Annotated in this window: 115 protein-coding genes, 3 pseudogenes and 1 riboswitch (2 of these 119 cut by a window edge); of the genes and pseudogenes, 52 read left to right on the forward strand and 66 right to left on the reverse strand. The window is 64.6% G+C overall.

The window, feature by feature from the left end; all coding sequences use genetic code 11:
- The 8 genes from P6U28_RS19220 to P6U28_RS19255 all read right to left on the reverse strand — a co-directional run.
- Window positions 1-475: the 5' portion of an NTP transferase domain-containing protein gene (locus P6U28_RS19220; protein ID WP_407122997.1), read on the reverse strand. It extends 1,130 nt beyond the left edge of the window; the window shows 475 of its 1,605 coding nt (coding positions 1-475); its start codon is at window positions 473-475; its stop codon lies beyond the left edge, outside the window.
- The gene (locus tag P6U28_RS19225) at window positions 472-1,173 is read right to left on the reverse strand and encodes an XdhC family protein (RefSeq protein ID WP_129145748.1); all 702 of its coding nucleotides are present in this window, start codon (window positions 1,171-1,173) and stop codon (window positions 472-474) included. Before P6U28_RS19225 ends, P6U28_RS19220 begins: the two co-directional genes overlap by 4 nt.
- 2 nt (window positions 1,174-1,175) lie before the next feature.
- On the reverse strand, window positions 1,176-1,499 hold the full coding sequence (locus tag P6U28_RS19230; protein WP_008564652.1) for an XdhC family protein: 324 nt from the start codon (window positions 1,497-1,499) through the stop codon (window positions 1,176-1,178).
- 10 nt (window positions 1,500-1,509) lie between these two features.
- On the reverse strand, window positions 1,510-2,712 hold the full coding sequence (locus P6U28_RS19235; RefSeq protein WP_209295211.1) for a VWA domain-containing protein: 1,203 nt from the start codon (window positions 2,710-2,712) through the stop codon (window positions 1,510-1,512).
- Window positions 2,713-2,821: 109 nt separating this feature from the next.
- The gene (locus P6U28_RS19240) at window positions 2,822-3,727 is read right to left on the reverse strand and encodes an AAA family ATPase (RefSeq protein ID WP_407122998.1); all 906 of its coding nucleotides are present in this window, start codon (window positions 3,725-3,727) and stop codon (window positions 2,822-2,824) included.
- Window positions 3,728-3,787: 60 nt separating this feature from the next.
- A complete protein-coding gene (locus tag P6U28_RS19245) occupies window positions 3,788-4,594 on the reverse strand; it encodes an FAD binding domain-containing protein (RefSeq protein ID WP_407122999.1) in 807 nt (268 codons plus the stop codon).
- A 27-nt stretch (window positions 4,595-4,621) separates the two neighbouring features.
- Entirely contained in the window at window positions 4,622-5,107 is a 486-nt protein-coding gene (locus tag P6U28_RS19250) for a (2Fe-2S)-binding protein (RefSeq protein ID WP_014494194.1), read from the reverse strand.
- Window positions 5,108-5,242: 135 nt separating this feature from the next.
- The gene (locus P6U28_RS19255) at window positions 5,243-5,689 is read right to left on the reverse strand and encodes a carbon monoxide dehydrogenase subunit G (RefSeq protein WP_209295209.1); all 447 of its coding nucleotides are present in this window, start codon (window positions 5,687-5,689) and stop codon (window positions 5,243-5,245) included.
- Window positions 5,690-5,860: 171 nt separating this feature from the next.
- Here P6U28_RS19255 and P6U28_RS19260 point away from each other — a divergent pair, with 171 nt between their 5' ends.
- The 3 genes from P6U28_RS19260 to P6U28_RS19270 all read left to right on the forward strand — a co-directional run bounded on the left by P6U28_RS19260 (window position 5,861) and on the right by P6U28_RS19270 (window position 8,594).
- On the forward strand, window positions 5,861-7,216 hold the full coding sequence (locus P6U28_RS19260) for a 3-carboxy-cis,cis-muconate cycloisomerase (protein ID WP_407123000.1): 1,356 nt from the start codon (window positions 5,861-5,863) through the stop codon (window positions 7,214-7,216).
- Window positions 7,217-7,314: 98 nt separating this feature from the next.
- The gene (gene pcaD / locus P6U28_RS19265) at window positions 7,315-8,097 is read left to right on the forward strand and encodes a 3-oxoadipate enol-lactonase (protein ID WP_209295207.1); all 783 of its coding nucleotides are present in this window, start codon (window positions 7,315-7,317) and stop codon (window positions 8,095-8,097) included.
- A gap of 104 nt (window positions 8,098-8,201) precedes the next feature.
- On the forward strand, window positions 8,202-8,594 hold the full coding sequence (locus P6U28_RS19270; RefSeq protein WP_209295206.1) for a carboxymuconolactone decarboxylase family protein: 393 nt from the start codon (window positions 8,202-8,204) through the stop codon (window positions 8,592-8,594).
- Here the strand turns inward: P6U28_RS19270 and P6U28_RS19275 are convergent.
- Complete coding sequence (locus tag P6U28_RS19275) at window positions 8,556-9,080, reverse strand: hypothetical protein (RefSeq protein ID WP_209295205.1); 525 nt, start codon at window positions 9,078-9,080, stop codon at window positions 8,556-8,558. The two genes, P6U28_RS19270 and P6U28_RS19275, sit on opposite strands and share 39 nt — an antisense overlap.
- 266 nt (window positions 9,081-9,346) lie before the next feature.
- Entirely contained in the window at window positions 9,347-9,517 is a 171-nt protein-coding gene (locus P6U28_RS19280; protein ID WP_164937295.1) for a hypothetical protein, read from the reverse strand.
- A 256-nt stretch (window positions 9,518-9,773) separates the two neighbouring features.
- Here P6U28_RS19280 and P6U28_RS19285 point away from each other — a divergent pair, with 256 nt between their 5' ends.
- From P6U28_RS19285 to P6U28_RS19305, 5 genes are all read left to right on the forward strand, one after another.
- Entirely contained in the window at window positions 9,774-10,691 is a 918-nt protein-coding gene (locus P6U28_RS19285; protein WP_122402525.1) for an ABC transporter permease subunit, read from the forward strand.
- 12 nt (window positions 10,692-10,703) lie between these two features.
- Entirely contained in the window at window positions 10,704-12,023 is a 1,320-nt protein-coding gene (gene livM, locus P6U28_RS19290) for a high-affinity branched-chain amino acid ABC transporter permease LivM (RefSeq protein ID WP_407123001.1), read from the forward strand.
- Window positions 12,020-12,853 carry an ABC transporter ATP-binding protein gene (locus P6U28_RS19295; protein WP_129146422.1) on the forward strand — a complete coding sequence of 278 codons (834 nt, stop codon included), beginning with the start codon at window positions 12,020-12,022 and terminating at the stop codon, window positions 12,851-12,853. Before livM ends, P6U28_RS19295 begins: the two co-directional genes overlap by 4 nt.
- Window positions 12,850-13,593, forward strand: coding sequence for an ABC transporter ATP-binding protein (locus P6U28_RS19300; protein WP_122402522.1), 744 nt, complete (start codon window positions 12,850-12,852; stop codon window positions 13,591-13,593). Before P6U28_RS19295 ends, P6U28_RS19300 begins: the two co-directional genes overlap by 4 nt.
- Window positions 13,594-13,743: 150 nt before the next feature.
- Entirely contained in the window at window positions 13,744-14,862 is a 1,119-nt protein-coding gene (locus tag P6U28_RS19305) for a branched-chain amino acid ABC transporter substrate-binding protein (RefSeq protein WP_122402521.1), read from the forward strand.
- A 79-nt stretch (window positions 14,863-14,941) separates the two neighbouring features.
- On the opposite strand, the gene P6U28_RS19310 is transcribed toward P6U28_RS19305, so the two are convergent.
- On the reverse strand, window positions 14,942-15,325 hold the full coding sequence (locus P6U28_RS19310) for a response regulator (RefSeq protein ID WP_407123002.1): 384 nt from the start codon (window positions 15,323-15,325) through the stop codon (window positions 14,942-14,944).
- A 233-nt stretch (window positions 15,326-15,558) separates the two neighbouring features.
- Here P6U28_RS19310 and P6U28_RS19315 point away from each other — a divergent pair, with 233 nt between their 5' ends.
- Together P6U28_RS19315 and P6U28_RS19320 are read left to right on the forward strand one after the other, a co-directional pair.
- A complete protein-coding gene (locus P6U28_RS19315; RefSeq protein ID WP_407123003.1) occupies window positions 15,559-18,381 on the forward strand; it encodes a PAS domain S-box protein in 2,823 nt (940 codons plus the stop codon).
- A 59-nt stretch (window positions 18,382-18,440) separates the two neighbouring features.
- Window positions 18,441-19,439, forward strand: coding sequence for a P1 family peptidase (locus tag P6U28_RS19320; protein ID WP_122406582.1), 999 nt, complete (start codon window positions 18,441-18,443; stop codon window positions 19,437-19,439).
- Between the two features lie 151 nt (window positions 19,440-19,590).
- Here the strand turns inward: P6U28_RS19320 and P6U28_RS19325 are convergent, their stop codons facing one another.
- Both P6U28_RS19325 and P6U28_RS19330 read right to left on the reverse strand, forming a co-directional pair.
- Window positions 19,591-20,370 (reverse strand): EF-hand domain-containing protein, encoded by a 780-nt coding sequence (locus P6U28_RS19325; RefSeq protein ID WP_407123004.1) that lies wholly within the window; start codon window positions 20,368-20,370, stop codon window positions 19,591-19,593.
- 48 nt (window positions 20,371-20,418) lie between these two features.
- Window positions 20,419-20,568, reverse strand: a complete 150-nt coding sequence (locus P6U28_RS19330; protein ID WP_209295199.1) for a hypothetical protein — start codon at window positions 20,566-20,568, stop codon at window positions 20,419-20,421.
- Between the two features lie 57 nt (window positions 20,569-20,625).
- Here P6U28_RS19330 and rpe point away from each other — a divergent pair, with 57 nt between their 5' ends.
- The 3 genes from rpe (at window position 20,626) to P6U28_RS19345 (ending at window position 21,947) form a co-directional block, all read left to right on the forward strand.
- A complete protein-coding gene (rpe, locus tag P6U28_RS19335) occupies window positions 20,626-21,327 on the forward strand; it encodes a ribulose-phosphate 3-epimerase (protein WP_100231273.1) in 702 nt (233 codons plus the stop codon).
- A 161-nt stretch (window positions 21,328-21,488) separates the two neighbouring features.
- Window positions 21,489-21,632, forward strand: a complete 144-nt coding sequence (locus P6U28_RS19340; RefSeq protein ID WP_164937161.1) for a hypothetical protein — start codon at window positions 21,489-21,491, stop codon at window positions 21,630-21,632.
- A gap of 144 nt (window positions 21,633-21,776) precedes the next feature.
- Window positions 21,777-21,947 (forward strand): hypothetical protein, encoded by a 171-nt coding sequence (locus P6U28_RS19345; RefSeq protein WP_407123005.1) that lies wholly within the window; start codon window positions 21,777-21,779, stop codon window positions 21,945-21,947.
- 24 nt (window positions 21,948-21,971) lie between these two features.
- On the opposite strand, the gene P6U28_RS19350 is transcribed toward P6U28_RS19345, so the two are convergent.
- The 5 genes from P6U28_RS19350 to P6U28_RS19370 form a co-directional block, all read right to left on the reverse strand.
- The gene (locus tag P6U28_RS19350) at window positions 21,972-23,402 is read right to left on the reverse strand and encodes a bifunctional serine/threonine-protein kinase/universal stress protein (protein WP_122402517.1); all 1,431 of its coding nucleotides are present in this window, start codon (window positions 23,400-23,402) and stop codon (window positions 21,972-21,974) included.
- A 6-nt stretch (window positions 23,403-23,408) separates the two neighbouring features.
- Entirely contained in the window at window positions 23,409-24,149 is a 741-nt protein-coding gene (locus P6U28_RS19355; protein WP_122402516.1) for a metallophosphoesterase, read from the reverse strand.
- Window positions 24,150-24,264: 115 nt separating this feature from the next.
- Window positions 24,265-24,870 (reverse strand): hypothetical protein, encoded by a 606-nt coding sequence (locus P6U28_RS19360; protein WP_122402515.1) that lies wholly within the window; start codon window positions 24,868-24,870, stop codon window positions 24,265-24,267.
- The gene (locus tag P6U28_RS19365; protein WP_129145505.1) at window positions 24,863-25,549 is read right to left on the reverse strand and encodes a hypothetical protein; all 687 of its coding nucleotides are present in this window, start codon (window positions 25,547-25,549) and stop codon (window positions 24,863-24,865) included. Before P6U28_RS19365 ends, P6U28_RS19360 begins: the two co-directional genes overlap by 8 nt.
- Window positions 25,546-26,316, reverse strand: coding sequence for a MotA/TolQ/ExbB proton channel family protein (locus P6U28_RS19370; RefSeq protein ID WP_129145504.1), 771 nt, complete (start codon window positions 26,314-26,316; stop codon window positions 25,546-25,548). Before P6U28_RS19370 ends, P6U28_RS19365 begins: the two co-directional genes overlap by 4 nt.
- A 199-nt stretch (window positions 26,317-26,515) precedes the next feature.
- On the opposite strand from P6U28_RS19370, the gene P6U28_RS19375 reads away from it, so the two are divergent.
- Both P6U28_RS19375 and P6U28_RS19380 read left to right on the forward strand, forming a co-directional pair.
- Complete coding sequence (locus P6U28_RS19375) at window positions 26,516-27,886, forward strand: sensor histidine kinase (RefSeq protein ID WP_407123006.1); 1,371 nt, start codon at window positions 26,516-26,518, stop codon at window positions 27,884-27,886.
- A 7-nt stretch (window positions 27,887-27,893) separates the two neighbouring features.
- Window positions 27,894-28,547: a response regulator transcription factor gene (locus P6U28_RS19380; protein ID WP_122402511.1), complete on the forward strand. Its 654-nt coding sequence runs from the start codon at window positions 27,894-27,896 to the stop codon at window positions 28,545-28,547.
- A gap of 452 nt (window positions 28,548-28,999) precedes the next feature.
- Here the strand turns inward: P6U28_RS19380 and P6U28_RS19385 are convergent, their stop codons facing one another.
- Window positions 29,000-29,587: a TetR family transcriptional regulator gene (locus tag P6U28_RS19385; RefSeq protein ID WP_407123007.1), complete on the reverse strand. Its 588-nt coding sequence runs from the start codon at window positions 29,585-29,587 to the stop codon at window positions 29,000-29,002.
- Window positions 29,588-30,181: 594 nt separating this feature from the next.
- Here P6U28_RS19385 and purB point away from each other — a divergent pair.
- Window positions 30,182-31,489 carry an adenylosuccinate lyase gene (gene purB, locus P6U28_RS19390; protein WP_122402506.1) on the forward strand — a complete coding sequence of 436 codons (1,308 nt, stop codon included), beginning with the start codon at window positions 30,182-30,184 and terminating at the stop codon, window positions 31,487-31,489.
- A 113-nt stretch (window positions 31,490-31,602) separates the two neighbouring features.
- Window positions 31,603-32,775: a M20 aminoacylase family protein gene (locus P6U28_RS19395; RefSeq protein WP_122402505.1), complete on the forward strand. Its 1,173-nt coding sequence runs from the start codon at window positions 31,603-31,605 to the stop codon at window positions 32,773-32,775.
- A 104-nt stretch (window positions 32,776-32,879) separates the two neighbouring features.
- Here the strand turns inward: P6U28_RS19395 and P6U28_RS19400 are convergent, their stop codons facing one another.
- Window positions 32,880-34,787, reverse strand: coding sequence for an acyl-CoA synthetase (locus P6U28_RS19400; RefSeq protein ID WP_407123008.1), 1,908 nt, complete (start codon window positions 34,785-34,787; stop codon window positions 32,880-32,882).
- Window positions 34,788-35,021: 234 nt separating this feature from the next.
- Between P6U28_RS19400 and P6U28_RS19405 the strand changes: the two genes are divergently transcribed.
- Entirely contained in the window at window positions 35,022-35,258 is a 237-nt protein-coding gene (locus P6U28_RS19405; protein WP_181956135.1) for a hypothetical protein, read from the forward strand.
- Window positions 35,259-35,515: 257 nt separating this feature from the next.
- Window positions 35,516-36,322, forward strand: coding sequence for a Crp/Fnr family transcriptional regulator (locus P6U28_RS19410; RefSeq protein ID WP_162500217.1), 807 nt, complete (start codon window positions 35,516-35,518; stop codon window positions 36,320-36,322).
- Between the two features lie 10 nt (window positions 36,323-36,332).
- Here the strand turns inward: P6U28_RS19410 and P6U28_RS19415 are convergent, their stop codons facing one another.
- Window positions 36,333-36,974 carry a glutathione S-transferase family protein gene (locus P6U28_RS19415; protein ID WP_209295187.1) on the reverse strand — a complete coding sequence of 214 codons (642 nt, stop codon included), beginning with the start codon at window positions 36,972-36,974 and terminating at the stop codon, window positions 36,333-36,335.
- Between the two features lie 173 nt (window positions 36,975-37,147).
- Between P6U28_RS19415 and murI the strand changes: the two genes are divergently transcribed.
- The 5 genes from murI to P6U28_RS19440 all read left to right on the forward strand — a co-directional run bounded on the left by murI (window position 37,148) and on the right by P6U28_RS19440 (window position 41,773).
- The gene (gene murI / locus P6U28_RS19420) at window positions 37,148-37,945 is read left to right on the forward strand and encodes a glutamate racemase (protein ID WP_122402501.1); all 798 of its coding nucleotides are present in this window, start codon (window positions 37,148-37,150) and stop codon (window positions 37,943-37,945) included.
- Between the two features lie 75 nt (window positions 37,946-38,020).
- Entirely contained in the window at window positions 38,021-38,794 is a 774-nt protein-coding gene (locus tag P6U28_RS19425) for an HpcH/HpaI aldolase/citrate lyase family protein (protein WP_122402500.1), read from the forward strand.
- A gap of 229 nt (window positions 38,795-39,023) precedes the next feature.
- Window positions 39,024-39,791 (forward strand): acyltransferase, encoded by a 768-nt coding sequence (locus tag P6U28_RS19430; RefSeq protein ID WP_122402499.1) that lies wholly within the window; start codon window positions 39,024-39,026, stop codon window positions 39,789-39,791.
- A 199-nt stretch (window positions 39,792-39,990) separates the two neighbouring features.
- On the forward strand, window positions 39,991-40,608 hold the full coding sequence (rpsD, locus tag P6U28_RS19435; RefSeq protein WP_407123009.1) for a 30S ribosomal protein S4: 618 nt from the start codon (window positions 39,991-39,993) through the stop codon (window positions 40,606-40,608).
- 88 nt (window positions 40,609-40,696) lie between these two features.
- Entirely contained in the window at window positions 40,697-41,773 is a 1,077-nt protein-coding gene (locus tag P6U28_RS19440) for a threonine aldolase family protein (protein ID WP_407123010.1), read from the forward strand.
- 113 nt (window positions 41,774-41,886) lie between these two features.
- On the opposite strand, the pseudogene P6U28_RS19445 reads toward P6U28_RS19440, so the two are convergent.
- From P6U28_RS19445 to grxD, 4 genes and pseudogenes are all read right to left on the reverse strand, one after another.
- Window positions 41,887-43,148 (reverse strand): annotated as a pseudogene (locus tag P6U28_RS19445) (serine hydrolase domain-containing protein).
- A gap of 1 nt (window position 43,149) precedes the next feature.
- Window positions 43,150-44,436, reverse strand: coding sequence for a serine hydrolase domain-containing protein (locus tag P6U28_RS19450; protein ID WP_407123011.1), 1,287 nt, complete (start codon window positions 44,434-44,436; stop codon window positions 43,150-43,152).
- 43 nt (window positions 44,437-44,479) lie between these two features.
- The gene (locus P6U28_RS19455; RefSeq protein WP_407123012.1) at window positions 44,480-45,034 is read right to left on the reverse strand and encodes an O-acetyl-ADP-ribose deacetylase; all 555 of its coding nucleotides are present in this window, start codon (window positions 45,032-45,034) and stop codon (window positions 44,480-44,482) included.
- Between the two features lie 3 nt (window positions 45,035-45,037).
- Window positions 45,038-45,364, reverse strand: coding sequence for a Grx4 family monothiol glutaredoxin (gene grxD / locus P6U28_RS19460; RefSeq protein WP_018647423.1), 327 nt, complete (start codon window positions 45,362-45,364; stop codon window positions 45,038-45,040).
- 238 nt (window positions 45,365-45,602) lie between these two features.
- Between grxD and egtB the strand changes: the two genes are divergently transcribed.
- The gene (gene egtB / locus P6U28_RS19465) at window positions 45,603-46,895 is read left to right on the forward strand and encodes an ergothioneine biosynthesis protein EgtB (RefSeq protein WP_407123084.1); all 1,293 of its coding nucleotides are present in this window, start codon (window positions 45,603-45,605) and stop codon (window positions 46,893-46,895) included.
- A gap of 50 nt (window positions 46,896-46,945) precedes the next feature.
- Window positions 46,946-47,917 (forward strand): L-histidine N(alpha)-methyltransferase, encoded by a 972-nt coding sequence (egtD, locus tag P6U28_RS19470; RefSeq protein ID WP_162500214.1) that lies wholly within the window; start codon window positions 46,946-46,948, stop codon window positions 47,915-47,917.
- A 170-nt stretch (window positions 47,918-48,087) separates the two neighbouring features.
- Here the strand turns inward: egtD and P6U28_RS19475 are convergent, their stop codons facing one another.
- The gene (locus P6U28_RS19475) at window positions 48,088-49,281 is read right to left on the reverse strand and encodes a low temperature requirement protein A (protein WP_162500213.1); all 1,194 of its coding nucleotides are present in this window, start codon (window positions 49,279-49,281) and stop codon (window positions 48,088-48,090) included.
- Between the two features lie 24 nt (window positions 49,282-49,305).
- Window positions 49,306-49,542 (reverse strand): BolA family protein, encoded by a 237-nt coding sequence (locus P6U28_RS19480; protein ID WP_027525381.1) that lies wholly within the window; start codon window positions 49,540-49,542, stop codon window positions 49,306-49,308.
- Between the two features lie 184 nt (window positions 49,543-49,726).
- Between P6U28_RS19480 and P6U28_RS19485 the strand changes: the two genes are divergently transcribed.
- Complete coding sequence (locus P6U28_RS19485; RefSeq protein WP_122402490.1) at window positions 49,727-50,086, forward strand: DUF427 domain-containing protein; 360 nt, start codon at window positions 49,727-49,729, stop codon at window positions 50,084-50,086.
- An 85-nt stretch (window positions 50,087-50,171) separates the two neighbouring features.
- Here the strand turns inward: P6U28_RS19485 and P6U28_RS19490 are convergent, their stop codons facing one another.
- A complete protein-coding gene (locus tag P6U28_RS19490) occupies window positions 50,172-50,345 on the reverse strand; it encodes a DUF1328 domain-containing protein (RefSeq protein ID WP_007612121.1) in 174 nt (57 codons plus the stop codon).
- A 176-nt stretch (window positions 50,346-50,521) separates the two neighbouring features.
- Between P6U28_RS19490 and P6U28_RS19495 the strand changes: the two genes are divergently transcribed.
- On the forward strand, window positions 50,522-51,709 hold the full coding sequence (locus P6U28_RS19495) for an acyltransferase (protein ID WP_122402489.1): 1,188 nt from the start codon (window positions 50,522-50,524) through the stop codon (window positions 51,707-51,709).
- 538 nt (window positions 51,710-52,247) lie between these two features.
- Here the strand turns inward: P6U28_RS19495 and P6U28_RS19500 are convergent.
- Both P6U28_RS19500 and purL read right to left on the reverse strand, forming a co-directional pair.
- Window positions 52,248-53,414: an IS110 family transposase gene (locus tag P6U28_RS19500; protein WP_407119947.1), complete on the reverse strand. Its 1,167-nt coding sequence runs from the start codon at window positions 53,412-53,414 to the stop codon at window positions 52,248-52,250.
- Window positions 53,415-53,566: 152 nt separating this feature from the next.
- The gene (gene purL, locus P6U28_RS19505; RefSeq protein ID WP_129145490.1) at window positions 53,567-55,777 is read right to left on the reverse strand and encodes a phosphoribosylformylglycinamidine synthase subunit PurL; all 2,211 of its coding nucleotides are present in this window, start codon (window positions 55,775-55,777) and stop codon (window positions 53,567-53,569) included.
- A gap of 184 nt (window positions 55,778-55,961) precedes the next feature.
- On the opposite strand from purL, the gene P6U28_RS19510 reads away from it, so the two are divergent.
- Both P6U28_RS19510 and P6U28_RS19515 read left to right on the forward strand, forming a co-directional pair.
- Window positions 55,962-56,441 (forward strand): PaaI family thioesterase, encoded by a 480-nt coding sequence (locus P6U28_RS19510; RefSeq protein WP_162500212.1) that lies wholly within the window; start codon window positions 55,962-55,964, stop codon window positions 56,439-56,441.
- Between the two features lie 74 nt (window positions 56,442-56,515).
- Entirely contained in the window at window positions 56,516-57,481 is a 966-nt protein-coding gene (locus P6U28_RS19515; protein ID WP_407123013.1) for a DMT family transporter, read from the forward strand.
- Window positions 57,482-57,676: 195 nt separating this feature from the next.
- Here the strand turns inward: P6U28_RS19515 and P6U28_RS19520 are convergent, their stop codons facing one another.
- Complete coding sequence (locus P6U28_RS19520; protein ID WP_407123014.1) at window positions 57,677-58,666, reverse strand: tripartite tricarboxylate transporter substrate binding protein BugD; 990 nt, start codon at window positions 58,664-58,666, stop codon at window positions 57,677-57,679.
- Complete coding sequence (gene purQ, locus P6U28_RS19525; RefSeq protein WP_122402485.1) at window positions 58,663-59,364, reverse strand: phosphoribosylformylglycinamidine synthase subunit PurQ; 702 nt, start codon at window positions 59,362-59,364, stop codon at window positions 58,663-58,665. Before purQ ends, P6U28_RS19520 begins: the two co-directional genes overlap by 4 nt.
- Window positions 59,365-59,529: 165 nt before the next feature.
- Between purQ and P6U28_RS19530 the strand changes: the two genes are divergently transcribed.
- Window positions 59,530-60,546, forward strand: a complete 1,017-nt coding sequence (locus P6U28_RS19530; RefSeq protein ID WP_122402484.1) for a magnesium and cobalt transport protein CorA — start codon at window positions 59,530-59,532, stop codon at window positions 60,544-60,546.
- Between the two features lie 177 nt (window positions 60,547-60,723).
- On the opposite strand, the gene purS is transcribed toward P6U28_RS19530, so the two are convergent.
- Both purS and purC read right to left on the reverse strand, forming a co-directional pair.
- Window positions 60,724-60,966 carry a phosphoribosylformylglycinamidine synthase subunit PurS gene (purS, locus tag P6U28_RS19535; protein ID WP_063682443.1) on the reverse strand — a complete coding sequence of 81 codons (243 nt, stop codon included), beginning with the start codon at window positions 60,964-60,966 and terminating at the stop codon, window positions 60,724-60,726.
- 13 nt (window positions 60,967-60,979) lie between these two features.
- Window positions 60,980-61,747: a phosphoribosylaminoimidazolesuccinocarboxamide synthase gene (purC, locus tag P6U28_RS19540; RefSeq protein WP_008974302.1), complete on the reverse strand. Its 768-nt coding sequence runs from the start codon at window positions 61,745-61,747 to the stop codon at window positions 60,980-60,982.
- A gap of 320 nt (window positions 61,748-62,067) precedes the next feature.
- Here purC and P6U28_RS19545 point away from each other — a divergent pair, with 320 nt between their 5' ends.
- Complete coding sequence (locus tag P6U28_RS19545) at window positions 62,068-62,391, forward strand: DUF1476 domain-containing protein (protein ID WP_129145487.1); 324 nt, start codon at window positions 62,068-62,070, stop codon at window positions 62,389-62,391.
- A gap of 5 nt (window positions 62,392-62,396) precedes the next feature.
- Here the strand turns inward: P6U28_RS19545 and P6U28_RS19550 are convergent, their stop codons facing one another.
- Window positions 62,397-63,365, reverse strand: coding sequence for a LysR family transcriptional regulator (locus P6U28_RS19550; RefSeq protein WP_407123015.1), 969 nt, complete (start codon window positions 63,363-63,365; stop codon window positions 62,397-62,399).
- 104 nt (window positions 63,366-63,469) lie between these two features.
- On the opposite strand from P6U28_RS19550, the gene P6U28_RS19555 reads away from it, so the two are divergent.
- A complete protein-coding gene (locus P6U28_RS19555; protein WP_407123016.1) occupies window positions 63,470-64,297 on the forward strand; it encodes an oxaloacetate decarboxylase in 828 nt (275 codons plus the stop codon).
- On the opposite strand, the gene cynS is transcribed toward P6U28_RS19555, so the two are convergent.
- The 4 genes from cynS to P6U28_RS19575 form a co-directional block, all read right to left on the reverse strand.
- On the reverse strand, window positions 64,284-64,772 hold the full coding sequence (gene cynS / locus P6U28_RS19560; protein ID WP_407123017.1) for a cyanase: 489 nt from the start codon (window positions 64,770-64,772) through the stop codon (window positions 64,284-64,286). The two genes, P6U28_RS19555 and cynS, sit on opposite strands and share 14 nt — an antisense overlap.
- Before the next feature lie 68 nt (window positions 64,773-64,840).
- Window positions 64,841-65,773 (reverse strand): ABC transporter ATP-binding protein, encoded by a 933-nt coding sequence (locus P6U28_RS19565; protein WP_407123018.1) that lies wholly within the window; start codon window positions 65,771-65,773, stop codon window positions 64,841-64,843.
- Window positions 65,774-65,778: 5 nt separating this feature from the next.
- The gene (ntrB, locus tag P6U28_RS19570; RefSeq protein ID WP_122402478.1) at window positions 65,779-66,618 is read right to left on the reverse strand and encodes a nitrate ABC transporter permease; all 840 of its coding nucleotides are present in this window, start codon (window positions 66,616-66,618) and stop codon (window positions 65,779-65,781) included.
- 9 nt (window positions 66,619-66,627) lie between these two features.
- Window positions 66,628-68,007 (reverse strand): CmpA/NrtA family ABC transporter substrate-binding protein, encoded by a 1,380-nt coding sequence (locus P6U28_RS19575; RefSeq protein ID WP_407123019.1) that lies wholly within the window; start codon window positions 68,005-68,007, stop codon window positions 66,628-66,630.
- A 159-nt stretch (window positions 68,008-68,166) separates the two neighbouring features.
- Between P6U28_RS19575 and P6U28_RS19580 the strand changes: the two genes are divergently transcribed.
- Window positions 68,167-70,092 carry a sigma 54-interacting transcriptional regulator gene (locus P6U28_RS19580; RefSeq protein WP_407123020.1) on the forward strand — a complete coding sequence of 642 codons (1,926 nt, stop codon included), beginning with the start codon at window positions 68,167-68,169 and terminating at the stop codon, window positions 70,090-70,092.
- 8 nt (window positions 70,093-70,100) lie between these two features.
- Here P6U28_RS19580 and P6U28_RS19585 read toward each other — a convergent pair whose 3' ends face one another.
- From P6U28_RS19585 to P6U28_RS19595, 3 genes are read right to left on the reverse strand one after another with little or no spacing between them, the layout of a single operon-like run.
- Window positions 70,101-70,979, reverse strand: coding sequence for a sulfurtransferase (locus P6U28_RS19585; protein WP_407123021.1), 879 nt, complete (start codon window positions 70,977-70,979; stop codon window positions 70,101-70,103).
- A gap of 52 nt (window positions 70,980-71,031) precedes the next feature.
- Window positions 71,032-72,144, reverse strand: a complete 1,113-nt coding sequence (locus P6U28_RS19590; protein WP_407123022.1) for an acyl-CoA dehydrogenase family protein — start codon at window positions 72,142-72,144, stop codon at window positions 71,032-71,034.
- 35 nt (window positions 72,145-72,179) lie between these two features.
- On the reverse strand, window positions 72,180-72,722 hold the full coding sequence (locus P6U28_RS19595) for an OsmC family protein (RefSeq protein ID WP_122402473.1): 543 nt from the start codon (window positions 72,720-72,722) through the stop codon (window positions 72,180-72,182).
- Window positions 72,723-72,983: 261 nt separating this feature from the next.
- Here P6U28_RS19595 and P6U28_RS19600 point away from each other — a divergent pair, with 261 nt between their 5' ends.
- Window positions 72,984-73,637: a TetR/AcrR family transcriptional regulator gene (locus P6U28_RS19600; protein WP_407123023.1), complete on the forward strand. Its 654-nt coding sequence runs from the start codon at window positions 72,984-72,986 to the stop codon at window positions 73,635-73,637.
- Window positions 73,638-73,835: 198 nt separating this feature from the next.
- On the opposite strand, the gene P6U28_RS19605 is transcribed toward P6U28_RS19600, so the two are convergent.
- The 3 genes from P6U28_RS19605 to P6U28_RS19615 form a co-directional block, all read right to left on the reverse strand.
- Complete coding sequence (locus P6U28_RS19605) at window positions 73,836-74,177, reverse strand: hypothetical protein (protein ID WP_407123024.1); 342 nt, start codon at window positions 74,175-74,177, stop codon at window positions 73,836-73,838.
- Entirely contained in the window at window positions 74,146-74,994 is an 849-nt protein-coding gene (locus tag P6U28_RS19610) for a tetratricopeptide repeat protein (RefSeq protein WP_407123025.1), read from the reverse strand. The genes P6U28_RS19605 and P6U28_RS19610 overlap by 32 nt, the downstream gene beginning before the upstream one ends.
- An 84-nt stretch (window positions 74,995-75,078) precedes the next feature.
- On the reverse strand, window positions 75,079-76,278 hold the full coding sequence (locus P6U28_RS19615) for a TrmJ/YjtD family RNA methyltransferase (RefSeq protein ID WP_407123026.1): 1,200 nt from the start codon (window positions 76,276-76,278) through the stop codon (window positions 75,079-75,081).
- A 327-nt stretch (window positions 76,279-76,605) separates the two neighbouring features.
- Here P6U28_RS19615 and P6U28_RS19620 point away from each other — a divergent pair, with 327 nt between their 5' ends.
- A complete protein-coding gene (locus P6U28_RS19620; RefSeq protein ID WP_122402470.1) occupies window positions 76,606-77,820 on the forward strand; it encodes an NADP-dependent isocitrate dehydrogenase in 1,215 nt (404 codons plus the stop codon).
- 527 nt (window positions 77,821-78,347) lie between these two features.
- On the opposite strand, the pseudogene P6U28_RS19625 reads toward P6U28_RS19620, so the two are convergent.
- From P6U28_RS19625 to alaS, 3 genes and pseudogenes are all read right to left on the reverse strand, one after another.
- Window positions 78,348-79,513 (reverse strand): annotated as a pseudogene (locus P6U28_RS19625) (IS110 family transposase).
- A 184-nt stretch (window positions 79,514-79,697) separates the two neighbouring features.
- A complete protein-coding gene (locus P6U28_RS19630) occupies window positions 79,698-80,930 on the reverse strand; it encodes a cyclic nucleotide-gated ion channel (protein WP_407123027.1) in 1,233 nt (410 codons plus the stop codon).
- A gap of 6 nt (window positions 80,931-80,936) precedes the next feature.
- Entirely contained in the window at window positions 80,937-83,618 is a 2,682-nt protein-coding gene (gene alaS, locus P6U28_RS19635) for an alanine--tRNA ligase (RefSeq protein ID WP_407123028.1), read from the reverse strand.
- 220 nt (window positions 83,619-83,838) lie between these two features.
- A riboswitch (glycine riboswitch) is annotated at window positions 83,839-83,927 on the forward strand.
- Window positions 83,928-84,072: 145 nt separating this feature from the next.
- Between alaS and gcvT the strand changes: the two genes are divergently transcribed.
- From gcvT to gcvP, 3 genes are all read left to right on the forward strand, one after another.
- Complete coding sequence (gcvT, locus tag P6U28_RS19640; protein ID WP_407123029.1) at window positions 84,073-85,218, forward strand: glycine cleavage system aminomethyltransferase GcvT; 1,146 nt, start codon at window positions 84,073-84,075, stop codon at window positions 85,216-85,218.
- 10 nt (window positions 85,219-85,228) lie between these two features.
- Entirely contained in the window at window positions 85,229-85,597 is a 369-nt protein-coding gene (gene gcvH, locus P6U28_RS19645) for a glycine cleavage system protein GcvH (protein ID WP_122402466.1), read from the forward strand.
- A 154-nt stretch (window positions 85,598-85,751) separates the two neighbouring features.
- Window positions 85,752-88,619 carry an aminomethyl-transferring glycine dehydrogenase gene (gene gcvP, locus P6U28_RS19650; RefSeq protein ID WP_407123085.1) on the forward strand — a complete coding sequence of 956 codons (2,868 nt, stop codon included), beginning with the start codon at window positions 85,752-85,754 and terminating at the stop codon, window positions 88,617-88,619.
- A gap of 215 nt (window positions 88,620-88,834) precedes the next feature.
- On the opposite strand, the gene P6U28_RS19655 is transcribed toward gcvP, so the two are convergent.
- The 6 genes from P6U28_RS19655 to recA form a co-directional block, all read right to left on the reverse strand.
- Window positions 88,835-89,806: an IS110 family transposase gene (locus P6U28_RS19655; protein WP_122400484.1), complete on the reverse strand. Its 972-nt coding sequence runs from the start codon at window positions 89,804-89,806 to the stop codon at window positions 88,835-88,837.
- Between the two features lie 314 nt (window positions 89,807-90,120).
- A complete protein-coding gene (locus P6U28_RS19660) occupies window positions 90,121-91,095 on the reverse strand; it encodes a hypothetical protein (RefSeq protein WP_407123030.1) in 975 nt (324 codons plus the stop codon).
- A gap of 58 nt (window positions 91,096-91,153) precedes the next feature.
- On the reverse strand, window positions 91,154-91,552 hold the full coding sequence (locus tag P6U28_RS19665) for a hypothetical protein (RefSeq protein WP_407123031.1): 399 nt from the start codon (window positions 91,550-91,552) through the stop codon (window positions 91,154-91,156).
- 291 nt (window positions 91,553-91,843) lie between these two features.
- Complete coding sequence (locus P6U28_RS19670; protein ID WP_407123032.1) at window positions 91,844-92,140, reverse strand: hypothetical protein; 297 nt, start codon at window positions 92,138-92,140, stop codon at window positions 91,844-91,846.
- A 24-nt stretch (window positions 92,141-92,164) separates the two neighbouring features.
- Window positions 92,165-92,320, reverse strand: a complete 156-nt coding sequence (locus P6U28_RS19675; protein WP_160118816.1) for a hypothetical protein — start codon at window positions 92,318-92,320, stop codon at window positions 92,165-92,167.
- Window positions 92,321-92,493: 173 nt separating this feature from the next.
- On the reverse strand, window positions 92,494-93,582 hold the full coding sequence (gene recA / locus P6U28_RS19680) for a recombinase RecA (RefSeq protein ID WP_122402464.1): 1,089 nt from the start codon (window positions 93,580-93,582) through the stop codon (window positions 92,494-92,496).
- A 593-nt stretch (window positions 93,583-94,175) separates the two neighbouring features.
- On the opposite strand from recA, the gene P6U28_RS19685 reads away from it, so the two are divergent.
- Complete coding sequence (locus tag P6U28_RS19685) at window positions 94,176-94,346, forward strand: hypothetical protein (RefSeq protein ID WP_174221572.1); 171 nt, start codon at window positions 94,176-94,178, stop codon at window positions 94,344-94,346.
- A 652-nt stretch (window positions 94,347-94,998) separates the two neighbouring features.
- On the opposite strand, the gene P6U28_RS19690 is transcribed toward P6U28_RS19685, so the two are convergent.
- Window positions 94,999-95,307 carry a DUF2798 domain-containing protein gene (locus P6U28_RS19690; protein WP_244607955.1) on the reverse strand — a complete coding sequence of 103 codons (309 nt, stop codon included), beginning with the start codon at window positions 95,305-95,307 and terminating at the stop codon, window positions 94,999-95,001.
- A gap of 278 nt (window positions 95,308-95,585) precedes the next feature.
- Between P6U28_RS19690 and P6U28_RS19695 the strand changes: the two genes are divergently transcribed.
- Complete coding sequence (locus P6U28_RS19695) at window positions 95,586-95,834, forward strand: hypothetical protein (protein ID WP_407123033.1); 249 nt, start codon at window positions 95,586-95,588, stop codon at window positions 95,832-95,834.
- A gap of 106 nt (window positions 95,835-95,940) precedes the next feature.
- Window positions 95,941-96,174 (forward strand): DUF6894 family protein, encoded by a 234-nt coding sequence (locus P6U28_RS19700; protein WP_122402462.1) that lies wholly within the window; start codon window positions 95,941-95,943, stop codon window positions 96,172-96,174.
- A 25-nt stretch (window positions 96,175-96,199) separates the two neighbouring features.
- On the opposite strand, the gene P6U28_RS19705 is transcribed toward P6U28_RS19700, so the two are convergent.
- Both P6U28_RS19705 and P6U28_RS19710 read right to left on the reverse strand, forming a co-directional pair.
- Window positions 96,200-96,454, reverse strand: coding sequence for a hypothetical protein (locus P6U28_RS19705; RefSeq protein WP_122402461.1), 255 nt, complete (start codon window positions 96,452-96,454; stop codon window positions 96,200-96,202).
- Window positions 96,455-96,561: 107 nt separating this feature from the next.
- Window positions 96,562-96,858: a hypothetical protein gene (locus P6U28_RS19710; RefSeq protein ID WP_407123034.1), complete on the reverse strand. Its 297-nt coding sequence runs from the start codon at window positions 96,856-96,858 to the stop codon at window positions 96,562-96,564.
- A gap of 373 nt (window positions 96,859-97,231) precedes the next feature.
- On the opposite strand from P6U28_RS19710, the gene P6U28_RS19715 reads away from it, so the two are divergent.
- Window positions 97,232-97,696, forward strand: coding sequence for a PaaI family thioesterase (locus P6U28_RS19715; RefSeq protein WP_407123035.1), 465 nt, complete (start codon window positions 97,232-97,234; stop codon window positions 97,694-97,696).
- Between the two features lie 123 nt (window positions 97,697-97,819).
- Here P6U28_RS19715 and P6U28_RS19720 read toward each other — a convergent pair whose 3' ends face one another.
- On the reverse strand, window positions 97,820-99,856 hold the full coding sequence (locus tag P6U28_RS19720) for a pyrroloquinoline quinone-dependent dehydrogenase (protein WP_407123036.1): 2,037 nt from the start codon (window positions 99,854-99,856) through the stop codon (window positions 97,820-97,822).
- A gap of 10 nt (window positions 99,857-99,866) precedes the next feature.
- Window positions 99,867-100,091, reverse strand: a complete 225-nt coding sequence (locus tag P6U28_RS19725; protein ID WP_122402459.1) for a hypothetical protein — start codon at window positions 100,089-100,091, stop codon at window positions 99,867-99,869.
- Window positions 100,092-100,242: 151 nt separating this feature from the next.
- Between P6U28_RS19725 and P6U28_RS19730 the strand changes: the two genes are divergently transcribed.
- On the forward strand, window positions 100,243-100,647 hold the full coding sequence (locus tag P6U28_RS19730) for a hypothetical protein (RefSeq protein WP_122402458.1): 405 nt from the start codon (window positions 100,243-100,245) through the stop codon (window positions 100,645-100,647).
- Window positions 100,648-100,751: 104 nt separating this feature from the next.
- Window positions 100,752-101,084 carry a hypothetical protein gene (locus tag P6U28_RS19735; RefSeq protein ID WP_122402457.1) on the forward strand — a complete coding sequence of 111 codons (333 nt, stop codon included), beginning with the start codon at window positions 100,752-100,754 and terminating at the stop codon, window positions 101,082-101,084.
- Between the two features lie 74 nt (window positions 101,085-101,158).
- Here the strand turns inward: P6U28_RS19735 and P6U28_RS19740 are convergent.
- From P6U28_RS19740 to P6U28_RS19750, 3 genes and pseudogenes are all read right to left on the reverse strand, one after another.
- A pseudogene (locus P6U28_RS19740) lies at window positions 101,159-101,299 on the reverse strand (carboxymuconolactone decarboxylase family protein); the annotation flags it as partial.
- Between the two features lie 14 nt (window positions 101,300-101,313).
- A complete protein-coding gene (locus P6U28_RS19745; protein ID WP_122402456.1) occupies window positions 101,314-101,781 on the reverse strand; it encodes a DUF6691 family protein in 468 nt (155 codons plus the stop codon).
- 5 nt (window positions 101,782-101,786) lie between these two features.
- Window positions 101,787-102,215 carry a YeeE/YedE family protein gene (locus P6U28_RS19750; protein WP_122402455.1) on the reverse strand — a complete coding sequence of 143 codons (429 nt, stop codon included), beginning with the start codon at window positions 102,213-102,215 and terminating at the stop codon, window positions 101,787-101,789.
- A gap of 189 nt (window positions 102,216-102,404) precedes the next feature.
- Here P6U28_RS19750 and P6U28_RS19755 point away from each other — a divergent pair, with 189 nt between their 5' ends.
- Window positions 102,405-103,574, forward strand: coding sequence for a GNAT family N-acetyltransferase (locus P6U28_RS19755; protein ID WP_407123037.1), 1,170 nt, complete (start codon window positions 102,405-102,407; stop codon window positions 103,572-103,574).
- Window positions 103,575-103,580: 6 nt separating this feature from the next.
- On the opposite strand, the gene P6U28_RS19760 is transcribed toward P6U28_RS19755, so the two are convergent.
- Both P6U28_RS19760 and P6U28_RS19765 read right to left on the reverse strand, forming a co-directional pair.
- A complete protein-coding gene (locus P6U28_RS19760) occupies window positions 103,581-104,246 on the reverse strand; it encodes a DsbA family oxidoreductase (RefSeq protein ID WP_407123038.1) in 666 nt (221 codons plus the stop codon).
- Between the two features lie 80 nt (window positions 104,247-104,326).
- Window positions 104,327-105,148 carry a helix-turn-helix domain-containing protein gene (locus P6U28_RS19765; protein ID WP_122402453.1) on the reverse strand — a complete coding sequence of 274 codons (822 nt, stop codon included), beginning with the start codon at window positions 105,146-105,148 and terminating at the stop codon, window positions 104,327-104,329.
- A gap of 101 nt (window positions 105,149-105,249) precedes the next feature.
- Between P6U28_RS19765 and P6U28_RS19770 the strand changes: the two genes are divergently transcribed.
- Both P6U28_RS19770 and P6U28_RS19775 read left to right on the forward strand, forming a co-directional pair.
- The gene (locus P6U28_RS19770) at window positions 105,250-105,480 is read left to right on the forward strand and encodes a hypothetical protein (RefSeq protein WP_174221571.1); all 231 of its coding nucleotides are present in this window, start codon (window positions 105,250-105,252) and stop codon (window positions 105,478-105,480) included.
- Between the two features lie 29 nt (window positions 105,481-105,509).
- Window positions 105,510-105,908 (forward strand): hypothetical protein, encoded by a 399-nt coding sequence (locus P6U28_RS19775; RefSeq protein WP_122402451.1) that lies wholly within the window; start codon window positions 105,510-105,512, stop codon window positions 105,906-105,908.
- 224 nt (window positions 105,909-106,132) lie between these two features.
- Here P6U28_RS19775 and P6U28_RS19780 read toward each other — a convergent pair whose 3' ends face one another.
- Entirely contained in the window at window positions 106,133-106,693 is a 561-nt protein-coding gene (locus P6U28_RS19780; protein ID WP_122406574.1) for an SET domain-containing protein, read from the reverse strand.
- Between the two features lie 164 nt (window positions 106,694-106,857).
- Here P6U28_RS19780 and P6U28_RS19785 point away from each other — a divergent pair, with 164 nt between their 5' ends.
- Window positions 106,858-107,463 (forward strand): hypothetical protein, encoded by a 606-nt coding sequence (locus P6U28_RS19785; protein ID WP_162500208.1) that lies wholly within the window; start codon window positions 106,858-106,860, stop codon window positions 107,461-107,463.
- A gap of 13 nt (window positions 107,464-107,476) precedes the next feature.
- Here P6U28_RS19785 and P6U28_RS19790 read toward each other — a convergent pair whose 3' ends face one another.
- The gene (locus tag P6U28_RS19790) at window positions 107,477-108,205 is read right to left on the reverse strand and encodes a TetR/AcrR family transcriptional regulator (protein ID WP_122402450.1); all 729 of its coding nucleotides are present in this window, start codon (window positions 108,203-108,205) and stop codon (window positions 107,477-107,479) included.
- 104 nt (window positions 108,206-108,309) lie between these two features.
- Here P6U28_RS19790 and P6U28_RS19795 point away from each other — a divergent pair, with 104 nt between their 5' ends.
- The 3 genes from P6U28_RS19795 to P6U28_RS19805 form a co-directional block, all read left to right on the forward strand.
- Window positions 108,310-109,707 (forward strand): carotenoid oxygenase family protein, encoded by a 1,398-nt coding sequence (locus tag P6U28_RS19795; RefSeq protein ID WP_129145415.1) that lies wholly within the window; start codon window positions 108,310-108,312, stop codon window positions 109,705-109,707.
- 121 nt (window positions 109,708-109,828) lie between these two features.
- On the forward strand, window positions 109,829-110,092 hold the full coding sequence (locus tag P6U28_RS19800) for a hypothetical protein (RefSeq protein WP_122406572.1): 264 nt from the start codon (window positions 109,829-109,831) through the stop codon (window positions 110,090-110,092).
- A gap of 75 nt (window positions 110,093-110,167) precedes the next feature.
- Window positions 110,168-110,579: the 5' portion of a hypothetical protein gene (locus P6U28_RS19805; protein ID WP_129145416.1), read on the forward strand. 164 nt of this gene lie beyond the right edge of the window; only the first 412 of its 576 coding nucleotides appear in the window; it begins with the start codon at window positions 110,168-110,170; its stop codon lies off the right edge, out of view.

Raw genomic sequence — 110,579 nt, forward strand, 5'->3', positions numbered from 1 at the left:
TCAGCACGTCCTTGCCGGCGGCCTGCACGGCGGCATCGCGCAAACGTCCCTCGACGCCGAACGGGATGATCTTGACGGTGCCGACCATCTCGCCCTCGACCACCGGCTTGAAAGCGGTGAGCGTGGCAAAGGTGATGGCCTCGTCGACATTGTTGATGCGGTCGACCGCGGCGCGGTCGACCACCAGCACGCCCGGCCGCGCGGCGAACAGATTGGCACGGCCGGTGAAGGCGCGCTCGACATGGATGCCCTCGCCGCCGACCGCAAGCGCGATGCTCGCGGCCGCAACGTCCTCGGAGACGTCGCCCTCCTCCATGCGCACCACGACGATGTCCTTGATGCCGACGCGCTCCAGCGCTTCGACCTCGGCCGGACCGATCGTCGTGCCCTTCTTCAGCACCAGCGGTCCCTGACGCAGGGTGTGGACGGTCACCCCGCCGATCGCATCCCTGGGGCTCGCTGGTCCGAACTTCATGCCGCTTGTTCTCTCTCTTTGGGAGGCAGGCGGAGCACCGCCGTAATCTCGGCCATGATCGCGACCGCGATCTCGGATGGCGAGACCGCGCCGATCGCAAGACCAATGGGCGCGTGGATGCGCGCGATGTCGCTTTCCTTCGCGCCCTGCGCCCGCAACCGATCGGCCCGCTTGGCATGCGTTTTCCGCGAGCCGAGCGCGCCGATGTAGAAGCAGTTGCGCTCGAAGGCGTGCAGCAGCGCGGGGTCGTCGATCTTGGGATCGTGCGTCACCGCGACGAACGCCGTATAGGCGTCGACATTGAGCGGCGGCAGCGCGGTGTCGGGCCATTCGGCGATCAGGGGAATGTCGGGAAAGCGCTCAGGGCTCGCAAAGGCCGTGCGGGGATCGACGACGGTGACGTCATAGCCGAGCGAGCGCGCCAGCGGCGCCAATGCCTGGCTGATATGAACCGCACCGACGATCACGAGCTTTGCGGTCGGCGCGTAGACATTCAGGAACAGCTTCCTGCCGCCGGCCTCGACATTGGCGCTCTTGCCCATGCGAAGCTGCTTCTCCAGTTCGGCCCCTAGCGGGTCCTTGGCAAAGTCTGCGGCCTTCACCAGACGCTGCTCACCGGTCTCGGTGTCGGTGACGAGGATCACGGGCCGGCGCGCGGCGCGCTCGGCGTTGAGTTCGTGCAGGATTGCGAGCTTCACGGCTAGCCAACCTTCTCGACGAAGACTCGGATGGTGCCGCCGCAGGACAGCCCGACATTCCAGGCGGTCTCATCGGCGACGCCGAACTCAAGCATTTTCGGCTTGCCGCTCTCGATCACGTCCATAGCCTCGGTGACCACGGCGCCTTCGACGCAGCCGCCGGAGACGGAGCCGAGGAAGGTGCCCTCGTCATTGATGACGAGGCTAGAGCCCGCCGGGCGCGGGGCCGAGCCCCAGGTCTCGACGACGGTGGCGAGCGCGACGCCACGGCCGGCCTTCTGCCAGTCCTCCGCCGCCTTCAGAATGTCCTCGTCGCGATCAAGCATGGGGCGCCTCTCAAGCTGCGGAGCGGATCAGGCTGCGGTGATGCGGCGGCAGCGGCTGGGAGAGCGTCGTGATCAGCTCCTGGATCGAACTCAAATTATGTACCGGGCGGAATTCGTCAACGTGGGGAAGCATCATTTTGATGCCCTGGGCCTTGGCCTCGAAGCCGCCGAACCGCAGCAGCGGGTTGAGCCAGATCAGCCGCCGGCAGGACCGGTGCAGCCGGTCCATCTCGAAGGCGAGCTTGGAATCGGCCTCCCGCTCCAGCCCGTCGGAGATCAAGAGCACGATGGCACCCTGGCTCAGCACGCGCCGGGCCCACAATTTGTTGAAGTTGTGCAGCGAGGCCGAGATCCGCGTACCGCCTGCCCAGTCCTCGACTGCGGCCGAGCAACTCGCCAGCGCCTCGTCGGGGTCGCGCTGGCGCAGCGCGCGGGTAACGTTGGTCAGCCGCGTGCCGAACAGGAACACCGAGACGCGTTTTCGTGCATCGGTGATGGCATGCAGGAAATGCAGGAACAGGCGGGTGTACTCACTCATCGAGCCCGAGATATCGAGCAGCGCAACGATCGGCGCCGGCTTCTCGATCCGCCCGAGGTGATGGATGTCGATGATGTCGCCGCCGGTCCGCAAGGAGGCGCGCAGCGTGCGGCGCAGGTCGAGACGCAGGCCCCGCGGATCGGGTCGTTGCCGGCGCGTCAGCAGCTCGGCCTGCGGCAGGTGCATCCGCTCGATGGCGTGCAGCGCCTCGGTGATCTCCGCCGCGGTCATCTGCGCAAAATCCTTTTTCTGAAGGATTTCCTTGTCGGAGACCGACAGGCGCAGGTCCTGCTCCTGGTGCTGCGGCGTCTCGGTCATGCGCGGCTGCGACATCGCCTCCTGGACGCGACGGGCGCCGGCCTGCGGCTTTTTCTTGGCCTGCTCCGGAAGCGGCACCGAATCCAGCATGTGCTTCCACTCTTCGGAGGCCCGGAAGAACAGGTTGAAGGCTTGGCTGAAAATCAGCGCATGCTCGTGGCGCTTGACGAAGATCGCCTCCAGCGTGGTGAAGACATCGGACCGGTTGCCGATGTCGATCACCTGCAGGGCGCTCATGGCATCGATGACGGCGCCCGGACCGACCGGCATGCCGGCCGCACGCAGCGCGCGGGCGAAGCCGACGATGTTGTCGGCGAATTGCCCTGTCTGCTCAGGGGCAAGGTGGTTGATGGCCATGGTCTATCCCCGCTCTGTCATTCCGGGGCGTCGCGAAACGACGAACCCGGAATCCGGAGGTTGTGGCATGAGATTTCGGGTTCGCGCTTCGCGCGCCCCGGAATGACGCCTAATCGCTCGTCGCTTCCTTCAGCACCTTCTGCAAGGTATCGCCCTGCATGCGGGTGATGTCGTCCTGGTACTTGAGCAGAGCGCCCAGCGTGTCGCCGACCACTTGCGGGGTGAGCGAGCGGGCATCCAACTCCGACAGCGCGGTGGCCCAGTCGATGGTCTCGGCGACCCCAGGCGACTTGTAGAAGTCCTGGCTGCGCAGTGCCTGGACGAAGCGCACCACCTGCTGCGACAGCTTTGCGGAGATGCCGGGCACGCGCGTCTTGACGATCGCAAGCTCGCGCTCGGCGGCAGGATAATCCACCCAGTGATAGAGACAGCGCCGCTTCAGCGCGTCGTGGATCTCGCGGGTGCGGTTGGAGGTGATGATGACGATCGGCGGGTACGGCGCCTTCACGGTGCCGAATTCGGGGATGGTCACCTGGAAGTCACTGAGGATTTCGAGCAGGTAGGCTTCGAACGCCTCGTCGGCGCGGTCGAGCTCGTCGATCAACAGCACCGGCGGGCCCGCGACATCGGGCTCCAGCGCCTGGAGCAGCGGCCGCTTGATCATGTAGCGATCGGCGAAGATGTCGCTCGAAAGCTGCTCGCGATCGGTGTCGCCGGCGGCTTCCGCCATCCGGATCGCGATCATCTGCGCCGCGCTGTTCCACTCGTAGACCGCGGAGGAGACGTCGAGGCCTTCGTAGCACTGCAGGCGGATCAGCTTCCGCCCCAACGCCACCGAGAGCACCTTCGCGATCTCGGTCTTGCCGACTCCGGCCTCGCCTTCCAGGAACAGCGGCCGGCCCATCCGCAGCGACAGATACGTCACCGTCGCCAGCGATCGCTCAGCAAGATAGCCGCGCGACGTCAGGAGTTCGAGCATCGCATCGACCGATGCCGGCAGGGCCGCTAGAGTCATGAAAGGCCAGTCTCGTTTACGCCCTCACCGGGCAAGCCTTGGGCCAATGAGTGAGGCCCATCATTCCTTGGCATTGGCGGCGTCGACGGCGCGCCGCGTCAGAACACCAATGAGATGTGCGCGGTATTCGGCGCTGCCGTGGATATCGCTGTTGAGGCCTTCCGCCGGCACCGTGATGCCTTCCAGCGCCTTCGAGGCGAAGCGCTTCTTCAGGGCCTCCTCGAATGCGGTGACACGGAACACGCCTTCAGACCCGGCGCCGGTGACGGCAACACGCACGTCCGAAGGACGCCGCGCCACGAACACGCCGACCAGCGCGTAGCGCGAGGCCTGGTTGCGGAATTTGATATAGGCCGCTTTCTTCGGCAGCGGGAACGTCACCTTGGTGATGATCTCGTCGGCTTCCAGCGCCGTCGTGAACAGGCCCTGGAAGAACTCTTCCGGCTTGAGGCGGCGCTTGTTGGTGACGATGGTGGCCCCGAGCGCGAGCACCGCGGCCGGATAGTCGGCGGTCGGATCGTTGTTGGCGAGCGAGCCGCCGATCGTGCCCTTGTGACGCACGGCGGGATCGCCGATTCCGCCGGCAAGGTTCGCCAGCGCGGGGATCGCCTCACCGACGATCGCGGAGGTCGCGACGTCGGCGTGCTTGGCGGTGGCGCCGATCACGAGCGAGCGGCCCTTCATCTCGATCGTGTTGAGCCCCTCGATGTGGGAGAGATCGACCAGATGCGGCGGGCTTGCGAGGCGCTGCTTCATGACGGGAATCAGCGTGTGGCCGCCGGCGATCACCTTGGCGTCTTCGTTCTTCACCAGGAGGTTGGCCGCCTGGCGAACGGTCCCAGGGCGATGATATTTGAATTCGTACATCTGAATGTCCTGATCGCGGGATGCGCGTTACGCGAGATCGGATTTCGCCATGGCCTTGGCGCCGGCGGAGATCGAAGCGACGATGTTCTGATAGCCGGTGCAGCGGCAGAGATTGCCTTCGAGCTCCTCGCGAATTGTATGGTCGTCGAGCTCGTGGCCCTTGCGGTGCACGATGTCGATCGCAGTCATGATCATGCCGGGCGTGCAGAAGCCGCATTGCAGGCCGTGGTGCTCGCGGAACGCCTCCTGCATCGGATGCAGCGGCGCGCCGTCGGCGGCCAGTCCCTCGATCGTCTTGACCTCGTGACCATCGGCCATCACCGCGAGCGTGGTGCAGGACTTCACGGCCTTGCCGTCGAGATGCACGACACAGGCGCCGCACTGCGAGGTGTCGCAGCCGACATGGGTGCCGGTCAGCCGCAGATTCTCGCGCAGGAACTGCACCAGAAGCGTGCGGGGATCGACATTGGCCGTCACAGGATTGCCGTTCACGATGAGGGAGATTTTTGCCATAAGCACTCTCTATCAGCGCCCCAACGGGTCCCGTCGAAGCCGTTCTTATAATTATTCCAACCCATCATATGGGCCATTGTCGCCTGGGGCAACATCACCCCGGACGCAAGCCGCCATGCCGAAAGGCGATAGGTTTCAGCCCTGTACCGCCTTGGCGAAGTTCGCGAAAAATTCGTCGGCGAGTTTCTTGGCGGTGCCGTTGATGAGGCGTTGGCCGAGCTGCGCCAACTTGCCGCCGATCTGCGCCTCGACGTCGTAGGAGAGCAGCGTGCCGCCGTCCTTCTCGGCGAGCTTGACCGCCGCGCCGCCCTTGGCGAATCCGGCCACCCCGCCCTCGCCCTCACCGGAGATCTTGTAGCCGTTCGGCGGGTCGAGGTCGGACAGCATGACCTTGCCCTTGAAGCGCGCCGACACCGGGCCGACCTTCATTTTTGCCGTCGCGCGAAAGCCGCCGTCGTCAGTCTTCTCGAGCTCCTCGCAGCCGGGGATGCAGGCTTTCAGGACCTCGGGATCGTTGAGCTTGGCCCACACGGCTTCGCGCGGCGCTGCAAGGTGGACTTCGCCGTTCATCGTCATGGCCATGAGGTGCCTCCCGGATCGCGCAACTATAGTGCTGATCAAGTAACGCAGGGACGCGGCAAAGGAAAGGGCGGCGCCAGGTCACGTGCAATGCATATTCGCAACTGCAAAAAGACGTGTACTGGCGGTAGGGGATTGGCACAGCCGGGCCATGATGATTAGGTCGCGCGCAAGATGAGCACATCTCTTTCCCCCCTGCTCGCGCCGATGCTGTCGAGCTCCGCCATGCGCGCGATCTGCGACGATCGGTCTACCCTGCAGAACATGCTCGATTTCGAGGCAGCCTTGGCACGTGCCGAGGCTGCCACCGCCGTGATTCCGGCATCTGCCGTCGGCCCGATCGAGGCCGCGTGCAAGGCCGATTCCTTCGACGTGGCCGCACTGGCCGAGGCCGCGACGCGATCGGGCAATCTCGCGATTCCCCTGGTCAAGGCGCTGACCGCCGATGTCGGCAAGAAAGACGCGGAGGCCGCACGCTACGTGCATTGGGGCGCGACCAGCCAGGACGTCATCGACACCGCAACCATGCTCACGCTTCGCGCCGGTATCGTGGCGCTGGACGCCGACCTCAGCCGCGCCATCAGGGGCTTTGCCGCACTGGCGCGCAGCCATCGCAACACCGCGATGGTGGCGCGGACCTGGCTCCAGCACGCGCTGCCGATGCCGTTCGGGCTGAAGGCGGCGGAATACGCGTCAAGCCTCGCCCGTGCGCGCTGCCGCCTGCGGCGACTCTCCCGCGAGGGCCTCGCGCTGCAATTCGGAGGTGCCGCCGGCACGCTCGCCGCGCTCGGCGACAACGGGCTCGCGGTGGCCGAACGGCTGGCGCAAGAGCTCGATCTGCCGCTGCCCGAGGCGCCCTGGCATACCCATCGCGACCGCATCGCCGAGGCTGCATCCTGCTTGGCAATCCTTGCCGGCAGCTGCGGCAAGATCGCACGCGATGTCTCGCTGCTGATGCAGACCGACGTCGCCGAAGCGTTCGAGCCCGCCGGCGAAGGCCGCGGCGGCTCATCGACCATGCCGCACAAGCGCAACCCGGTCGCCGCTGCGAGCGCGCTCGGCGCGGCCACGATGGCGCCGCAGCTCGCCGCGACAATTTTCGCCGCGCAGGTGCAAGACCATGAACGCAGCGCCGGCCCGTGGCACGCGGAATGGCCGACGCTGCCGCAATTGTTGCTGGTTACCTCTGGCGCGCTGGCCGCCATCGTCGACATCGCCGAGGGTCTCGAGGTCGATGCGGCGCGCATGCGCAGCAATCTCGATGCGACGCACGGGCTGATCATGGCCGAGGCGGTCACCTTTGCGCTCGCCGAGAAGCTCGGCAAGAGCGCCGCACATCATCTGGTCGAGGCCGCCAGCAAGCGCGCGGTCGCCGAGAAGAAGCATCTGCGCGAGGTGCTGTCAGGCGATTCGCAGGTCACCGCACATCTGCCGCCGGAAAAAATTGCGGCATTGTTCGAGCCGATGGCCTATCAAGGAGCGTCGCAGGCGCTGATCGACCGGCTGCTGGATTCATTGGATCTCTCCTGATGTCATTGCCGGGCTTGACCGGGCAATCCATCATCCTGGATAGATCCACTTTTTAGATGGATACGCGGGTCAAGCCCGCGCATGACGAGGAGCATGCCATGCCCATGATAGATGCCGACGGTTGCCTGCTCAACGTCTCCGTTGAAGGCCGCGATGGCGGCCCGACCCTGATGCTCTCCAACTCGCTCGGCTGCACGCTGCAGATGTGGGAGCCGCAGATGAAGGCACTCACGCAGATGTTCCGCGTCATCCGATACGATCGCCGCGGTCATGGCAAGTCCAACGTTCCGCCCGGCCCCTACACGATGGAGCGATTCGGCCGCGACGTGCTCGCGATCCTCGACGACCTCAACATCGAGAAGGTGCATTGGTGCGGCCTGTCGATGGGCGGCATGGTCGGGCAATGGCTGGGCGCCAACGCCCCTGAAAGGTTCGGCAAGCTCATCCTCGCCAACACCTCCTGCTATTACGCAGAGCCGACCAAATGGCTGGAGCGCATCGACGCCGTGAAGAAGGGCGGAATCGCAGCGGTGGCCGATGCCGTGATCGCTGGCTGGCTCACCCAGGACTTCCGCGAGCGCGAGCCGGAGATCACTGCGAAGATGAAATCGATGCTGCTGGCCTCTCCCGTCGAGGGCTATCTCGCCTGCTGCGAGGCCCTTTCAACGCTCGACCAGCGCGCGCTGCTGCCGAAGATCAAGAGCCCGACGCTGGTGATCGCCGGCCGCCACGACATGGCGACGCCGATCTCGGCGGCCGAGCTGATCCGCGCGAACATTCCCGGCGCCAGCATGACCATCATCGACGCCGCGCACATTTCCAACGTCGAGCAGCCGCACGCATTCACGGATGCGGTGGTGGGCTTTTTGACGCAGCGCTAGCCACAGCCGTCATTGCGAGCGCAGCGAAGCAATCCAGAAAATCCCTCCGCGGTGACAGACTGGATTGCTTCGCTGCGCTCGCAATGACGAAAAAGGAGGACGCCATGGACGACCAGAAGCGCCGCGATGCCGGCATGAACGTGCGCCGCAAAGTGCTGGGCAATGCCTGGGTCGACAAGTCGATCGCGAACCGCAATGCCTTCAACACCGATTTCCAGGACCTGATCACGCGCTATGCCTGGGGCGAGATCTGGACCCGGCTGCATTTCGACGAGCGCACGCGACGGGTGCTGGTGATCGGCACCATGGTCGCGCTCGGACAATGGGACGAATTCCGCCTGCACGTGCGTGCGGCGCTCGCCGAGGGCGGCTTCACGCCCGACGATATCAAGGAGATCCTGCTCCAGCAGGCGATTTATTGCGGCGTGCCGGCGGTGAACCACGCCGTCAAGGAAGCCTCAGCGATTGTGCAGGAGCTCGGCCTGCTCAAGACCTAGCGGTGCGGCAATCTCTGCCGTCTTGGGCCCGGCCGCCGGCTTCTCGATCACCACCACGATGGCGGCACCGAGCAAAAGCAGCAGCTCGGTCGCGTGCAGCCGGAGCGCGGCCATCTCGCCGACCTTCGAGGCCATCACCATGCTGGCGAACGAGATCAGGCTGCCGATCGCCAGCGCAATGCCGAGCGCCTCGTCGCTGCCGCCGTTCTTGCGGGTTCGGGCGACGCAGAGCTGCGCGAGGTGGATCGCGAAAAACGCCACCACCGTCAGCCGTCCGAGCGCCAACAGCCAGGCGGCACGCACCGTATCCATCCCCGCCATCTGCAGATGGTCGCTCAGGAAGAGCGCCACGGCGACGCTCGGCCGCTCGTAGAGGCCGTGCACCGGTGCAACGAAGATGTTGAAGGCGACCAGGGCCCAGGCCGGGATGAAATAAGCCGCCAGCAGCGCGCCGTTGACCGAACCGATCCGCCAATTCCTGAACATGCCGCTTCCCGCTTGGTTTGCCGAGGCCTTCGACGGAAGGCAGCGGCTTTGCCGGAGCTAACTCGCATCGGACTGTGGCGGCAATTTAAACCCTTTGTTTACCTTAACTGCCCTCCATGGCCTCCCTCATTCCGGGGCAATGCGCAGCATTGAAATCTCGAGATTCCGGGTTCGGCTCTTCGAGCCGCCCCGGAATGAGGGAGTAAGGCGCAAAAAAGGCCCCGCCTCTCGGCAGGGCCTCCTTCACGCCTGGGCTCCCAGGCTCGTTATTCCTGACCGCGCTGGCCGCCCTGCTGCTGGCCGGGACGATCGCCCTGGCGCATCGGATCCTGCTGCTGCTGTCCGGGTTTGTGGCCGCCACCCTGCTGCTGTTGCGGGTTGCGCTGCCCGGGGTTCTGACTCTGCTGACCCGGATTCTGGTTCTGCTGCTTCGTCATTCGGGGAAACTCCCTTGTTGGACGTCAGGGCAAGATAACGGCCAGCACTCACTTTGGTTGCCCCGGAACCGGTTCCGTTCACGTCCGGAACCCGAGCAAAATGATCTCTGTACAAGCCTTTGTACCGAGACTTGGCCAGTTGCGGCCGCCAGTTCCCTCCTGTTACAAAACGGGAAGAACGCTCAAGGGCTGCCGGGGCCCAAGAACTCTGCAAGAGCTCCCTTTGAGCCGCGACAAGTTTGGGTAACGGCAGCTTATGGATTATTTCGCCCAGCAGCTCATCAATGGCCTCGTGCTCGGCTCGATCTACGGCCTGATCGCGATCGGCTACACGATGGTCTACGGCATCGTCGGCATGATCAACTTCGCCCATGGCGACATCTTCATGATCGGCGGCTTCATCGCCCTCATCACCTTCCTGATCCTGATCTCGCTCGGCCTCACGGCCATTCCCGTGATCCTGCTCGTCGTGCTGCTCGTGTCGATGGCGATCACGGCACTCTATGGCTGGACCATCGAGCGCATCGCATACCGGCCGCTGCGTCATTCCTTCCGCCTCGCCCCGATGCTGTCGGCGATCGGCATGTCGTTCGTTCTGACCAATTATTCGCAAGTTGCGCAAGGCGCCCGCGTCAAGCCGATCCCGCCCTTCATCACCGGCGGCTACACATTGCATGAGAGCCCGGATGGGTTCGTGATCCAGCTCTCCAACATCCAGATCATGGTGGTCATCACCACCATCGTGCTGCTGGTGATCTTCAATTGGCTGGTCTCGCGCACCCGGCTCGGGCGCGACATGCGCGCCTGCGAGCAGGACCAGACCATGGCGGCGCTGCTCGGCGTCGACGTCGACCGCACCATCTCCATGACTTTCGTGATCGGCGCCGCCCTCGCTGCGGTCGCGGGCCTGATGTACCTGCTCTATTACGGCCTTGTCGATTTCTTCATGGGCTTCGTCGCCGGCATCAAGGCCTTCACCGCGGCCGTGCTCGGCGGCATCGGCTCGCTGCCGGGGGCCATGCTCGGGGGGCTCGCGATCGGCCTGATCGAGACGTTCTGGTCGGCCTATTTCTCGGTCGAATACAAGGACGTCGCGGCGTTCTCGATCCTGATCGTCGTGCTGATCTTCATGCCGACCGGCCTGCTCGGCCGTCCCGAAGTCGAAAAAGTCTGACGGACCGGCCGCGTGACAGCTCCCTCGACCAATACGGCCAAACCTGCAACGGGCATCCTCGCCCTCCTCAAAACCGCCTTCATCAACGCCCTCGTCGCGCTGGTGCTGTTCTCGCTGATGGTCGGCATCCGCACCGAGGCAGGTTCCTCCGGCCAGCTCACCTACTGGACCCGATTCGGCGAGCTCGCCTCCCTGGTCGCGATCGTGTTCGGCGGCTCGATCATGATCGAGCTGCTGCGGCAATGGATCGGTCCGACCGGCGCCGAGAAGCTGGTGCCGCCAGCACTGCAGAGCGGCATGTCCTTGATCGGCCGCTATCTCACGCCGGCGCTGCTGATCTTCACGCTGCTGGTGCCCGTGATCTTCTATGACCAGCGCTACATCCTCGATCTCGCGATCCTCGTGCTCACCTATGTGATGCTGGGCTGGGGCTTGAACGTCGTGGTCGGGCTCGCCGGCCTGCTCGATCTCGGCTACGTCGCCTTTTATGCGGTCGGTGCCTATTCCTACGGACTGCTCGCCACCAATTTCGGCTGGTCGTTCTGGATCTGCCTGCCGCTCGCCGGCATCCTCGCCGCGTTCTGGGGCGTGCTGCTCGGCTTCCCCGTGCTGCGCCTGCGCGGCGACTATCTCGCCATCGTGACGCTCGCCTTCGGCGAGATCATCCGCCTCGTCATCATCAACTGGCAGGAGCTCACCGGCGGCCCGAACGGCGTCTCCGGCATTCCCCGCCCCACCTTCTTCGGCATCCCGCTCGACAACAGCGATGAAGGGTTTGCCGCCAGGCTCGGCATCGAGTACTCGCCGACCCACCGCATCGTCTTCCTGTTCTACCTGATCCTGGCGCTTGCGCTCCTCACCAACTGGGTGACGATCCGCCTGCGCCGCCTGCCAATCGGGCGGGCATGGGAGGCCTTGCGCGAGGACGAGGTCGCCTGCCGCGCGCTCGGCATCAACACCACGACCACCAAGCTCACGGCGTTCGCGACCGGCGCCATGTTCGGCGGCTTCGCCGGTGCGTTCTTCGCCACCCGCCAGGGCTTCATCAGCCCGGAATCCTTCACTTTCCAGGAATCGGCGCTGGTGCTCGCGATCGTCGTTCTCGGCGGCATGGGCTCGCAGCTCGGCGTCGCACTTGCCGCGCTCGCCATGATCGGCGGCTTCGAGCTGTTCCGCGGCCTCGAGACCTATCGCATGCTCGTGTTCGGCATGGCGATGGTGCTGATCATGATCTGGCGGCCGCGCGGCCTGATCGGCCATCGCGCGCCGACGGTGTTTCTGACCAAGGCGCAGGCGATCTCCTCCGACCTCGTCAAGGAAGGGCACGGATGAACGGCGACAAGATCCTCACCGTCGACCGGCTCACCATGCGCTTCGGCGGCATCGTCGCCGTGCAGGACCTCTCCTTCGACGCCGAGCGGAAGAAGATCACCGCCCTGATCGGGCCGAACGGCGCCGGCAAGACCACGGTCTTCAACTGCATCACCGGTTTTTACAAGCCGAGCGCCGGCGCCATTCGCCTCGCCCATGACGACGGCAGAGTGATCGCGCTGGAGCGGCTGAACGATTTCCGCATCGCGAAGCAGGCCAAGGTGGCGCGCACGTTCCAGAACATCCGCCTGTTTCCCGGCATGACCGCGCTGGAGAACCTGATGGTGGCGCAGCACAACGCGCTGATGCGCGCCTCCGGCTTCACCTTGCTCGGCCTTGTCGGCGCCCCCGGCTACCGCGACGCCGAAAAGCGCGCGATCGATCTCGCCACCGACTGGCTCAGGCGGGTCAACCTGCTCGACCGCGCCGACGACGCCGCCGGCAATTTCGCCTATGGCGACCAGCGCCGGTTGGAAATCGCGCGCGCAATGTGCACCGAGCCCGCACTGTTGTGCCTGGACGAACCCGCGGCCGGCCTCAATGCGCGCGAGAGCGCGGCCTTGAGCGAGCTCCTGCTCTCGATCCGGAACGAGCTCGGCACCTCGATCCTGCTGATCGAGCACGACATGTCGGTGGTGATGGAGATCTCCGACCACATCGTGGTGATGGACCATGGCGTGAAGATCGCGGAAGGCACGCCGCGCGAGGTCCGCGACGATCCCAAGGTGATCGCCGCCTATCTCGGCGCCGACGAGGAAGAGGCCGTAGCCGTGATGGAGAGTGGGACGTGACATCGGCGCCCACTCCCCTGCTCGCGATCCGGGGCCTTCGCGCCGCCTACGGCAAGATCGAGGCGCTGAAGGGCGTCGATGTCGAGATCAATGCCGGCGAGATCGTAGCCCTGATCGGCGCCAACGGCGCCGGCAAGTCGACGCTGATGATGACGATCTTCGGCAAGCCGCGCGCCCGCGCCGGCCAGATCCTCTTCGAAGGCCGCGACATCACCGACGTGCCCACGCACGAGATTGCGCATTTGCGCATCGCGCAATCGCCGGAAGGCCGCCGCATCTTCCCGCGCATGAGCGTTGCGGAGAACCTTCAGATGGGGGCGGACTCCACCGAATGCAGCGATGCCGAACGCGAGGCGATGCTGCAACGCGTGTTCACGCTGTTTCCGCGGCTGAAGGAACGCTATGCCCAGCGCGGTGGAACCCTGTCCGGCGGCGAGCAGCAGATGCTGGCAATCGGCCGCGCGCTGATGAGTCGCCCCCGCCTGCTCCTGCTCGACGAACCCTCGCTCGGGCTGGCACCGCTGATCGCACGCCAGATTTTCGATGCGATCCGCACCCTGAACCGGCAGGACGGCCTGACCGTCCTGATCGTCGAGCAGAACGCCAACCATGCGCTCAAGCTCGCCCATCGCGGCTATGTCATGGTCAATGGCCTGATCACGCTGGCGGGGACCGGCGCCGAGCTGCTGCAGCGCCCCGAGATTCGCGCCGCCTATCTGGAAGGCGGCCGGCACGGCTGAGTCCGGCCATCTGCAGCGCAATGTGGCGAGATATCTCCGCCAATGCCCGTATTTTGCCGGTGACTTCTCCTCGGATTCATTCAAGAATGGCGGCGGTTTGAACCGGGCATTCCCGGCAACTTCCACAGGCGACCACCCGCGAGGTATCTCATGAAATCACTGAAGCTCATCGGTCTGGCATTCGGCGCATCGATCGCGCTGTCGAGCGCGGCATTCGCGCAGGATGTCACCGTCGCAGTCGCAGGCCCGATGACGGGCGGCGAGTCCGCCTTCGGCCGCCAGATGAAGAACGGCGCCGAGATGGCCGTGGCCGATATCAATGCCGCCGGCGGCCTCAACGGCAAGAAGCTCGCGCTCTCCATCGAAGACGACGCTTGCGACCCCAAGCAGGCGCGCTCGATCGCCGAAAAGATCGCCGGCGCGAAAATCCCGTTCGTGGCCGGGCACTACTGCTCGTCATCGTCGATCCCGGCCTCGGAAGCCTATGCCGACGGCAACGTGCTCCAGATCACGCCGGCCTCGACCAACCCGCTGTTCACCGAGCGCAAGCTCTGGAACGTGGCTCGCGTCTGCGGCCGTGACGATCAGCAGGGCCTGATCGCCGCGCAGTACATCGCCAAGAACTTCAAGGGCAAGAACATCGCCATCCTCAACGACAAGACCACCTACGGCAAGGGTCTTGCCGACGAGACCAAGAAGGCACTCAACAAGGCCGGCATCACCGAGAAGATGTACGAGTCCTACAACAAGGGCGACAAGGACTTCAACGCGATCGTCTCGCGCCTGAAGCGCGACAACATCGACCTCGTCTATGTCGGCGGCTATCATCAGGAGAGCGGCCTGATCCTGCGCCAGATGCGCGACCAGGGCCTCAAGACCGTGCTGATGGCCGGCGACGCACTCGCCGACAAGGAGTACGCCTCCATCACCGGCCCTGCCGGCGAGGGCACGCTGTTCACCTTCGGCCCCGACCCGCGCAACAAGCCGACCGCGAAGAAGATCGTCGAGGCTTTCAAGGCCAAGGGCATCGATCCCGAGGGCTACACGCTCTACACCTACGCAGCGATGCAGGTGTGGTCGCAGGCGGCCAAGAAGGCGGGCACCACCGACGCCAAGAAGGTCATGGCGGCGATGAAGGCCGGCAAGTGGGACACCGTGATCGGCCCGATCGAGTATGACGCCAAGGGCGACATCAAGCAGATCGACTACGTCGTCTACAAGTGGGACGCCAAGGGCGGCTACGCCGAGATCGCGGGCAGCGGCACCTAGCCGCCGGCCTGGACCTCAATCCCCTCAATCATCACCGCGCCCCGGGCTTACCCCGGGGCGTTTCTTCTTGCGGCAGGGATCAGACGACTGCGGGCAGCTCGCCGGCCGCGGCCTGGGCCTTCCGCAATGCTTGCAGGAGATCGTTCGGCCGAAACGGCTTTTGCAGGCAGACTACGTTGGCGAGGAGGGGCGATTGGTCCATGAAATCGAGCGCCGTCATCCCGGACACCGCAATGACGGGAAGCGCCGGCGCGCTTTCGCGCAGGCTGGCAATGACGTCGACGCCGCTGGCGTCGCCGAGGAAGATGTCGACGATCGCCGCGTCGAAGGAGCTTTCCGCGAAGGCCTTCAGTCCGGCTGCGCCGCTCTCGGCCTCCTCGACCTCGAAACGATTGACCCGAAGCACCATCGCCATCATCGTGCGGACGCCCTTCTGGTCATCGATGATGAGAACGCGAGGCATTGGGAACAACCCCCGATGTTGATCAAATCGCCTGATCCAGCCTGGAACCCGCCGCGGCAGAGTGGCATTATGGCACCGTCCCAGTAAAGCGCGTCTTACCTGCCCTAATTCCGTGTTCCCACCGAAATTAAGTAAGCTGTAACCTTTGGTTGAGTCGTAACCGGGTTCCTTCACAAGCTGCGTCCAGAACCCGCTACCATGACGGAACTGCCGACCGAATGAGACCAGCGGAGATGCTCAAGACCCTGCTCAAGACGGACCCGCGAGAGGTGGACGTGCCTGCGACGATCGACCGAAGCACATTTCTTTCGACCCTGCCGGCCACTTCGACCGACCGCAGCGCAGCATTGACGATTGTCGGCGTGTCTTCCCTCCTGTTCGTAGCGGCCGCGCCGTTCGCCGGTACCCCGCTGCAGCCGGTCCCGGCCTTCGTTGCGAGTTATCAATCGGCGCTTGCCGTAAGCGACATCGTCACGGCAGTGCTGCTGCTGTCGCAATTTGCGGTCATGCGGACCCGCGCACTGCTGTGGCTCGCGACCGGCTATCTCTTCACCGCCGCTGCCGCCCTGGTTCACGCCCTCACCTTCCCCGGACTGTTCGCACCAAGCGGGCTCTTTGGCGCGGGCCGGCAGACCACGGTCTGGCTCTACATGATCTGGCATGCCGGTTTTCCGTTGTGCGTGATGGGTTACGCCTGGCTGAAGGACAAGGACGGTGGTCCGCAGATTCGCGGTCCGGCAAGCAGTGCGATTTCAGCCAGCGTGCTCGGCGTCATCGCCGCGATCGCCGTCTTCGCCTGGATCGTGACTGCACAGCACGATCTGTTGCCGGTCCTGTTGCGCGACGGTCACTACACGGCGACCATGATTGGGGTCGTGTCCTTCGTGTGGTCGCTCAGCTTCGCCGCGCTGGTCTCGCTCTGGTTCCGCAGGCCGCATACGGTGATCGACGTCTGGCTCATGGTGGTCATGTGCGCCTGGCTGTTCGACATCGCGCTGTCGGCGATCGTCAACGTCGCGCGCTTCGATCTCGGCTTCTACGCCGGCCGGCTCTACGGCCTCGCCGCGGCGACCTTGGTGCTCGCGGTGCTTCTCATCGAGAACGTCCGCCTTCAGGCGCATACGGTCGGCCTCGTCGGGAGGCTGCGCCAGCAATCGGCCTCGGAACGCGATTACTACGGCAAGCGCCTCGCGCTGTACGGCGCAGTGGTCGAGTCGTCCAATGACGCCATCATCACGAAAACGCTCGACGGTATCATCACCGGCTGGAACAAGGCCGCCGAACATCTGTTCGGCTATTCCGCAGCGGAGGCGGTCGGCAAGCCGATCGACATCATCGTGCCGCCGGATCGCAAGAGCGAAGTCAGGAGCATTCTCAACCGGGTCGCCAGCAACGAATCGATCGCCCAGCACGAGACGGTTCGTCTCCGGAAAGACGGCCGCCCGCTCGACGTCGTTCTGAACATTTCACCGCTGCGGACCGACACGGGAGAGATCATCGGCGTCTCCAAGATCGCCCATGACATCACCGAAGAGAAACAGGCGAGAGAGAAGCTGCGCCGCGAAACCGAAGAGCGCCAGCGCATCTTCGAGACATCGCAGGACCTGATCCTGGTCACCGACGGCTATGGCAATTTCGTCCAGGTCAGCCCGAGCGTGAAGAACATCCTCGGCTACAGCCCCGAGGACATGGTCGGGCACAGCGCGACCGAGTTCATCCACCCCGACGATCTCGAGAAGACCCGGAACGAGATGCGCGCAGCCCGTCGTGGCGCGGTCAAGCGCAGTTTCGAGGCGCGCTACTACCACTACGATGGTCACGAGGTCACGCTGAACTGGATGGGCACCTGGTCGGAGCCGGTGAAGCGCCACTACTTCATCGGCCGTGACCTCACCGACAAGCAGGCCGCCGAAGCGCAGCTCCGGCAGGTCCAGAAGATGGACTCCATCGGCCAGTTGACCGGCGGCGTCGCCCACGACTTCAACAACGTGCTGACCGTCATCACGGGCACGATCGGCATCCTCAGCGACGCGGTCGCCGACCGGCCCGAGCTTGCCGCCATCACCAAGCTGATCGACGATGCCGCCGAGCGCGGCGCGCAGCTGACCAAGCACCTGCTCGCCTTCGCGCGCAAGCAGCCGCTGCAGCCGCGCGAGATCGACGTCAACGCGCTGGTGCTCGAAGCCGCCAAGCTGCTGCATCCCACCCTCGGCGAGCAGATCGCCATCATGCCGCAGCTCACCGAGGATGCCTGGCCGACGCTGGTCGATCCGGGCCAGCTGTCCACCGCGATCCTCAATCTCGCGCTGAATGCGCGCGACGCCATGCCGGACGGCGGCACCCTGGTGCTGGAGACCCGCAACATCTTCCTCGACGACGGCTATGCCAGCATGAATCTCGATGTCGTGGCCGGCAATTACGTGATGATCGCGGTCAGCGATACCGGCAGCGGAATCCCTGCGGAGCTGATCGACCGGGTCTTTGATCCCTTCTTCACCACCAAGGAGGTCGGTAAGGGCACTGGCCTCGGCCTCAGCATGGTGTTCGGCTTCGTCAAGCAGTCGGGCGGCCACATCAAGATCTACAGCGAGGAAGGGCACGGCACGAGCGTGAAGATCTACCTGCCGCGCTCGACCGGAGTGCAGGAGACCGAGTTCGAGGCGCTCCAGAACGCGCCCATCACCGGCGGCAATGAGAAGATCCTGATCGTCGAGGACGACGCGCTGGTGCGGCAGTATGTCGTGACGCAGGTCAAGAGCCTCGGCTATACCGCGCTCGAGGCCGCCAACGGCGCCGAGGCGCTCAAGATCATCGACAGCGACGAGACCATCGACCTGCTCTTCACCGACGTCATCATGCCCGGCAACATGAACGGCCGCCAGCTTGCTGACGAAGCGGCCCGGCGCCGCCCCGACCTGAAGACGTTGTTCACCTCGGGCTACACCGAAAACGCCATCGTCCATCACGGCCGGCTGGATTCCGGCGTGCTGCTATTGGCAAAACCGTACCGCAAGTCCGAGCTGGCCAAGATGCTGAGGACCGCGCTCGCCAGTTGAGCCTGCGGCATCGCTGCGCTATCGCAGATCGCGAATTGCTCTCAACGACGAGGGTCGCCTTGAAGAACCTTCTCACCGATATCGCCGGCGTCCGGGTCGGCCATGCCGAAGATGCGAAAGTCGCTTCCGGCGCGACCGCGATCATCTTCGATTCTCCCGCGATCGCCGCGATCGACGTTCGCGGCGGCGGCCCCGGCACACGCGAGGATGCGCTGCTCGATCTCGCCAACACGGTCGAGCGCGTCGACGCGATCGCGCTGTCGGGCGGCTCCGCCTTTGGCCTCGATACTGGCGGCGGCGTACAGGCATGGCTCGCCGAGCAGGGCCGCGGCTTCAGGGTTCGCGAAGCGCTGATCCCGATCGTGCCGGGGGCGATCCTGTTCGACCTGCTCAATGCCGGTGACAAGGCCTGGGGACGCTTCTCGCCCTATCGCGACCTCGGCTACGCCGCGGCGGCCACCGCCACCAGCGCGGACTTCGCGCTCGGCAGCGTCGGCGCCGGCTTCGGCGCCACCACGGCAACGTTCAAGGGCGGGCTCGGCTCGGCCTCGGCCGTGACGCCTGACGGCGTGAAGGTCGCGGCGATCGTCGCCGTCAACGCGGTCGGCACTGTCACCGTCGGCGACGGGCCGTGGTTCTGGGCGGCACCGTTCGAGGTGGGCGGCGAATTCGGCGGACGCGGCCTGCCGGACAAGTTCACCGACGACATGCTGCGCATGCGCATCAAGGGCGGTCCCGCGGCGACCGCGCGCGAAAACACCACCATCGGCGCCGTCGTCACCGACGCGGTGCTGACCAAACCCCAGGCCAAGCGGCTGGCAATGATCGCGCACACCGGCTTTGCCCGCGCGATCTATCCGGTGCATGCGCCGACCGACGGTGACGTGCTGTTTGCCGCCGCCACGTGCGAAAAGCCGATCGAACCGCTGGCCGGCCTCACCGAGCTCGGCACGATCGCAGCCAATGTGGTCGCACGCGCCATCGCCCGCGGTGTCTACAGCGCGACGGCGTTGCCGTTCCCCGGTGCGCAGCCGGCGTGGAGGGACAGGTTCGGCTAGCGCCCCACATCGGGTGTCATCGCCCGGCGACCGGGCGATTCCAGAGACGGTTGTGATTGAACCGGAAGGCCGCGGCGTACTGGATGCCCCGGTCAAGCCTGGTCAAGCCGGGGCATGACAGCGTCATTTGCCGAGGGAGAGCGCTCTTCGTTCACACGCTCATCGACGTCGAAGAGGACGCGGTCGCGGAGGCGGCCTGCGCCTGGCGCTGCATCATCTGCCCGAACCAGTCATAAGGCGAATTGCCGCCGCCGTTCGCCTTCGAGCTGCTGGAGGCGCCCGGCACCGTGGTCGACATCTTGAAGCCGTCGGCATAGGTGACGGTGGTGGTGGTCGAGCCGTCGGCGTTGGTCGTCGTGGTCGAGGTCGATCCGCCGCTCGACGACGAGGAATCCGAGCCGCTGCCGGAGGCGTCGCCCGCGCCATGGGCGTGGTGACCGCGATGACCGCTCTTCAGCGCCTTCGACATCTCATCCAGACTGACGCTGCCGTCCGCATTCGAATCCAGCTTCGAGAACACGTCGTCGGCCTGCGCCAGATTGGTGCCGCCGGCGCCGAGCGCATCCTCGAATTCCGACTTGGTGATGCTGCCGTCGCCGTCGGTATCGATTTGCGAGAACAGGTGCCTCAGCGCGGCATCCCGGCCGTTCGACGCCGAGGATGCCGAATTCGACGAGACCGAGCCGTCCGCCGACTGGCTCTGCGCAGCAAACAACGCGTTCATCGTCTCCGGCGAGATCTGCGGATATTTGCCCGCATTGACCGGCGAGCTCGCCCCGCCCGTCGTGCTGCTGCCGCTGTCGATCGCGAACGGGTTGAGCGGCGCGCTCTGCGAAGATCCCGTCTTCTGCGTCGACGACGACGATTTCGAGTTGGTCAGCGACTGGATCGCATCGAGCGCGCTCGATACGGCACCAAGGGCGAACAACATTGCACAACTCCAACCGATGCGGCATGCCGCGGCCAATGTTCTGTCAGGTCAGATCAGCAAGCGACGTGCCAGCGCGAAAAGCTCAATGAAATCCGCATTCACCACGCTTTGCAGGCCGCGGGAACGTCGGCAATTCATGCCGCCGGCGGCAGAAATTTCCGCCCACAGGAAGCCCGCCCCTCCTGCATTGCCCGCCACGGAGGCCCATGTTAGGCGAGGCCATTCGTCGTCCGTCCGCCACGGGAAAAACGCGCCATGACCCAAGCCTTCGCCCCCCGCCCCCTGGCCATCGCGCCCTCGATCCTGGCCTCGGACTTTTCGAAGCTCGGCGAGGAGGTCCGCGCGGTCGACGCCGCCGGCGCCGACTGGATCCATCTCGACGTGATGGACGGGCATTTCGTTCCCAACATCTCCTATGGTCCCGACGTCATCAAGGCGATGCGCCCGCACACCAAGAAGATCTTCGACGCGCATCTGATGATCTCGCCCTGCGATCCCTATCTCGAGGCCTTCGCGAAAGCCGGCTGCGACCACATCACCGTACATGCCGAGGCAGGTCCCCACCTGCACCGTTCGCTCCAGGCCATCCGCGCGCTCGGCAAGAAGGCCGGCGTCTCGCTCAATCCGGCAACGCCGATCAGCGCGCTCGAATACGTCCTTGACCTCGTCGACCTCGTGCTGGTCATGTCGGTCAATCCCGGCTTCGGTGGCCAGGCCTTCATCCCCTCTGCGATCGGCAAGATCCGCGACATCCGCGCGATGACGGCGGGCCGTCCGATCGACATCGAGGTCGACGGCGGCGTCGGCCCCGATGTTGCGGGCGCGCTCGCCGCGGCCGGCGCCAACGCCTTCGTCGCCGGCACTTCGGTGTTCAGGGGCGGCACGCTGGAATCCTACAAGACCAACATCGCCGCGATCCGCAACGCGGCGCTGGGGGCCCGCGGCGAAGCGATTTGATCTGGATCGAGCGACACAGCGGATGCAGATGACCCGTGGCATTTGCGGGTGCTGCAGCGCGCAAAGGTTAAAATTGCAATCCTGATCCGTACTCATCCGGACTTCACTGATTCGCGCAAATCATCGCAAGTGATCCTGCCTGCTTTTGACGGGAGCACATCATGACGACGACCCTGATTTGGACTGCCGTAGCGTTGTGGTTCGGGTTCAATGCAGCGATTGCAGCTCGCAGCCTCTACGTGGCGCGACCGGTAAAGGCCGCATCCTTTGCCCGCATCATCCACCTTCATCGCCGCCGGGGATGATGCCATGCAGCTTGCACCTGTGAAGCGTTAGCCGAAGCGCAGGTGCCGCATTCCACGCCGCCCGCATCCCAGCCTCGATTTTATTTCTTCGGCCGACCTCGCCACGCAGGCCGACACTCAGAATCCTTTTTCCCGGACCGTCCCATGAAACCGCATTGCCCGAACTGCCTGAAGGAAATGACCAAGGGGTCCGCGTCGCACACCCTGTTCAGTTGCGAGCCCTGCCGCGAGATCATCCAGTATTTTGGCAGCGCGGATCACGGCGATCCCGGCCCGCAATTCTTCTGGCCAATCCGCCGCAAGCAAGCGGCCTGATCCACGCGCAGGACGTCAGACGGCCTAACCCGCCATTTCTGACCCGCCAGCGTCCCCAGCCATCCGCGGCGGCCGCACCACGGTGACGGTGCAGGTCGCCTCCGAGGCCACCTTGGCGGAGACGCTGCCGAGCAGCGTGCGCCTGAACGAGCTCTGCCGCGCGCCGATGATGACGTGGTCGACCTGGTTCGCCTCGGCGAACTCCAGGATCGCGGCGGCGGGATCGATGGCTTCCAGCACATGAACCGACAGCCGGCTCTCGTCCAGCTTGAGCGGCGTCGCCCAATGCCGGAGCGCGACCAGGCGGTCGATATGCTTGTTGGAGCCCTGCTCGTCGAGCGTCCGATCGATCGCGATGCGGTTCAGCTTGAGCACGTTGAGGCAGGCAAGCCGCGCCGAGGGCAGCGTGGCGAGAATGCGCTCGGTCGTCACGCGCAGAGCCTCGTTCAGCTCCGGTGTGCCTTCCACCGTATCGAGCGCCACGGCGAGGATTGGGCTCGACGCGATCTGCGCCGCGACGTCCGATTTCGCACGCGGCTGCATAACGCCCTGATTGAAGCGGCGCCGCCACACAACGCCTAAGGGGTCACGGTTCAGCCGCTCCGCGCGCGCGGTGAGCTTGACCTGGTCCGGATGGGCGAGATCGAAAGCGAGTTGGGATGCCGTCGGATAGCGCCACACCGGCTCGATCTCCAGACAGCGCAGCACGACTTCCTGGAGCCAGGGCGGATAGTCGGCGCGAAGCGCGCGCGGCGGATGCGGATCGCGCCACAGCCGGCGCCGCATCGCGCGCAAGGTCTCGCCCTCACCGAACGGACGCTCGCCCGTGGTGAAGAAATAGAGCAGCACGCCGAGCGAGAACAGGTCGCTGCGCGGGTCGTCGCGCACCCCGAGCAGCCGCTCAGGCGCCATATAGGGCGCGGTGCCGTAAGGCAGGCGGAACTCCTCCTGCAACAGATCAGGCAGATGGTTATGATGCGAGAGGCCGTAGTCGATCAGCACCGCCTCGCCGCTCTCGCGGAACATGATGCTGCTCGGCTTGATGTCGTGATGGATCACGTTCTGCCGGTGCAGGTCGGCGAGCGCGGTCGCGATCTTCGCAACGAGCTGCCGCGCCTCGTCATACGGCAGCGGCAGGTCGGGCAGCCGCTTGTAGAGCGTGGTCCCGGAGATGCGCTCGATCACGACATAGGCCTGGTGCGCGAAATCGCCGGTGCCGAAACACGCAGGCACATGTGGCCCGGCGAGCCGCGGCAGAATCATCATCTCCATCTCGAAGGAGACGATCGCGGCGGGGTCCTCGCCCTCAGACACCCGCGGGATCTTCATCAGCAAGGGCACGTCGATGCCGGGATGGGTGACGGTCCACAGCGTCGCCATGCCGCCGGCATGCACGCATTCGCCGATCGTGTAACCGTCGATCACCGCGCCTGACCTGACCAGGGGTTTCGGCATCGGCCTCTAGCGTCCCTGCGATAGCCGGTCGGCCAGCCAGTGCGGCAGGCCGTTCTGGCGGATCCGGCTCGCGGCCGTCTCGATATCATAGGGCGCGCGGCAATAGGTGATCTGGCACGACACCGTGTCGAACAGCACGAAGGCCGCCGACGGATCGCCGTCGCGGGGCTGGCCGACCGAGCCGAGCACCGCCAGCCATTGCCGTCCACGCAGCAGCGGCACCGAGACATCGGTCTTGGGCACGAGGCTCGACATCTTCGCCGTCACCGACATCGAATAGAGCGCCGGACGGTGGATGTGGCCGCAGAAGGTGACATGGGCGGGCGTCGAGATCAGGCTCTTGGCCGCATCCGCCGTCGAGCGCACGTAATGCCAGCGCTGCGGGCTGGAGGCCTCCGAGTGCACGAACAGGCGATCGCCGTCCGCTACCTGCATCGGCAATTCGGCCAGGAATCGCCGCTGGGCGGCGTCGAGGCGGCCGCGGGTCCATTCGATCGCAATCTGCGCCTCCGCGTTCATGGTCTCGGCCGAGGAATTGACCGCCTGGTCGTGATTGCCGCGCACCGCGATGGCGCCCTGCGCAACCAGCTCCATCGCCGTATCCACCACCCATTCCGGATCGGCACCATAGCCGACGAAATCGCCGAGCAAGACGAACCGCTCCGCCCCCTTGGCGCGGGCAAGCTTCAGGCAGGCCTCGAACGCCTGCCGGTTACCGTGGATATCCGAGAAGACAGCGAGAAGCACGCACCCTCCACCCTCAAATTCTTATTGGAAGCCGATAAGGCCAAAGAGGGAGGTCAAGAAGATGCGCCAGCACTGGGCCGTTTACCAGCGCTGCCCTGCATTGATGGTGAAAGGCCTACTGCTCGTCCTTCGGCGGCATCCGGGGTGGCGGCAGCGGCGTGAAGACGGCGCCTTGCGCACCGGCGGGCGGGGCATTGAACTCGCCGGTCGAGGAATCGCCGCCGCTGGTCTCCAGAATGGTCTTCGGCGTCACATATTCCCGGACCATGTCGATCAGGCTGCCGTCGCCGCCGCCGAAATCCGCCGCGCGCCCGCCTTGCGGATGACCCGCCGCGATCTCGTTCTCCGCGGCGTGGGTCTTGTCGGCCAGCCGGTCATCGTAGGGCACCCGAAAGGCGCGCGGGATGCCGCTCGGGCGATTGTCCTCGTCCAACGCCTCGACCCAAAGATAGATCGAGCCGGGATCGCCCTGAAGCGAATGCGGCTCGACGATGCGCGCCTTCAGCAGCTTGAAGGTGACAGGCAGCCGGTCGGAGCTGGCCCAGCCGAGCAGCCCGCGCATTTCAGTGAAGCTGACGACGTAGAACGCGCTGGTCACGACCACGGCGACCGCCTTCAACGACCAGTGGAGCCGCGCATAGACCAACACGACCAGCAGCAGCGCGCCGATGACGGCATAAGCGACCGACAGCGTCAGGATGACCGTTTGCGGATTACTCACGGCGCACCCTCACAGCGTTCCTGCTCACACCGGTCTTGGGGTCGACGTCGGCGCCGTTGCGCCAGCTGCTGCGGAACGTCTCCAGCAGCGATTTCGGCCGCTGATCGACATTTACGACCTTGCCTTCCGCATCGATGCGGAATCTGACCGCGGTCTTCTCGTCGCCGGTGTGGTCCAGCGTGAACTTGTTGTCGAAGATCACCTGCGCGGTCGGATTGAGCTTCTGCACCTTCACATTGGCCGTCACGGGCTCGCCCGTGGTGGCGACGAAATGCGAGACGTTGACGGTGTATTCGCCGGCGAGGATGCCGCGCACCGTGACGATCTCCTCGCGGATCGGCGAGGCGATCTTCTTGCCGGCGACCATGATGAAGTCGTTGGCCCCGCCGCGGTCGTCGCGGTCGAGCGTGAGGAAGCCGGCCTCGCGGTGGCGATACCAGGCGATGTTGCCCGCGGGATCCTGCACGAACAGGTCGAGATCGTCGGGGTGATTGTCCGGCCAGTCCAGCGTGATCATGAACTCCGCCTTGGAGTCGATCTTGCCGTCCTTGGCATCCGGGGACACCGCGAGCAACGCCAGGAAAAACAGGAACGCGATCACCTGCAGCGCCTTGAACAGCATCACGCCCAGAGGATCGAACGCCTCCTCACGCGGATAGAGGCCGAAATCATCGATCATGACCGCGCACCAGAACCCTTGCGCTCCAGCACCGGCGTCACGTACGTCTCGGTCAGCACCACCGCGTCCGAGAACACCCGCTGGGTCGCGGCGTCCAGCATGTAGTACTGGATGCGGACCAGGATCGAGCCGACGAGGCCCGCGAGCGTCGTGTACATCGCAACCGCCATGCCGTCGCTCATCAAGCCCATCGAGGAGCGCATCGCGACCTTGTCGGCGGCATCCAGCCCTGCGATCGGCGCCAGCATGATGATGAAGCCGATGATGGTGCCGAGCAGGCCGAGCTTCATCAGCGTGTCCGAGACGAAGGCCCCGAATCCGTTGGAGCCGCGCAAGCGATCGGCGAGCGTCCGCAGCAGCAGCGTCTGATCGACCGGGCGATAGTCCTGGGCAGCAGCCTTCGTCAAGAGGCTCTCGATGTGATCGCGCACCAAACCGCGTGGTAGCCCCGCCGCGCTCGCATCGAGCGCCTTGCTGCCACCGGTCGCCGACAGCACCGCGCGGCAACGCCGCGCGGCCGCCCCTTCGCGCGCGATCGCCCGCGTCCGCAGGAAGCAGTGGCCGCAGGTGACGACATAGAGCACCGCGATGACGCTCGAGATGTAGGTGCGGTCCGAAGTCAACATCAGATGGATCAGGCCGAAGCGCCACAACAGCACGACGGCGAAGATCGACAGTCCGGTGAAGATCATCCAGAACAGCAGCGCGCTGCGCTCGGATGGATCGGCAGCCTGGCTCGGGATTGGTCCAATCGTCATCGAACTCATGCTGCACCGCTCCTCGCTCGCAACGATTGGCCTGTAAAGATTCCTGCCCGATTAGATCAAAGACGCCGCGCCCGGTCCAAAGACCCATGCCCAATCCGGCTCGGGAAATTTGCCCGAGCTGCAGCCCGGGCGTTCCCTGCAATTGGCAAGGCGCGGCGGCGTTGTTAGGCTGACCTTACCAAACGTCGGGGATGATCGCATGCGCCTCGTGCTTCAGCTTGTCGCCCGTCTGCTGCTCATCGTCGTGCTCTGCCTCGGAGCTGCAACCGTGTGGGCCACGTTCGACGCCTATCGCAGCGTCGATCGGGCGACTGCGGCCTCGGCGCAGCGGGTCGCGCAGGCGCTCCAGGCGCTGTATTGGCGTGAGCTTTTGTTGCGCAGCAGCAGAGCGCGCGAGCACCTTTTGCCGGTTCCAGATTGGCGCACGCTGGAGACGATGAAGCTGATCTCGCCCGGCGTCTGCGTCGAGTTCCAGCCGGCCGCCGCGTTCGAGAAGCCGCTCTGCGGCCAGAGCGAGGGGCTGGGCAAGACGCCGCCGCGCTGGTTCGCCGCCATTGTACCCACCTTCCTCGGCAGCCACGCCGAGGTGGTACGGCCCGTCAGCCCGCGCGCGGCGGCCGCCGGGACGGTGGTGGCGACGCCGGACGGCGCCGCGGCCATCTCGCTGGCGTGGGAGTACATCCTCAACGTGATCGACGTCGCGCTGTTGATGGCGGCGGCAATCGCGCTGCTGGCCTCGCTCGCGATCGCACATGCGCTGGCGCCGGCGCGTGCGATCGTCACTGCATTGCAGCGCATGGCGCGCGGACAGTATCGCACCAAGCTGCCGCGCTTCCGCTCGATGGAGCTGGCGATGATCGGCAACGCCGTCGGCGAGCTCGGCGGCCGGCTGGAGGAAGCCACCGAACAGCGCGCCGCGCTGACGCGGCGCTTGATCGAGATCCGCGAGGACGAACGCCGCGCGCTCGCCCGCGAGCTGCACGACGAGTTCGGGCAGAATCTCTCCGCCATCCTCGCCTTCGCCAACACAATCGAAACAGCCAGCACGAGGGACAACGGCGACACCGGGATCGCGCAGGATGCGCGCATGATCTCGCAGGCCACGCATCATCTGATGGCTTCGCTTCGCGATGCACTGAAGCGGCTGCGCAATCCGCTGCCCGAGGAGCTCGGGCTCGAGGCCAGCCTCGTCAATCTCGTCGACAGCTGGCGCTCGCACAGCGCGGCACGGCCGACGATCCGGCTCGATCTCAGGGGCGACCTCACCGACATCAGCGGCCCGGCCGCCACCACGGCCTATCGTGTCGCGCAGGAATGCCTGACCAACGCGCTGCGCCACAGTGCAGCGCACGAGATCAGTCTGCGCATCGAACGGCATGCCGGCGAGGACGGTGCGCTGCTGATCCGCGTCGAGGACGACGGCGGCGGCGATGCGGAGCGCGTCGCGCAATCGGCCGGTTTCGGCCTGACCGGCATCCGCGAGCGCGTCACGGCCGCCGGCGGATCGCTGTCGATCATGCCTGCGCGCGGCGGCCTCAGCGTTGCCGCCACCATCCCGCTCGCTGCGTGAGGCCGGAATGAGCGAGGTTGCAGCAACAGGCATTTCCGTGCTGCTGGTCGACGACCACCCGATCGTGCGGCAAGGCTATCGGCGCGTGTTGGAGAGCCAGGGCGATCTGCACGTCGTGGCGGAAGCCGACAACGCCGCGGAGGCCTACGGCGCGTTCAAGGCGCATGATCCTGATGTGGTCGTACTCGATATCTCGATGCCCGGCGCGAGCGGGCTCGAGGCGATCCGCAACATCCGCGCGCGCAGCCCACGAGCGCGGATTCTGGTCTTCACCATGCACAACGAGGCTGTGCTGGTGAAGGCAGCCTTCGGCGCGGGCGCGAGCGGCTTCGTCACCAAGAGCAGCGAACCCTCAGCCGTGGTGCACGCCATCCGCAGCGTGGCGCGCGGCGAGCGCGCCATGAGCGACGACATCGCGCATGTCCTCGCCGCGGACAGCCTGTCGCCAACCGGCTCGGTGCTGGACCAGCTGGGTGAGCGCGAGATCGAGATCCTGCGCCAGTTCGCCGGCGGCGCCACCACCGAGCAGATCGCGACCCATCTCAATCTCAGCGTCAAGACCGTGCAGAACTATCACTATCTGATCAAGTCGAAGACCGGCGCGCGCACGGATGCGCAGCTCGTGCGGCTCGCCGCAACCTGTGGGTTAACGAGGATCTAGCAGCGGAGCTGACGGATTCCGCGAGCGAGGTGGCGCTCGTAAATCTGCTGAGTGGGATGGAACGGAGGCTATCCAGCCCCGGTTAGTAGTGGAGTGGAGGAGTAAATCGCCATGCGTAAGGATCATCACAGGGTCGTCGACCACCCCCCGATCATCACAGTGGGCGAGCTCATCGACGAACTTTGCCGTCTGCCGGACACAGCCGTCGTCCACTTCCGCTGCCCCATGCTCGATCAGGAGCTCACATTCTACCGCCTTCGAAAGCGGTCAAAGGACGCCGTCGAAATCGCAGTCAATGCATATCCGGATAGTCCGCCGGTCGTGCCATCGTCCGATCCTGCCTTCCACGCGCGAAGACATTCGGTTTCCTCGCCCTCGCTTCGCGATGGCGCCGCTCTCCACAAGACGAAAGGTTGATTGGCCGCACCTGGGACTGAATGGGTCCTGCGGATCTAGGCCGCCTTCAGCCCGCGCAGCAAAAGCGCCAGCGTCGCATCGACGCGCGCGGAGAGATCGGCATCCTTCCATTCGTCGGCATGGGCCGGATGGTGGAAGCGAACGGTGGCATCGAAGATGGCGCGCGCGGTCGCCTTCACGTCGCCCACGGCGAATTCCTCCCGCTTCACGCCGTCGGTCAGGATCGCCGCGATCTGGTCGATCATGGTGTCCTTGTGGCATTTGACGGCCGCACAGGCCTCGCGCGCCAGCGTCAGATAGGTCTGGAACATCTCGGGGTCATCGAGCACGCGCGAACGTTTGGCGGCGAACAGCGTGCGCAACCAGCGGTCGAGCCTGTCAGGCGCCGGGCCGTGCTCCTCGGCGATCGCGCGTAGCGGCGCGTCGATGCGGTCGAGCCAGCGCTTGGCAACGGCCTCGCGCAGCGAGGCCTTGCTGGGGAAATGGCGATAGACGCTGCCGTGGCTCACATCGAGCGCACGGGCAACGTCGACCACTGTGGCCTTGGCAAGTCCGTAACGCCTGAGCACGTCCTCGGTGACTTCGAGGATCCGCTCCGGCGTCAAGACAACGGCTTCATTCATGCCAGCACCATGTTCCCGGTTGGGGCTCAGTTACCCGGCACTGGGGCTGCTTCCGAAGCGCCCTGGCCGGTCGTTCGGAAAGCCTATGCCTTAATGAGGCAGTTTTGCAGCTTGCGCCGCGATCTGTCGCGCCACCAGCAAATTGAGCCAATGCCCAATCACGCCGGTGAAATTGAGGATTTCGGTCGTCATTGTCTTAAGTCTCCATTCGTCCACGGTCCCCGTTCTTCAATCTGCCCTCCGATCCGAGCTTGGTTCGGATGTCGGGCTTCCCGGGGCTGTCGCGGGACGCCCAATCGGAGCGTCCGGAAACGGATATACACGTCTCGCTGACAGATTTCAATATCTGTCAGTCAATGATCCGTGATTGACCGCTGATTTCTCCGGCCCGCCCGGCCAAGCCGCGGGGCAACCGCCGCCAGCCGGCTTGGGGCACTACTTCGGCACTCAGCTGCCTGCCCGGTCCAGTCATCCCCCGCTACCTTGCCTCAGCCGTTTGTTTCGCCCTGCCCGCTCTGTTAAATCACGGCGTAAAAAGCATTTTGGCCGGCAAAGCCCCCTTGGGTCGCCGGCCTACCTAGCTGGAGCCGTCAGATGATTCCCCGCTATACCCGCCCGGAAATGGCCTCGATCTGGGAGCCGCAGACCCGGTTCAAGATCTGGTTCGAGATCGAGGCGCATGCGGCGGACGCCCTGGCCGAGCTCGGGACCATCCCAAAGGAGGCCGCCAAAACGGTCTGGGCCAAGGCCAAGGACGCCGTCTTCGACGTGGCCCGCATCGACGAGATCGAGCGCGAGACCAAGCACGACGTCATCGCCTTCCTCACCCACCTCGCCGAGATCGTCGGCCCCGAGGCGCGCTTCGTGCACCAGGGCATGACCTCCTCCGACGTGCTCGACACCTGCCTCAACGTTCAGCTCACCCGCGCCGCCGATCTGCTGCTTGCTGACCTCGACAAGGTGCTGGCCGCGCTGAAGAAGCGCGCCTTCGAGCATAAGATGACGCCGACCATCGGCCGCAGCCATGGCATCCATGCCGAGCCCGTCACCTTCGGCCTCAAGCTCGCTTACGCCTATGCCGAATTCACCCGCGCCAAGGAGCGCCTGATCGCGGCGCGCAAGGAAGTCGCGACCTGCGCCATCTCCGGTGCCGTCGGCACCTTCGCGCAGATCGACCCGCGCGTCGAAGAGCACGTCGCCAAGGCCATGGGGCTCGTGCCCGAGCCGATCTCGACCCAGGTGATCCCGCGCGACCGTCACGCGATGTATTTCTCGACGCTCGGCGTGATCGCCTCCTCGATCGAGCGCGTTGCCGTGGAAATCCGCCACATGCAGCGCACCGAGGTGCTGGAGGCCGAGGAGTTCTTCTCCGAAGGACAGAAGGGCTCCTCCGCGATGCCGCACAAGCGCAACCCGGTGCTGTCGGAGAACCTCACCGGCCTCTCCCGCATGGTGCGCGCCTATGTGACGCCGGCGCTGGAGAACGTCGTTCTCTGGCACGAGCGCGACATTTCGCACTCCTCGGCCGAGCGCATGATGGGCCCGGACGCGACCGTGACGCTCGACTTCGCGCTGGTGCGCCTCGCCGGCTTGATCGACAAGCTCTTGGTGTACCCCGCCAACATGCAGAAGAACCTCGACCGCCTCGGCGGCCTCGTGCATTCGCAGCGCGTGCTGCTGGCCCTGACCCAGAAGGGCGCCAGCCGCGAGGACGCCTACAAGCTCGTGCAGCGCAACGCCATGCCGGTCTGGCGCGGCGAAGGCGACTTCCTCCAGCTCCTGAAGAAGGACGCTGAGGTGAAGAAATATCTCACCGACGCCGAGATCGAGGAGCAGTTCGACCTCGGCTATCACCTCAAGCACGTCGACACGATCTTCAAGCGGGTGTTCGGGGAGAGCTGAATTCCTGTCATTCCGGGGCGATGCGGAGCATCGAACCCGGAAATCTCGAGATTCCGGGTTCACGCTTCGCGTGTCCCGGAATGACGCCAAGGCCCACAAAACACGGATTCCCCATGCCCATCGTCAATCGCGTCGCCGCCCTCTCCGACGAAATGGCCACCTGGCGCCATGACTTCCACGAGAACCCCGAGCTGCTTTACGAAGTCCACCGCACCGCCGGCATCGTCGCCGACAAGCTGCGCGAGTTCGGCTGCGACGAAGTGGTGACGGGCATCGGCCGCACCGGCGTGGTCGGCGTGATCCGCGGCCGCAAGTCCGCCTCCGGCAAGACGATCGGTTTGCGCGCTGACATGGACGCACTGCCGATCATGGAGACCTCGGGCGTGCCTTATGCCTCCAAGGTGCCTGGCAAGATGCACGCCTGCGGTCATGACGGCCACACCGCGATGCTGCTCGGCGCCGCAAAGTACCTGACCGAGACGCGCAATTTCGATGGCACGGCGGTGATGATCTTCCAGCCCGCTGAGGAAGGCGGCGGCGGCGGCAAGGCCATGGTCGAAGACGGGTTGATGACGCGCTGGAACATCCAGGAGGTCTACGGCATGCACAACATGCCGAACCTCCCCGAGGGCCATTTCGCCACCACGCCTGGCCCAATGCTCGCCTCATCCGACAACATCCAGATCACCGTTCGCGGCAAGGGCGGACACGCCGGCGCGGGGCCGCACAAGTCGGTCGACAGCGTGCTGATCGGCTCGCAGATCGTGGGTGCGCTACAGTCGATCGTCGCGCGCAACGTCGACCCGCTGAAGTCCGCGGTGATCTCGATCACGCAATTCCATTCCGGCACGGCCTTCAACATCATCCCGGAGGTCGCCGAACTCGCCGGCACCGTGCGCACGCTCGACCCTGAAGTGCGCGACCTCGTCGAGCGCCGCATCGGCGAAGTCGCCGACAGCATCGCCCGTGCCTATGGCGGCTCGGCCGAGACGAAGTACACGCGGATGTATCCGGTGACGATGAACCATGCCCGCGAGGCCGGCCTTGCCGCCGACGTCGCCCGCGACATCGTCGGCGCCGACCGTGTCAATGACAAGTTCATCCCGATGATGGGCGCCGAGGACTTCTCGTTCATGCTGGAAGCACGTCCCGGCGCGATGGTGCTGGTCGGCATGGGCGACGGCAACGAATGCCACCACCCGGCCTACGTCTTCAACGACAACATTTTGGGCCACGGCGCCTCGTTCTGGGCCCGTCTGGTCGAGACGCGAATGCCGGCGGGATAGGACCGCACGCTGCGCTCGTAGATCCTCCGGGTGAGTTGGCGGTCGCAAACTCAACTTACCCCTGACCACCTGTCACCCGTAGGATCTACAATTCACGCAAGCACCTACGCCTGCACCACCTCGTGCCGCATCACGAACGGTGCGAGCAGCGTATGCACCTCGCTCGCAACCGCCTCGCGTTGATCCGCTTGCAGACCAGCGAGCGTCACGGTCGCGATCGAGCCGTGGCTGCCGTGCGGACCGACCTTCACCTTGCAGTCGATGCCGCGCTCGACCAGCGGCGCCAGCACCTTGGTGAACACGCGCTCGGCCGCGTCCCAACGCAGCTGCGGCTTGAACACCTTGCCGACGCCCGTCACCGGCATCGGATCGATCGGAATGACCTGCACCGGGACGGCGGCGCGCTCCGGCGTGCGCTCGCGCACCCATGCTTCGAGCTCGCCCGGCTCGACCTTGGCGCCGGGCTTCAATTGCACGTATCCCACCGGCAATTCGCCGGCATAGGCGTCGGGCTGGCCGACCACGGCGGCGAAGCCGACGGCGGGATGTCTGAACATGATCTCCTCGATCGGCGCCGGATCGATGTTGTGGCCGCCGCGGATCACGAGATCCTTGGCGCGGCCGGTGATCCAGAGATAGCCGTCCGCATCCAGGCGGCCGAGATCGCCGGAATTGACCCAGAGCCCGTCGACGAAGGCGCCCTTGTTGTGCTCGTCGTTGAGATAGCCGCCGAACACGCCGGGCCCGGCCATGATGACGACGCCGATCTCGTCCGGCTTGCAGTCGCGGATCAGGCGTCCCTCGGCGTCGAGCTGCACGATGCGCACCCGCGCGTAAGGCATGGGAAGACCGACCGAGCCGAGCCGGATCGGCCGGCCGGGATAGGCGAGCGTGTGCACGCTCGAGGTCTCGGTCATGCCGTAGACCTCAATCACCGGTAGCTTAAGTTTCTCCTGAATCGCCGAGCCGACCGCGACCGGAATCGCCGAGCCGCCCCCTGCCGCATATTTCAGGCTCGAGATATCCGCATTCCCCGGCGGCACCGCGAGGGTCGCGGCGAGCACCGTCGGCACGCTCGACAGCGCCTCGGGCTTGAAGCGCTCGACGAGCTGCCAGATGTTCTTCACCGCATTCGGGTTGCGCCAGCCGCTCGGCGACAGCACGACCAGCGAGCCGCCGCTCGACAGCGTCAGCAGCACTTGCGTCAGCGATCCACCGACGTGAAACAGCGGCATGCCGAACAGCAGGTTTGCACCCGGCCTCGCCTTCAGCAGCAGATTGAGGGCCCAGGCCTGATAGACCTGGTTGGCGTGGGTGTGCCGCACCAGCTTCGGCGTGCCGGTGGTGCCGCCGGTGTGGAAATAGGCGGCGATGTCGCTGCCGTGGATCTGCCGTCCGCTGACGAGCCGGTCCGACGGCTGCTGCTTGATGAGGTCGCTGAAGGAAAAGATGCCATTGGCCGGATCGCCGCCGCCGAATACTTGCACGACTGCCTTCAGATGCCTCAGCTGCGGGCGGATCTGCTCGACCTTCTGCCAGATGTCGGTGCCCGGCATCGGTCCGAGCGCCACCAGGATCTTGGTGTTCGCGGCCTCCAGGATCTCGGCGATCTGGTGCGGCTCGAGCAGCGGATTGACGGGGTTGGCGATGCCGGCAGCCTCCGCGCCGAACAGAGTGACGAAGGCGTCCGGCACCAGCGGCAGCATGAAGCTGATGACGTCGCCCTTCTCGGCGCCGAGCGCGTGAAACATATTGGCCGCCTGCGTGACGCGCGCGATGAAATCGCGATACGTGACCGCGACCGGCGTGTCGGCGGGATCGGCATTTTGCAGGAACTGGATCGCCGCGCCGTCGGGGTTGCGCTCAGCACCAAGCCTGATGGCGTCATAGGTGCTCTCGGCCGCGACGCGGTCGGCATAGGGAACCTGCTCGAACGCCCGGACCTCCTCGTCCGTCAAAAGATCCGGATAGTCGTTGCCGATCAACCGATCGAGCGCGTGGATACCCGCCATGAAATTCCGTCCTCCCTCAGATGCATGTCCCCGCCCCGTATCTTTTGACATCTTGGTTCGGCGAGGCCGGCCGATGACCGGCCGAGCCGGACCAGAATGATGGATCATTTGGCGTTCGTCCATTGCCTACCGGCTGTGGCGTGAATTCGTTCGCCAGCGCCCTGCCGCAAGACTTGAGGTCATGATGACGAAGCCCTGCGGATCCGCATCATTCGGCTGATCGCCGTGTTCGCGATGGTGTCCGCAATCGCTCTGCCCTCTGCCACTCTCGATGCCGACACCCAGCTCGACAAGGTGCGCGTCAAGGTCGCGGCCTTCATCACCGACAAGATGGAGAAGCTGGGTGGATCACGCATCGTCTTCGCCCTGGAAGAGGCCAACAGCGTCGCCATGCTGCTGCGCGCCGGCTCGCTGCCGGGACGCTCCGGCCTCGTCGAGCAGCAGGTCGTGCAACCCGCGGCCAAGCCGTAAGCGAAGCTCGCCCCGCGCCCCCGCCGCATCGCTCGTCCAGGCCGGATCCGCGACACCGAAGCCCGCACGGCGGCCCCCGAATCACGGCAGCGCCGGTGGCCCGACGCGCAACCAACGGGCAATTGCCGAAACGCCCGATCAGGCTAGAATTTGCCTCTTGCGGCATGACGGCCGGAAGCGTCATTCAAGCGGTCGTCATTCGATTTCGGTTATACGAGTGCCGACCAGGACTGAAGGCCTTATGTGGGGTTAGTACCATGCCGTCCGGCAGCGCAGACGTTTCGTCGATCCTCGACCGCATTCTCGATGCGGCCACGGATAACCTCAGGATCGCGAAGATCCTGGTCCAGATGGGGCTCGATCCTAACAACGTCACCTATGATGCGATCTTCAATCGCCTGCTGGAGATCTTCGTCCACAACATCACGCTGGCCAATCTGTTCGCCGCGGTCGGTGCGGTCTTCTTCGTCGCCACGCTCCTGATGCGGACCATGGTGCCGCTGCGCGTCGCCAACATGGTCGGCTGTGCGTTCTTCGCCATGTTCGGCGCGCTCTCGGCCAACGTCTCGACGTTCCTGCTTTATCTCTTGCTGCTCCCGATCAACGCTCTTCGCCTGAGGCAGATGCTCAAGCTGGTCAAGAAGGCGCGCCATGCCGCCGAGGGCGACATGTCGATCGAGTGGCTCAAGCCGTTCATGACCGAACGCAAATACCGCTGCGGCGATACGCTGTTCAAACTGGGCGACCCGGCCAAGGAGATGCTGCTCACGGTGACCGGCAAATTCCTGGTCAAGGAGATCAACGTCGAGATCCTGCCGGGCGCGCTGATGGGCGAGCTCGGCTTCCTGACGCCGGACAACCGGCGCACCGGTACGATCGAATGCATCGAGGATGGCCAGGTGCTGACGATCACCTATGACAGGCTGCTCGAGATCTACTTCCAGGATCCGCAGTTCGGCTATTACTTCCTGGTGCTGACCAGCCAGCGCCTGCTGCAAAACATCGATCGCCTGCAGAAGCAGCTGGCAGCGGAGCGCGCGGCCACCGCGAACAGGATTGCGTGATCGCTGCTGCTCAGCTCAAGAGCAGCGCCATGCCGGGATCGCCCTTCTCCATCGCGCGGCGGTATGCCGGGCGGGCGCCGATGCGGCTGAGATATTTGACCACATTCGGACAGCGCGCGAGATCATAGGGCTGGAAATAGCGCATCGTGGTCAGCGAGAACACCGTCATGATGTCGGCCGTGGTGAAGGCGCTGCCCGCCAGATATTCGGACTCGCGAAGCCGTGCGTTGAGAAGATCGTAGGCACGGTCGAGGCGTCCCTTCATCGCGAGCAGGGTCGGGTTGTCCTTGGCGAGATCGAGCCGGCTTAGGATCATCATCCGCCCCATGCCGGGCTGCAAGGTGCCGTTCGCGAAATGAAGCCAATACAGAAACTGCGCGAAGGCGGGATCATCGGGACCGAGCACGAGCCGGCGGTTGCCGTATTTTGCAACGATGTAGTCGACGACGGCGCCGGATTCCGCAAGCACCAGCTCGCCGTCGGTGATGACCGGCGCCGTGCCGGCCGGATGCAGCGCCTTGTACTCCGCCGGCGCCAGCATGGTCGTCTCATCGCGCGTGTATCGCTTCATCTCATAAGGAATTTCGAGCTCCTCGCAGAGCCAGACAATGCGTTCGGATTGCGATTTACCGAGGTGGTGGACTGTGAGCATGTTGCTTCCCCGCGGGATTGCCTGCCGGCGAGACGCCGTCTTGTTCCGCGGCTTGGGTGAGGTGTCAACCTGCGAGCGGATGCCCCCTTGCCGCTTTGACCCGTGATGCCAGCCTCGCGCCGCAAAATCGCCCTAAAAACCGAATGGTAACCATGGCGGGCTAGGGTAATGACGTGACCAATTCTCCGACCATCCTGGTGTTCGATTCCGGCCTTGGCGGGCTGACGGTGCTGCGTGAGGTCGTGGCGGCGCGCTCCGACGCGCATTACGTCTACGTCGCCGACGACGCCTTTTTTCCCTATGGCCACCACAGCGAAGACGAGATCATCGCCCGCGTCGTACCGCTGATGGGGGAGCTGATCGGCACCCATGATCCAGACCTCGTCGTCATCGCCTGCAACACGGCGTCCACCCTGGTCCTGTCTCACTTGCGCGCGGCTTATTCCCTGCCCTTCGTCGGCACGGTGCCGGCGATCAAGCCGGCCTGCGCGCAGTCCAGGACCCGCCGCGTCTCGGTGCTCGGCACCAAGGGCACGGTGAAACGCGAATACACCAAGGCACTGATCCGCGATTTCGCGCAAGGATGCGAGGTGACGCTGGTCGGCTCGCCCGAGCTGGCCTCGCTCGCCGAGGCCGCGCTTGGCGGCACCCCGATCAGCGACGGTGCCATCCTCGCCGAGCTCGCCCCCTGCTTCGTCGGCGATGCCGAGGACGCCGGCGCGCGCACCGACACCGTGGTGCTCGCCTGCACGCATTATCCGCTGCTGCTCGATCGGCTGAAGAGGCTGGCACCCTGGCCGGTCGACTGGATCGATCCGGCGCCCGCGATCGCCCGCCGCGTATCCGACCTGCTCGGTACTCCCAGCTGCGGCATCGCGCAGTCCGGCGCCGAGATGATTTTTACCTCGAACCGCGTGCATGGCCTCAGCGCCACGCTGACGCCGTTCTTCGGCGGACGCGCGGTCGCCTGACCTTGTGCTCCGGTTAACCTTGCGCCCCGGCGGCGCGCTGCTAGGCTCCGTCGTCATCTCTGCGCAGGTCATCACATGTCGGTCCCCGCAAAGCCGCTCAATCGCCTCCGCCAAATGTGGAGCGAGGGCCGTCCCGCCTTCGGCGCGATCGCGACCATCCCGAGCGTGCAGATGGTGCAGATCATGGCGCGCTCGCTCGACTGGATCATCGTCGATCTCGAACATGGCCCGATCGGGCTCACCGAAGCGCATGCGATGATCGCGGCGACGACGGGCACGCCATGCACGCCGTTGGTACGGATCGCCGCGAACGAGCCGTGGCTCGCGAAAGCTCCGATGGACATCGGCGCGTTCGGCATCAACTTCCCGATGATCACCAACCGCGCCGAAGCCGAGAAGGCGGTACGCAGCGTACGCTACCCGCCACGCGGCGACCGGCTCTGGGGGCCCTTCCACGCACCGTTCCGCTGGGGCCAGTCGATGCCGGATTACATGGCCAGCGCCGACGACGAGATGATCTGCATGGTCACGATCGAGCATGTCGAGGCCGTCAACCGCATCGACGAGATCATGGCGACACCAGGCATCGACGTCGCCGTGATCGGCCCCGGCGATCTCGCCACCTCCATCAACAAGCGCGGCCAGATGGACGATCCGGAATTGCTGGAGCTGGTCGCGCGCGCCGAGGCCGGCATCCTCCGAAGCGGCGTGCCGATCGGCGGCGTGGCGCGTACCGCCGACCAGGCCAATGCCCTGATCGACCGTGGCTACCGCGCGATCGCGCTCGGCTTCGACTGGTCACTGTTCCAGCGCGGCATCATGGCGGCTTTCGATGGGATCAGGCGCTGAACAAGCCGATTGACGCATTGCCGGGACCTGCTGCGCCGCCGGGATCGCCCAATCAAGAGCTAAATCATTGACATCGTTTATTTTTACGCCGTCATCAAGACCAGACTGGCGATGTCCTGATGCGGCGAACCGACCGGCCCCAAGCGGGTTGGTTCGTGCTAGAGCGAGCGGGCGGGCCCCCCGCTCGCCGCACATATTTTGATCTTTAATCCCTGGGAACCGGAGACCAATGCGCGGGACGCCCAAGACTATTTCACCGTGGCGCCGTCTGATCTGCGACCTCATGCATGCATCGATGGGCGTGCCCTTCGTTTCGCTATCCCGTTCGCTCTATATCCGTCCTGTGCTGGAGGCGCGCGCAAGCGCAACGTCGCCCGCCGGGTGGGCCGCGATATTCGTCAAGGCTTTCGCCCTGGTTGCACGGGACGAACCGATCCTGCGCACCGTTTACACCAAATGGCCTTGGCCAGCCCTCTACGAGCTGCCGAAGAGCGTGGCGACGGTCGCGATCGCTCGGATCGAGAATGGCGAGGAATGCGTGCTGCCTCAGCGAATCGCCGCTCCTGAGGCCCTTTCGCTGGCAGCGGTCGATGCGGAAATCCGACGCGGCAAGACAGCCCCGGTCGCTGATGTCCCGATGTTCCGCAAGATCATGCGGGCCACCCGCCTGCCGCTGCCGCTGCGGCGCCTGTCCTGGGCCATCGGCCTGAATTTCGGCCGCCAGCGCGGCAACTGGTTCGGTAGCTTCGCGGTGAGCTCGGTGGCCGCCTATGGCGGCGGCGAGCTCCACCCCATCACACCGGGCCCCTTTATCGTCAGCTATGGGCTCGTCGAGCCGGATCAGACGATCCATGTCGTGATCCGCTGGGACCACCGGGTCACCGACGCCGCCCCGATCGCGAGGGTCCTGACCCGGCTGGAACAGGTCCTGAACACTGAAATCGCTGCCGAATTGCAGGCAGCCGTCCCCAAGCCCGTCTGGGCGGTGAGGGGCTGATTCCGGGGCCGATCGCATTGACAGCCAGCCCCAAACTCTCCTAAAAGCCGCCTGCTCGCGGGCCGATTTCGGCCCGCGAAGCGTTTCGCGACCCGTGGTCAAATCCCTTAAGCTTTGGGGATCGGACCTGTCGGTGCCGGGATCATCCCGTCACACAGGAGGGCGCGTTTCCTCAAACCATGCAACCGAAGAGGACGCGATGACTAAGCGCAGTGAGGCGAAGTACAAGATCGATCGCCGTATGGGCCAGAACATCTGGGGCCGCCCGAAGAGCCCCGTGAACCGCCGCGAGTACGGCCCCGGCCAGCACGGTCAGCGTCGCAAGGGCAAGCTCTCCGACTTCGGTGTGCAGCTCCGCGCCAAGCAGAAGCTGAAGGGCTATTACGCCAACATCAGCGAGCGCCAGTTCCATGGCATCTATGTCGAGGCGAGCCGCCTCAAGGGCGACACCGGCGAGAACCTGATCGGCCTGCTCGAGCGCCGTCTCGACGCGGTCGTGTACCGCGCCAAGTTCGTCTCGACGATCTTCGCCGCCCGCCAGTTCATCAACCACGGCCACGTCAAGGTGAACGGCCGCAAGGTCAACATCTCGAGCTATCAGCTCAAGGTCGGCGACGTGGTCGAGGTCAAGGAATCCTCCAAGCAGCTCGCGCATGTGCTCGAAGCCAGCCAGCTTCCCGAGCGCGAAGTCCCCGACTATCTCGAAGTCGACCAGGGCAAGATGACCGCGAAGTACACCCGCATCCCCGGCCTCTCCGACGTGCCGTTCCCGGTGCAGATGGAGCCGCATCTGGTCGTCGAATTCTATTCGCGCTAAGAACTGAATATCGAAAGGCCCCGGTTCGCCGGGGCCTTTTTACTTAAGAGCCACACTTCAGTGGCCGTCATGCTTCAGGAGGCGTCACATGCTCTACACCCCTCCCCCTCTCGATCCCAAGGCGCCGCCGGTGCGCATCAATCTGCTCTCGGACACGCAGACCAAGCCGACGGCGGCGATGCGCGAGGCGATGGCGCGCGCCGAGGTCGGCGACGAGCAGGTCGGCGACGATCCGACCGTGAACGCGCTGTGCGAGCGCGTCGCGGATCTGCTCGGCAAGGAAGCTGCCGTCTACATGCCCTCGGGCACGATGTGCAACGTCACCGCGACGCTGGTGCATTGCCGCCCCGGCGACGAGATCCTCGCGCACGAAACCGCGCACATCATCGCGCGCGAAGGCGGCGCGCATGCTGCGATCGGCGGCTTCCAGGTCACCCAGCTCAAGGGCCCCGATGGCCAGTTCACGCCGGAGACTCTTCGCAAGGCGCTGCACCCGCGCACGCGTTACCAGCCGCCACAGACCGTCGTCAGCGTCGAGCAGACCGCCAATATCGGCGGCGGCACGATCTGGAAGAAGGCGGTGCTCGACGAGATCGTCGCGATCGCGAAGCAGCACGGCCTCGTCACTCACATGGACGGCGCGCGCCTGCTCAATGCGACCGTGGCGAGCGGCATCTCCCCGCGCGACATGACCGCGGGATGGGATTCGGCCTGGATCGATTTCTCGAAGGGCCTGGGTGCGCCGATCGGCGGCGTGCTCGCGGGCTCGCGCGCCTTCATCGACGCGGTGTGGCAATGGAAGCAGCGCCTCGGCGGCTCGATGCGGCAGGCCGGTGTCTGCGCGGCAGCCTGCATCTACGCGCTTGATCATCACGTCGAACGCCTGGCCGACGACCACGCCAATGCACGCGCGCTCGCCCGCGGACTATCGCAGATCGCAGGAATCGAGGTGCAGGAGCCCGAGACCAATCTCGTCTTCTTCAAACCGGACGGCGCCGGCATTCCCGGCGACAAAATGGTCTCAGCCCTGCGCCAGCGCGGCGTCACGCTGGCGATGATGGACGGCCGCATTCGCGCGTGCACCCATCTGGATGTCGATGCGAGCCAGATCGAAGAGACGATCGGATACGTGCGAGAAATCGTGCGGGGAGCGGAGGTTCCGTAGCCGAGGTGAGCTCCCGTCGCCCGGAGGAGCGCAACGTAATCCGGGACAGTCTTTCATCGGTGAGAACCCCGGATTGCGCTGCCGCTCCATCCGGGCTTCCGGAGGCGACCGCTTCACCGTCCCATCGCCTGATAAATCAGCGTCTTTAGGTCGAGTTGAATTCGGCCACGCTGCGAGGGCGTCTGCACCATGAAGATCCCGAACAGATCGTCTTCGGGATCGATGAAGAAGAACGTGCCCCCGACGCCGTCCCAGCGGTATTCGCCCAGTGGCCATGACGTCCCGACGGCACAGAGGTGCGCACCGCGAAGCCAAGGCCGAAGCCGGAACTGCCGCCCGGATAATAGTTCTGGTCGCGTGCGATTCCAGTCTCCGGGCCGATATGGTCCGACGCCATCAGCGCAACCGTCTCGGCTTTGAGATAGCGCCTGCCGTCAAAGGTGCCGCCATTCAGCAGCATCTGCGCGAAGCGGGCGTAGTCGCCCACCGTGCCGACCATGCCGGCTCCGCCTGATTCCCATTTCACCGGTTTCCTGATGTCGCGGATTTCGGTCGTCGGGCTGATCCTGCGATCCTCCGGCATCGGTTCGGCGATACGTGCAAACTTGGCGGGATCGGCAACGTAGAACGCAGTCTCGCTCATGCCGAGCGGGTCGAGCAGCCGCTCCTTCTCGAACTGGAGCAGCGCCTTGCCCGAGATCACCTCGACGACGCGGCCGAGCACATCGGTGGCAAAGCCGTAATCCCACACCGTGCCTGGCTGCTCGGCGAGCGGCAGCGTGGCGATCTTCGCGACGAAGTCGGCGTTGGAAAGATCGCTGTTGAAGAGGTCGGCCGCAGCAAACAGCTCGCGCACCGGCCCACCGCCGTAAAAGCCGTAAGGCAGCCCCGCGGTGTGGCGCAAAAGGTCCTTGATCGTGACTGGGCGTTCCTGCGGCGCGAGCGTCAGCGAAACCTTGCCGTCCCCTGCTTTCGTCTCGATGCCCACCTTCATGCCGGCAAAGGCCGGAATGTATTTGGACACGGGATCGTCGAGCGAAAGCCTAGCCTCTTCGACCAGCATCATCGCCACGACTGATGTGATCGGCTTCGACATCGAATAGAGACGGAAGATCGTATCCGCGCCCATCGATATCTCGGTGGCCACGTCGCGAACGCCGAAATTCTCGTAATAGATCGGCTTGCCGCGTTGCTGGAGCAGCAGGATGGCACCGGGGATCTTGCCGGTCGCGACCTCGCTCCGGATGTAGTCGGAAACCTTCGCCAATCCTTCCGTGGAGAGTGTGCGGACTGCGCGTCGCTCGGAGTCGGCCTGCGCACCGACGACCCCGACGAGAACAACGAGCGCCGCGATGAACCCGCGGCGCGCGCGCATGTCATTTCTCCATGGCTTCATAAACCAACTGCTTCAATGTTCGCTGCACGCGCTGGCGCTCGGTCGGGGTCTGCTCCAGCAGCACGAAGAACATGTCCTGTTTGGGGTCGATCACGAAATAGCAGCCGGAGGCGCCATCCCATTTCAGCTCGCCGAGATCGCCGGGCGGCGGCGGCTTGGCGTTGCCGGGATCGGTGCGCACCGCGAGCCCGAGGCCGAACCCAAAACCGTCGCCGGGGAAGTAGAAATAATCACGATCGACGCCGGAGCCGGGGCCGACTTGATCGGTCACCATCAGCTTGAACGTCTCGGGCTTGAGAATGGTCTTGCCCTCGAGAGTGCCGCCATTGAGCAGCATCTGCGCAAAGCGCCGATAGTCCGCCATGGTCGTCACCATGCCGCCGCTGGCGAACTGGATTTTCTTGCTCACCGTCGGGTCGTTGATCCGGCCGACGCGGAAATCGGCGTCGTTCGGCAACGGCTGCGCCAGAAGCTTCTGCTTCTCGGGGTCCGTGACGAAAAAGCCGGTATCGACCATGCCGAGAGGATCGAGCAGCTTCTCGCGCATGATGTCGATCAGCGGCTTGCCGGCGGCGACCTCCATCACACGTGCCAGCACATCGGTGGAGTGGCCGTATTGCCAGAGCGCGCCCGGCTGGTTGTGCAGCGGCAGCTTGGCGATGCGTTCGGCGAACTCGGCCAGATCGAAATCGCCGGCATAGATGTTGGCCTCGCGATAGGCGTTGCGGACCAGGCTGTCGCCGTAGAAGCCGTAGGTGATGCCGGAGGTGTGCGTCATCAGATCGTGCACGGTCATCGCCCGCTTCGGCGGCACCAGCTCGAGCGACTTGGTGCCGTCCTCGGCCTTCTTCTCGACGCCGACCTTCACATTGGCGAAGGACGGAATGTATTTCGAGACAGGATCGTCCAGCTTGATCTTGCCGTCCTCGACCAATTGCATCGCGACCACCGCGGTGATTGCCTTGGTCATCGAGAACAGGCGGAAGATCGTCTTGTCCGTGATCGGGGCCTTGCTGACCACGTCCTGTACGCCGAAGACTTCGTGGTAGACCGGCTTGCCATGCTGCTGGATCAGCACGTTTGCACCGGCGATCTTGCCGGTCGCGACCTCGTTCTTGAAGAACTCGCTGATCCTGCCGAGCTTCTCCTGATTGAAATGCGCGCCGGCCGGAATCTCGTAGGTGCCCTCCGCCCGCGCCATCGAGATCGCGCCAAGCGACACCAGCGCGCCGCAGGCTAGCGCGCGCAGTCCAGATCGTGAAATCATACGCCCTCCCCGGAACATGGTCCGGCGGAGTGTACCGGCCAGCTCAACCGGCACAAGGTCCGCTGTGTCGCGCAAGCGCATCAGCATGGAGCTTGGCGCTCGGTTCGGAGAAGCAGCAGAACACCACGCAAGCGACGGTTGGCGCTAAAGCGAGCCCTTCGATCGTCGTGCGCACGGCGATATCGGCCGCCCGGGCGGCAGGGAAGCGATAAATGCCGGTCGAGATCGCGGGGAAGGCCACCGAGGTCAGCTTGTGCTTGCCGCACAGCTCCATCGACCGACGATAGCAAGAGGCAAGCAGGTCGTCCTCGCCCTGGGTGCCTCCGTTCCAGACCGGCCCGACGGTGTGGATCACATGGGCGGCCTTGAGTCGGTACCCCTTGGTGATCTTGGCGTCGCCGGTCTTGCAGCCGTGGAGCATGCGGCATTCAGCAAGAAGCTCGGGCCCGGCCGCCCGATGGATCGCACCATCGACGGCGCCCCCGCCGAGGAGTGACCTGTTTGCGGCGTTGACGATGGCGTCAACGCCGAGTGTCGTGATGTCAGCAACGATAACCTCAAGCTCGGCGCTGCCAATCCGGCGCGTCGGCAGGGTCACGTGTCAGGCCGCGACGACGACGCCCTTTTCGGAGAAGAGCTGCTGCAACTCGCCGGCCTGGAACATCTCGCGGACGATGTCGCAACCGCCGATGAATTCGCCCTTCACGTAGAGCTGCGGGATGGTCGGCCAGTTCGAGTATTCCTTGATACCGTTGCGCAACTCGGCGGATTCCAGGACGTTGAGGCCCTTATAGCCGACACCGATATGGTCGAGGATCTGGACGACCTGGCCGGAGAAACCGCACTGCGGAAATTGCGGCGTACCCTTCATGAAAAGAACCACGTCGTTCGACTTCACTTCATTGTCGATGAATTCCGCGATGCTCATATCCGTGTCCTTCTGGGGCAGAGCCCTCACCAATTGCTTCGGGCCGGCTCAGCCGTTTTAACCCGATACCTGCCTATATATGTAGCCCAAACCGTTGTGCATCCAAAGTAAAATGGCGGCGACGGGCCCCTGGCGGCGGTGCAGCGCCCAACAGGTCCATAGGCTGATGACATCAATATCATCGCCGGAGAGGACTTTCATACCGTAACGGAGCCCCTATTTAGGACGAACCTTGGTTTTGGAACCGGGCAACGCCAACGACGTTCTCTTGTCCTGTCTGGAGAAAAACGTGACGAAACCAGCCTCCGCTACGGCCGCACCCTCGCTTTCGTCACGGTCCTCGGGCAACCTCGCCCAGCGGCTTGGGGACGCCTTTCTCGCCGTCCGCAATGAGACCGAACGGCGGGCAGCGCCGCTGTCGCCGGAGGACCAGCAGATCCAGTCCATGCCCGATGCCAGCCCCACCAAATGGCACCGGGCCCATACCACCTGGTTCTGGGAGCAATTCCTGCTCGGCGAGCACGCCGTGGGCTACCGGCCCTTCCACCCCGATTTCGCGTTCCTGTTCAATTCCTATTACGTCAGCGCCGGCCCGCGACATGCCCGCAATCATCGCGGCGACATCACCCGTCCCAGCGCGGACGAGGTCGGCGCCTACCGCAGATATGTCGATGCTGCCGTCGTCAAATTCTTCCGCGAAGCGAGCGCGGACAAGCTCCGAGCCTTGGCGCCTCTGGTCGAGGTCGGACTCAACCACGAGCAGCAGCATCAAGAATTGATGTTCACCGACATCCTGCATGCCTTTGCGCAGAACCCGATCTACCCGTCCTATGACCCGGACTGGCGCTTCCCGGCCGCAACGCGCAGCGGCGATGACTGGCTGACGCTCAACGAAGGCATACACACCGTCGGCCATGTCGATGACGGCTTCCATTTCGACAATGAGAAGCCGGCGCACCGCGCCCTCGTCGGTCCGGTCAAGATCGCCCGCAATCTGGTCACCAATGCGGAGTGGCTCGACTTCATGCAGGATGGCGGCTACCGGACCGCAACCCTCTGGCTGATGGACGGCTTTGCCGCGGCCAGCAAGGAAGACTGGCAGGCCCCGGGCTACTGGCGCGAAGTCGATGGTGCATGGCAGGTGATGACGCTCGCGGGCCTCAAGCCGGTCGATCCCGACGCGCCGGTCTGCCATGTCAGCTACTATGAGGCCGACGCGTTCGCGCGCTGGTCCGGCAAACACCTGCCGACCGAGATGGAATGGGAGGTCGCGGCCCGCGCTGGCCAGCTCAACGACGCCTTCGGCATCGTCTGGCAATGGACCCGCAGTTCTTACTCACCCTACCCCGGCTACCGCGCCGTCGAAGGCGCGCTCGGCGAGTACAACGGCAAGTTCATGGTCAACCAGCTGGTGCTGCGCGGCTCCTCGCTTGCAACTCCGCAAGGCCACAGCCGTATCACCTATCGTAATTTCTTCTATCCGCACCACCGCTGGCAGTTCAGCGGAGTGCGGCTCGCCTATTACGACTAGTTCTCATCCGACGACAAATGCGCGCCGGACAGCGCGTTCAGGAGAGCATCATGAATGTGCACGCCAGCGCTCTGGCCGAGGCCCATCTCCCCGACGAGCAGACCACTGCCTTTGCCCGCGAGGCCATCGAGGACCTCTCGCGCCAGCCGAAAAAACTGTCGCCGAAATATTTCTACGACGCGACGGGATCGGAATTGTTCGAGGCGATCACGCACCTGCCGGAATATTACCCGACGCGCACCGAGCTATCGATCCTGAAGGAGCGCGGCAGCGAGATCGCAAAAATCATTCCGGAGCACGCGGCACTGGTCGAGTTCGGCGCGGGTGCAACAACAAAGGTCCGCCTGCTGCTGGGTCAGTGCAAATTCGCAGCCTACGTGCCCGTCGACATCTCGGGCGACTTCCTGGCGGCGCAGGCGAACGGGCTGAAGCGGGATTTTCCCTCACTCGGCATCTATCCGGTGGCCGCCGACTTCACCGCGCCATTTGAGTTGCCCAAGCAGGTCGCGTCCATGCTGAAGGTCGGCTTCTTCCCGGGCTCCACCATCGGCAATTTCGAGCCGCAGGAAGCGCAGGCCTTCCTGAAGAGCGCCCGCGAGATCCTCGGCCCGGGCGCGCAGATGATCATCGGCGCCGATCTCGAGAAGAACGAGCGCGTGCTGCACGACGCCTACAACGATTCCGCCGGCGTCACCGCGCGCTTCAACCTCAATGTGCTGGTGCGCATCAACCGTGAGCTCGGCGGCAATTTCGATCTCTCCGCCTTCACTCATCGCGCGATCTACAATCGCGAGCGGCACCGCATCGAGATGCACCTGATCAGCAGGAAGAGCCAGACCGTGCGCCTGCTCGGCACCAGCTTCTCGTTCCGCCCCGGCGAGAGCATCCACACCGAGAACAGCTACAAATACAGCCTCGAGCGCTTCGCCGCGCTGGCGCAGGGCGCGGGTTGGCGCGTGCGCGAAAGCTGGACGGATGCAGCCAAAATGTTCTCGGTGCACGCGCTGGAAGTCGCTGAGTGAGCGCTCCGAGACATCCTTCGAGACGCCCGCCCTTGGCGGGCTCCTCAGGATGAGGACGGAGTGCGCGGCAGCAGTATCAAGGAGCACCACGTCCCGTTAGCCTCGCCCTGAGGAGACCGCTCCGCGGTCGTTTCGAAGGACGAGGCGCTTGCTCAGAGGCCGCTCAAGAGTCAATGCTCCTCGGCCCCTTCCGCCACCGACCCCAGTGACACCGACTCCCACACCGCCACGACGATCATGATCACGGTCGTTGCGACCGACAGCCAGAGCGGCGACAGATCGGCGGCGAACCACCACAGCGCCAGCAGCAGGATGATGCCGATGCCGTGCGAGAGCTGCAGGAAGCCGCGGATCGTGTGCTTGAACAGGATGGTGCCGACCAGGAACACCAGCGGGCCGCCGATCGTGCTCACGACCGTGCGGATGTCGGAATGGCCGGTCGGATGCTTCAGCACGAGCTCGTCCGAGACCGCGGTCAGGATGATGCCGGCGACGATCGGCATGTGCAGATAGGTGTAGGCGAGCCGCGCCAGGCGGCCGGATTCGGCTGACTTGGAGATCCGCTCGGAGCCCGCCTCCGCGCCCTTGTGGAAATAGATCCACCACATCGCGATGGCGCCGACCAGCGCCGCGACGAAAGCGAGAATATTGCCCGCGGTCCACTCCAGTTCAGCGAAGGTCGCGCCGTTGACGACGATGGCTTCACCGAGCGCGATGATGACGAACAGCGCGCAGCGCTCGGCCATGTGGCCGCCTTCGACGGCCCACGCCTCGACCGAGGAGAATCCAAGTTTCGGGACCCAGAAGCGTGCCGCCGGCGAGATGTATTCCCAGGTCACCGCCGCGATCCACAGCCATAGACGCGTGTCGCCCTCGGACAGACCGCCTGCGATCCACAGCACCGCGGAGATCGACAGCCAGGTCAGGATGCGGATCGCGTTGTGCCGCACGGCCGTTCGATGCCGCGGCGTTGCGAACAGCCAGAACGCGGTACGTCCGACCTGCATGGTCGCATAGGCAATGGCAAACCACAGGCCGCGCCCCTCGAAGGCGGTCGGAATCGTCGTCGACAGCACGAGACCACCCAGCATCATCGCAAAGAGCAGGAGGCGGACCGGCGTCAGCTCGGGATTGAGCCAGTTGGTGACCCAGGCGGTGTAGACCCACACCCACCACACCGCGAGAAAGAGCACCACGACATGCACCGCGCCGAGCGGCGTGAAATGGTGCAGCAACGTGTGCGAGATTTGCGTGACGGCAAAGACGAAGACGAGGTCGAAGAACAGCTCGACAAAGGTGACGCGGCTGTGCTGGTTCGGCACGATGACGCGAAACATCGCGCCGCGCGGGTTGTCCGCAGCCATCATCGTCCCCGTGGCGCGATCAGGTCAGCTGCCGGGTACACCGGTTTGCAGCGCCAGCGCGTGCAGGACGCCGCCCATCTGGCCGCGCAGGGACTGGTAGACGATCTGGTGCTGCTGGACGCGCGACTTGCCGCGGAAGGATTCCGAGATTACGGTCGCGGCATAGTGATCGCCGTCGCCGGCGAGGTCACGGATGGTCACCTCGGCATCGGGGATCGCTGCCTTGATCATCGCCTCGATATCGTGGGCGTCCATGGGCATTCGGGTCTTGCTCCTTCTGGTCTAAGCGTTCGAATCACGGCCAGTGGTCCCCTCGCCGGCAGGCTCAAACTTAGCGTGAACGGCCTTCTAGGTCACGTCTTCCGACACTATATCCGTGATCCCACCAGGAGAAAGGCACGACAAAGTGCCGTGCGCGGCAGATTGATCGAAAAGGCGTGAAATCATGAAGCTTCCAGGGCCCGACCACCCCATCACCATCACCCCAAATCCCCGGCGCGTCCGCGTCACGGCGGGCGACATCGTGATCGCCGAGACCAGCAAGGCGCTGACCCTAAAGGAGGCCAAATATCCGGCGGTGCAATATGTGCCGCGAGAGGACACCAACATGGCCCTGCTGGAGCGTACCGACCGCATCACCCACTGCCCGTACAAGGGCGACGCGAACTATTACAGCGTCAAGGCCGACGGCAAGACGCTGGACAACGCGATCTGGACCTACGAGACGCCCTTTCCCGCGATGACCGAGATTTCCGGCCATCTCGCCTTCTATCCGGACAAGGTGAAGATCGAGGAAGTGGGGTAGTTCTGGTGATGGTCATTCCGGGGCGGTCCGCAGGACCGAACCCGGAACTCGAGATTCCGGGTTCGATGCTTCGCTGACGACGGCGCTACGCCCTGAAGATCGTGAGCCCCAGGATCAGCAACACCAGGAAGATCACGACAAAGACGTAGAACAGGAAGCGGGCGATGTCGGCGGAGGCGGCCGAGATGCCGGTGAAGCCGAGCACGCCGGCCACGATCGAGACAAGTAGGAAGATCAGCGCCCATTTCAGGATGGTCATCACCAGCTCCGAACTGCCGCTTTCTTGCGGCCCTCGCCGTTTTCGGCGGATGCTAACTTCGCTGCGCGGAACTGGTTCCTAGAGGTCGTCGGGGCTGACCTTCCAAATAAACTGTCCTTGCTGAATCGAGTTCCCGGCGGCACAGTCCAGCCGGGATCAGGATCGGGGCGGCCACGATGACGATGTCACATTCAGCGACGATCGGCGCAGAGGTGCATGCCGCGCCGAAGAGCAAGGCGCGCAATTTGGCGATTGATCGCGCCCGCACCTTCCTGACTCTGGTGGTGCTGCTGCATCACGCGGTGATCCCCTATACTTATTTCGGTCATACCGATCCGAAGTATTTCTTCGGCTTCGACATGATCGTGCTCGCCACCGATAGTTTCTTCATGGCGATGTTCTTCTTCCTGTCGGGACTGTTCGCCTGGTCTGGCATCGCCCGGAAGGGAGCGCGGAGCTATTTGGCAGATCGCCTGCTGCGGCTTGGCTTACCCTTCGCGGTCTGTGCCCTTACGGTCATTCCGCTCGCCTACTACGCGATCTCCCTGCGGCAGCATCCCGAGATCGGCTTTTCGGAATTCTGGTGGAATATGGTCACGAAGGGCCCGTGGCCGAGCGGGCCGATTTGGTTCCTTTGGGTCTTGTTCGCCTTCGACCTGGTTGCCTGCCTGCTGCACCGGCTGTCACCCAATCTGCTCGATCCGATCAATCGCCTTTCGCTACATGGTCGCCGTCGTCCCGCCGTGTTCTTCGCGGTCATGCTAGCCGTCACCGCGGCGTTCTACATTCCCGGGCGGGTTCACTTCGGACCAAGCAGTTGGTTCGAGTTCGGGCCATTCTCGGTCCAGCACGGGCGCGTGATGCTCTACGCGACCTACTTCTTTTTCGGTGCCGGCATCGGCGTTGCGCAAATGGATCGCGGGCTGCTCGCTGTCGACGGCCGCATGGCAAAGGTCAGTTGGGACTGGATGGTACTGGCGATCGTTCCGTATTGCCTGTTGTGGGGGCTGATCTTCATCAAGCGCGAAATACTGGGCAACCCGTCGCCGTTACCGGACTGGTATGAAGCGCTCTATGCCATCTGCTTCACTGTCTTCAGCGTGGCCATCATGTTTCTGATCCTGGCCTTTTTCCAGAGGTTCAAGCAATCAGGCTCAGCCAGGCTGCTCGATCCAATGCAGGGCGACGCGTTCGGCATGTTCCTGGTGCACTATCCGATTGCACTGTGGCTGCAATACTGGCTGTTCGACTATGACCTGCCGGCGATCGTCAAGGCCACGATCGGGTTTGTACTGACTGTCGCGGCGAGCTGGGCGCTGACGCGAGCGTTGCGGCAGATCCCGGGCGCGTCGCAGGTGTTGTGAGGCCAGGCCTCTCCACTCGTCATTGCGAGGAGCCCTTGCGACGAAGCAATCCAGACTGCCGCCGAGGAGACAGCCTGGATTGCTCACATGGGGATTTGGTGTGTCAAGGCGGTTTGTTCAGCTCTTTGTTCGATTGCAGGCCAGCTCTTCGTCCCGACCGTGGAGCACGTAGGATGGCGCGCGCAGATCGAGTCAAGGTCGGCCCGTAGGGCCGTCGCGAAGCGACTTGGCCTTGACTCGAGCGAGCACGCCATCAGGCTTTGGCAGTCGGGGCAGCGGGCGGATAACTCCTTTTCGTCAGGCGATCCAAGGGTCGAGCCGGTTTTTGCAATCTGGTTTGCTTGCCAGATCAAACTCACATTCGGTCGCCGCGCGGCGGCGGCTGCACCAACATTCCGCTTGCGGCGGGCAGGCTCGAGAGGACGAGACCATTCTTCGTTACGGCGTTTGAAGCCATGCAATCCATCGGTTCGTCCACCCGGATCGGCCGAGGCTGATCAATCTCGGCGGATTGGCTTTGAGGCTGAGGAGCGTGGTGTCAGGCGGCGGCCTTTATCTCGGCTCCCTCGATCACCACGCCCGCGGTCACGTACTTCCAGAGGGCCACGAGCAGCTTGCGCGCGAGCGCCACGATCGCGCGCTTGCGGCCGCGTTGGCTGTGCACCTTGAACCACTGGGTCAAAGCCGATTGAGGCTGGTGGCGTACCCAGAGCCAGGCGAGCTGGATCATCGTGGTTCTCAGGCGCGGATTGCCAGCCTTCGACACGCCTTGCTCGCGCTCGATGCCGCCACTGCGCCATGGCGTGGCTGCAAGGCCGGCATAGGATGCAATCTGGCGGCGGTTGGCGAACTGCCGGTAAAAGGCCTCCGACCAGAGAACGGCCGTGAAGTTCGGGCCCAGGCTCTTCAGTTCGAGCAGCATTGCCACCGGGTTCGATACGGTCTTCTCCCCCGCCGCCTTGCTCGCGGCCAGCAACGCATCCTGCTCGCGCTCCACCGCCGTGATCTGGTCGAGCAGCAGTTCGAGCCGGTCGAGTTCGCGGCTGATCTGCGCCTTCAGATGCGCCAGCAAGGCGCGCCCGTCGCCCGTCCGCAAGGCCTCCAGCCGCTTCCGCCGGTCTCGCCGCAGCGGCGCGTAGTCGAAGATCCCTTGCGCGAACAGAAGACCCTTGATCCGGTTCACATGCTCGATCCGCTCCGCGATCAAGGTCTCTCGCTCGCGGCACAGCCTACGGCGGTCCTCCTCTGCCGGAGAGGGCGCAACGACCATGGCGCAGACCCGTACCTCGCCGCGCTTGTAGGCCAGCAGCGTCCGCAACAGCGTCTCGCCATCCAGCCGGTCCGTCTTGGCCCGCCGGCGCCGGCGCGGCGTCGCAATCGAGGCCGGATCGACTACGTGGCTCTCGATGCCTTCCTGCTGCAGGGCGCGGTGAAGCCAGAACCCGTCCAGCCCCGCCTCCTGGATCGCGATGATCGGATAGCTCTCACCCGTTCGCGCCTGCGCCTTGCGCTTCAGCTCCGCAAACAGCTTCAACAGTTCCGAAAGGTCGCCGGCCTTCATGCTGCGTTTGGACATCTTCTCGCCCTTGCAGGGCGACAGCGAAGTGACCAGCCATGTCGAACGGCTTAGTTCCAATGACACAAAAATTGCGCCAAACTGCGTGCGGATAGCGGCCAGTCCGTCGGAAGGATGATCGAGCAACATCGTCGTCTCCAGGTTGAATGGATTCAGCAACCCTCAGTCTGGCCTCAGACCTGGTCGCTATCCACTCCCCATGGAATCTTCGCGGAGCCTGTCATCGGGCCGCGCTTCGCGCGGACCCGTTGGCTCGCAATGACGGAGGTCGTGGCAGCGCCTCACGCCGCCTTTCCGCCCATATACTCCGGCAGCCAACGCTCGAACGAGGCCCGCAGCACGTCGATCGCAACAGGCGCCTCGCCTGCGATCGCAATCGCATCGCCGCCGGTGGTGCCGATCCGCACGCACGGCACCTCGCAGCCGCGCATCTTGGCGAGCACGCGGCCGGCTTCCGTTTCCGGAACGGTGACGAGATAGCGCGCCTGGTCCTCGCCGAACCAATAGGCTTGCGGCACCAGCGCACTCGGCGCCGCCAGCAGTTTGGCGCCGATGCCGCTCGCCATCGCCATCTCGGCGAGCGCAATCAGCAGACCGCCGTCGGAGAGGTCGTGCACGGCGGTCGCGGTGCCCGCATGGATCATGCCGCGCACGCAATCGCCGTTGCGTTTTTCGGCGGCGAGATCGACCGGCGGCGGCGCGCCCTCCTCGCGGCCGCAGATGTCGCGCAGGTAAACCGACTGGCCGAGCCAGCCATGGGTCTCACCGACCAGCAGGATCGCCTCGCCTTCGGCCTTGAAGGCGAGCGAAGCAGACTTGGTGAAATCGTCGAGCAGACCAACGCCGCCGATCGAGGGCGTCGGCAGGATCGCGCGGCCATTGGTCTCGTTGTAGAGCGAGACGTTTCCGGACACGACGGGGAAATCGAGCGTGCGGCAGGCTTCCGAGATGCCCTTCAGACAGCCGACGAACTGGCCCATGATCTCGGGCCTTTCAGGATTGCCGAAGTTGAGATTGTCGGTGATCGCGAGCGGCTTGCCGCCGACCGCGGTGATGTTGCGCCAGGCTTCGGCGACGGCCTGCTTGCCGCCCTCGAACGGATCGGCCTCGCAATAGCGCGGCGTGACGTCGACGGTCAGCGCGAGGCCCTTCGGCCCGTCCTGTACGCGCACGACGGCGGCATCGCCGCCGGGGCGCTGCATGGTGTTGCCAAGGATGACGTGGTCGTACTGCTCCCAGACCCAGCGCTTGGAGCACATGTCGGGCGTGCCGATCAGCTTCTCGAGCGCGGCACCAAGCGTCATCGGTGCCGGCACGTCGCGGGCATGCACGATCGGCAGCGCGGCGGAGGGGACATGCGGCCGGTCATAGACCGGAGCCTCGTCGCCGAGCTCCTTGATGGGCAGGTCGGCCATGACGTCGCCGCCATGCTTGACCACGAAGCGCTTGCTCGGCGTGGTGTAGCCGACCACCGCGAAATCGAGGCCCCACTTGGTGAAGATCGCCTCGGCTTCCTTCTCCTTCTCGGGCTTGAGCACCATGAGCATGCGCTCCTGGCTCTCCGAGAGCATCATCTCGTAGGCGCTCATGCCGGTCTCGCGGGTCGGCACCGCATCGAGATCGAGGTCGACGCCGAGATCGCCCTTGGCGCCCATCTCCACCGCCGAGCAGGTCAGGCCCGCTGCGCCCATGTCCTGGATCGCGATGACGCAGCCCTTCTCCATGATCTCGAGACAGGCCTCGAGCAGCAGCTTCTCGGCGAAGGGATCGCCGACCTGCACGGTCGGGCGCTTCTCCTCGGACTTGTCGTCGAACTCGGCCGAGGCCATCGAGGCGCCATGGATGCCGTCGCGCCCCGTCTTGGAGCCGAGATAGACGATCGGCATGTTCACGCCTGAGGCGGCCGCATAGAAAATCTTGTCGGCGTCGGCGAGGCCGACAGCCATGGCATTGACCAGGATGTTGCCGTCGTAGCGGGTGTGAAAGCGCACCTGGCCACCCACGGTCGGCACGCCGAAGGAATTGCCGTAGCCGCCGACGCCCGCCACGACGCCGGAGACGAGATGCCGCGTCTTCGGGTGCTCGGGCGCGCCGAAGCTGAGCGCATTGAGGCAGGCAATGGGGCGCGCGCCCATGGTGAAGACGTCGCGCAGGATGCCGCCGACACCGGTGGTCGCACCCTGATAGGGCTCGATGTAGCTCGGGTGGTTATGGCTCTCCATCTTGAAGACCACGGCCTGACCATCGCCGATGTCGATCACGCCGGCGTTCTCGCCGGGGCCCTGGATCACCCAAGGCGCTTTTGTCGGCAGGCCGCGCAAATGGATGCGCGAGGACTTGTACGAGCAGTGCTCGTTCCACATCGCCGAGAAGATGCCGAGCTCGGTGAAGGTCGGCTCCCGCCCGATCAGCTTCAGGATGCGCTCATACTCGTCGGGCTTGAGCCCGTGGGCGGCAACCAGTTCGGGGGTGATCTTGGGTTCATTCTTCATGGATTCGAGGCTTTCGGCGGCGGTTGGCCGTTCTTAGGAACATCGGGGGCTCACGAAAAGCCCTTTATGACGCATTTTCCCGCTGTCCCACGTTTTGCGCCGGGGGCCCCGCGGGAACGGGAATTGCACGGCGCGAACGGATCGGATTTAAGGGCTAAAGACCCGCAATTGAAGGCCTATTTCCTTGCACGAATTGACCAAAGCGCCCCCGCCCCGCCGCCCCGACCTCCATGTCGCGACAGAGGGGGAATTCAAGGGCTGGCGGACCTGGATTCGCGACAGTTTTGAGTCCCATGTCGGACCCTTCTGGCACCGGATCGAGCCGGACGGCAGCGTCCGCTGCGCCTTCCGGGTCGAGAAGAAGCACCTCAATGGCTCCGGCAACGTCCATGGCGGCTGCTACATGGCCTTTGCGGACTATTCCCTGTTTGCGATCGCCACCCACGTCCTGGATGGACGGGCCGTGACGACCAATTTTGCCTGCGAATTCCTCGACGCGGCCCGGGAGGGTGAGCTGGTCGAATGCACCGGCGAGGTCAGCCGGGCCGGCGGTTCGCTGATTTTTCTGCGTGGCAGGATGATGTCCGGCGACAGGCAGCTGTTCACCTTTTCCGGCACGATCAAGCGGGTGAAGCGGAAGGCGCAACCTCAGCCAAACGCATAGCTCGGCGCCTTCCTTTTTGCCGCCCCCTCGCCCACAGTTGCCTAAGCGCTTTCGCGCCGGGGAGCAGACATAAGGTGCCGCAGAGCACATCCGAGACGGGTCGCATGACGGCGTCCGGATCAGCGCCATTGTCGTCGATCGCCGCCACCGGCGCGCGCAACTGGCGCGACTATGCACTGCTGCTCGCGCTGGCCTGCTGCTGGAGCTCGACCTATCCGCTGGCCAAGCTGGCGTTGGATACGATCCCACCCATCACCTTCATCTCGGCACGCTCGCTGATCGCGGCCGCCTTCCTGTTCGCCACCCTGTGGATGCGCGGGGTCAGGATCCCGACCCACGCGAAGGCCTGGAAGCTGTTCGCGACCCAGCAATTGATCAACTCGACCTTCCCGTTCCTGATCATCACCTGGTCGCAGCAATATGTGCCGGCCTCGAATACGGTGGTGCTGGCCTCGACGACGCCGATCTTCGCCTTCCTGATCACCTCCCTGATCACGCGGCACGAGCCGGCGACGCTGCTGAAGCTCGTTGGCGCGATCCTCGGCCTCGCCGGCACCCTCGCCATTGTCGGCCTCGATGCGCTGCGCGGCTTCGGTAGCGAGATCGTGGCAGAGATCGCAATCCTCCTCGCCACCGTCTCCTTTGCCTGCGCGACCATCTTCGGCCTGAGGCTGTCCGAGTACGACCCGATGGTGGTTGCGGCCGGCTCCCTGCTGTTCGGCGGCCTCGTGCTGCTGCCTCCCTCGCTGATCATCGACCAGCCCTGGACTTTGCATCCGACGCCGACGGCCATCATCGCCACCATTGTCATGGGCATCGTGTCGAGCGCGCTAGGGCTGATGCTGTTCTACGTCTGCCTCGGCCGGCTCGGCACGCTGACCACCAACGCGCAAGGCTATTTGCGCATCCCGATCGGCGTCGGCCTCTCCGTGCTGCTGCTCGGCGAGAGCGTGCCGTCGAACCTGGCGCTGGGGTTGTTGTTGGTCATGGCTGGCGTTGCGGCCATGACGGTGCCGGCGGAGAAGCTTAAGCTGCGGTAGTGGAATGAGATTTGGTTGCATCGATGCGAGCAGATAGCTCGGTTCACCTCTCCCCGCCGGGGAGAGGCGAGGAACCCGCTCCGCTCACCCCGAAATCGGCTTCCCCCGATCGATAGCCATTCGGCTGGGCCTGCGCAGATATGGCGCGCGGCGCATCTGGATCAGCAGCTCGTTGAAGACGATGTCCAAACACAGCTATTGCTTGGCGTCGTCCGCCAGCATCTTCCGGTACTTCTCGACGTCGCGCGTGACGAGCTGCTGCAGCAACTCCGGCGTATGCTCGTTGTCGTCAGGTGCGACAGTCGACAGATCGGCAAATCGCTTCTTCACCGCGTCGGTTTCCACAGCCGTGCGCGCCGCGGCATTCAGCTTGGCGATCACGGCCGGCGGCGTGCCCTTGGGCGCGAACAGGCCGTTCCAGCCCTGTGCCTCGAACTCGGGCAGGCCCGCTTCCGCCGAGGTCGGCAGCTCCGGCAACGTGGCGAGGCGAACGGTCGAGCCGACCACCAGCCCCTTCACCAACTTCTCGTTGATCGCCTGCGAGACCGAGGCGGCCGCATCGCAGACGCCGTCGATCTGGCTGCCGACGGCATCGGTGAGTGCGGGCGCGGCGCCGCGATACCCGACCAGCGTCGCGTCGATCCCGGCGGCGCTGACGAAGCTCTTGCAGATCAGATAGTTGGAGGAGCCGACGCCGGCATGGCCGAGATTGATCTTGCCGGGATTGGCCTTGGCGTAGGCGATGAACTCGTTGAGGTCCTTTGCCGGAAAGTCCTTGCGCAGCGCGATGATGCCGAAGGTCTTCGCCACCATGGCGATCGGAACGAAGGATTCCGGCGTGAACGGCAATTTTGGATAGATCGTATAGGTCGCCGCATTGGTGCCGGCGTTGCCGATCGCGATGGTATAGCCGTCGGGCTCGGCGCGGGAGGCACGCGCCAGTGCGGTCGAGCCGCCGGCACCTGCAACGTTCTCGATCACGATGGTCTGGCCGAGCGCAATGCCCATCTGCTCGGCGACCGCGCGCGCGATCACGTCCGAGGTGCCGCCGGCCGCGAACGGCACGATCATGGTGACCGGGCGCTTGGGATAGTCCTGGGCGGATGCGCAAGTCGCGATCGAAAATGTCGCGAACGCCAGCGTCGCGATCGCGGCGAGAGCACGCTTCACCACAAGCGAGATCACGCCGCTTTTTCCAGATGCTGGGCGAGGCCGGCGAACAGGCCGCGGCCATCAGTGCACCCCATGATGTCTTCGACGTGGTTCTCGGGATGCGGCATCATGCCGAGCACGTTGCCCTTGTCGTTGATGATGCCGGCGATGGAATGCGCCGCGCCGTTGATGTTGGCGGCCTCATCGACCACGCCATCGGCGGAGCAATAGCGATAGAGCACGCGCCCCTCGCCTTCGAGCCGCTTGATGGTCTCCTCGTCCGCCTCGTAATTGCCCTCGCCATGGGCGACCGGCACCCGGATCACCTGGCCGGCGTTGTAACCGCGGGTGAACGGGGTATCGGACCGCTCGACGCGCAGATGCACATCCCTGCAGATAAACTTCAGCCGCGCATTGCGCATCAGCACGCCCGGCAGAAGGCCGGATTCGCAGAGGATCTGGAAACCGTTGCAGACACCGAGCACGAGCCCGCCCTTGGCCGCATAGTCGCGCACCGCATCCATCACCGGCGCCCGCGCGGCGATAGCGCCGCAGCGCAGATAGTCGCCATAGGAGAAGCCGCCGGGCACGACCACGAGATCCGTGCCCGGCGGCAATGACGTCTCGGCGTGCCAGACCATCGCCGGCTCACTGCCGGAGATCAGCCTCAATGCGCGCGCCATGTCGCGCTCGCGGTTGATTCCGGGAAAGACGAGGATGGCGGCTTTCATGGCAGGGTTCCGACGGTGGTGGGAATCGGGCTGGCCAAAGGGCCAATTCGTGAAGAGACATAACCATTTGACGGGAATTTTACCAGTGCTAGCGTTGCGGAACGCCTTTGTACACAGGCCATGGCCGGTCGGATTTGGCCGCTCGAATTGCCCGGGATTGAAGTCATGAACGTCGCGTCGCTGTCCACATCCCGTTCCGAACCGGTGTCCACCGAGGGCGTCGTCGCCGCCGGCGCCTATGTCGACGGCCGCCGCATCGCCAACATCGCCATCAGCGAGGCCTCGAGCTGGCGGGCCAAGCCCGGCCACGTGGTCTGGATCGGGCTGCACGAGCCTGACATGGCGCTGCTCGGCGCGGTGCAGAAGCAGTTCGACCTGCACGAGCTCGCCATCGAGGACGCCAACCACGCCCATCAGCGGCCCAAGATCGAGCAATATGGCGAGGCGCTGTTCATCGTCGCGCGCACGGCGCAATTGATCGAGGGCCGGATCGCCTTCGGCGAGACCCACATCTTCGTCGGCGACGGCTATCTGGTCTCGGTGCGCCACGGCGCCTCGACCTCTTACGCGCCGGTGCGCGAACGCTGCGAGAGCTGCCCGCGCGCGCTCGCGCGCGGCGAGGACTACATCCTCTACGCCATCCTCGATTTCATCGTCGACAATTACTCGCCCGTGCTGGAAAGCATTCACGAGGAGATCGAGGAGATCGAGGACGACGTGCTCACGCATGCGATCACCAAGACGCAGATCGAGCGGCTCTACATGCTGCGGCGTGACCTGTTGCGGCTCCGCAACGCAATCGGGCCGCTGGTGGAGGTCTGCCGCCGTCTCGAGCACGATGAGCTGTCGATGGTGCGCGCGACGATGCAGCCCCTGTTCCGCGACGTCACCGACCATGTCCGCAACATCCAGGAGCGCATCGATTCCATGCGCGAGGTGCTGGCCTTCGCCTTCGAGGCGAGCCTGCTGGTCGGCCAGGCACACGAGACCGCGGTGTCCAAGAAGCTCGCCTCCTGGCTCGCGATCACCGCCATCCCGACCGCACTCGCCGGCATTTACGGCATGAACTTCAAGCACATGCCGGAGCTGCAATGGGAGTACGGCTATTACATTCTGCTCGGCGTGATGCTGACGGCGTGCGGCGCGCTCTACTGGCGTTTTCGGCGCGCCGGATGGCTGTGAGCTGCGAAAGCCGCTCGGCAATAACTTCGTACCCCGGGTTGAGCGCAGCGCAATCCGGGCTACGACCAAGTCCGGCCTAAAGCATGATCCGGAAAAGTGCGAAGCGGTTTTCCGGAAAGATCATGCGTAAACAACAAGCTAAAGCGCGATGACGATTCATCCAAATCTCATCGCGCTTTAGCCGATCAGTTCGACCCGATAATTCTCGATCACGGTATTCGCCAGCAGCTTGTCGGCCGCTTCCTTCAGCGCCGCCTCCGCCTTGGCCTTGTCGGCGCCGGCGAGCTCGATGTCGAACACCTTGCCCTGGCGAACGCTGGCGACGCCGTCGACGCCGAGCGACTTCAGCGCGCCTTCGATGGCCTTGCCCTGCGGATCGAGGATGCCCGTCTTCAGGGTAACGGTAACACGTGCCTTCACGTCAAATCCTCTCTCAGCTCTTCACCAGCACCGGGCCGGAGCCCGCCGGACGCTCGTTCTCCATGAGGATGCCGAGACGTTTTGCAACTTCGGTATAGGCCTCGAGCAGGCCGCCGAGATCCCTGCGGAAACGGTCCTTGTCGAGCTTCTCGTTCGACTTGATGTCCCACAGACGGCAGCTATCCGGCGAGATCTCGTCGGCAACGATGATCCGCATCATCTCGTTCTCGAACAGGCGCCCGCACTCCATCTTGAAGTCGACGAGGCGGATGCCGATGCCGAGGAAGAGGCCGGTGAGGAAATCGTTGACGCGGATGGCGAGCGCCATGATGTCGTCGATTTCCTGCGGCGTCGCCCAGCCGAAGGCAGTGATGTGCTCTTCCGACACCATGGGGTCGTTGAGCTGGTCGTTCTTGTAGTAGAATTCGATGATCGAGCGCGGCAGCTGCGTGCCCTCCTCGATGCCGAGGCGCTGCGACAGCGAGCCGGCGGCAACGTTCCGCACCACCACCTCCAGCGGCACGATCTCGACCTCGCGAATCAACTGCTCGCGCATATTGAGACGGCGGATGAAATGGGTCGGCACCCCGATGTCATTGAGGTGCTGAAACAGGTACTCCGAGATCCGGTTGTTGAGGACACCCTTGCCCTCGATCACCTGATGCTTTTTGGCATTGAACGCGGTGGCGTCGTCCTTGAAGTGCTGGATCAGGGTACCGGGCTCCGGGCCTTCGTAGAGAACCTTTGCCTTGCCTTCATAAATGCGACGCCGACGGCTCATGGGGATGTACCGTGTTTTGTTGAAATCCATGAATTTGGTGTGCTCCGGTTGACGAGGATTACGACCCACAGCGGAGCTGCCGTGAACGGCCGGGAACCCATTCATAACCCTTGGAAACAGAACGGGAACCAAACCTTTAGGCAACCTATCCGATTGGCTGTCCCAGCACAATCGATCCGGCCGTCCGGCACCAACTTATACCGTCTTGCCTGCGGCTTAACGGCTCGTTGTTTTGCCGATTCTTGCTCTCTATCTAGGCATGCAGCCGGGTCGCCGCAACGAGGGCCGCCGGGTCCAGTCAGTAGGGAATTGAAAAAGGCATGAGCGAGTTCGACAAACGCCAGGAAGGTTTCGAGAAGAAGTTCGCCTTGGACGAGGAGCAGAAATTCAAGGCGGAGGCCCGCCGCAACCGGCTGCTCGGCCTGTGGGCAGCCGAAGAGCTCGGCATCACCGGTGACGCCGCCACCGCCTATGCCAAGGAGGTGGTCGCGGCCGATTTCGAGGAGGCCGGCGATGCCGACGTCCTGCGCAAGATCACGGCCGATTTCGCCGCCAAGAACGTCGCCGTCACCGAGCAGACGATTCGCGCCAAGATGAACGAGCTGCTCGCGGTGGCGGCCGCCGAGGTGAAGGCGGGGAAATAATCGATTCAGCCGACACGCCGGCGCGCAATGTCCTTGCGCGCCGGCGATTTCTTTCTGGGCCTGGCCGAGACATCCAGCCCGCCATAGGTGCGGCGGATGGTTTCGAGCAGGCGCTCTGCGGCAGCGCTCAGAAAGCCGCCGCGGCGTGTGACAAGGACGATGTCCTGGTCGGCGGCAAGGTCGCCCACGGCAATCGTCGCGATCGAGGCGGCACGCAGTTCCTCCGCCAAATGGCTTCGCGCCAATAGTGCAAGACCAAAGCCCGACTCCACCAGCCGCTTCTGCGCGGTCAGGCTGTCCACGGCCGTCCATTCCACGTCGCCGAGCCCTTGCGTGAGAAACAGCGCGAACACGTGCGCCGCGGCGACCTCGCGACGCCCGCGAGTCTCCGGGAATGCGATCCAGCGTTCGCCGCGAAGCTCGGCGAGGTGTTTCACGCGGCGCCCGGCCAGAGGATGATCGGGCGCACAGACCACCTGCAGCGCCTCACGCAGCACCAACTCGCCGTCGAGGTCGCCGGAGCGGTCGGTGTTGTAGCGCAGGCCGATCGTGGCTTCGCCGCGCCGGATGAGACCGCTGACCTCGGCGCTGGTCGCCGTCCGCAAGCTCAGTGTGACGGCCGGGTTCTCCCTGGCAAACCGCTTCATGATGGTCGAGAGGCGGCCGTCGGCAAGCGTGCCGGTCACGGCCAGCGAAACCGGCCCCGAATTCTGCTTGGTCAATGCGCGTACCGCCTGCTCGGCGTCCTGCGCGGCGGCAACCGCGCGTTCGGCATAGGGGATCAGCACGCGCCCGGCATCGCTGAGCCGGGTGCGGCCTGCCACCCGCTCGAACAGCGGCACGCCGAGCTCCTGCTCCAAGAGAGCGATTCGGCGGGAAATCGCCGGCTGCGAGCGATGCAGGAATTTTGCGGCATTCGAAATCCCGCCCCTGCGATGAATGGTCAGAAAGGTGTTGAGGGCGTCGCTGTCCATCCCAACCTCATGCAAAAAGCTGATGGTGCTGGAAATAATAACAAATTTGGCGGATGACGAGAATGCGCCTAAGGCTGTCCAGACCGACAGCACGGAGGTGAACCATGACGAGCCAATTAGACAAGGCGACCGCATTTCGCGCGCTGCATGCGCGACCGGGGGCCTTCATCATTCCCAATCCATGGGATGCCGGTACGGCCAAGCTGCTCGCGGCGATGGGCTTCGAGGCCTTGGCGACCACGAGCCTCGGGGTGGCGAACACGCTCGGCAGCGGCGGCGTCAGTCTCGACGTCATCCTCGCCAACGCCCGCGCGATCGTCGAAGCCACCGACTTGCCGGTCAGCGTGGACCTCGAGAATTGCGGCGCGGACGAGCCGAAGCGCGCGGCCGAAGCGATACGGCGTGCCGCCGAGGCCGGCGCGGTCGGGGGCTCGATCGAGGATTTCAGCGGCGACCGCGATCGCCCGATCTACGACTTTTCCCAAGCCGTCGAGCGCGTCCAGGCCGCCGTGGAAGTGGCGCGCGCGCTGCCAATTCCGTTCACGCTGACGGCGCGGGCCGAGAACTTCCTGCATGGCCGCAGGGACATCGACGACACGATCCGCCGCCTGCAGGCCTTCGAGGCCGCAGGCGCCGATGTCCTGTATGCGCCCGGCCTTTACGATCTCGCCACGATCCGGACGTTCGTCTCCTCGCTCGGCAAGCCGTTCAACCACGTGATGGGTTTTGCCGACCCGACGCTGACGCTCGCGCAATTGTCGGCAGCCGGCGTCAAGCGCATCAGCGTCGGCGGAGCCATGTCACGCTATGCGCTGGCCGCGTTCCTGAAGAGCGCACGCGAGATGAAGGAGAACGGCTCCTTCACCTATGTTCGCGAGATGGCACCTATCAAGGAGCTGCGCGACGCTTTCGCGTCGATCAGTCCTCCTTGAAGCCGTACTCCGGCACGTTGCCGCTGGCGCCGTAATATTTGTACGGCAGGAACTTGCCGCTCATCGTGATCTTGACGCGGTCGCCCTTGGGATTGGCGACACGTTCGAGCGCCATGTCGAAATCGATCGCCGACATGATGCCGTCGCCGAATTCTTCCTCGATCAGCGCTTTCCAGGCCGGACCGTTCACCATCACCATCTCATAGAAGCGGTAGATCAGGGGATCGGTCGGCGGCATCGGCGTGCCGGTGCCGCGCATCGGCACCTCGTTGAGCATGGCGGTCTCGGCCTTGGAGAGGCCGAACAGTTCGCCGGCGTTCGCCGCCTGCGGCTTTGTCAGCTTCATCTGGCCCATGATCGCGCCGACGATCAGCACCTCGGAATAGCCGCCGATCTTCTCGCAGACGTACTTCCAGCTCCAGCCCTTCTCGCGCTTGATGTCGAGCAGCTTCTCGGTGAGGTCTTCGCGTTTCATGTCAGGGTCTCCTTGGTTTATGCGTCATGCCCGGGCTTGTCCCGGGCATCCACGTTCTTGGTCGCAACTCAGGACGACGTGGATGGCCGCGACAAGCCCGGCCATGACGTCTCCCGTGACGGCTCCGGTCTGGCATCGGATGCGATCGAAAGCCCGGGCTTGCCGATGTGCACCATCGGCACGTTGCGTGGATCGTGATCCGGCGTCTCGGCGGCGAAGGTCTTGCTGCGCGTCACCAGGAAATCGATGATGTGGTTGCGCAAGGCATAGTAGAGCGGATGGCGGTGCAGCTCGGTGCGGCCGCGATCCCTGGGCAGCGGGTTCTCGACGATCTCGGCCAGCACCGCGCCGGGACCGTTGGTCATCAGGAAAATCTTGTCGGCGAGGTAGATCGCCTCGTCGACGTCATGGGTGATCATGAACGCGGTCTGCCCGGTCTCGAGGCAAATGCGCCGCACCTCGTCCTGCAGCGTACCGCGCGTCAGCGCATCCAGCGCCGAGAACGGCTCGTCCATCAGCATCATCTTCGGCGTGATCGACAGCGCCCGCGCGATGCCGACGCGCTGCTTCATTCCGCCCGAGAGCTCCGACGGATGCTTGTGCTCGGAGCCGGTGAGCCCGACGAGATCGATGAAGGTCTGCGCATGTGCTTTCACCTTGGCGCGATCCCAGCTGCGCCATTTCGAGCTCACGGCATAGGCGACGTTGCCGAGCACGGTGCGCCAGGGCAGAAGGGCATGGCTCTGGAAGATCACCGCGCGGTCGAGGCTGGTGCCCGAGATTGCCTGCCCGTCGACGATGACGGCGCCTTCGCTCGGCGCATCGAGGCCGGCGAGGATGTTGAGCACCGTGGTCTTGCCGCAGCCGGAATGGCCGATCACGCAACAAAACTCGCCGCGCGCCATCGACAGCCACAAGTTCTCGAACACTGTCGTCATCGCGCCACCCGCGCCGGGATAGCGCTTTGCGATGCCTTCGATGGAGATGAATTTATCGGTCACAACCTTTACTCCGGAAACGTGACCATGCGCGTGAAGCGCGCGAGGATCTGGTCCAGCAGCATGCCGACGATCCCGATCAGCAGGATCGCGATGATGACGTTGGTGATCGAGAGGTTATTCCACTCGTTCCAGACGAAATAGCCGATGCCGGTGCCGCCGACGAGCATCTCGGCCGCGACGATGACGAGCCAGGCGATGCCGATCGAAATGCGCATGCCGGTCAGGATCGTCGGCGCCGCCGCGGGAAGGATCACGGTGAAAGCGCGCCTGATCGTGCCGACCTCGAGCGTCCGTGCCACGTTGACCCACTCCTTGCGCACGCTGGCAACGCCGAACACCGTGTTGAGCAGCATCGGCCAGATCGAGCAGATGAAGATGACGAAGACCGCCGAGATCGAGGAATCCTTGATGGTGTAGAGCGCCAGCGGCATCCAGGCCAGCGGCGAGATCGGCTTCAAGACCTGGATGAAGGGATCGAGCGCCTTGCTGAGCAGCGGCGACATGCCGATGAGGAAGCCGAGCGGGATTGCGACGATCACCGCCAGCAGATAGCCGGTGCCGACGCGCCCAATGGAATAGGCAAGCTGGATGCCGAGCCCCTTGTCGTTCGGCCCGTTGTCATAGAACGGCCGCTTCAAATGCTCCCAGAGCTTGGCGCCGACATCGAGCGGCCCGGGCATTGCCGATTTGCCCTGCGTCGCCGTCAGGCCCATCAGCTTGGCGTATTCCGGGCTCATCGTCGCCACCGGCGCCGTAGAGCGCGTGGCGAGATGCCAGATGCCGAGAAAAGCGGCGAGCAGCACAATGGAGACGAGGCCCGCGCGAAGGCGAAGTGAGGTGGTCATCGCCTCACCTCACGACGCCTTCCTGATCTTGAAGCTCGCGACGTAGTCCTCCGGCTTCGTCGGATCGAACGTCTTGCCCATCACCGCGAACGACTTGTAGCTGCTGGCCGGCGGCGTGAGCCCCATCTCCGTCATCAGCTTCTTGGTATCGGTCGCCAGATACACCTGCTCGGCGACCGCCTTGTAGTCGACATCGCCCTTGATCTGGCCCCAGCGCTTCATCTGCGTCAGCATCCACACCGCGAAGGACTGCCAGGGGAACGGATCGAAGTCGACGCGCTTGGCGTCGGTCTTCACGCCGCCGAGGCCATCGGCATAGGTGCCGGTCAGGACCTGCTCCAGCACCGTGACCGGCGCGTTGATGTAGTTGGCCGGCGCGATGGCTTCGGCGATCTGCTTGCGGTTCTCCGCCTTCGAGGCATAGACGGTGGCATCGACGATGGCGCGCGTCAGCGCGGCAAAGCTGTTCGGCGCCGTGGTGATGAACTCGCGGCTGGCGGCGAAGCTGCAGCAGGGATGGCCGTCCCAGATCTCCTTGGAGAGCAGGTGCATAAAGCCGACGCCGTCATAGATTGCGCGCTGGCAGACATTGTCGGGCGCGAGGAAGCCGTCGATGTTGTCGGCGCGGAGGTTGGCGACCATCTCCGGCGGCGGCACCGAGCGCAGTTGCACGTCGGTGTCAGGGTCGAGGCCGGCTTCCGCGAGATAATAGCGCAGCAGGTAGTTGTGCATGGAATAGTCGAAGGGGATCGCGAACTTCAGGCCCTTCCAGTCCTTCGGATCGCGCTTATCCTTGTGCTTGGTCGCCAGCACGATGCCCTGCCCGTTGATGTTCTCGATCGCGGGCACGGCGAACGGAATGGCATTGGCACCGAGGCCAAGCGAGATCGCGATCGGCATCGGCGCCAGCATGTGCGCGGCGTCGTATTCCTTGTTGATGGTCTTGTCGCGGATCACCGCCCAGCCGGCGGTCTTGACCACTTCGACATTGAGGCCGTGCTTGGAATAGAAGCCCAGCGGCGCCGCCATGATGATGGGTGTCGCGCAGGTGATCGGGATGAAGCCGACCTTGAGATCCTTTTTCTCGGGCGCGCCGGCTTGCGCGAAAACCTCGGTCGCCGTCTTGATCGGAAAGAATTGCGACAATGCAGCGAGCGCAGTGGATGCACCGACCGACTTCAGGAACGCGCGTCGCGCCACATCCTGCGGAAACATCGCGCGCATCACCGCAGAAGCGACCACGCCCTCGTAGCGCTTCTCTTCGCTCTCGAACGGATCGCAACGCAGCGCCGTCGCCTGCTCGTGCTCTTCCGCAGAACGATGCTGGCCACAGGCGCAGCCGGCTCCAAGCTTGCGATCGGGATCAAACGGATTGTCGAACGTGAACATCGGCCCTCCTGCGCGTCATTGCGAAGAGCATTACGCAAGGAGCATGCCAAGGCCTTCAGCCCAGCCATTCCCTTGATAAGGCACCACTTTCAGTCACGCTAGGCCACTACGAAAAGTCGTGATAAACGAGATTTCGTAGTTCAATTACGAGATTTCGCAATGGCAACGACGCCAATGCCCATCCACGATGATGTGGCCGCCGCCAACGACCCGCGCATCGCGGCATTCGAATCCTCCGTCGAGGCGACACTGCTGGTCGATCCCTATGGCGACCAGATCGTCGACGCCAATCCCGCCGCCTGCGCCCTGCTCGGCTACGACCGCGCGCTGTTGCGGCAGACCAGGGCCAGCACGCTCCACGCCGGCGAACTCCCCGCCCTCACCGTCTTCACCCAGGCCGTGCTGCACAAGGACGCCTATTGGACCACGGCTCTCACCCCCCGGCATGCGACGGGGCAAAATCTCCAGCTCGAATATGCCGGCTGCCTGCTGCCGCATGACGGCCGTACGCTGCTGCTGCTGACGCTGACCGATCTCCAAGCGCGCCGCCGCCGCAATGTCGATGCGGCCGCCGAAGACCACATGCGCGGCGGCATTGCGACCTGGCAGCGGGTCGAGCGCGTATTCCAGGACATCGAGCGCGAGAACCAGCTGATCCTGCGCGCCGCCGGCGAAGGCATCTATGGCGTGAACGCGGAAGGCAAGACCACCTTCGTCAATCCCGCAGCCGAACGCATGCTGGGTTGGACCGCCGAAGAGCTGGTCGGCAAGGAGATCCATCCGATCGTTCACCACACCCATCACGACGGCCGGCACTATCACAACCATGATTGCCCGATCTATGCGGCGTTCCGCGACGGCGCCGTGCATCAGGTCGACGGCGAGGTTTTCTGGCGCAAGGACGGCTCGCCCGCCTGGGTCGAATACACCTCCACCCCGATCCGCGACCGCGGCGTCGTGGTCGGCGCCGTCGTGGTGTTTCGCGACGTCAGCCAGCGCCGCGAAGCCGACGAGAAGCTGCACGCCGCGCTCGCCGAAGTCGACCGTCTACGCGAGCGGCTGGAGCTGGAGAACGCCTACCTCCAGGAAGAAATCCGCATCGAGACCAATCCGCGCGGGATCATCGGTCAAAGTGAGGCGATCCAGAAGACGCTGCGCCAGGTGAAGCTGGTGGCGCCGACGACGGCGGCGGTGATGATCACCGGCGAATCCGGCACCGGCAAGGAGCTGATCGCGCGCGCCATCCACGAGGACTCCACCCGCAGCGACCGGCCGCTGATCCGCGTCAACTGCGCCGCCATCCCGCGCGAGTTGTTCGAGAGCGAGTTCTTCGGCCATGTCCGCGGCGCCTTCACCGGCGCAACCCGCGACCGTATCGGCCGCTTCGAGCTCGCCGATGGCGGCACGCTGTTCCTCGACGAGGTCGGCGAGATTCCGCTCGAACTGCAAGGCAAGCTGCTGCGCGTGTTGCAGGAAGGCCATTTCGAGCGTGTCGGCGAGGCGCGCACCCGCGCCGTCGACGTTCGTGTCATCGCCGCGACCAACCGCGACCTCAAGCAGGAGGTCCAGCGCGGCCGTTTCCGCGAGGACCTCTATTTCCGCCTCAACGTGTTTCCGATCGAGACGGTGCCCCTGCGCGAACGGCGCGAGGACATTCCGCTGCTCGCCCAGCATTTCTTGACGCGCGAGAGCAAGGCTCTGAAATCGAACTTGCGCCTCTCCGAGGGCGATGCGCGGCGGCTCGCCCGTTACGACTGGCCCGGCAACGTGCGCGAATTGCAGAACGTGATCGAGCGCGCCGCGATCCTGTCGCAGAACGGCCGCCTGCGCATCGATCTGCCGGATAGTTCAGGCGCACAAGCGCCGAGCGGTGCCGCCCGCCAGAAAGCCGACGCGCGGCCTGCGATCATGACGTCATCCGAAATGCGCGAGCACGAGCGCGCCAACATCCTGGCTGCGCTCGAGGCCTGCGCTGGAAAAGTGTTCGGCCCCGGCGGCGCAGCCGAGATGCTCGACATCAAGCCGACCACGCTGGCCTCGCGGATCAAGGCGCTGGGAATCGCGCCTCGTCCGCGGGCCATGTGATCGCGCGCTCACGCCGCCTTGGTGGTGACGTCCGTTGCAATCGGCAGACCCTGCTCGATCGGCAGCGAGGGATCGCGCGACCATTCGTTCCAGGAGCCGAAATACATCCGCACGTCCTTCACGCCGGCGTTCTTCAGCGCCAGGAACGTGTTCGAGGCGCGCGCGCCCTTGAAGCAGTAGAGGTAGACCGGCGTCGCTTGCGAGATGCCGACGGTGGCGCATTCCGCGAGAATCTCGTCCTTGGACTTGAAGCGCGGGCCTTCGGCGGTCGGCTTCATCATGCGGTACCATTCCAACCACACCGCGCCGGGGATGCGGCCCTTGCGCGGGCAGAAGTCCTTGCCGTAGGGAGACGAGCTGTCGCCGATCCACTCGTCGACGTCACGCACGTCGAGGATCGCGATGCCGGGCTTGCCGACTGCGGCCAGCATGGTCTTGGCATCGATCAGGATATCGCCGGCTTCGGGGACGATCGCAAACGTGGCTTTTGCCGGCGTCGACACGTCCTTCGTCACCGGGAAGCCTGCGGCCGACCACGCATCGAAGCCGCCGTGCAGCACCTTCACCTTGGGATAGCCGAGCATAGTGAGAAGGTAATAGCCGCGGCATGACTGGCCGAAGCCCGAGTTCATCGACTGCTCATAGATCACCGCCGTCTCGTTACCGGACAGCCCAGCCGCACCGAACGCATCGGCGAATTTCGTTTTGAGTTCGGTGATGCCCTCGGGCGTCGAGGTCGCGAGAAAGGTGAAGATCTCGTGCACGTTCACGGCACCCGGCAGGTGCCCGGCGCCGTAGGCATCGGGATTGCGGGTGTCGATCACGACACACGGCTCTAGCTTCAAGAGATCGGCAAGTTCGCTGGCAGAGATCAGAACGTCCGTCATTGGCAGCCTCTCCGTTGAGGTTGGGTGGTCTTCCGGGGTGGACTCGTGAAACTCAGGACTCGGCGAGCATCTTGCGCAGCTGCTTGGTGGCCGGCGTGACGATCGCGACGAAATAGGCCTCGCGCAGGCGCCGCTGCGCGCGGTGACTCCTCAGATAGCCGCGCGCGCCACAATGCAGCATCGCCGCATGCGCCGCCGCGACGCTCGCTTCGCCGGCGCGAAGCCGGAGCGCGATCACCTTGCGCCAGTAGGTCTCCTCTTCGTTGTAGGGATCGCGCGCCAGCGCCATGGTCTCGGCCTCGAGCTCGGCGGCAAGCTCGCGGAAGTGCACCGGCTGCTGCGGCAGATAGCGGTTGATGTGGCCGAGCGGGTTATCCACCTCGTCCATGATGTTGATGCAATCCTTGATGACGCCGAGCGCCATGCCGGCCTGGAGCAGGATGAACCCGGCGCGGATCTTCTTGACGAAGGGTGCAGCGGGATCGGCGAGGATCAGCTCATCAGGAACAAAAGCCTCGCGGAACTGCACGCCATAAGTGCCGGTGCCGTCCATCGCGAGGAACGGCTTGCACGGCGTCAGCGTGATCGCGGGGTCGGAGCAATCGGCCAGGAACATGACAGTGCCCTGGTCGTCCTCGCGCTCAAAGATGGTGCCGAAATAATGATCTGGGCCGAGATTGGAGACCCAGGGCAACGCACCGCGCACGATGTAGCCGCCCTCGACCTTGCGGCCCTTCAGCTTCAACTTCTCGATGCCGAAGAAGCTCTTCATGGGATTGGAGAGCCCGGTGCCGCCGAGCACGCGACCGGTCGAGAAGGCATCGCCGAAGCGCTTTGCGAGATTCACATTGGTGGAATTCGCCGCGTACCAGACCAGCGTGTTCTGGCACCACGCCATGAAGGCCGTCGCCCCGCAGACCTGGCCAATCTCGGCCATCGCCTGAATGGCACAGCGCAGGTCCGCCGGCCCTTCGTGCGGCACGTGGCTGCCCCAGGCCCCGACCGCGCCGAACTTGCGCAGCACCCCGGCCGGATAGACCGATCCGTCGTCGATGCCGGCGGCCAGCGGCGCGAGCTCTTCGCGCGCGATCCGCGCCACCTCGCCCGCAATGGACGGTGCGGGCTGATCCAGAAATTCGGCCCGCGATAAAGCCAGTGAACCCATGATCGTCTCCCGCACCTTGTCCTGATTGCCGTCTGCTAGATGCCGACCTCGAGATTGACTGGCCGGGTGAAGGTGTTGGCGACCGGCGACCATTTCTTCACATGGGCGACCAGCGCGTTGATCTCGTCCGGCGAGATGCCCTCGCATTCCATGTCGACCTTGACCCTCACATCGGTGAAGCCGACCGGCTTGTCGGAGGTGTCGCCCGTGCCCCAGACCGCAGTGATGTTGAGATCGCCTTCGAGCTCGAGCTCGAGCTTGTTGACGATCCAGCCGCGGTGCACGGCATTGGCGTGCAGGCCGACCGCAAGGCACGAGCCGAGCGCGGCGAGCGAGGCTTCCGACGGATTGGGCGCGGTGTCGTCGCCCAAGAGGCCCGGCGGCTCGTCGACGATGTAGGGCGGCAGGTTGCGGATGTAGTTGGCGTGGCGGAATTTGCCTTCCGCGATGGTCTTGCACTTCAAGGTCTTGATGACCTTCGGGTTTGCCTTGCCATTGGCAATCAGTTGCTCGAGCCCGTTCTTGTCGATGGGCGCGAGGCAACCCGTCAGCACGGTCTTTTGAACGACGGCAGTCATCAATCTTCTCCCTGGCAGAAGTGGAAACCGTAGGATACCGAACGGTCTGTTTCCTTGCATGGAGCGTGCCAGACGGAGCCAAAAACGAAATGCGAAGCATTGGAGCCGCTTAAGGCTTGCTGCCTGCGGATTGATCAGATCTCCCCTGCTCAAGGGCGGAGCAGATGCGTGAGCGGATGCGAATCTTTTCGGCGCGGAACAGATGCGGCTTGCTGATGTGATGCAGCTGCGATTAAGTTGCAGCTCATGGCAAAGCAGCTCATGGCAAAGACGTCATCGAAGAAGAATTCAAGCTCACCGCATGCCGGTGCCGGCGACGACGAATCCGCGCGCGGACGCCTGCTCAATGCCGCGACGCATCTGTTCTGCAAGAACGGCATCAACGCCACCGGCATCGATGCGATCATCGAAGAGGCCGGCACCGCGAAGACGACGCTCTATAAGTTGTTCGGCTCCAAGACCAATCTCGTCAACGCCGTGCTGGAGAGCGAAGGCAAGCAGTGGCGCGAATGGTTCATCGGCGCCATGGAGCAAGGCGGCGGCGATGCGCAGGCGAAACTCACGCGCATCTTCCCCGCGCTGAAGAGCTGGTTCGCCGAAGAGCGCTTCTACGGCTGTCCCTTCATCAACGCCGTCGGCGAGCATGACAAGGACGCCAAGCAGTTCCGCAACATCGCGCTAAAGCACAAGAAGATCGTGCTCGGCCACATCGAGAAGCTCGCCGCCGAGCTCGGCTCCGCCGAGCCCGCGGTTCTGGCGCACCAGCTCGGACTCATCATCGACGGCGCCATCGTCGCGGCCATGATCTCGCGCGACCCGGGCGTGGCCGATACGGCCGCACTCACGGCGGGTCCCCTGCTCGGCCAGGCGAAGGCGAAGAAGAAGCGCGTAGCGGAGCAGCTGGAGGCGGTGTAAACGCTCAGGTCTCGTAGCCCGCATGTAGCGCAGCGGAATGCGCGACACTGTCCCGGATTGCGCTTCGCGCATCCGGGCTACGCTCCCAGGGTGGGCAAAGACGCAAAAGCCCCGTGCCCACCAATCCATCGCAGCTCCGTTGATCGACAGGTGGGTACGCTTCCGCTTTGCCCACTCTGCGAGACCCCGCCCATTCGATCAGCGGCTCGCTCGCAGCGCGGCAAGCTCGACGTCGGCGGCCGGCTTCTCGATAAAGGTCCTCGGGCAATCGGCAGCCGCCTGCTCGAACAGTTTCAACGCCTCTTCCCTGGAGCCGCTCTGCAAGGCGCGCTCGGCAATATAGAAATTCGCCTCGCAGACCTGCCCCTTCTTCTTCACCGGGTTGGCGTCCTCCGCCGCGGCGCGCACTTGCTCGGACGTCGTCGTGCCAAGGAAGAGATTGACGACCGGCGCTGGCCATTTCGCCGCGTCGAGATCCTTTGCAGCCTCGCTCAGCCGGCTCGGCTGGTCACTGCGCCTGGCAACAATTTCGCGCCACAAAACCGGGTAGGCATTCCTGGGATCGAGCTGGATCGCCTGATCGAGGTCGGCCAAGGATTTGGCGAATGAAGCAATCTGCCAATAGACCCTTGCACGATGAAAATAGGCGCGGCTGGATGGTTTGATCCAGTGCGGCCAACGCGAGCTCTCTGTTACCCTTTGCGGAGTAAACTCGACCGCGGCACAATTGGCCGCCGCCGGTTTGCGGGCTGATCTCGACCGCACGATCGCAGTCAGCCATGGCCCGATCCGGATCCCCGTTCCGGACGTAAGAGAGACCCCGTTCGACATGCGCTATGACATTGTCCGGATGAATCAGAAGGGCCTGATCATAATCGGCAATGGCACGGACGAAGTCGCGTCTCGCCGAATAGACGTGAGCACGTCCGATATAGGCGTAGGTATTCTTCGGATCGAGCTCGATTACCTTGGCGTAATCAAGCAGCGCAGCCTCGGGCTCTCGCTTTTGGATCAGCGCAGAAGCCCTCGCGATGCGGGAGTTCAGATTGCCCGGATCGCGCTCAATGATCTCGTTATAGTCCGCTAGCGCAAGGTCGATCTCGCCCCTCTGGCGGTAGAACATGGCGCGACGGAAGCGCGCCATGACCACATCTTGCTGCATGCCCGTCCCCGCCGCCTGAATGATGGCGGTGCAGCCGGCGATCCTGTCATCGACGCTGAAATTTCCGACCGCGTTGCACTTGGAGGTCAAGGGCATTTCCGCGCGGGCGCCGGATATCTCGAACAAGGCAGTCAGCGCCAAAACACCGAAGCCTGCTGCCGCACAAATGAGTGTGCGGCCCACCATTCCAAACATGCAGTCCCCATCTCAATTCCCGGGGACTTCATAGCAACCGATTGCGCGTCTGCACAGCCCTTGGTTGCGGCGCCGGCGCGAAACCTACGCTCCCTGCTCCATCATCCCGGCAAGCCGCACCAGCTCCGTCTCGAGATCCCGCTCCACATCCACTGCCCGGATGTCGAGCACCCGATAATCCCGCGCCTCGAGCCAGGCCCGCCGTCCCGCGCGGTCGGCCGCGATCGCCTCGCCCTCGCCGGGATTGACCAACTCGATCGCGATCCGGTGCGGGAAGGAGACGAAGTCCGGGATGTGGCGGCCGACGGGGGTCTGGCGCTTGAATTGGCCGGCGAAGCGGCGGTCGCGGGTCAGGGCCTGCCAGAGCAGCCGCTCGGCGTCGGTCGGGTTGCGGCGAAGCAGGCGGGCAAGGCCGCGCACCGTCGAGGCGCTGTCGGACGCACCGCCGCCCTGCCCGTGCTCGGCCAGCAGCGCGCGCAGGCGCGTGGCCTGCTCGCCGTCGAGCACGCCGCCCTTGGCCGGACCCTTGCGGCCCTCGGCGATCGCCATGATCACGCCGTGCAGGGTGTGCATGTCCTGCTTGGTCGGCTCCATCCGCGTGAAGATGTTGCGCAGGTTCACCAGCATGGTGTCGCGCTTCTCGGCCGGCCGCAAAAACTCGACCTTGTCGAGCTCGCGCAGGAGATTGTCGAAGAAGGCCTGCATCTGGTGCTGGGAGGCGCGCTCGGATCTTTCAGGCATGGCGTGCGGCAGCGCGCCCGAGGTCGCCTGCTTGAACCATTCATAGCCGACCAGCAGCACCGCCTGGGCGAGATTGAGCGAGGCAAAGCCCGGATTGACCGGGAAGGTGATGATACGGTTGGAGAGCCCGACCTCCTCATTGGTCAGCCCCCAGCGCTCGCGGCCGAACAGAATGCCGGCCCTGCCGCCGGTCGCGAGGTGCCCAGCGATCTCGCTAGCTGCGGCCTCCGGCCCGACCACAGGCTTGGCCTGGTCGTGGGCGCGAGCGGTGGTGGCGAACAGGAGGTCGAGGTCGGCGACCGCCTCTTCCACCGTGCCGAACAATTCGACCTTTTCCAGAATGTGGTCGGCGCCCGCGGCGGAGCGCTGGGCAGCGATGTTGGGCCAGCCGTCCCTGGGATTGACGATGCGAAGCCGGCTCAGGGCAAAGTTGCCCATGGCGCGTGCGGCCATGCCGATGTTTTCGCCGAGCTGCGGCTCGACCAGGATGACGATGGGACCGTCGAGGGAAAGGCCCGCCTTGCTCTTGTCAGTCCCCGACATCTCGCTTCGCTTTCACACTGTCTCTCAAGGCCTTGGCAAGGCCACCTGAGGAATTAATTCAAGCGGTCCCCAGGACCGGGCCGCCCTCGCGGTCTGTCGTTTGCCTGTCCTGACAAAATTCTCAAGGGAAATAACGGGTTGGATTCGACTTTTGAATCTCGTCTGAAACCTCGCCCCTGCCCGCCGCCCCCGCTCCCCACCTGGGGAAGCTGGATGAGCTAAAAGTGCATAATCCCTTGGCTTTCGCCCGCTGCTATCAGGTGCTAAGAGGCGGCGGATATTCCCGTGGCGCAACAAATGCGCCGTTCCCAAGAGGCTTCTCCGATCATGGCAAAAATCAAGGTATCCAATCCCGTCGTCGAGCTCGATGGCGACGAGATGACCCGGATCATCTGGCAGTACATCAAGGACAAGTTGATCAACCCGTTCCTGGATGTCGAGCTGCTCTATTTCGACCTGGGCATGGAGTACCGCGACCACACCAACGATCAGGTCACGATCGACGCCGCCGAGGCGATCAAGAAGGTCGGTGTCGGCGTCAAGTGCGCCACCATCACCCCCGATGAAGCCCGGGTGAAGGAGTTCAATCTCAAGCAGATGTGGAAGTCGCCGAACGGCACCATCCGCAACATCCTCGGCGGCGTGATCTTCCGCGAGCCGATCATCTGCAAGAACGTGCCGCGCCTGGTTCCCGGCTGGACCAAGCCGATCATCATCGGCCGCCACGCCTATGGCGACCAGTACCGCGCCACCGACATCAAGTTCCCGGGCAAGGGTACCCTCTCGTTGAAGTTCGTCGGCGAGGACGGCACCGTGATCGAGAAGGAAGTGTTCAAGGCCCCCGGCGCCGGCGTCGCCATGGAGATGTACAATCTCGACGACTCCATCATCGACTTCGCCCGCGCCTCCTTCAACTACGGCCTGCTCCGCAATTACCCGGTTTACCTGTCGACCAAGAACACCATCCTCAAGGTCTACGACGGGCGCTTCAAGGACATCTTCCAGGACATCTTCGACCGCGAGTTCAAGAAGGAATTCGACGCCAAGGGCCTCACTTACGAGCACCGCCTGATCGACGACATGGTCGCCTCGGCGCTGAAATGGTCCGGCGGCTATGTCTGGGCCTGTAAGAACTACGACGGCGACGTGCAGTCCGACACGGTCGCGCAGGGCTACGGCTCGCTCGGCCTGATGACCTCGGTGCTGCTCACCCCCGACGGCAAGACTGTGGAGGCCGAAGCCGCCCACGGCACGGTGACCCGCCATTACCGCGAGCACCAGAAGGGCAAGGAGACTTCGACCAACTCGATCGCCTCGATCTTCGCCTGGACCCGTGGCCTCGCCCACCGCGCCAAGCTCGACAACAACCCCGAGCTTGCCAAGTTCGCGGCCACGCTGGAGAAGGTCTGCGTCGACACCGTCGAGGCCGGTTACATGACCAAGGACCTCGCGCTCCTGGTCGGCGCCGACCAGCGCTGGCTCTCGACCACCGGCTTCCTCGATAAGGTCGCCGAGAACCTGACCAAGGCGCTGGCGGCGTAAGCCGCCTGCACGCTGTCATTGCGAGCGAAGCGAAGCAATCCAGGATCCCTCCGGGGAAACAGTCTGGATTGCTCACATGGGGATTTGGTGTGTCAAGGCGGTTTGTTCAGCTCTTTGTTCGATTGCAGGCCAGCTCTTCGTCCCGACCGTGGAGCACGTAGGATGGCGCGCGCAGATCGAGTCAAGGTCGGCCCGTAGGGCCGTCGCGAAGCGACTTGGCCTTGACTCGAGCGAGCACGCCATCAGGCTTTGGCAGTCGGGGCAGCGGGCGGATAACTCCTTTTCGTCAGGCGATCCAAGGGTCGAGCCGGTTTTTGCAATCTGGTTTGCTTGCCAGATCAAACTCACATTCGGTCGCCGCGCGGCGGCGGCTGCACCAACATTCCGCTTGCGGCGGGCAGGCTCGAGAGGACGAGACCATTCTTCGTTACGGCGTTTGAAGCCATGCAATCCATCGGTTCGTCCACCCGGATCGGCCGAGGCTGATCAATCTCGGCGGATTGGCTTTGAGGCTGAGGAGCGTGGTGTCAGGCGGCGGCCTTTATCTCGGCTCCCTCGATCACCACGCCCGCGGTCACGTACTTCCAGAGGGCCACGAGCAGCTTGCGCGCGAGCGCCACGATCGCGCGCTTGCGGCCGCGTTGGCTGTGCACCTTGAACCACTGGGTCAAAGCCGATTGAGGCTGGTGGCGTACCCAGAGCCAGGCGAGCTGGATCATCGTGGTTCTCAGGCGCGGATTGCCAGCCTTCGACACGCCTTGCTCGCGCTCGATGCCGCCACTGCGCCATGGCGTGGCTGCAAGGCCGGCATAGGATGCAATCTGGCGGCGGTTGGCGAACTGCCGGTAAAAGGCCTCCGACCAGAGAACGGCCGTGAAGTTCGGGCCCAGGCTCTTCAGTTCGAGCAGCATTGCCACCGGGTTCGATACGGTCTTCTCCCCGCCGCCTTGCTCGCGGCCAGCAACGCATCCTGCTCGCGCTCCACCGCCGTGATCTGGTCGAGCAGCAGTTCGAGCCGGTCGAGTTCGCGGCTGATCTGCGCCTTCAGATGCGCCAGCAAGGCGCGCCCGTCGCCCGTCCGCAAGGCCTCCAGCCGCTTCCGCCGGTCTCGCCGCAGCGGCGCGTAGTCGAAGATCCCTTGCGCGAACAGAAGACCCTTGATCCGGTTCACATGCTCGATCCGCTCCGCGATCAAGGTCTCTCGCTCGCGGCACAGCCTACGGCGGTCCTCCTCTGCCGGAGAGGGCGCAACGACCATGGCGCAGACCCGTACCTCGCCGCGCTTGTAGGCCAGCAGCGTCCGCAACAGCGTCTCGCCATCCAGCCGGTCCGTCTTGGCCCGCCGGCGCCGGCGCGGCGTCGCAATCGAGGCCGGATCGACTACGTGGCTCTCGATGCCTTCCTGCTGCAGGGCGCGGTGAAGCCAGAACCCGTCCAGCCCCGCCTCCTGGATCGCGATGATCGGATAGCTCTCACCCGTTCGCGCCTGCGCCTTGCGCTTCAGCTCCGCAAACAGCTTCAACAGTTCCGAAAGGTCGCCGGCCTTCATGCTGCGTTTGGACATCTTCTCGCCCTTGCAGGGCGACAGCGAAGTGACCAGCCATGTCGAACGGCTTAGTTCCAATGACACAAAAATTGCGCCAAACTGCGTGCGGATAGCGGCCAGTCCGTCGGAAGGATGATCGAGCAACATCGTCGTCTCCAGGTTGAATGGATTCAGCAACCCTCAGTCTGGCCTCAGACCTGGTCGCTATCCACTCCCCATGGAATCTTCGTCGCTTCAGCGACAAGATTGCCTTGCAATCTTGTCGCGCGCTCCTCGCAATGACGGACGCTGGCGAGCATCGCCGTTCTCAGCTGATAGGAATGCAGCGAAGCTATTCGCTGCGTCCCCCGCCTTCCTTCTCCGCCTGCGCCAGCTCGGCGAGCGCGAGATCGCCGCTGTCGGCGAGCCTTGCCTTGGCAGTGGTGTGGACGTGGGCGGCAAGCGTCGGCATGCGCGCGATCAGGGCGTGAAAATCCTGGGCATCGAGCACCAGCAGGCGCGTCTTGCGCGTCGCCGTCACCGTGCCGCTGCGTTTGGTTTTGTGCAGCAGCGCGATCTCGCCGAAGAAGGTGCCGTCGGATAGCCGCACATGCTGGCTCGGCAGCGCGATCTCGACCTCGCCGGCGGTAATGAAATACATCGACGACGCCGGATCGCCCCGTCGCACCAGAATCTCGCCCTGCTCGATGGTGCGCGCCCGCAAGAGCCGCATGATGTCGGCGATCTCCGCGGCCGCCAGATGCGAGAACAGCGGCACCCGCGCCAGCATGCCCCAGGTGACGACGAAATCGCGCCGCTTCACCTCTTCCGCGAATGCGGTCGAGATGATCGCGACCGGCAGCGCGATCATGGCGAAGCCCGAGATGATGGCGAAGGTGGAGATGAACTTGCCGAGCGGCGTCAGCGGCACGACGTCACCGTAGCCGACGGTGCCGAGCGTTACGATCGCCCACCACATCGCCTGCGGGATGGTGCCGAGCTTGTCCGGCTGCACGTCGCGCTCGATGGCATAGAGCAGCGAGGCGAAAGTCAGCACCGCGCCGATCAGGATGACGATGCAGCCGATCAGCGCCCGCCGCTCGGCATGCACCGCGGCGAGCAGCGAGCGCATCGCCGGCGAATAACGGATCAGCTTGAAGAACGGCAGCACGCCGAGGGCTGCCAGCGTCGCGTGCCGGCCGGTCGCGAGCACGATTGCCGCTGGCAGGAACGCCATGAGATCGATGATGCCGAGCGCAGAAAAGGCATAGCCTAGGCGGTCGGACAGCGCCGATCCTCTGCCTTGGGTATGCCCCGCCACCGTCCACAGCCGCGCCGCATATTCCAGCGCGAACACGAGCACGGACAGGATGGAGATGCCTGCGAACAGCGCGCCAAACCGGGCGTCGAGCTCCGGCGCCGAGGCGAGGATCATCGCGGCTACATTGAGCACGACGACGCCGATGATCAGCTGGATGAAGCGCGACCCGACCGAATAGGCCAGCGGATCGTGCTCCAGCAATTCGTAGAGGCGATCCCGTAAGTTCGGATCGCGAAGCCCACGTCCTCGCGGAACGGTGGACATGGGGCTTTAAGCGCCCGCCATCGCTTTTTCGATCGCCGACAGCGCCGCGGCCGCCTTGGCCCCATCGGGGCCGCCGGCCTGGGCCATGTCGGGCCGGCCACCGCCGCCCTTGCCGCCGAGCGCTTCGGACGCGATGCGCACGAGGTTCACGGCGTTGAAGCGCGCGGTGAGGTCTTGCGTGACGCCGACCACGACACCGGCCTTGCCGTCCTCGGTGACGCCGACGATGGCGACGACCCCCGAGCCGAGCTGCTTCTTGCCGTCATCGGCAAGGCTCTTGAGATCCTTCATCTCGAGGCCCTCGACGGCGCGCGCCATCAGCTTGACGTCGCCGACCTCGCGCACGCTCGCGGCAGCGCCATTGCTGCCGGCGGCAGCGCCACCGCCCATCGCCAGCTTCTTGCGGGCGTCGGAGAGCTCGCGCTCCAGCTTCTTGCGCTCCTCCATCAGCGCGGCGATGCGCGCCGGCACGTCGTCGAGGGAGGTGCGCAGCTCGTTCGCCGCGGTCTTCGCCAGCGCCATGGTCTCGTTGGCGTGCCTGCGCGCATAATTGCCGGTCAGCGCCTCGATGCGGCGCACGCCGGAGGCGACCGCGCTCTCGCTGGTCAGCGTGATCAGGCCGATGTCGCCGGTGCGCCTCACATGAGTGCCGCCGCAGAGCTCGACCGACCAGCCGAGGGCGTTGGCGCCGCGCTCGCGCGCGGTCTTGCCCATCGAGACGACGCGGACCTCGTCACCATACTTTTCGCCGAACAGCGCGCGCGCTCCCGCCTCCCGCGCCTCGTCGACGCCCATCACGCGAGTGGTGACCTCGTCGTTCTCCAGCACCACGTCATTGGCGATATCCTCGACCCGAGCGAGCTCCTCGGCCGTGATCGGCTTCGGATGCACGAAGTCGAAGCGCAGCCGGTCGGGTGCGACCAGCGAGCCGCGCTGGGCGATGTGGTCGCCGAGCACCTGGCGCAGCGCCTCGTGGATCAGATGCGTCGCCGAGTGATGCGCGCGGATCGAGGAGCGGCGCGAATGATCGACCTCGAGCTGCAGCGCAGCGCCGAGCTTCAGCTCTCCACTCTCGACCGCGCCGATGTGAACGAAGAGATCGCCGAGCTTCTTCTGCGTGTCGATGACGCGGAATTTGAGGCCGCCCTCGCCCGTCAGCACGCCGGTGTCGCCGACCTGACCACCGGACTCCGCATAGAACGGCGTCTGGTTGAGCACGATCGAACCCGTCTCGCCGGCTTTGATGCTGGCAACTTCCTGGCCGTCCTTGACCAGGGCGGAGACGACGCCCTCGGCGCTCTCGGTCTCGTAGCCCAGAAATTCGGTGGCGCCGAGCTTCTCACGCAGCGGGAACCAGATTGCCTCGGAAGCCGCTTCACCAGACCCCTTCCAGGACTCGCGCGCCTTGGCCTTCTGGCGCTCCATGGCGTCGTTGAACGAAGCCTGGTCGACGCCGATGCCGCGCGACTTCAGCGCGTCCTGCGTCAGATCGAGCGGGAAGCCATAGGTGTCGTACAGCGTGAAGGCGACGTCGCCGTCGAACATGTCGCCCTTTTTCAGACCTGCGCTCTTCTCGTCGAGGATGGCCAAGCCGCGCGACAGCGTCTTGCGGAAGCGCGTCTCTTCCAGCCGCAGCGTTTCCTCGATCAGCTTCTCCGCGCGCATCAGCTCGGGGTAAGCCTGGCCCATCTCGCGCACCAGCGCCCAGACCAGCCGGTGCATCAAGGGCTCTTTCGCACCCAGCAGCTGCGCATGGCGCATCGCACGCCGCATGATCCGGCGCAGCACGTAGCCTCGGCCCTCGTTCGAAGGCAGCACGCCGTCGGAGACGAGGAAGGCCGAGGAGCGCAAGTGGTCGGCGATGACGCGGAACGAGGCCGCATTCTGCTCGGTCGGTCCGCTGCCCAGCGCGGACGCGGTCGCGTCGATCAGGTTACGGAACAGGTCGGTCTCGAACACGCTCTCGACGCCCTGGAGGATGCAGGCCATGCGCTCCAGGCCCATGCCGGTGTCGATCGACGGACGCGGCAGATCCACGCGTTCCTCCTTCGTCACCTGCTCGTATTGCATGAACACGAGATTCCAGAATTCGAGGAAGCGATCGCCGTCCTCCTCCGGCGAGCCCGGAGGCCCGCCCCAGATGTGCTCGCCGCGGTCGATGAAGATCTCCGAGCAAGGGCCGCACGGCCCGGTGTCGCCCATCGCCCAGAAATTGTCCGAAGTCGGGATACGGATGATGCGGTCGTCGGCGAAGCCCGCGATCTTCTTCCACAGGCCCGCCGCCTCATCGTCGGTGTGATAGACCGTGACGAGCAGCTTGTCCTTCTTCAGCCCGAACTCGGAGGTGATCAGCTTCCAGGCGAGCTCGATCGCGCGCTCCTTGAAATAGTCGCCGAACGAGAAATTGCCGAGCATCTCGAAGAAGGTGAGATGGCGCGCGGTGTAGCCGACATTGTCGAGGTCGTTGTGCTTGCCGCCGGCGCGCACGCATTTCTGCGAGGTGGTGGCGCGCTGATAGGGGCGCTTCTCGACGCCGGTGAAGACGTTCTTGAACTGCACCATGCCGGCATTGGTGAACATCAAGGTCGGGTCGTTGCGCGGCACGAGTGGCGAGGACGGCACGACCTCGTGGCCGTTCTCGGCAAAGAAGTTCAGAAAGGTCGACCTGATCTCGTTGACGCCGCTCATGTTCATCCAATCGGGTATGCTTGGGTCCGCTGCCGCCGTCCAAACCGGAAATTAAGGCTGATATCTGCGGGCCAAAGCGCTTTTAGACAAGGCCAGCTTCGCTGTCCAGAAACTGTGCAAGGAGATCAGAGGGTTGCCGCAGGCGCGCAATCCCGTTGAAAGGCACAGAAGTCGCGTTGACAGGCTTGGCCGGCCTGTGGTCTCTACCCATCTGTATCGTACGGCCACGTCGGGAGAGACCGGCACTGGTGCCGGCGCCGAAGGAGCAACCGCCCCGGAAACTCTCAGGCAAAAGGACCGCGTGGCTTTGACAGCATCTGGAAAGAGGCGCCGACGGGCATAAGACCCGGACTGCGTCCGCCGACGGGATAATACTCTCAGGCACAGCGACAGATGGGGCTTCGACCGGTGTCCATCGGGGAATCCTCCCCGGGAACCGCCGAGGGCCCCTTAGATGCTAGCGAATAACCAAGACTCCCTGAAACGTACACCCCTCCACAGCCTCCATGTGTCCCTGGGCGGCAAGATGGTGCCGTTCGCGGGCTATGACATGCCCGTGCAGTACCCCGCGGGCGTCCTGAAGGAGCACCTTCATACCCGGGCCTCCGCCGGCCTGTTCGACGTCTCCCATATGGGCCAGATCGCGCTCCGGCCGAAGTCGGGCAAGCTCGAGGACGCCGCCCGCGCGCTGGAGCGGCTGGTGCCGCAGGATATCGTGGCTATCGCCGCGGGGCGGCAGCGCTATGCCCAGTTCACCAATGACGATGGCGGCATTCTCGACGATCTGATGGTCGCCAATTTCGGCGATCACCTGTTCCTGGTCGTCAACGCCGCCTGCAAGGACGCGGACGAGGCGCATATGCGCGCGCATCTCGCGGACGACTGCATCATCGATTCGCTGGAAGGCCGCGCGCTGATTGCGCTGCAGGGCCCGAAGGCGGAAACGGTGCTGGCGAAATTCTGTGCAGAGGCCCCGGCGATGAAGTTCATGGACGCCGGTCCGCATGAGGTTGCCGGCATCAAGTGCTTCGTCTCGCGTTCCGGCTACACCGGCGAGGACGGTTTTGAGATCTCGGTGCCCGCCGCCGATGCCGAACACCTCGCCAAGATGCTGCTGGACAATCCGGACGTGCTGCCGATCGGCCTGGGCGCCCGCGACAGCCTGCGGCTGGAAGCCGGGCTCTGCCTGTACGGCCACGACATCGACACCACGACGACGCCGGTCGAGGCCGCGCTGGAATGGTCGGTGCAGAAGAGCCGCCGCAGCGGCGGGATGCGCGCCGGCGGTTTTCCCGGCGCAGAGAAGATCCTCGCCCATTTCGATGGCGGCGCGTCCCGCCGCCGCGTCGGACTGCTCGCCCTGGGCCGCGCCCCGGTGCGCGAGGGCGCGCTGCTGTTTGCGGATAGCGCGGGCGGCGAGCCCATCGGACAAGTCACCTCGGGCGGTTTCGGCCCGAGCCTGAGCGCGCCGGTCGCGATGGGCTACGTGCCTGCGAGCCTCGCCGCGCTCGGCACAAAACTCTTCGCCGAGGTGCGCGGCCAGCTTCTGCCGCTCACCGTCGCCGCCATGCCCTTCGTGAAAAACACCTACAAACGCTGAGGACGAGACAATGACCACGACGCTGTACACTTCCGACCACGAATGGCTCGCCATCGACGGCGATACCGCCACGGTCGGCATCACCGATTACGCGCAGCAGCAGCTCGGCGACGTCGTGTTCGTCGAACTGCCCAAGGTCGGCCGCGCGCTGAAGAAGGCCGAAGCCGCCGCCGTCGTGGAATCGGTGAAGGCCGCCTCCGACGTCTACGCACCTGTTACCGGCGAAGTGCTCGAGACCAACGAGGCGCTGGCCGCCGAACCGGCGCTGGTGAACTCGGACGCGCAAGGCGCGGCCTGGTTCTTCAAGATCAGGATCGCCGACAAAAGCGAGCTCGGCGGCCTCATGGATGAAGCCGCCTACAAGGCGCATACGGCGTGAGATGACGAGAACTCTAACCTCATTCTCAGTGTCATCACCCGCGAAGGCGGGTGATCCAGTACGCCGCGGCCCATCGGCCCTAGCCGAAACGCCTGCGTTTACTGGATGCCCCGCCTTCGCGGGGCATGACAGCAACTCCTAGCGAGGACCCATGATGACCGCGCACCGCAAATCCAATGGCGACACCGCCGCCAGTTTCGTTCGCCGCCACATCGGCCCCTCAGTGCGCGATGTCACCGCAATGCTCGAAACGCTCGGCGCCAAGAGCGTCGATGCGCTGATGGCGGAGACGCTGCCGGCCTCGATCCGGCAGGCATCGCCGCTCGATCTCGGCAAGGCGCTCAGCGAAACCGAGGCGATCGCGCATATGGCCGAGCTCGCAGCCCAGAACCAGGTCTTCACCTCGCTGATCGGCCAGGGCTATTCCGGCACCATCCTGCCTGCGGTGATCCAGCGCAACATCCTGGAGAACCCGGCCTGGTACACGGCCTATACGCCCTACCAGCCCGAGATCAGCCAGGGCCGGCTGGAGGCGCTGTTCAACTTCCAGACCATGATCTGCGACCTCACCGGGCTCGACGTCGCCAACGCCTCGCTGCTCGATGAAGCGACCGCGGCGGCCGAGGCGATGGCGCTGGCCGAGCGGCACTCGCAGGTGAAGGCAAAAGCTTTCTTCGTCGACAAGGACGTGCATCCGCAGACGCTGGCGGTGATGCGCACCCGCGCCGAGCCGCTCGGCTGGAATCTGGTGGTCGGTGATCCCCTCACCGATCTCGACAAATCAGACGTGCTCGGCGCGCTGCTGCAATATCCGGGTTCTTCCGGCGCGTTGCGCGACCTCAGGCCCGCGATCGCGTCGTTGAAGGCCAGGGGCGCGCTCGCGATCGTTGCCGCCGACCTGCTGGCACTGACGCTGCTCGCCTCGCCCGGCGAGCTCGGTGCCGACATCGCGATCGGCTCTGCCCAGCGCTTTGGCGTGCCGATGGGTTATGGCGGGCCGCACGCGGCCTATATGGCGGTGCGCGATGCGCTGAAGCGCTCGCTGCCCGGCCGTATCGTCGGCCTCTCCGTGGATTCGCGCGGGGCACCTGCCTATCGTCTCGCGCTGCAGACCCGCGAGCAGCACATCCGCCGCGAGAAGGCGACTTCCAACATCTGCACCGCGCAGGTGCTGCTGGCCGTCATCGCTTCGATGTATGCGGTCTATCACGGCCCCGAAGGCTTGATGCAGATCGCACGCAACGTGCATCGCCGCACCGCCGTGCTCGCGGCCGGCCTGCGCAAGCTCGGCTTCGCGCCGCAATCCGACAGCTTCTTCGATACGGTGACGGTCGATGCCGGCGGCAAGCGCGACGAGATCATCGCGCGCGCGACCGCTGAGAAGATCAATCTCGGCCTCGGCCATGGCACCTTGCGCATCGCCCTCGACGAGACCACGACGCCCGCGACCGTGGAAGCAGTCTGGCGCGCTTTCGGCGGCACGCTCGCCTATGCCGAGATCGATGCAGCGACACGCGAGGCGCTGCCGGACGGCTTGAAGCGCACGACCGCGTTCCTCACCCATCCCGTCTTCCACGCGCATCGCTCGGAGACCGAGATGCTGCGCTACATGCGCAAGCTCAGTGACCGCGACCTCGCGCTCGACCGCGCCATGATCCCGCTCGGATCCTGCACCATGAAGCTGAACGCGACCACCGAGATGATGCCGCTGACCTGGCCTGAATTCGGCAGCCTGCATCCGTTCGTCCCGCGCGAGCAGGCGGCCGGCTATCACGCGCTGTTCGCGCGGCTGGAAAAATGGCTGTGCGACATCACCGGCTACGACGCGATCTCGCTGCAGCCGAATTCGGGCGCGCAGGGCGAATATGCCGGCCTGCTCGCGATCCGCGCCTATCACGCGGCGCGCGGGGAAAGCCACCGCAAGATCTGTCTGATCCCCTCCTCCGCTCACGGCACCAATCCCGCCTCGGCCGCGATGGTCGGCATGGAGGTGGTGGTGGTCGCCTGCGAGAAGAACGGTGACGTCGACGTCAATGACCTCCGCGCCAAGGCGGAGAAGCATTCCAACGATCTCGCCGCTGTGATGATCACCTATCCCTCGACGCATGGCGTGTTCGAGGAGCATATCCGCGAGATCTGCGACATCGTGCACGGCCATGGCGGCCAGGTATATCTCGATGGCGCCAATCTCAATGCGCAGGTCGGCCTGTCGCGGCCCGGCGATTACGGCGCCGATGTCAGCCATCTCAACCTGCACAAGACCTTCTGCATCCCGCATGGCGGCGGTGGCCCCGGCATGGGCCCGATCGGCGTCAAGGCGCATCTCGCCCCGTTCCTGCCCGGCCACCCGGCAACGAACGGCGCCGCCCCGGTCGGTCCGGTCTCGGCTGCGCCGTTCGGCTCGGCCTCGATCCTCACCATCTCCTATATCTACATCCTGATGATGGGCGGCGAAGGGCTGAAACGCGCCACCGAGATCGCGATCCTCAACGCCAATTACATCGCAGCGTGCCTCGATCCGCATTTCGCGGTGCTCTACAAGAATGCGAGGGGCCGCGTCGCGCATGAGTGCATCGTGGATCCGCGTCCGCTGAAGACGACGTCTGGTGTTACGGTGGACGACATCGCAAAGCGCCTGATCGATTACGGCTTCCACGCCCCGACCATGAGCTTCCCGGTGCCGGGCACGCTGATGATCGAGCCGACCGAGTCGGAATCCAAGGCCGAGCTCGACCGCTTTTGCGATGCCATGATCGCGATCCGGAAAGAAATCGCCGAGGTCGAGGCCGGCCGCTTCAAAATCGAGGCTTCGCCCTTGCGCCACGCCCCGCACACCGTGCACGACATCGCCGACGACGATTGGAAGCGTGCCTATACCCGCAGCGAAGGCTGCTTCCCGGATGGCATCTCGCGCACCGACAAATATTGGTGCCCCGTGGGCCGCGTCGACAACGTCTACGGCGATCGTAACCTGGTGTGCTCCTGCCCGCCGGTGAGCGACTACGCGGAAGCTGCGGAGTAGGACGCGACGGCGGTCTCGTAGCAACCATTAGATTCGCCCGATCGCTGAGGGTAGCATGACGCCGTGCTTGCGGCCGTCAAGGCGTGGCCTGGCGGCAGCGGAGATGGAGTTGAGGCCAGGGCGACGGCCAGCCTTTGACGGCCGCGGCGCGCGGCGTCTTTGTGACGGCAGGTCGGGACGAAGAAACGGTGCTTCGGCCGAACAAAGAAACGCCATCAGGTAGCCGGAGCCCTCGCGATCTCGGGCGGTTTTGTCTGCCAAGGCGTGCCGCGGGCGACCACTGTGTTGGCGAAGATTAATAGCTTTCTGGCGCAAGCGATCAATGCGCGCTTGTGTTCCTTGCCTGCTCCCATCAGCCTTCCATAGAGCGTGATGAGCTGCGGATTCCAGCGAAATGACGCCGGCAGCGCCGCAGTAAAGAGCGCACGTCGCAGCCGTTCACGCCCGCCGGCGATGTGACGAACGCCGGTGCGATCGCCGCTGTCGTCATCGTAAGGGGCAATGCCAGCCAGCGCGGCCGCTTGCTCGCGCGTGATCTGACCGATCTCGGGCATCCGCACCAGAATGACCATGGCGGTCTTTAGCCCGATACCATCGATGCTGTTGATCAAGTCGAGCCGCTCGGCAAGATCGCGATGCTCACGGATTGCGGCGGCCAGTGCCTTCAGTTCGACCTTCTCGCGCTTGGCCAGGCGAGCGATATCCTCCTTCCACAGCTTCTGGAGCCGCATATTGCGGCAGCTCTCGATCCGGTTCTTCAGCCGAGCAATGTCCTCGGTGATCTGGTCGATCATCGTCAGGTGCTCGGCAAATGGCAGCAAGCGGGGATCCGGAGCTGCGTGGATCTTCTTGACCGCGGCGGTGCAGGCCGCAATCAGCGCGGCATCGATCTTGTCGTTCTTGGCGCGCTGCAGCTGGAACACGGCATAAGCGCGCACCTGGGCCGGCTGAAATACGACGACCACAAACCGCTGGCGCCGCAACTCGGCGACGACAGCCTGCTCATAGCCGCCGCTCGCCTCGATCCCGACCCGTTTGACCTTGTGGCGCTGCAACCATTCCACCAGCACTTTATAGCCATCCGGCGTGTTATCGGCCTGAAGCCGCTCCAAACTGCCATCAAGTGCCACATCGAGCTTACGTTTACCGGTATCGATCCCGGCACAGATCGTGATACGCTTGGCCATCTTCGTCGACCCTCCCTTGTGTGTGCGAACCTAAAGTTCGTTCAACCATCCGGGTCCCGATGAAGTACCGATCGCGATCCTGCTACGAAAGGCAGCCCTCAAGGCTTCGGTGGGCATCGATCCGATCGATCGGCAGCCCAGCTCGGGCGGCCACCCGAGCTGGGCCATTCCTCACGGAACGAGGCCATTCTAGTCCGGTGCGCTAAAACAAGGGTGGGCAAAGCGCAAGCGTGCCCACCACCTTTCGCCGCGTTAGACGATGGTGGGCACGGCGCAAGTGCGCCTTTGCCTGCCCTACGGCATCGAATGCGCCGCTAGGGCGCAATCAACAATCGGCTTTCGCGATCCCATCGCCAGAGCTTTTCGTTGGTGAGCTCCGTCCCGCCCCACCAGCGATAGATTCGGTTGTGGCGCCACATATCGTCCTCGCGCGCAAAGATGGAGCGCCCGAGTTCAGTCAGCGTGACCTTCCACTCGCTCCTGCCGAAGTAACGATCCTCATTGTCGAACGCCGGATCGCCTAACATGACCGGCGGCGCCGAATACGCCCCCAGTTCCAGCAAGGCATCGCGCGCGTCGTTTTCGTCGAACACATCGCGCATCCACCACGCCTCGGTGACACGCCTTGGGTCCGTGTGCCCATCGTTCACGAAGTCCAGGATATCCATTTCGCTCGCACCTAGGCCCGTCACACTGTCCGGAAGCTCTTCAAGCAACGCGATGAGTGCCGGCCGAAGTCTCGGCAGGATCGTCAGATCCGTCATCAGAAGATCGAAACAGGGCTTTGGCGTTTCAGCCCGATAGGCTTGCCAGGCGCGGCTTGCCGTCACCAAATGGGTCTCGGTCACCTCGAAGGCCGGCAGCTTCCACTTTGCGACGGATTCTGGAGCATAGTGCGCAACATGATCGTCCGTGTGCACTAGGCTCAGCTTCGTCGTGATTTCTTTGTACGGGCGAAGTAGGTCCAGCAACCAGACCAGCACCAGCTGATCGTTAGGGCGAGAATCGACCCATATTTCAATTGAATCGAACTTGGCGCACAGCTCGAAGAAACCGATATCGCGCGTGCCGAAACCGTCGAGCGAACCACGACAGGAATCATCGAGCCAATGATCGCCGGAATTGCCGTGCTTTGCCGAACGGCGCTCCAGCCCCATCAAGAGCTGTTCCTCGGGAGGCAATTTCCTCCACACGAAGCGTAGATAGAATCCAAGCACGACATTCGCGAGGCGCGACTGGCGAAGCACGTCTTCGTCAAGATGGTTCGTGGATAAGATCAAATGGGACACGGACGCCTCTCAAAATTGATGCGCAATTCACGAAGACTGAGAGCCACGCGCACCCACCTTAGCGACGCGCGATCAACGAGCGAGTCTCAGGATCCCACCGCCAAAGCTTTTCGTTGGTGAGTTCCGTCCCACCCCACCAGCGATGGATCGGGTTGTGCTGGAGGAAATCCGCCTCTCCTGCCAGCACCGCATTCCCGAGATCCGTAAGTGACAGGCGGGATTGCTTGTACCGGGCGTGACGGACAGCATCGTTGTGCATGTCGAGCGTAAACGGCCCCTCCTCCAGCCCGGATACGGCCGGCACCGGACAGCGCGCGAGCCCGTCGAGCAGCGCGCCCACCTCCCAATAGTCGAAGACACGACGCTCGTTGCGCTTGTGATGTCCCGGAAAGACGTCGAAGGGCTGCAGGCCGCCCCCGGGCGATGAGCTGGAGTATCCGCAGCTCCGTGGCTCCAAGGCCCGAAGCCGGGCGCGGCAGCTCTTCGAGAAGAGCTGTCCTGTCAGGAGCAAGGTTAGGCAGCCAGCTCAAATTCGTGAGATTGCACCAGCTTTGCGGGGTCGGCGCACAATAGGCCCGCCATGCACGGCTGGCCGATTTGAGTTGGAGAGGTGTGATCCGGACGACCGGCGGGTAGGATTCCCTTCGCGGTGGGTCGACGTCCCCGACGCCCAAGAACAGAGCGCGGACGACAAAGGCGGGATTCGCATCGCGTCGGCGGCACCAATGATCGAGCAGCCAGAGCAGGATTAATTGGCCATTTGGCCCTGGTCCCCGCCAAAACTCAACCGAGTCGTATTCTCCCAGCAGTTCGATGAATCCTCGATCCTTCGCACCTCCTCGAGGCGCCAGGGCGGCGTATCGTCAAGCCAATGAAGCCCGTGCGACTGCGTCGTGCGTGGCGCGAAAAACGCATCAAGCTCCGCATCAGACGGCAATTGTCCCCAAACGAGCCGGCGCTCGATCGCGATCACGAGGCCGGCGATGCCGGCTCGTTGAATGGCGCCGGCGATGGACGAGTCTGTCGTGACAATGAGTCGTGTCATGACGCTGCCCTCTCCCCGATGGTCCTACTTTTTCCCCGGAAGAGAATCCCAGCGCAGCGTGAGAAGCGCGCCGAGCCCGGCGAGCGAACTGATTCCCAACAGAACGATTGCCATCAGCATCGAATATTTGCGCGTGCGCTTGGCGTGCCGCGTTTGAACAACAAGCATGACCTGCCCCATTTACTCATGAACTGACGCTAGCAAGCGTTGACCGAGCCTAGTGTTGGTCAACGTGACGATGCAACCTGAGAATGTATCGGGGACTAGAACTGCAAAACGAAACGGGCACCGAAGACGTCGGCAACTCAACGTCCTCAGCGCCCGCTCCTCGCGAAAAACTTTCGCGTTAGGTCCTACTCCTCCGCCGGCTCCTCGCCATCGGCGTCACGCTCCGGCGTACCGGCGAGAATCTGCTCGGCGATCAGGCCGGAGTTCTGGCGGATCGCGGTCTCGATCTTGGCGGTGATGTCGGGGTTGCCCTTCAAAAACGCCTTGGCGTTCTCGCGGCCCTGGCCGAGGCGCTGGCTGTCATAGGAGAACCAGGCGCCGGACTTCTCCACGATGCCGGCCTTGACGCCGAGATCGAGGATCTCGCCCATCTTGGAGACGCCCTCGCCGTACATGATGTCGAACTCGACCTGCTTGAACGGCGGCGCCAGCTTGTTCTTGACCACCTTGACGCGGGTGGTGTTGCCGACCACCTCGTCGCGCTCCTTGATCGCGCCGATGCGGCGGATGTCGAGACGGACGGAGGCGTAGAATTTCAGCGCATTGCCGCCGGTCGTGGTTTCCGGCGAGCCATACATCACGCCGATCTTCATGCGGATCTGGTTGATGAAGATCACCATGGTGTTGGACTTGTTGATGGAGGCCGTCAGCTTGCGCAGCGCCTGGCTCATCAGGCGGGCCTGCAGGCCCGGCAGCGCATCGCCCATCTCGCCCTCGAGCTCGGCCTTCGGCACCAGCGCCGCGACCGAATCGACCACCATCACGTCGACTGCGCCGGAGCGCACTAAGGTGTCGCAGATCTCCAGCGCCTGCTCACCGGTGTCGGGCTGCGAGATCAGGAGCTCGTCGATGTTGACGCCCAGCTTGCGGGCATAGACCGGATCGAGCGCGTGCTCGGCGTCGATGAAGGCGCAGATGCCGCCCTTCTTCTGAGCTTCCGCCACCGTATGCAGCGCCAGCGTGGTCTTGCCGGAAGATTCCGGCCCGTAGATCTCGACGATGCGCCCCTTGGGCAGGCCGCCGATACCGAGCGCGATATCGAGCCCGAGCGAGCCGGAGGACACCGCCTCGATGTCCATGGACCGGTCGTTCTTGCCGAGCTTCATCACCGAGCCCTTACCGAACTGGCGCTCGATCTGAGAGAGCGCGGCGGCCAGAGCTTTACTCTTGTCCATGGAAGATCCTTCGACGATACGCAGGGCAGTTGCGGACATTGGGTCGTGCTCCTTATGGCGAGGATTCGCTAGGGGGACAAACGATTGAGAGGCGGGCCGGCGATAAAAACAATGTACCCCATTTGTTCCAGGTTCGCAATATGTTCTTTTGCGATCTTGACTCGGAAACTCTGATGCTGCCTGCAAAACAGACGAGAATATTGAACGTCTTGCAAATCTGACGGATGGGCTAACCTCTCACAACGAGTCCAGAGAGACTGGCGCATAACGGACTTTCCTAATCCGCCTCTGCGGGTGTCGGATATCGAACAGACTATTCCGGAGCTATCAGCCAGAGTGACAGTATCCGGGATTTTGCGATTCCCTCCCGGGGCTGGACCAACGTCGCCCGCCGTATTGCAAGCGGGCGACGTTGTTGCTGTGGGGGTGTCCTAGTCTGCCCTCGCGGGTGCCCTAATTAGGACAGTACCCGATTGGGCCCCCCCTCAATGCCACCGACGGCGCTCGATCCGTGACCCGCATCAAGAACGCGCGGCCGGCGTGTCGTCATCTTTCCGTAATCCTACGGCACCGAACCTTTTCGCGGTCTCCGGCTTCTGGGGGATGGGACCGCAACTCTGGGGATCGTAACCATGACCGACGACAACACGCACAATGATGCGATCAGGCGCAATCCGCTGCTGGAGGCAGCGCGCGAGGAGATGGTGAAGTTCGAGCGCAAGGAAAACGAATTCCGCAAGAAGGACCGTGAAGAGCGCGCCGCCGAGCTCCATCTTCCCCTGAACGAGATCAAGATCCACTAGGCTCCGCCAGGACCGGCCTCCGGAGCGCCCCGCCCCGCGGTGGGGCGGCAGGCGGCCGGTCCAAGGGGGATCGCCAGATCTCGATCCGGCCTCGCGCGTCGGGCTGCATGGTCGAAAAGACGGGCGCGCGGACACTTAAGGTATCTAAATACTACCAGCAAGCTATTGGCAGATCAAGGAAATTTCCCAGCACCCTACTGTGCATGGGGTTGTTTTCCAATTTTTTGAAAGTCGCGCTGTGCCCACCGCCGTCCATTGGAAGGCACGGCCTCCATTCCACGGCGGGCGTACCCCTCTACAGCACCGCGAGCAGCACCAGGCCGATGACCAGCACGACGAAGCCAGCCGCCGTCGCGGCGGCGAATGACCGCTCTACGTTATCCATGATGCCACCCCGTTTTCGGCGCGCCACGTTTCCCCCATGGCTGCGCCGAACGGATCAGATCTTGCCGATGCGTGTGTCCGCAGTGGTGCGAGCGGATGTCGAAATTGGGACCGGTGCGGGGCCTGTCTGCGGCCTTTCGATCGCGACCTTCACGGCGGCCGATCCGGCCAGCCGCCAGACGAGGCCAGATCCGGACGCGCCGCCTGTCAGGCTGCCGTAAGCTGAACCGGCTAGGGTCGCCCAGCTATGGTGTTGCAGCCCAGCACCTCAGCCTCCAATAACTCTCTGCCCCGCTTGGCTCTCCCCAGGCGGGGCCTTTTCATGCCAGCCGGCGGCGCGCGGGTCTCGCTCCTCCCGGGTCAGGCGCAGCGAGAAGGCGCGGATCGCGGGCGCGGCCAGCAGCACGACCGGCAGCATCGCGGCCCATGCGATCAGCCACGACACCATCCAGTGCCGAACGAAGATCATCGGGCTGCCTGCAGGAAAGCTGGCGATGCCCGCCGCGATCAGCGAGGTCAGTCCGGACTGGATGACTCCGAAAACGAAATGAGAATAGCGGCGGGGAATGCCGAGCATGAGGCGTCCACGGTTGCTTGCCGTGATCAGGCAAGCAAGGCACATGCCGTCACCTCGAGCGGCTCTGGAACGCCACCTTGCAGGCACGCCCTGCCCGGCGCCCGCATGCTTTTGGACGGATTTCAGGAACTCTGTTCATGGTCGGAGAACCACGGAATACCAGCGCCCGCCGGCTGTGCTTCGCGGCTTGCGGCAGATTTTGCTTGTCTCTGGAATATTGTGACTATTGTGACGCCCAACGTGTTTGCAGGCATGGAAGGTGATCGTGGGAGGCGACCATGAATCACGGGGGCGTCGAGTTCACCGTGGCCAAGACAGCGATTCCCGGAGTCTGGCAGTGGCAGTTCCGCATCGGCGAGCAGGTCGAGACCGGCAGGACCGAGACGAAGATTGACCTGCTGGCGATTCGGCGCGTGCAGCTGCGCATCGATCGGGAGCTGAAGGCGATCGCGCGAAACACGGCCTCAACCGGCCGGGAGAGATCGGCAATGCTCCCAAGCGAAGCAGCGCGCCACGCGGTTTTCTGAGGTTTGTCCGTAGCCACCCGGAATTGATCTGACGGTGGTTTGGGATTGCACTGTACGCGCCCAGGGCCTTGGGGGCGAGGCACCATGTGCGCGATCGGTGCCAGCCATGCCGCTCTATTTCTTCCGAATCCGCAACGGCCGTCATTCCGGTTGCGCCGAGCAGGCGACGGAGTTTGCCGATCGTAATGCGGCCTGGAAAGAGATGACGAGTGTCTGCGCCGACATGAGCGCCGGCATTGCCCGCAAGCTCCAGGAAAATTCCGAATGGCACATGGAGCTGCTGGACGAGGCCAAGGAGCCGGTGTTCCGGATCCGCATCGTTGCCGAAACCTTCGACTAGCAAGGCCTTTCGGATCAGGCCCGCGTCAGTCCGCGCTGGGCAGCCGCCGCATGGTGAACTCGATATCGCCGCCGGGCAGCTCGCGCCAGGTCTCGACCGCGCTCATATAGCCGGCCTTGGGGTAGCGGGCAAAGAAGGCCTGCGCCCTTTCCCGCGCCTCAGCACGCGGCAGCGTGAAGGTCTCGCGCAGATAGCCGTCGCCGGCCGTCTGGCCCGGCTTGCCGGCCATCTTGCGCCGGCGCGCCATCCGCTCGGCGAGATCCCGCGGACGATCGGCCATGTCATGCCCTCCTCTACGCGCTACGCTCAGCCACATGTAGGGCGTGGGCCGGATCAAGAGGAGTCCTGTCCGAAAGGCGTGTGTCGCCCCCCGAATGGCGCGTACGGTCAGTTGGCCGCCGTGCCGCCCTTGGTCTTCTTCGGCGCGCTGGTTGCGGCCGACGCCTTCGGTGGCGCCGGCTGCTTCGGCGGATCGGAGCGCATGCCGCCCCAGGGATCGTTGGACGCTTTGGAATCCGGAATCTTCTTCAGGGTTTCCTTGTAGGCCTTTTCACGCTCGGCTTCGGCAGCCTTCTCCTCGGGGGTCTTGCCCGGGCCTTCCTGCAGCAAATTGAGATTGGGCATTTGCGCGTAGGCAGGTCCCGCCAGCACGGCCAGCACCGCGGCCAAACGGAAAAGCTTCATCGTCAACTCCTTGATCATCCATGAGGCGCGGACCGTCCCGCGCCGTGTCATCCTTGTCGCAGCCCGGTCGCGATCCGGAGCCGCTCGAGGCCGCGTGGGCACGCTAGAGCCGATCCGATCTGCACGATTTGGGCGCATGCAGCCAGTCGTCCCAGATCGGACCGCATTTGGTGCACCCGCTCAGCGCGAGACCGAGCGTGGCCATGCAAAAGACGAGGACGCACCGACGCAACATCATCCACCCGTACCCAAGCGAGGCATCATACCGGGCCAAGTCAGGCATTTTCAAGCCGAGGGGGCCGGCGCGACTTTGCCGCGCCGATGGGCGCACAATGAGGCTAAACATCCGGCAACACAGGAGAGCGCGACAGCAATGCAAATGCAGCCAGAAGCCGAGTTCGGCCTCGCCGACGCCCGACGCATCCTCGGCGAGGTTTTTGCGCCCTGGGTCCAGGACCTCAACCTCGCGGTCGAGCGCATCGAGCACGCGCAGCCGGCAGACGTAGCGGACTGGCAACCGGGGGCGCTGCTGCGCATGCCGTTTTCGGAGCGACTGTGCCGGAACGGCGGCGTGGTCTGCGGCCAGCCCCTGATGGCGCTCGCCGACACCGCGATGGTGATCGCGATCCTCGCCGCCAATCGCGGCTACCGCCCCATGACCACGGTCGACCAGACCACGCATTTCATGCGCGCGGTCGCTTCAACGGACGTGCTGGCGGACGCGCGCGTGGTGCGGCTCGGGCGCACCATGAGCTTTGGCCGTGTTACGCTGCTCTCCGCCGCCGACAACAAGCCGGTCGCGATGGTGTCGAGCGCGTTCGCGATGCTGCCGGGGTGAACGCGATCTGAAAAATGAGAGAACCGCGGAAGCGCAAAACGCAGCGCGGCTCTCGATGCAATCATGTCGGGACAGGAAGCATTCGCGATGTGAACGAGCGTTCGCATCACATGCACAACACGATCATGATTGCGTGGTACGACGAGAGCGGCGCCAGCGCAGACTTGCGATCACGAGCGTGATGATCGCGAGCGTGATCAATGATGAACCCGCAACGAATCGTCCGCCTGGACGATCGATCGTACGCGACCAGAGCGACGGGGCCTCGCCTGCGCGCGCCAGACGGAACGCCACCACGCTGTCGCCGATCGAGGTGCCTGCCTCGGAATGGCCGCCGGCGCCGATCGCGACATATTGCTCGCCCTTCCAGAAATAGGTCATGGGATTGGCGACGCCCGGCACTGGCAGCCGGCCCTGCCACAGCTCCTTGCCGCTGCGCGCATCGAAGGCGCGCAAGTAAGCGTCCATCGCGCCGGTGAAGACGAGCCCGCCGGCGGTGACCGCCAGCCCGTTGACGAGCGGCGCACCCCAGGGCAGCGGCAGCCCGAGCGGCGCCAGATCCTCGGTGGTGCCGACGGTCGAACGCCAGAGGATCTTTCCGGCCCTCAGATCGACCGCGACCATCTCACCCCAGGGCGGCTTGTTGCAGAGCAGCCCGAGCGGCGACATCACCACTGCACGCGACATCGCGAAGGGCGCGCCACGCTGCTGGCCAAAATCGTGACCGGGCGGCGGATTGAATCCGGCCGCCTCAGCGCGCGGGATCAGCCTGATGAGATGAGCGGCGCGGCTGGTGTTGGCATAGAGGATCTGATTGACCGGGTCGAAGGCCGCGCTGCCCCAGTTCACACCTCCGCCGGTGAATGGAAATTCCAGCGTGCCCTGCACCGAGGGCGGCGTGTACAGACCCTCGTTGCGTGCTTCCGCGAATTGACGTTCGCATGACGAACGGCCGAGGCCCGGCAATAGCGAGAGCGCATCATCGGGCGAGATCGTCTGCGACATCAGTGCCGGCACATGCGTCGGGAATGGCTGCGTCGGCGACAGCACCTCGCCTTCCGCGCCGCCCTGCGGCACCGCGCGCTCTTCGACCGGCCAGACCGGCTTGCCGGTGTCGCGGTCGAGCACGAAGACAAAGCCCTGCTTGGTCGGCTGGATCACGACATCGCGCTGCCCCTCGCCGGTGTCGACGCGCGTGAGCGTCGGTTGCGCCGCCAGATCGTAATCCCAGACGTCGTGATGCACGGTCTGGAACGCCCACACCAGCTCGCCGGTCTCGATGCGCAACGCGATCACCGAATTGGCATGCTCATTGTTGCCCCGCCGCCTGCCGCCCCAAAAGTCCGGTGACGGCGAGGTCGTCGGCAGAAAAACGAGCCCGCGCGTCTCGTCGACCGACATCGGCGCCCAGACGTTGGCGTGGCCGGCTTCAATGCCGTCGCGCTGGAGCGGTTCAAAGGTCCAGCGCGGCTCACCGCTGCGCGCATCGAACGCGCGCACGACGCCGCTCGGCGCGTCGACACGGCGGTTGTCGCCGATCGCGGAGCCGACCACAACGATACCGCGGCCGGTGGCCGGTGGCGAGGTGATCTGGAATTCGCCAGGCCATTCCAGCTGCATGTCGATCTCGAGCTTGATCTCACCGCCCTTGCCGAAATCAGTACAGGGAATTCCCGTCTTCGCATCGAGCGCAATGAGGCGGACATCGTTGGTGCCCATGAAGATGCGCGACCGGCAGGCGGCATTCGCAGGCGCCTGATCATCGACCCAGTAGGTGACACCGCGGCAGACATAACGATTGGCAGGACGCTGATTGGTCGCAATCTTGGGATCGAAACGCCATTTCTGCGCACCCGTGCCGGGATCGAGCGCGATCACCTCGTTGAAGGGGGAGCAGAAGATGAGGCTGTCCTCGACGAACAGCGGCGTCGCCTGGAATTTGGTCCGCCGCATCAGTTCAGGCGGGCGCGCGGTGAGATCGCCGGTGTGAAATTCGAAGGCGCGGACGAACTGCCCGACATTGTCCGGCGTGATCTCCCGCAATTGCGAGAAGCGCGAGCCGCCGATATCGCCGCCCCAACTCTCCCAGGCGGAGCACGGCCGCACTACAGACAACAGAAGTGCGAGCGCGGCCGAACCCCACAGGCAGGTCCGCAACATCCACATCACTTCATTTCGGCTTCCTGGAGGGTTCGCTTGGGCGGGCGCCGCCCCACGGGTCGTACTTGTCCTTGGGCTCCGGAATGCGCTCGAGCGCGGCCTTGTAGGCTTTTTCGTCGATCTTGGGCGTGGTGTCCGCCGGCTTGGCTCCGTCGCTGGGCTGGCGCCGGCCCTGCGCCTGCACCGAAGCCGCTGTCAGTGCCAAGACCACGGCCGCGATGACCAGAATCCTCATTGGTGCAATCCCCCTCATCTGGGGCACAAACTAGCCGGCAATCGCGGAATAGCAATGCCGCGGGCTCCAAGGCTTCAGCAAATCTTGATCGGCAGGGACTTCGCCGGATCGCATTCGTGCCTATGTGTTGGCCCGCAGGGGGCCTCCACGGATGTTGCGGATTGTTGTTCATGCGGCGCTGCTCGCCGGCGCCCTTGCGCTCGCTGGCTGCGGCTTTGCCGACAGCCGCGCGCCGGTGCCGGAGTTCATGCGCATGAAAGAGGCGGAGCAGCCGCCGCCCGAGGCGCCTCCCGACGTCAAGCGCGTGGTGCGCGAGCAGATCGACGTCGTCTTTCTCGCAACGTCCTATCCGCGCGAGGTGCACGTCGCGCCGCCCCATCGTGAGGTGCGAGGACCGGGCTGGACGGCCTGCGTCCGCGCGCAGCTCACCTCCGCGACCGGCTCGCCGCTCGGCGCTCAGACCTACATCGTGACCATCAACGGCGGGAAGGTCGTGGACCGCCGGCGGGCGGAAGCCGACGACATCTGCGGGACCGAGACGTACGAGCCGATCTAGGAACCTGCCCTTGACGATGCGGTTCCGGGAAAAACCAGCGTCCTGGCCGGGAACGATCACCGCCTGCCCTTCTTGTTACCGCCGAGGGCAGATTCGAGGAGGACATGATGAGGACGTTGACTGTTGCGCTATTGGCGGGCGTGGGTGCCTTGGCAGCCGCCTCGGGGGCGAAGGCTTCCGATATCTATACCAGCAGCGAATACACCAATCCCGATCTCGTCCAGCAGGTGCGGCTGGTCTGTGACGATGCCGGCAATTGCTATCGCAGTCGCCGCGGCGGGCGCGTGATCGTACGCGACTCCTACGCGACGATGCCGCGCGACCGTTACTACGAGCGCCGCACCTACCGCGATTGGGACGACGGTCCGCGCGGCGGTGTCGGCATTCGCGCACCGGGCGTCAGCGTGGGCGTCGGTGTCGGCGACGATCGCTGGTAGTCGCTCCAAGATGAATGATGAGCGGGACCGGGCGGATTCGCCCGGTCCTGTTCACGTGCGCGGTCTGACCAGCGTCAGGCGGGCACAGCGTGCTGCTGGAACTGCTCGTAGGCCGCGATCGCGTCGGCGGCATACAGCGATGGCCCGCCGCCCATGTAGACGACCATGCCGAGCGTCTCCTCGATCTCTTGGCGCGTCGCACCGAGCCTGACGAGCTAGCTCTTGTCGTTCAGGTTTCTAGCGGATCGGCCGGCGTGACGAAGCGAGACACTGGCGGCAGGTGAGCAATGAAACGGGCCAGCACCATGCCGCCGCACATCGCCGCAACGAAGATGACCGCGGAGAGCGATCCGAATCCGAGCGCGGTCAGCGCCGGTCCCGGACAGAAGCCCACCAATCCCCAGCCGACGCCGAAGATCGCGGGACCTGCGACGATCCTGGGATCGATGTCTCGCCGTGTCGGCAGATAAAATCGATCGGCGAAGAACGGGCGCGCGAGCTTCAGGACGCGGCTGAAGCCGATGAAGGTCACAGCCACCGCGCCTGCCATCACGAAGGCGAGGCTCGCATCCCATGTCCCCGCCGGAATGCCGCCGATGTCCAGGAAGTTCAGCACCTTGGCCGGGTTCGACATGCCGGAGACGATGAGGCCGACACCGAAGATCAGCCCGATCGCGAATTGAACGAGGATTACCATCGCGATCAGCTCCAGTGCCGCATCACGAAGACGGTCGCCATGCCGGCCGCCATGAAGGTCATGGTCGCGACCAGCGAGCGTACCGACAGCCGCGACAAGCCGCAAACGCCGTGTCCCGAGGTGCAGCCGCTGCCCCACACCGAACCGAAGCCCGTCAGCAATCCGCCAACGATCAGGACGGCCGGCCCCGCCGCGATGGTCTGCGCCGGCAGGTCTCCGGTGACGAGCCGCACCAGCACGGGCGCGGCGACGAGACCGGCGACGAAGGCGAGGCGTCCGGCGAATTCGCGGTCCTCATAGGGCGGAAACAGTCGAGCCGCGATGCCGCTGACCCCGGCAATCCGCCCCGTAGCCCACATCAGCAGAACGGCGGCGAGGCCGATCATCGCGCCGCCCAGAAGTGAGGCCAGCGGTGTGAAAGGTGTGGCGATCATCTAGATCCTCCGGGTCGAGAAGCGATCCTGCGCATCAATCGTCCAACTGCCGATCTGCCAGCCGGACGCCAACGAGACATTAATATTACCACTCGAATTGAAGCAGCGTCCCAACTGTATTTTCCATTCTTTGCGCTAAGCATGACTAGGCAGCACGGGCTTGGTCCGCGTGCTTGGGGACAACGGGACGTGGTCGACACCGCGCAGCAGGCGACGATCCATCCGGCATCGGCAAGGCACGCCGGAGCCGCGCCCGCGCGCATCCCGCTTGCCGCAGTCGATACCGGCCAATGGCGCGCGCTTGCACAGCGCGCGATCGAGCCCAACGGATATTACCTGCCCGCCTGGGAGCTCGCCGTCAGCGCAACCGCGGGCGGCCGCACGGATGCCTCGGCGCTGCCTGCATTCGACGGATCTTCGACCCGGCTGATCGGCTTGATGCCGGTGATCTCGCTTTGGCGCGCCTGGAAGATTCCCCTGCCCGCGCTGGTGAGCGCGCATCCCTATGGCACGCTGTGCAGCCCGCTGCTCGACCGCGACGCTCCGCTGGAGGCGGCCACGCATCTGTTGCAGCAGGCGCGCGAGGCCGGCGCGCATGCGCTCGTGCTGAACGACGTCGCGCTCGACGGCGCTGCGATGAAGGCGCTCGAGCAGATCCTGAACCGCGACGGCCTGAAGCCGAGAATCCTCAGCTCCTATATCCGTGCCAGCCTCGATGCGACGCAGGATGGCGAAACGCTGTTACGAGACGCGCTCGGCGCCAAGAAGCTCAAGGAGCTGCGCCGCCAGCACCATCGCCTGGAAGAGCACGGCCCCGTCGCGTTCGAGGTTGCGCGCAGCTCCGGCGAGATCGGACGGGCGCTCGAAAATTTCCTGCAGCTCGAAGCCAGCGGCTGGAAGGGCAAGCGCGGTACCGCGCTGGTCCAGCACGCGGGCGATGCGACCTTCATCCGTCGCGCCGTGCCGGCGCTGGCAGAAACCGCGCAGTGCGAGATCGTCACGCTTCGCGCCGGCACGACGCCGGTCGCCAGCGGCATCGTGCTGCGCCATCAGGACCGCGCCTTCTTCTTCAAGCTCGGCATCGACGAGCGCTTCGCGAAATATTCGCCGGGCGTGCAGCTCACGCTCGACCTCACCCGCCATCTCTGCGCCGATCCCGCCATCGCCAGCGCGGACTCGACGGCAAGCGCCGACCACCCCATGATCAACCCGATCTGGCGCGGACGCTTCGCGATCGGCGACGTGCTGATCCCGCTGCGGCGGCACGATCCGGTGGTGACGCTCATTCATGCGGCGCTGCTCGGCCTAAACGCCGCGCACCAGACCGCGCGACGCGTGGTCCGTCGGCTCCGCAAATAGCCAAAACTACTCCGCCGCCTGCGCGTTGATCTCTTCCGAGACCTGACGGATGGCGCGGGCGAGCAGGTTCGGATCCTGAGCGCCGGAGACGGCGTATTTCTGCGCGAACACGTAAGTCGGCACGCCGGAGATGCCCTTCTCGGCGGCTTCCTGCGCGTCCGCCGAAACGCGTGCGACGTCCTCGTCGGTGGCAAGGCGCTTACGCACAACCTCCGCGCCGAGACCGATATCAGCGGCCGCCTGCACCAGCACGTTGACGTCGGTGAGATCGCCGCCGTCGCGGAAATAGAGCTCCATCAGGCGCTGCTTCATCTCGGGCGCCTTTCCGATCGCGTCCGCCCATAGGATCAGGCGATGGCAGTCGATCGTGTTGGGCTGGCGCGCCACCAGCTCGGGCTTGTAGACGAGGCCCTCCTCGCCCGCGGCCGCAACGACGCGTCCGGCAATGCCCTTATAGGCTTCGACCGAGCCGAACTTCTTCCTGAGATACTCCTCGCGGCTGATGCCTTCGCGCGGCACCCAGGGATTGAGGAAGAACGGACGGAAGTTGAGCTTGACCGGAACGTCGGGCACCAGCGCCAGCGCGCTCTCGATGCGGTGCTTACCGATGTAGCACCAGGGGCACACCACGTCGGAGACGACGTCGATCTGCAGCGGCTTCAGCGTGCTCATGTCAGGCGCCTCCTTGGCGGTAAAGGTTGGCCCAAACATAAGCCGAACCCGTGCCGAGGCAAGGGCGCCGGATGAGGGCGCTACGTCATGGCTGCCGCGATCTGCTTCAGCCGCTCGGCGGTGCGCTCGTCCGCTGGAAAGAACGTCTCCAGCGCCAGCTCCGAGAGCGTGATATCCACGGGCGTGCCGAACACCATGGTGGTGGAGAAGAAACTTAGTATCTCCCCGCCAAGACGCAGCTTGAATGGAATGGCGACATTGTCGCTCGACAGCGGAGCCGAACGCGCCGGGACGGGATAGCTCTTCAAGTCGTTGTAGAGCTTGATCAGCTCCGGGTCGGCCGTGGCCTCGCATTGGCGGTGCAGCCGCTCCAGCAGATGCCCGCACCATTCGGCGAGGTTGACCGTGCGCGGCGCCAACGCCTCGGGATGGAAGGCGAGCCGCAGCACGTTAAAGGGCTGCCCGAGCAGATGCTGCGGGATGCCGTCGAGCAGCGGCGCCACCATGCGGTTGGCGGAGACGAGGTTCCAGTGCCTGTCCACCGCAAGCGCGGGATTGGGCTCATGCGCTTTCAAGACGAGGTCGATCGCCTGACGGGCTGATTTCAAGGCGGGATCCTCCAGCGGTCGCTGCGGGAAGGCCGGCGCGTAACCGGCCGCGACCAGCAGCACGTTGCGTTCGCGCAGGGGCACGTCGAGGCGTTCGGCCAGCCTGAGCACCATGTCGCGCGAGGGCGCGGCCCGGCCGGTCTCGACGAAGCTCAGATGCCGCGCCGAGATCTCGGCTTCGCCCGCGAGATCCAGCTGGCTCATGCGGCGGCGCTGCCGCCATTCGCGCAGGTGATCGCCGATATGGATCGGCTGGCTGCGTTCGGTCCGTGCCGTGGATGCATGTGCGTTCATGACCGAAAACCTAACATGCGGATTTCGGTCCTTCCATTACCCACGAGGTAATCGAAATGGGGCGCCGGCGCGCGCATCCTGGGTCGCAACAGGAGAGACCCATGATCGCGCTGCTGCTCTATCGGACCGTCGCAGACCACGTCTTGCCCTGGGCCATGGCGTTCGCAGCCCGGATGCTGGCGCGCAGCCTCAACATGCCCGAGCCGCTGGTGCATTCGACCGGTGACTATGTCCTCGCGCAGGTCATCGCTTTCGAGCACGGCGTCGGAAAGAGCCTCTGCCCATTCCGCCTCGCCCGCCTGCTCCGCGCATGGTGGCGCGGACGGCACTGAATTCCACCCCAGCCCAAAGGAGACCTACGATGATCGACGCATCCATCTTCCTGCGCCGTGCCCTGCTCGCCGACGCCATCTTCAGCGGCGTTGCCGCTCTCGGCTTCGCCTTCGGCGCGAGCGCGGTCGCAATGCTGTTCAATCTGCCCGAAGCGCTGCTGCGCGAGACCGGCCTGTTCCTGATCGCCTACACCGCCCTGGTGGGCTGGCTCGCCTCGCGGGCCACAGTGGCGAAACCTCTCATCCTGCTGGTCGTGATCGGCAACGGGGCCTGGACGGTCGGCAGCATCGCGCTGCTGCTCTCTGGCGCGGTGTCGCCGAACCTTGCGGGCGCGCTAGTGGTCGTGGCGCAGGCGATCGCGACCGGCGTGTTTGCGGAGCTGCAATTTTTGGGATTGCGGAAGAGCGCGGATGTGGTGGCGGCGTGAGACCCCGCTCGTCCCCTCATCACGCGCTGCCGTCGCCCGGCTCGACCGGGCGACGACAGTATTCCAGAGGCCGTAGTCATACGCGGAGAAGCCGCGGCGTACTGGATGCCCTGGTCCCGTGTCCGCCAAGGCTACGCCGGGCCACAAAGGTGCTCGGCACGCCGGAGCTTTAGCGAAGGCGGCAAGCCGGGGCATGACAGCGGAGCTAGAAGTGCAAGCGCGGGCTACCCCCGCGCGCGGCCGTTGGGCTTGCCGACGGCGTGGCCGTTGAGCTTCTTCTTTTTCGCCGTTTTTGTCGACGCCTTCTTGGTCGCCTTACGCTCGGTGCGAGCCTTCACCTTGGCCCGTTCGGCCCGCGCTTCGGCGCGGAGCTTCTTGCGCTTCTTCTCGCAGGAGTCGCACTTGCAGCCGATCGGCTTCAGATAGGCTTTGAAATAGTCGGTGCCGTAATCGTAGTTGATCTCGTCGCCCGGTTCGATGTTCTTGATGGCGCGGATATAGACCTTGCGCTCGCGTGGGCGGACGTCGGACTCGGCGTTGGGCCGGCAGGAATGATTGATGTAGCGGGCGAGGTTCTTGCGCACGGAGCCGTCGATGGTCCAGCGCCCGTTGAGCTCGAACAGATATTTGTTCTCGATCTCGTCCTGCTCGGGAATCCGCGAGTCCAGGATTGGTCCGAAATAGCGGATGATCCGGGTGCCCTTCTTGATCGGCTTGGTGGCGAAGAGGCCGAGCCCGGTCTTGGAGCGGCCGACGCGATAAGGTTTGTTGGAGGTGACTGGCATGATCAAGGGAATGAGAACGCGAACAAGGCCGGATCGGCTTAAAGCGAAGCCGCTCTTCTAGAACGATTCCGCGCCGCTGTCAGGTATATCCTGTCATTGTTTGAACCTTGCCCACAATCAAGACGTCTGATGGTACCGAGTTCCCGCTGCATCGAAAGCCGCATATGAACCGCATTGTCAGCACCGGCTTGGCTGTCTTGATGACTTGCGTCGGCCTAAACGGCGCCGGCGCCCAATCCGCGGGCAGCACCTACACCTCGACGGCACCAAAAGATTGCCGCCAAATCGGCAAGCCCAGCACGCTCGACGGCAGCACCATGCGGGTGTGTCCGGGCAAGGACGGTCTGACGGTGCTGATTGCCGAGGATGATCTTCGCGAGACCGTGTCGGTCGGCCGCAATCGCAAGCAAGCCGCCGAGGAACCGGCGGCCAAGACCTGGTTCGCGCCGTTCAATTCGTCCGAGACCACCGTCGAATGGCGCGCGGCCGGCGCAAAGCCGTTTGCGATGATCCAGCGTTGGCACATCGCCGACAACGCCGATCCCGATAAGGAGGGAAGACCGAACACCAAGGCCATGCTGGTCGTGACACGGCTACCACCGGGCCCGGTCTGCCACGTCGCCTATGTCGATGCCGCCGCCAATGCTGATGCCAACGAGCTCGCGCGCAAGGCGGCCGACGAACTGGCGCGCAGCTTCACATGCGGCAAGGACGAGGTGATGATCATCGGCACGCGTGGCCGCGCGGTCGAGCTGGCGACCATGCACTAAGCGAGCAGCGGCCCTACGTCGGAAATTTCGCGGCGACCGTCGACTTCAAGATCGCCTCCAGAAGCTGCTCCGCCGTGGTGCCTGCCGGCAGCCGCTGCAAAATATCCTCGAGCCGGCCGTCGAGCAGCAGCATGGTGAAGCCATGCACCATCGACCAGGCCCGCGCGATCGCGGCGCCCTGCTCCAGCGTCAGCGTATCGCCGCTGATCCGCTCCTGCCGCATGGTGGCGATGGCATTCGCAAGCCCGGCGAAAGAGGCTTCGGCCGCCTCGTGCAGCGACGGCCTGGAATAATCGAGGCGCTCGGTGCGGAACATGATGCCGTACATGCCGGGATGGGCCTGCGCGTAGGCGACATAGGCTTTCGGCCGCGCCAGCGCGCGTTCCAGCGGCGTGGTCGCGGTGTCACAGGCCGACGCCATCGCCGCGTTGAATTGGCGGAAGCCGACCGCCGCAAGCTCGCTGAGCAGACCGGTGAGATCGCCGAAATGGTGCGTCGGTGCGGCATGCGAGACGCCCGCCTCGCGTGCCACCGCGCGCAAGGTCAGGCCGGCAAGCCCATCGCGCTCGAGCACGCGTTCGGCGGCCAGGAGCAGCGCTTCGCGCAGGGCGCCGTGATGATACGGCGTCTCGGTTTTCGCGCTCGTCGCGCGGCGTGGCGGATGCGATGCCGCGGTCGAGATCGTTCTTCTGGGGGTACGCGAGCTTCGCGCCGTTTCGCTCTTGGTGTCGGTCTTGGCCATTTGCAAGCTATATGACGCAATATTGACAGTGTAAAGATTTCACTTGACGGACGCCGCGATCGGCTCTATTCGATCTTTACGATGTAAAGATAGGAGGGATCGCCGTGCAGCACGACGCCATCACCGAGCGCCGCAACAATATCGCGCCGATCCCGTTCGAGGCTGACGCACCATTCCTCAAGATCGTCGGCGAATTGCCCCGAGAGCTGAACGGCACGCTCTATCGCAACGGCCCCAATCCGCAGTTCGATTCGCCCGGCGCGCACTGGTTTGTCGGTGACGGCATGCTGCACGCCTTCCATATCGAGAACGGACGTGCGAGCTATCGCAACCGCTGGGTCCGCACGCCGAAATGGCTCGCCGAGCACGACGCCGGCCGCGCGCTGTTCGGCGGCTTCGGCCGCAAGCTGCCGGACGCCCCTGCCAACCTCACGGACGGCGGCGTCGCCAACACCAACATCCTCTTCCATGCCGGCAAGCTGCTGGCGCTGGAAGAAGCGCATCTGCCGACCGAGATCGAGCCGGGCACGCTGGCGACGCGCGGCTATCACAACTATCTGGGCCGCGTCGCCGGCAGTTTTACCGCGCATCCGAAGATCGACCCCCTCACCGGTGAGCTCGTGTTCTTCGGCTACAACGCCGCAGGTCCGCTGACGCCCGCTCTCTCCTACGGATCGATCGACGCCTCCGGCAAGGCGACGCGCTTCGAGCGGTTCGAGGCCCCCTATGCCAGCATGGTGCACGACTTCATCGTCACCGCGAACCATGTGCTGTTTCCCATCCTGCCCATCACCGGCAGCATGGAGCGCGCGATGAGCGGACGCCCGCCCTATGCCTGGGAGCCGGACAAGGGTGCCTATGTCGGGGTGATGAAGCGCAGCGGCACGGCCAAGGACATCGTCTGGTTTCGTGCGGAGGCCTGCTACGTGTTCCACGTCATGAATGCGTGGGAGGACGGCGACCGCATCGTCGCTGACGTCATGCAATTCGAGGAGGCGCCGCTGTTTCCGCATCCCGACGGCCGGCCGACAGATCCGGAAAAATCGCGCGCGCGCCACTGCCGCTGGACCTTCGATCTCTCAGGCAATACCGACCGTTTCCAGCAAACATATCTCGACGATCTCACCGGCGAATTCCCGCGTATCGACGATCGTCGCGCCGGGCTGAAGAGCCGTCACGGCTGGTACGCCTGCGCCAATCCGAAGCTGCCGATGTTCGGCGCGCTCTCAGGCATCGTTCATGTCGACGGCAATGGCAGGCGGCTCGGCCACTATCTGCTGCCGGCCGGCGACACCATCTCCGAGCCGGTGTTCGTCGAGCGGTCGAAAGATGCGGCCGAGGGCGATGGCTGGCTGCTCGCGGTGATCTGGCGCGCGCGGGAAAACCGCAGCGACCTCGCCGTGTTCAATGCCACCGACATCGAGGCTGGCCCCGCCGCCTTGGTGCAGCTCGGCCACCGCGTGCCCGACGGCTTCCACGGCAATTGGGTGGGAGCCGGGTAGCTCCCGTCATTCCGTGGCGCGCCAATTGCCGCGAGCCCGGGATTCATTTCGCGACACGTGTTGCTGCCCGATGGATGCTCGCGCTGACGCGCGCGCTGGAATGACGAAAGAGGACTTTTCCATGCACATGCCCTCGATCTTCGCAGACTGCCTTGCCGTCCTCGCCTTGACCGGCGCTGCACTCGCCTTTCAGATGATCCGGTTGCGGCGGAGCCGCCATGTCGTCTTCAACGGCGGCGTCCTGCTCTGCCTTGGCCTCTTGGCCGCCGCCGCGCTGCCACTCCTGTCGCGCCTGCCCTGGGCGGAATTGGCCGACGAAGTGTCCGACCAAGCCGTTGCAGCACTTCATCTCTTGGAAGTTACCTATGTTATTTTGACACTGTAAAGATTTCGCTTGACCCGGCTTCGCCTCTGAATTATTGATCTTTACATCGTAAAGATTGGCATGACCGAGGCGCCCATGACGATTTTCCTGATCCTCGCGCCCTACGGCGCCTTCACTTTCCTGACGCTGGTGACCTCGGCCATGATCAGCGTGTTCGCGGCCAGCGCGATCTGTCTTGTCACCGTCGCGATCGATGTGGTGCGCGGCCGCTCCGTGAAGATCCTCGCGGTAGGCTCGGCCGTCATGTTCGCCGCGATCGGCCTCTCCCTCGCGCTGTTCGACCCGGCAATCGACACGCTCCGCATCAAGCTGTTGGTCGACATCGGCATCTTCCTGATCTCGCTCGGCTCGATGCTGGTCCGCCATCCCTTCACGCTGCAATATGCGCTCGAATCGGTACCGGCCGAGACGGCGGCAATGCCCGGCTTTCTCCGCGCCAATTATATCATCACCGGCGCGTGGACCGCGGCCGCGCTGTTGATGGCGG

It is taken from the genome of Bradyrhizobium sp. STM 3561, assembly GCF_045571455.1.
Lineage (GTDB): Bacteria > Pseudomonadota > Alphaproteobacteria > Rhizobiales > Xanthobacteraceae > Bradyrhizobium > Bradyrhizobium vignae.

Excerpts from the sequence above, each read along its gene's own strand:
- P6U28_RS19440 (WP_407123010.1), top strand. The coding sequence starts at position 40,697 with ATGCTCTACACCCCTCCCCCTCTCGATCCCAAGGCGCCGCCGGTGCGC.
- cynS (WP_407123017.1), bottom strand. The coding sequence starts at position 64,772 with ATGAAACGCGAAGACCTCACCGAGAAGCTGCTCGACATCAAGCGCGAG.
- P6U28_RS19700 (WP_122402462.1), top strand. The coding sequence starts at position 95,941 with ATGCCGCTCTATTTCTTCCGAATCCGCAACGGCCGTCATTCCGGTTGC.
- P6U28_RS19790 (WP_122402450.1), bottom strand. The coding sequence starts at position 108,205 with ATGGCCAAGACCGACACCAAGAGCGAAACGGCGCGAAGCTCGCGTACC.
- P6U28_RS19310 (WP_407123002.1), bottom strand. The coding sequence starts at position 15,325 with ATGCCTCGCGTTCTCATCATCGATGACCAGAAGGGCGTCCGCACGATG.
- gcvH (WP_122402466.1), top strand. The coding sequence starts at position 85,229 with ATGACCACGACGCTGTACACTTCCGACCACGAATGGCTCGCCATCGAC.
- P6U28_RS19555 (WP_407123016.1), top strand. The coding sequence starts at position 63,470 with ATGACGAGCCAATTAGACAAGGCGACCGCATTTCGCGCGCTGCATGCG.
- P6U28_RS19245 (WP_407122999.1), bottom strand. The coding sequence starts at position 4,594 with ATGTACGAATTCAAATATCATCGCCCTGGGACCGTTCGCCAGGCGGCC.
- P6U28_RS19270 (WP_209295206.1), top strand. The coding sequence starts at position 8,202 with ATGGACGACCAGAAGCGCCGCGATGCCGGCATGAACGTGCGCCGCAAA.
- purQ (WP_122402485.1), bottom strand. The coding sequence starts at position 59,364 with ATGAAAGCCGCCATCCTCGTCTTTCCCGGAATCAACCGCGAGCGCGAC.
- P6U28_RS19600 (WP_407123023.1), top strand. The coding sequence starts at position 72,984 with ATGGCAAAGACGTCATCGAAGAAGAATTCAAGCTCACCGCATGCCGGT.
- P6U28_RS19720 (WP_407123036.1), bottom strand. The coding sequence starts at position 99,856 with ATGTTGCGGACCTGCCTGTGGGGTTCGGCCGCGCTCGCACTTCTGTTG.
- P6U28_RS19715 (WP_407123035.1), top strand. The coding sequence starts at position 97,232 with ATGCAAATGCAGCCAGAAGCCGAGTTCGGCCTCGCCGACGCCCGACGC.
- P6U28_RS19530 (WP_122402484.1), top strand. The coding sequence starts at position 59,530 with ATGAACGTCGCGTCGCTGTCCACATCCCGTTCCGAACCGGTGTCCACC.
- P6U28_RS19550 (WP_407123015.1), bottom strand. The coding sequence starts at position 63,365 with ATGGACAGCGACGCCCTCAACACCTTTCTGACCATTCATCGCAGGGGC.
- P6U28_RS19230 (WP_008564652.1), bottom strand. The coding sequence starts at position 1,499 with ATGCTTGATCGCGACGAGGACATTCTGAAGGCGGCGGAGGACTGGCAG.
- P6U28_RS19705 (WP_122402461.1), bottom strand. The coding sequence starts at position 96,454 with ATGGCCGATCGTCCGCGGGATCTCGCCGAGCGGATGGCGCGCCGGCGC.
- P6U28_RS19620 (WP_122402470.1), top strand. The coding sequence starts at position 76,606 with ATGGCAAAAATCAAGGTATCCAATCCCGTCGTCGAGCTCGATGGCGAC.
- P6U28_RS19670 (WP_407123032.1), bottom strand. The coding sequence starts at position 92,140 with ATGACACGACTCATTGTCACGACAGACTCGTCCATCGCCGGCGCCATT.
- P6U28_RS19580 (WP_407123020.1), top strand. The coding sequence starts at position 68,167 with ATGGCAACGACGCCAATGCCCATCCACGATGATGTGGCCGCCGCCAAC.
- P6U28_RS19250 (WP_014494194.1), bottom strand. The coding sequence starts at position 5,107 with ATGGCAAAAATCTCCCTCATCGTGAACGGCAATCCTGTGACGGCCAAT.
- P6U28_RS19500 (WP_407119947.1), bottom strand. The coding sequence starts at position 53,414 with ATGTTGCTCGATCATCCTTCCGACGGACTGGCCGCTATCCGCACGCAG.
- P6U28_RS19305 (WP_122402521.1), top strand. The coding sequence starts at position 13,744 with ATGAAATCACTGAAGCTCATCGGTCTGGCATTCGGCGCATCGATCGCG.
- purC (WP_008974302.1), bottom strand. The coding sequence starts at position 61,747 with ATGAGCCGTCGGCGTCGCATTTATGAAGGCAAGGCAAAGGTTCTCTAC.
- purL (WP_129145490.1), bottom strand. The coding sequence starts at position 55,777 with ATGAAGAATGAACCCAAGATCACCCCCGAACTGGTTGCCGCCCACGGG.
- P6U28_RS19405 (WP_181956135.1), top strand. The coding sequence starts at position 35,022 with ATGGTGTCCGCAATCGCTCTGCCCTCTGCCACTCTCGATGCCGACACC.
- P6U28_RS19785 (WP_162500208.1), top strand. The coding sequence starts at position 106,858 with ATGAACCGCATTGTCAGCACCGGCTTGGCTGTCTTGATGACTTGCGTC.
- P6U28_RS19745 (WP_122402456.1), bottom strand. The coding sequence starts at position 101,781 with ATGGTAATCCTCGTTCAATTCGCGATCGGGCTGATCTTCGGTGTCGGC.
- rpe (WP_100231273.1), top strand. The coding sequence starts at position 20,626 with ATGACCCAAGCCTTCGCCCCCCGCCCCCTGGCCATCGCGCCCTCGATC.
- P6U28_RS19590 (WP_407123022.1), bottom strand. The coding sequence starts at position 72,144 with ATGGGTTCACTGGCTTTATCGCGGGCCGAATTTCTGGATCAGCCCGCA.
- P6U28_RS19235 (WP_209295211.1), bottom strand. The coding sequence starts at position 2,712 with ATGGCCATCAACCACCTTGCCCCTGAGCAGACAGGGCAATTCGCCGAC.
- P6U28_RS19765 (WP_122402453.1), bottom strand. The coding sequence starts at position 105,148 with ATGAACGCACATGCATCCACGGCACGGACCGAACGCAGCCAGCCGATC.
- P6U28_RS19545 (WP_129145487.1), top strand. The coding sequence starts at position 62,068 with ATGAGCGAGTTCGACAAACGCCAGGAAGGTTTCGAGAAGAAGTTCGCC.
- P6U28_RS19630 (WP_407123027.1), bottom strand. The coding sequence starts at position 80,930 with ATGTCCACCGTTCCGCGAGGACGTGGGCTTCGCGATCCGAACTTACGG.
- gcvP (WP_407123085.1), top strand. The coding sequence starts at position 85,752 with ATGACCGCGCACCGCAAATCCAATGGCGACACCGCCGCCAGTTTCGTT.
- P6U28_RS19410 (WP_162500217.1), top strand. The coding sequence starts at position 35,516 with ATGCCGTCCGGCAGCGCAGACGTTTCGTCGATCCTCGACCGCATTCTC.
- recA (WP_122402464.1), bottom strand. The coding sequence starts at position 93,582 with ATGTCCGCAACTGCCCTGCGTATCGTCGAAGGATCTTCCATGGACAAG.
- P6U28_RS19340 (WP_164937161.1), top strand. The coding sequence starts at position 21,489 with ATGACGACGACCCTGATTTGGACTGCCGTAGCGTTGTGGTTCGGGTTC.
- P6U28_RS19485 (WP_122402490.1), top strand. The coding sequence starts at position 49,727 with ATGAAGCTTCCAGGGCCCGACCACCCCATCACCATCACCCCAAATCCC.
- P6U28_RS19725 (WP_122402459.1), bottom strand. The coding sequence starts at position 100,091 with ATGAGGATTCTGGTCATCGCGGCCGTGGTCTTGGCACTGACAGCGGCT.
- P6U28_RS19490 (WP_007612121.1), bottom strand. The coding sequence starts at position 50,345 with ATGACCATCCTGAAATGGGCGCTGATCTTCCTACTTGTCTCGATCGTG.
- pcaD (WP_209295207.1), top strand. The coding sequence starts at position 7,315 with ATGCCCATGATAGATGCCGACGGTTGCCTGCTCAACGTCTCCGTTGAA.
- P6U28_RS19255 (WP_209295209.1), bottom strand. The coding sequence starts at position 5,689 with ATGGCCATGACGATGAACGGCGAAGTCCACCTTGCAGCGCCGCGCGAA.
- egtD (WP_162500214.1), top strand. The coding sequence starts at position 46,946 with ATGAATGTGCACGCCAGCGCTCTGGCCGAGGCCCATCTCCCCGACGAG.
- grxD (WP_018647423.1), bottom strand. The coding sequence starts at position 45,364 with ATGAGCATCGCGGAATTCATCGACAATGAAGTGAAGTCGAACGACGTG.
- P6U28_RS19285 (WP_122402525.1), top strand. The coding sequence starts at position 9,774 with ATGGATTATTTCGCCCAGCAGCTCATCAATGGCCTCGTGCTCGGCTCG.
- P6U28_RS19575 (WP_407123019.1), bottom strand. The coding sequence starts at position 68,007 with ATGTTCACGTTCGACAATCCGTTTGATCCCGATCGCAAGCTTGGAGCC.
- P6U28_RS19610 (WP_407123025.1), bottom strand. The coding sequence starts at position 74,994 with ATGTTTGGAATGGTGGGCCGCACACTCATTTGTGCGGCAGCAGGCTTC.
- P6U28_RS19240 (WP_407122998.1), bottom strand. The coding sequence starts at position 3,727 with ATGACTCTAGCGGCCCTGCCGGCATCGGTCGATGCGATGCTCGAACTC.
- P6U28_RS19275 (WP_209295205.1), bottom strand. The coding sequence starts at position 9,080 with ATGTTCAGGAATTGGCGGATCGGTTCGGTCAACGGCGCGCTGCTGGCG.
- P6U28_RS19710 (WP_407123034.1), bottom strand. The coding sequence starts at position 96,858 with ATGAAGCTTTTCCGTTTGGCCGCGGTGCTGGCCGTGCTGGCGGGACCT.
- P6U28_RS19760 (WP_407123038.1), bottom strand. The coding sequence starts at position 104,246 with ATGAGCACGCTGAAGCCGCTGCAGATCGACGTCGTCTCCGACGTGGTG.
- ntrB (WP_122402478.1), bottom strand. The coding sequence starts at position 66,618 with ATGACCACCTCACTTCGCCTTCGCGCGGGCCTCGTCTCCATTGTGCTG.
- P6U28_RS19475 (WP_162500213.1), bottom strand. The coding sequence starts at position 49,281 with ATGGCTGCGGACAACCCGCGCGGCGCGATGTTTCGCGTCATCGTGCCG.
- P6U28_RS19730 (WP_122402458.1), top strand. The coding sequence starts at position 100,243 with ATGTTGCGGATTGTTGTTCATGCGGCGCTGCTCGCCGGCGCCCTTGCG.
- P6U28_RS19780 (WP_122406574.1), bottom strand. The coding sequence starts at position 106,693 with ATGCCAGTCACCTCCAACAAACCTTATCGCGTCGGCCGCTCCAAGACC.
- P6U28_RS19430 (WP_122402499.1), top strand. The coding sequence starts at position 39,024 with ATGCGCGGGACGCCCAAGACTATTTCACCGTGGCGCCGTCTGATCTGC.
- P6U28_RS19395 (WP_122402505.1), top strand. The coding sequence starts at position 31,603 with ATGCCCATCGTCAATCGCGTCGCCGCCCTCTCCGACGAAATGGCCACC.
- gcvT (WP_407123029.1), top strand. The coding sequence starts at position 84,073 with ATGCTAGCGAATAACCAAGACTCCCTGAAACGTACACCCCTCCACAGC.
- rpsD (WP_407123009.1), top strand. The coding sequence starts at position 39,991 with ATGACTAAGCGCAGTGAGGCGAAGTACAAGATCGATCGCCGTATGGGC.
- P6U28_RS19280 (WP_164937295.1), bottom strand. The coding sequence starts at position 9,517 with ATGACGAAGCAGCAGAACCAGAATCCGGGTCAGCAGAGTCAGAACCCC.
- P6U28_RS19585 (WP_407123021.1), bottom strand. The coding sequence starts at position 70,979 with ATGACGGACGTTCTGATCTCTGCCAGCGAACTTGCCGATCTCTTGAAG.
- P6U28_RS19315 (WP_407123003.1), top strand. The coding sequence starts at position 15,559 with ATGCTCAAGACCCTGCTCAAGACGGACCCGCGAGAGGTGGACGTGCCT.
- P6U28_RS19385 (WP_407123007.1), bottom strand. The coding sequence starts at position 29,587 with ATGAATGAAGCCGTTGTCTTGACGCCGGAGCGGATCCTCGAAGTCACC.
- P6U28_RS19695 (WP_407123033.1), top strand. The coding sequence starts at position 95,586 with ATGAATCACGGGGGCGTCGAGTTCACCGTGGCCAAGACAGCGATTCCC.
- P6U28_RS19325 (WP_407123004.1), bottom strand. The coding sequence starts at position 20,370 with ATGTTGTTCGCCCTTGGTGCCGTATCGAGCGCGCTCGATGCGATCCAG.
- P6U28_RS19365 (WP_129145505.1), bottom strand. The coding sequence starts at position 25,549 with ATGATCGATGATTTCGGCCTCTATCCGCGTGAGGAGGCGTTCGATCCT.
- P6U28_RS19800 (WP_122406572.1), top strand. The coding sequence starts at position 109,829 with ATGCACATGCCCTCGATCTTCGCAGACTGCCTTGCCGTCCTCGCCTTG.
- P6U28_RS19770 (WP_174221571.1), top strand. The coding sequence starts at position 105,250 with ATGATCGCGCTGCTGCTCTATCGGACCGTCGCAGACCACGTCTTGCCC.
- P6U28_RS19690 (WP_244607955.1), bottom strand. The coding sequence starts at position 95,307 with ATGCTCGGCATTCCCCGCCGCTATTCTCATTTCGTTTTCGGAGTCATC.
- P6U28_RS19295 (WP_129146422.1), top strand. The coding sequence starts at position 12,020 with ATGAACGGCGACAAGATCCTCACCGTCGACCGGCTCACCATGCGCTTC.
- purB (WP_122402506.1), top strand. The coding sequence starts at position 30,182 with ATGATTCCCCGCTATACCCGCCCGGAAATGGCCTCGATCTGGGAGCCG.
- P6U28_RS19495 (WP_122402489.1), top strand. The coding sequence starts at position 50,522 with ATGACGATGTCACATTCAGCGACGATCGGCGCAGAGGTGCATGCCGCG.
- alaS (WP_407123028.1), bottom strand. The coding sequence starts at position 83,618 with ATGAGCGGCGTCAACGAGATCAGGTCGACCTTTCTGAACTTCTTTGCC.
- P6U28_RS19675 (WP_160118816.1), bottom strand. The coding sequence starts at position 92,320 with ATGGGGCAGGTCATGCTTGTTGTTCAAACGCGGCACGCCAAGCGCACG.
- P6U28_RS19345 (WP_407123005.1), top strand. The coding sequence starts at position 21,777 with ATGAAACCGCATTGCCCGAACTGCCTGAAGGAAATGACCAAGGGGTCC.
- P6U28_RS19480 (WP_027525381.1), bottom strand. The coding sequence starts at position 49,542 with ATGCCCATGGACGCCCACGATATCGAGGCGATGATCAAGGCAGCGATC.
- P6U28_RS19615 (WP_407123026.1), bottom strand. The coding sequence starts at position 76,278 with ATGTCGGGGACTGACAAGAGCAAGGCGGGCCTTTCCCTCGACGGTCCC.
- P6U28_RS19415 (WP_209295187.1), bottom strand. The coding sequence starts at position 36,974 with ATGCTCACAGTCCACCACCTCGGTAAATCGCAATCCGAACGCATTGTC.
- P6U28_RS19685 (WP_174221572.1), top strand. The coding sequence starts at position 94,176 with ATGACCGACGACAACACGCACAATGATGCGATCAGGCGCAATCCGCTG.
- P6U28_RS19260 (WP_407123000.1), top strand. The coding sequence starts at position 5,861 with ATGAGCACATCTCTTTCCCCCCTGCTCGCGCCGATGCTGTCGAGCTCC.
- P6U28_RS19750 (WP_122402455.1), bottom strand. The coding sequence starts at position 102,215 with ATGATCGCCACACCTTTCACACCGCTGGCCTCACTTCTGGGCGGCGCG.
- P6U28_RS19370 (WP_129145504.1), bottom strand. The coding sequence starts at position 26,316 with ATGAGTTCGATGACGATTGGACCAATCCCGAGCCAGGCTGCCGATCCA.
- P6U28_RS19350 (WP_122402517.1), bottom strand. The coding sequence starts at position 23,402 with ATGCCGAAACCCCTGGTCAGGTCAGGCGCGGTGATCGACGGTTACACG.
- P6U28_RS19595 (WP_122402473.1), bottom strand. The coding sequence starts at position 72,722 with ATGACTGCCGTCGTTCAAAAGACCGTGCTGACGGGTTGCCTCGCGCCC.
- P6U28_RS19380 (WP_122402511.1), top strand. The coding sequence starts at position 27,894 with ATGAGCGAGGTTGCAGCAACAGGCATTTCCGTGCTGCTGGTCGACGAC.
- P6U28_RS19375 (WP_407123006.1), top strand. The coding sequence starts at position 26,516 with ATGCGCCTCGTGCTTCAGCTTGTCGCCCGTCTGCTGCTCATCGTCGTG.
- P6U28_RS19400 (WP_407123008.1), bottom strand. The coding sequence starts at position 34,787 with ATGGCGGGTATCCACGCGCTCGATCGGTTGATCGGCAACGACTATCCG.
- P6U28_RS19775 (WP_122402451.1), top strand. The coding sequence starts at position 105,510 with ATGATCGACGCATCCATCTTCCTGCGCCGTGCCCTGCTCGCCGACGCC.
- P6U28_RS19655 (WP_122400484.1), bottom strand. The coding sequence starts at position 89,806 with ATGGCCAAGCGTATCACGATCTGTGCCGGGATCGATACCGGTAAACGT.
- P6U28_RS19450 (WP_407123011.1), bottom strand. The coding sequence starts at position 44,436 with ATGATTTCACGATCTGGACTGCGCGCGCTAGCCTGCGGCGCGCTGGTG.
- P6U28_RS19735 (WP_122402457.1), top strand. The coding sequence starts at position 100,752 with ATGATGAGGACGTTGACTGTTGCGCTATTGGCGGGCGTGGGTGCCTTG.
- P6U28_RS19425 (WP_122402500.1), top strand. The coding sequence starts at position 38,021 with ATGTCGGTCCCCGCAAAGCCGCTCAATCGCCTCCGCCAAATGTGGAGC.